Consider the following 115,343-nt stretch of genomic DNA (forward strand, 5'->3'; position numbering starts at 1 on the left):
CTATCAACTCATTATAAATTTTCTTTAGAAGTACCGTTTAAAGATTTACCAGAAAATATTAGAAAAACTATATTATTTGGATCAGATGAAGAAGAAATAGAATTTACTTATTATGATGGTAATCGTAAGCAAGTTACGAAAAAACCATTTGAAGGAGTTATTCCATATTTAGATAAAAGATATAAAGATGCAGATATGGCATGGCTTAAAGATGAATTAGCTAAATATCAATCTGATAGACCATGTAATACATGTAGTGGTTATAGATTAAAACCTGAAAGTTTATGTATAAAAGTAGGTGACTTAAACATTGGGCAAGTTTCTCAAAAAACTATTTCAGATTTAGTGGTGTGGTTTGAACATCTTCCTGAAAAATTAAATGATACTCAGAAAAAAATCAGTGAAAGAGTAATCAAAGAAATTAGGGAAAGATTATTTTTCTTAAAAAACGTTGGATTAGATTATTTAACATTAACACGTGAATCCGGAACTTTATCAGGAGGAGAAAGTCAGCGTATTAGGCTTGCTTCACAAATTGGTTCTGGGCTTACTGGCGTATTATACGTGTTAGATGAACCTTCAATTGGCCTCCATCAATCAGATAACCATAGACTTATCAAAACGTTGAAGAACTTACGTGATTTAAAGAATACTGTAATTGTTGTTGAACATGATGAAGAAACAATGCACGAAGCAGATTATGTTATTGATATAGGACCAGGCGCTGGTGTTTATGGCGGTAAAGTAATTGCTGAAGGAACTCCAGAAGAAATTAAACATAATCCAAACAGTATTACAGGCCAATATTTAAGTGGTGTAAAAAAGATTGAAATACCAGCAGAAAGAAGAAAAGGCCACGTTGGTAAATTCCTCTTGTTAGAAGGGGCAACTGCTAACAATTTACAAAATTGTAATTTAAAAATTCCTTTAGGAACTTTTTGTGCGATTACAGGTGTTTCTGGTGGTGGAAAATCAAGTCTTATTATTCATACGCTTTATAAAGCAGCCATAAAGCAATTAGAAGGTACTAAAGTTACCCCAGGAGCATATGAGAGATTAACTGGTTTAGAACACATTGATAAAATTATTGAAATCGACCAATCACCAATTGGCCGTACTCCACGTTCAAATCCTGCAACTTATACCGGTGCCTTTACTCCAATTAGAGATTGGTACGTAGCTTTACCAGATTCTAAAGCAAGAGGATATAAAGCAGGGCGTTTCTCATTTAACGTTAAAGGTGGACGTTGTGAAGTTTGCCAAGGTGACGGTGAATTAAAAATAGAAATGCATTTCTTGCCAGACGTTTATGTAAAATGTGATGCCTGCCAGGGAGCAAGATATAATCGTGAAACTTTAGAAATTAAATATAAAGATAAATCTATTGCAGATGTATTAAATATGACTGTAGATGAAGCTTTAGAATTTTTTGAAAAAGTGCCAGTGATCAGAGAAAAAATGTTTGCTTTAAGAGAGGTTGGTTTAGGTTATATTAAAATAGGTCAATCTGCTACTACGCTTTCTGGTGGTGAAGCTCAAAGAGTTAAACTTGCAAAAGAACTCTCACGTAGGTCAACTGGTAAAACTCTATATATTTTAGATGAACCAACTACAGGTCTACACAGTGATGACATTAATAAGCTTTTAAAGGTATTACATCGTTTAGTTGAAATGGGAAATACAGTAATTGTTATTGAACATAATCTTGATGTAGTTAAAACAGCTGATTATGTTGTTGATGTGGGCCCTGGCGGTGGCGATAAAGGTGGAAGAATTGTTGCAAGTTGTACACCGGAAGAATTAGTTAAAATTGAAGAAAGTATTACAGGACAATGTTTAAAGCCTTACATACCTTCTAATGTTGAAGAAGCGGTGTAAACCATTAGTGTTTTTTTAGTGTAGATAAGAAAGAAAATACGATTTCTTTCTTATCTATTCTTTAGTAAGTAATATTCTTTTCTGAATTTAAAAATAATTTTTTAAATACTTTATCTATATTACTATTTAATCCGCGGATAAGTTTTCTTACAGCATTGTCTGGTAATTTTTCTTGATTATAAAAAGGGCTGTTAGTTCTGAAAGTTGCATAGCCTAATGATATATTGGCATCAAAAACAAGAGGGTTTTCTAATTTAAATGAATTAGTCTGTTTAATTATATCGGTAAGTACGTGACTTGCTTTTAATTCTGGTTTTTTACTACAAATTTCTATAATGCAATTAGCTACATCTATTTTATAATTATTTTCTAAACCTATTAAGTGATTTTGAGTGCTTAGATTTTTCTTATATTTTTCAATTAGCTCAGGTAAGTTTTCTTTAACTTTAAAATTAGATTCAAAATTTGAAGGAATTAATTCTTTATGCAGCAATTGTTTAGTTAGATCATTATATATTTTTTGTTTTATAGAATCGACAAGAACTCGAAATTCGGGATAACGTTCATCTTCCATATATTTTTCAATAGATTTTCTAATAATATCAATAATATCACCTAATATTTGAAATTCTATTTCATGATTAAATAGGGTTAATTTGTTGCTACTAAATTTAATAGCAATTATACCTAAATATGCATTAATATTTTGAATATCAACAATTCTAGACAAAAAATATTTTAGTTGGTCAAATTGTTTGTTATTTAACATGCTTATTATTTCATTCATGTGTGCATATAAGAAGTTTTTAGCAGTTTGGTCGCTAAAAATTTCAATAAGTAATTTGAATTTTTCTTCTGACTTCATGGAGCCTCCATTTATTTTCAAAAATTGTTATAATTATAAAAATTAGGCAAGCTTTTAGGTATGTAGGGAATTTAGATATAAATATTTTATAAGTATATTTTAACAGTACCTGGCTTAGCAAGTACTGAAATTTTTATACTCTATTTTTTCATAATAATAATTAGGAATTACTTAAAATAGATAATCATCTACTTGAGTGTCAATATATTCACTCGCAATTATTTCTTTATCACCGTTTATATTTTCATGAATAGAATAACCCATGTATTCTTTAAATTTAGGTCCAGTGTCTTCAACTTCTGTTAAATAATCGGCAACATTTATTTTAGAAGCTAATTTCATAGAAATAATTTTATCAGGGTTACCATACCCAGCTGGTACTTTCCCGCTTGGTGTCCCCCCGTTATTTATTTTATAAACATGCTCCATACCACTCATGACTCTTCCGATTATGGTATGTTTATCATCAAGCCATAAGGCATTAGTAAGGGTAATAAAAATTTGGCTATCTTCAGTGTTAGGGCCTTTATTTGCCATTGATACCATACCTTTTACATGATGAGCTCCTGAAATTTCATCCTTAATAATATATCCTGATCCTCCAGAACCTGTTCCTGTAGGGTCGCCAGTTTGCACTACAAAGTCTTTTACAACACGGTGAAAGGTCAGACCATCATAGAATTTTTTATGAATAAGGTTTTTTATTCTTTTCACATGCTTAGGAGCAAGCTCAGGTAATAATTCAATGACTACAATTCCATCTTTTAAATTCATAAAGACAATGTTTTCATTGTCAGTTTCCAAATTAACTTTATTCATAAAACTAACCATTATACCAAATATTTATTAAAATTTTAATTATTTTCAGATGATTTTGTCAACATTAATTATGCGAATAAAATCATTAATTTACAGTTGGTTACATAACAAAGATCTAAATATGAATATTTGCTATACAACAATAAAGTATGAAGATATAACTATTATACAAATATTTTAAAATAGTTTTTAACTAAGCTCTTAATATCAATCTTTATCGGAAATTAGGGATGGCAAAAGAAATAATTTTATTATTTTTAAGTATATTTTTTTCGTTATCAGCGTTTGCAAGCAATATAAAAATGGAAGTATTTGTTGATGATAATAAAGAAAGCTTAATTAAGATAAAATTAGAAAAAGGTTGGAAGATTTATTATAAATATCCTGGGGAATTCGGAGAAGCTCCAAACTTTACAGTAAATAATAAAAAAATCAGTGTAAGATTTCCTGCGCCTCAAAGAATGAAAATTAGTGGAGCGGATAATTTTGTTTATGAAAATAAGATTAGCCTTAAAAGTAAGCAAATAAAAATTGATGATAAAGTTAATTTAGAATATTTTTTATGTAATAAAATTTGTATGGCAGGCGAAATAAGTAGCATTGCTAAAAGGTCAAATTTTCCTATAATTATTAATGACTTAATAGAAAAATTAGATCAACAAGTACAAGGATCTATTTATTTTCATAATGATAAACTTTATTTAACTTTTCCAAATCCTTTATCTAAAAACCTGGATGATATAATAATTCACAAAGACTATTTTGTTACTAAAAGAATTAAAGACAATAATGAAAAAATTATTGTTGAAGTGAAATACCCTAAGCTTAGAAGTAAAGAATGGGTAATAAATGATTTAATAACCTCACCAGTCACTCTTTTGCTAATATCTGACAAGGAAGGAACTGAAGTAGAAACTAACTTAAGTTTTAGTACAAAAGAAACTTATATTACGTTTGTTGTTGCTTTATTTATGGCTTTCTTAGGAGGGGTAATATTAAATTTAATGCCATGTGTATTACCTGTACTTGCTTTAAAAATTAATAGTGTAACTAAAAACCATGTCCTTAAAAGAATAGAAATCATTTTTACAATTTTAGGAATTTTTGCTTCATTTTTTGTTCTTTCAAATATTGCTATTTTTGCAAAGAGATTTGGCTTGATCTTCGGATGGGGTATTCATTTTCAAAACCCTTATTTTACATTTATTTTAACATTAATTATAACAATATTTGCATTAAGTTTATTTGGAATGATAAGGTTAAGAACACCTAATTTACTTAATTTAAAACCTACTGAATCTGTTTATGTAGATGGCTTTGCTAGTGGTTTATTAACTACTATTTTATCAACTCCGTGTACTGCTCCTTTTCTTGGTTCAGCGTTAGCTTTTACACTCACTGCAAGCAGTTACCAAATTATCTTAGTATTTATGTCAATTGCTTTAGGTTTATCCCTTCCATATGTAGTGCTCTTGATCTTTCCAAAATTACTTAAAGATTTGGGTAAATTAGCTAAATATTCTCGTATAATAAATATTTTTATGGCAATAAGCTTAACTCTTACGGCAATTTGGTTGAGTACTGTCTTTTTAGAGCAGGCAGGAATTACTAAATCTGCCATAAACAATGATTCAAAAGATTTAACTTGGGAAAAATTTGATGAATCTAAAATTGAAGCTTATTTAAAGCAGGATAAAAAAGTTTTTATCGATATTACAGCTAAATGGTGTTTAACATGTTATTTTAATAAAATTAATGTTCTTGAAAGTAAGGAAGTTAAAGAATTTTTTAAAATAAACAAAGTGGTTTTAATGCGTGCAGATATTACTAAAACTAATCCAATAATTACTACTTACCTTGTTAAACATAATCGAAGTGGTATTCCTTTTAATGCTGTTTATAGTAATTATTATAAACAAACACTAAATGGCCCTCATATTTTTTCAGAGATACTTAGTAAAAATGAGTTAATGAGTGGTATAAAATAAATGTTAATCTTTACTAAATATTAATTGCGACGTAAAATCACAAATGTCATAACTTTTTTAAGGGAACTATTATGAAAGAAGGGATTTTACTAATTGCCTTAATAAATACTGCTAACAGTGGCGATGTTGACCACACGCGCGGTGTAATGAATGTACTTTATGGAAGATTAGAACCAAATTATAACATCGAAAAAATTGAAATGGATGTTAAAGACAAAGAAGCTAAAAGTTTTAGTAACGAATTAGAAAGCAATGATTTCTTTATAAGTAAGTATAAAAACTTTAATAAGGTTGTTACTTACGCTGCTGGTGAAACTAGCCTAAATCATCTTATTGAATTTAAAGATAAATTTCCAAAAACTCATATTATTTTTGGTGCGCATCAATTTTTTAAAAGCTTAATCTCTAGCAATTTACCGAACATTGATATGTTGGTTATGCCTAAATATGCTATTAATTCAGAACAAGAATCAATTATAAAACAATATGGGGTCAAGCTTAGTGGTACTTTTGGCATTCCCCATTCTTCAACATTAAAGAAATTAAGAGAAAGTTTTGAGCAAAGGAAATCTACAATCCCGGAAAGTAAGAAATACTTACTTGTAGTTCTTGGTGGCGATGCTCCAACACCGGAAGGTATAATAAAATATTATACAAAAGACGAAGCTATTTATTTAGCGCAAATAGTGGCAAGTAAAGCTAAAGAAGGTTATTATGTACTTGTAACTAATAGCGGCAGAACGGGTTTGCATAATCCTTTTACTAAAGAAAAACTAGCAGTTCATGATGAAAGCGTTGTTAATGAATATAAGATAGACGAAATTACCACAGCCTTTTGTAAAAAGTTAGAACAAAATAAAGTTGAGTTTCGTTTATTTGATTTTAAAAAGCTAAAAACTGGTCAATATGATAGTTCCTTTGATGCTTTATTATATACAGTTAGTAATAATTCTGAATCAATAGCTATTCTTCCTGCAGAATCAAGTAGTATGATTACAAAAACTTCTGATTTTCTTAAAGCTGATAAATTAGTTGTTTATAATAATAATGCTGTAAATCAAGTCCATGAAGCGCAAGTTAGACTTTTAAATGATAGCAATCGTATAAACTATTATGAAGTGACTAAAAATGGTTTTGAAAAAATTAAACCTAGAAAAAATAATAACGATCAAAATATTGAAAATGAAATAATTAAATCGGATGCAGAAATAGTGGCTGAAAGTGTTATTAATCAATTTGTAAAAGAAAAGTCATATATAACTAAATAGTTTTTATATATTTTCTTGCGTATCGCTATCATTAATAAAGCCATTAATTTGTGAATTCCACAGTTTTGTATATAGGCTATTTTTATTGAGAAGATCATAGTGAGTGCCATCTTCGATTATTTTGCCTTTATCAAATACTAGTATCCTATCCATATTGAGTAAGGTTGATAACCTATGAGCTATTACAATAGTAGTACGGTTTTTCATGAGGTTTTCTAAACTATTTTGAATGTCTTTCTCGGTTATTGAATCAAGGCTACTTGTTGCTTCATCAAGAATAAGAATAGGGGCATTTTTTAAAATTGCTCTTGCTATTGCAATTCTTTGTCTTTGGCCGCCACTAAGTTTAACTCCGCGTTCACCAACAAGAGAATTAAAACCTTCTTCAGTTTTCATAATGAAGTCATAGGCGCTTGCAAGTTTTGCCGCTTCAATTACTTCTTCATCGCTTGTATTTATATTACCGTAACGAATGTTTTCCATAAGTGATCGGTGAAATAATATGGGGTCTTGAGGAATAAAAGCAATATTTTTTCGTAAGCTATCTTGGGTAACAAGGTTTACATCCTGGTTATCAATAGAAATTTTACCATTTTGTATATCAAATAGCCTTATAATTAGATTTACAAAAGTAGTTTTACCGCTTCCAGAATACCCAACAAGACCAACCTTTGTATTTCCTTCAATGGTTACTGATAAATTTTCAAATAATGGTTTGTCATGCAAATATTTAAAATGTACATTATTAAAACAAATATCGCCATTAAGTACTTTTAATTCAAATGCGTTAACCTTATCTTTTATTTCATGTTCCTTAGTGACTAAAGTAATACCTTGCTTTAATGTTCCTATTTCTTCAGTAAATTTATTTAAATCGTCCAGAAAGTTCCAAGTGAGTTGAATTATATTAATAGTAATACTAAATATTAGATAAAAGTCACCGTATGTAAGTTGTTTTTCAGCATATAATTTTATAGTAAAATAAACTATAAAACCTATCATTATATTGTTAATGAAGCCTTTAATATAATTACTTTTTATTATGTATAAACGAAACTTTTTGTCACTATCTGTAGTTTTTTGTAAATAACTACTTAGGTAATTTATCTCGTGTATTTTATTTGCAAAATAAATGACGTTATTAATGTTTCTAATAATATCAATAACTTTACCCCACATTGTTGATCTGTTTTTAGCTACAATTTGTGAGTAATTATCAATAGGTTTAAGAAAGTAAAAATTAGCTACTATAAAAACTATAAAGTAAATTAACATTACCATTCCAAGCTTCCCATTTACTGTAGCAAGAAATAATATTGAAAATATACCATGAGCGATTTTTTCAAGCGTTGCAGAAAAAGAACTAAATACACTCGGTACTGCTCTATATAAATCACTAATTTTATTAGAAATGCTCCCGGCAAAATTTTCTTGGAAATATTTATAAGAATGATTTGTTATATAATCTGTAAGTTTACGAATGATCTCCATTCGCATTTCAGGCACTGTATTTACCTGAATATATTCCCATGCACGGTAGAAAATATTATAACATTCTGAACGTATAATAAATGCTATACTACATATTATTAGTAACTTATTGTTTATACTGTTATTTGTTACAAAATCTATAAGATATTTAATAATGTAGCTATCTAAAGGTGGTATTAATGAAGAAATAATTGAGCAAAACAAATTTCCATAAAGATAAAGTTTATAATCTTTTAGAAAATACCAAATGAATTTAAAAGTAGTTGAAGGTAATCGATCCATACTGATTTATTTAATTTTGTTATAATTAATAATGATTTACTTTATGTATCCGAAGGCAAGAATATCAAGTAAAAATTCGAGTTTTATATTATCATACTATTGACATTAACCTAAATATCGTATAATTTCCATCCATAAATCGAAATAATAAGGTGTGTTATGAAAATTGCTAGTTCAATAAAATCAAAGAAAGACAGAGATAAAAATTGTAGGGTAATTCGTAGAAAAGGTCGTATCTACGTTATTAACAAGAAAAACCCAAGATATAAAGTTCGTCAAGGTTAATATTTAAATCTTTCTTTAAATATATTAAAGCCACCTTAAGGGTGGCTTTTTTCATTAATAAAGCTTTATTTATAATTACAGAATTGATATAATAATTAATCAATTAAAAATTATTATATTATGAAGAATTATTTGATCTCAGTTATTATAAGAACTGTTGGAAGAGAAAGCTTAGAACAAGCAATTAATTCGGTTATTACTCAAACTTATAAAAATATTGAAATAATAGTTGTTGAAGACAATGGCAAAAAATGTGAAGAAAGATGCCATGCTTTTAATGATGAAAGAATTAAATATTATAATACAGGCGCGAGTCTAGGTAGAGTTAAAGCTGGAAATTTAGCTTTAACTAAAGCAACAGGGGATTATTTAATTTTTTTAGATGATGATGATGAATTCTTACCAACTCATTTAGCCACTTTAATTGCAAAAGTAGATGGTGAAAATATTGTCTATAGTTTTGCTTATGAAGTTGGAATCAATAAAGAATTAAATTTAAAAACTAAACCTTATATTCTTCAAGAATATTACCCTCAGGAATATTTATACTTTTTTAATCTATTTCCTATTAATACCGTTCTTTTTCCTAAAAAAGCTTATGATGAATTAGGTGGATTTGAAGAAAATATTGAAATGCTTGAAGATTGGATTTTATGGGCAAAATATGGTTTTAAATATAAATTTATTTCATCAGATTATATAACGGCGATTTATACAGTACCATTCGGATTAAAATCTTATTTTAAAAGACATTTTATGATTAAAAAATATTTTAATCAAGCAAGTGATTTGATTAATAAGTTATCAAAAAATGCGCCTATAAGTATTCAAAAAATAGATTTTTTATCACGCATAAAAAGAAAATTTAAAGTTGTTTATATCTTATTTAAAGCTCGTCTTGACACATAACTTATTAATTAGTATCAACGATTTTAGTTAAACTTATTTTATTGGAAAATTATGATCAATATTACCTTAGCAGATGGGTCAATAAGGCAGTTTGATAAAGCCTCAATTAACGGCTTTGAAATTGCTGAAAATATTAGTAAAAGCCTTGCAAAGGCAGCGCTTGCTATAAAAGTTAATAATGAACTTAAAGATTTAAGTCATACAATAACCACTGATGCTAAGATTGAGATTGTAACACCTACAAGTAATGATGGATTAGAAGTAATTAGGCATGATGCCGCGCATATATTAGCTCAAGCTATAAAAGAGCTTTATCCAGATGCTCAAATTACAATTGGGCCTGTAATTGAAAATGGTTTTTACTATGACATTTCATATAAGCAAAGCTTAACACCAGATGATTTAGTAAAAATTGAAGCTAAAATGCAGGAAATTATAAAAGCTGATTATAAAATTGAACGTGAAGAATGGGATAGGGATGAAGCGGTAAAATTCTTTAAATCAATTGGTGAGCATTATAAAGCAGAAATTATTGCAAGTATTCCTAGTAATGAAAAAATTAGCCTCTACAGACAAGGTAATTTTATTGATCTTTGCCGTGGACCACATGCCCCAAGTACTGGCAGACTTAAAGCTTTTAAATTAATGAAGCTTGCCGGTGCTTACTGGCGTGGTGATAGTAATAACGAAATGCTTCAACGTATTTACGGTACTGCCTGGGCTGATCAAAGGCAACTTGATGATTACTTAAAAATGCTTGAAGAAGCTGAAAAAAGAGATCATCGTCGTTTAGGAAAAGAGCTTGGTTTGTTTCATATTCAAGAAGAAGCTCAAGGAATGATTTTCTGGCATGAAAAAGGCTGGACTTTATATCGTATAATAGAAAGTTACATTAGAGGGAAGTTAGAAAAGAATGGATATGTTGAGGTAAAAACTCCTATTATTTTAAATAAGAAATTTTGGGAGCAATCAGGTCATTGGGAAAAGTTTAGAGAAAATATGTTTGTCTCTGAACAAGAGGATGAAACTTTAGCTATTAAGCCAATGAGTTGTCCATGCCATATTCAAATATTTAATCAAGGAATTAAAAGTTACCGTGATTTGCCACTTCGTATGGCAGAATTTGGTAATTGCCATCGTAATGAACCTTCAGGCGGACTTCATGGTCTTATGCGCGTAAGAGGATTCACTCAAGATGATGCGCATATTTTCTGTGCGGAAGATCAAATTACTGACGAAACTATTAGATTCTGTAATTTATTAAAAGAAGTGTATAAAGACTTTGGATTTACAGAAATAGCAGTAAAATTCTCTGATAGACCTGAAAAAAGAGCGGGTAGTGATGAAACCTGGGATAAGGCAGAAGGAGCATTAAAACAAGCAGTAGAAGCTGCGGAACTAGAATATATTTTAAATCCAGGTGAAGGGGCGTTTTACGGTCCTAAGCTTGAATTTGTACTTCGCGATGCGATTGGCAGGGATTGGCAATGTGGAACCTTACAAGTAGATTTTGTTTTACCAGAAAGATTAGATGCAACTTATATAGGTGCTGACGGTAATAAACATCGTCCTGTAATGCTTCATAGAGCAATATTTGGTTCTTTCGAGAGATTTATAGGGATTCTAATTGAAAACTTTAGCGGAAAATTCCCGTTATGGCTTTCACCAATTCAAGTAATGGTAATGACAATTACTAATGATGCAGATGAATATGCCAAAAAGGTTTACGAAAAGTTAAATAATTCTGGCGTAAGAGTAAAATTAGATTTACTTAACGAAAAAATTAATTATAAAATAAGAAAGTATTCGCTTGAAAAGATTCCAGTAATGGTTATTGTGGGCAAAAATGAGATGAATGAAAATACTGTTTCAGTTAGAACATCAAGTGAAAGCCCACAAGAAGTTATGAAATTGGATGATTTTCTAACATACTTACAAAGTAATATTAAAATAAATGCATAATAAAAATTAAGGAGAAGGGCTATAAGTAACAGTAAAGGTAATCAATTCCCTAGAGCAAATAGAGAAATAACAACTAAACAAGTTAGGTTAATTGATTTTGATGGTACAATGCTTGGGGTAGTAACTACTCAAGAGGCATTAAAAATAGCAGCAGATCGTGGATTGGATTTAGTAGAAGTTTCACCTACGGCTGATCCCCCCGTATGTAAAGTCCTTGATTTTGGTAAATATAAATATGAAGCTCAGAAAAAAGCTCATGATGCGAAAAAGAAACAAAAAGTTATTGAAGTAAAAGAAATTAAATTAAGGCCTACTATTGCTGAAGGTGACTACGAAGTTAAACTAAGAAGTGTTAAAAAATTCATTACTGAAGGCGATAAAGTAAAAGTTTCAGTAAAATTCCGTGGTCGTGAAATTACTCATGACGAATTTGGAATGAATCTTCTTGTTAGGATGAAAACCGAACTTAGCGAAATTTGTAAGGTTGAACTTGAGCCTAAAATGGAAGGTAAGCAGTTAATAATGATACTAGCGCCACAAGCTAGTAAATAGATTTCAATTTTTATAGGAATCTAGTTTTTTTTCCTAGATTCCTATAAAAATTATTTTGTTACTTCGTTATTTTTATTAATTTCTTTTTGTTTTTCTTTGAATGCGAATGAATTTTTAACGTTATCAATTTCTTTATTGATCTTTGTTAAGTTTTCTTCTGAAGCCACAATGTTTAATTTAGGGTTAAGCGGTTTAAGTGTGGCAAAAGTTTGAATTGCTTTATCACTTAATTCAATATCAGATATATTAATATAATTTAATTTGGTTAAATTTAACAATTTTTCAAATTCTTGTTCAGGAATTTGCTTACAATTACTAAGATTAATGGCCTCAAGATCTTTTAAATTTGTTACGAAGTTTAATGAAGTAATATTAGAATTACCGATGTACAATTCTTTTAGAGTTTTAACTTCACCTAGCTTATTGATTTCAGTGTTATTTAAATTAGGGCAACGATTAAGAATTAGTGCTTTAAGATTAGGAAAAGTTTTGATAAAATCCAAATCAGTAATTGAAATCCCACCCAAGCTTAAATCTTCTAGTGTAGGATGATTTGCAAGTTTTTCAAATTCTTGAGAAGTTAAATTGTCGCAACTATTTAAATTCAATTTTTTTAATTTAGAAAGTTGGTCAATACCTTCCAGGCTATTTATCTTTGTAACAGATAAATCCAAAATTTCTAAAGTTTTAGTATTAAAAAATTGCTTAGAAAATCAATAAATTATAAATTGAAATAAAGCATTTAGAAGGTAAGTTAGTCCTTATAATAAAGAAAATGACCTAAAAAGGAATTAAAGTAAGTATAATTATCTAATATTAAATGCAAATTCAAATTGGCTAGCAATATCGATTTCAACGCTTGCAATACGTTCATAATCAAACCAAATACGCATAGGGTAATTAACGTTTAAAACCTGCTTAGGATTTATTTGTTCATTACTTGAATAAGGTAATACTTGTTTAACTAAAACTATATTATCCTTATCTTTTAATATAATTCTCATATAAATTGTAGGAATAATTTTGTCAGAGAAATTTACAATTTTTCCATTAATTAAAATGAAATTCCCTTGATTAGTTTTTGCAGGGTTGAAGCTTAAATCAGTAAATCTTAATCCTTTAGTGTCATAATATCCCATGTAGCTATAAAGTGGTTCAAGTATAGGAAGTTTTTTAACCATGATATCTTTAGCAAAAATACAAGCTATGAAGAATAAAAAAATGAAAGTTGTTAATGGGAAAAGATAAAACCATTTTGAAGTTTCTTCATATACTTTTTGATTTGCCTTACTTACTTTACTGTTTTCATTTATAATATGATCAATATTGATTTCTTCAGTAGTTTTTGTAGCTACCCATTCAATTTTACAATTTGAACACCTTACCTTTCTGCCAGCATCAGGTATGAGTTTATCATCTACTTTAAATTTAGTATTACAGCTAGGGCAAGAAATAATCATATTTTAATTTTATTTAATTATTAAATTAATGAGTAACATACTGCTTTGTTTTTTACAACAAAATTATCATATTATTTACAATATAAAAAGTTTTTTCGAGCAGGATGTTTAATGAAAAATTAAAAATTCTAAATTAATGTTCTAGTGCCATTAATTTAGAATTTTTAGAAATTATTTTTTTAAAGAAATTGATGAAATAGAACTTATTATTTGATTTAACTCGTTAGCATCAAATCGGTTAGTTATATTATATGAAATATCTAAAATTTGTTTAAATTTATCATATCCTGTTTTAAGGTCAGGTTGTTGAAGATCTTGTAAGATGCTTTCAAAATTATAAATTGGATTTTCCCCCTTTTGTATTTTATGCTCATTTACATTTAAATACATAGCTAATACTAGATTATGGACTGCAATAGAGTTTAATCCATTATTGAAATCATATAAAATTACTACAGGGTTATTAGACATAATATGATTGTCTTTAATAAAAGCAGAGAATTCACTTAACATTACTTGCGGAGGAATTGTTTTGGAGCATTCAAAAACAAATTTGTTTTCCCCTTGAACTTTAGCATAATTTTTATTAGTAGTTTTATCTCTAAAAGAAGTATTATTTTGACTGCGTAAATCAATAATTAATCCAGCTGCTTTCGCTTGATCGCTTGTAAATTTTGTAGAAGGAATTAAAACTAATTCTTTACTTGGGCTTAAATACACCCGGGTATTGTTAGCGAAATTTTTCTCAAGGAAAGATTCATTAAGTCCATGATCGGTTGGAATGATTGATGCCTCCAGTGAGTTAAATGATTCCAGACCATAAACAGAATTTTCCATATATGAATTGTCTAGTAATACAGATTTAGTCAAATCTTCCATGCCTGGCATTACGGATCTACCTAATTCTTCACCATCTTTATTAACGTAAAGGCCGCTAGAATTATATGATTCACCGTCATAAGTAGAATATTCAAGATTATCACTAGTTTGTTTATTTCTTTTAAGAATTAATTCTCCTACTGTAATATTATAAAGTAGGTTAGAAAAATTTTCATAATCTTGCTTTGATAATTTTTCTTTTATAATTTGTTGTAAATCAACACCAGGTATGAAATTCCCTTCTTTATCAAAAATTTTAAAATATTCTTCGGTAGATAAATTTTTATTAATTAAATTTTCAAAAATCATTTTCATGATTATTGAAGAATTTGATCCCATTCTTTTTTCAGTTGCAAGTAAAGTGTTGATTATACTAGGTGAGGTTATGTGTTGAAGATTTGTATTATTCTCTTTTATAAAATGATAAAAGACTTTAAATGCTTCATAAGCATCTTTGTTATTAGCAGAAAAAGTTTGAAATATTTCACTTTCAAAAGAGCTTAAATCAAATAGTTTAACATCATCAAAGTACCTTCTACTTAAAATAAATAAATTTTTTATTAAATATAGATTGGAGATAGCATCTTTTCCATATTTAGATAATTCCTCATTTGCATTATTAACTGCTACTTGTTGATAATTTTTCATTATAGCCCTTTAATTTAAATTAATTACATGTATATATATTAACAAAAAATTAACTAAAAGTAAAGTTATTTATTAAGAAATGCTAATACTTAATAAAGTAAGGCTGTTTGCTTATCAGGGCAAGCTAATGTCTCTATTTGAATAGTAGAATGAGTTAAATCAAATTTTTTATATAAAATTTCTCTTATATCTTCTTGTAACTTATCATAATTTATAGAGTTATCATTTATCATAACGTGTAGTGTGGTAAGCTTATGATTTGGCGTTAAAGACCAAATGTGAATATCGTGTACATCCGTGACTACCGATAAATTATCTATTATTTCTTTTATAATTTCGTCAGGATTTATTGAGCTTGGAGATCCTTCCATTAAAATGTAACTGGATTGTTTTATTAAACGCCAACTAGCTTTTAAAAAAAGTACAGATATCAATAATGAAAGTATAGCATCAACTTCTGCCCAACCAGTTAACATAATTATAAATCCTGCAATAATTGCAGCAATTGAGCCTAACATATCACTTAAAACATGAAGAAGAGCGCTTTTAATATTAATATCATCACTTGCTCCGTTTCTAATCATTAGAAAGGAAAGGAAGTTAACCAGAAGGCCAATTAATCCTACATAAAAAATTGCCTCACCGCCTATTTCCACAGGGTTAAAAAATCTAAAAAATGATTCAAAGGCCAAATAAATTGATAAAACAAGTAAGCTTATAGCATTAACAAATGTCGCAATTACTTGTAAGCGATGATAACCATAAGTAAATTTATTATTTTTAGGACGATTTGATATGAATAGCGCAAACCATGAAAGAAATAATGCTATACTATCAATTAACATATGTCCGCTATCAGCAAGTAAGGTAAGAGAACCAGTATAAATTGCAGCTATTGCCTCAATAATCATAAAGCTTGAGGTAAGGATCAAAGCCCTTAATAATATACGGCCTTGTGTCTTATTGTGGTTACAATGGTCATGATAATGCAATGACATAAAAAATCTTCTTAAATGAGTTAGAATTTGATTGTGACTTAAATAAAAATAATTTCAATTATAAGATAGAAATTATTAGAATAATTATTTATTTTTATCAATTTTAGTTAAAAATTTTTCAAAATCTTTTGCCTCGCTAAATTCTTTATAAACCGAGGCAAAACGAACATACGCAACTTGATCAACTTCAGCAAGTGTAGACATAATAATTTCACCAATAGTTTTAGAATGTACTTCGTTATTACCTAACGATTCTACCTTCGCAGTAACCTGATTTACTAAAGATTCAATTTGGTCACTAGATAATTGCCTTTTTCTAAATGCAATGCTAATTGACCTAGATATTTTTTCTCTATCAAATGGTCGCTTTTCTCCATTCTTTTTAATAACCGAAATTTCTCTAAACTGGATTTTCTCTATAGTTGTAAAGCGGTTATTACATTTAAGACATTGACGCCTTCTTTTAATAATATGACCATCATCACTTGCCCGGGAGTCTTTAACTTGGGTATCTTCAAAAGCACAAAAAGGACATTTCATAAATATTAACTTTTATTAATAAATCAATTCTTATCCCTTTAAAATATAGAATTATATTCATAGTTACAAGAAAAGAAGCAATTAAAATCAATAGGTTGCAAATTAGTTAAAATATTAATATATTAAAAATTGACAGGAAAGTTAATATATTAAATAATTATATATTGTATATTATTTATTATAGGCCGTATTATGCTGTGGGATCTAGGAAAAAAACTAAAAAATTGGTTTAAAGATCATCAAGAAAAAAAGCTAAACAAAAAAATTGGCGATATTGATAACACAATAAAATATATTAATAGCAAAATTAACGAAGCTAATAATAAAAAAGAACTTTCTGATGAAGATAGTAAAGAGTTAGCAAAGTTAGAAAAAGACAAAGAAACCTTAGAAAAAGCTAAGAAAAATATTAATAAAAATGCAAGAGCAGGGTCTGGTTTAAGTATGACAGGCGGTATAATGTTTCTTGCAAGCTTTATAATTCCAATTCCAGGTGCCCAATTACTTGGTGGAGCTATGTTAATAGGTGGCTTAATTCTAGGTTTATCCACACCAAAACCTGCAAAAAAAATACTTGAAGAATATAAAAATAAAGTCGCTGATTATACTTCTAATAAAACTCCTGAGAATGAAGGGCATTCAAATATTCAGGTATTGGAAGAGGAAGTAGAAAGGAGTGGAAGTAAAACTCAAGGAAAAGAAGTTAATAAGGTTGAAAATAAAGAAGAGAGAAAACCTTTAACTCCTGAAGAAAGAAAACAAAAATATATAGAACAGGCGGATAGAAATAAGCAAGCTGCAATAGATAATATGGAAAAGGCTAATGCTGAATTTAAGGCAAAATCGGCTTCAGGTTCTCTTAAAATGAGAACCGGTGGAGCTAGTGTGTCTAGTCCTGCTCCTATGGATCCTTCCAAGCAAGCTACTAAAAAAAGCCCTGAAATAAAATAATTTAAATGGTTGTATAAACCCATGTCTCAAAATGATTTTGATGATATTGAAAAATTAACTGCTCGTGAAAAGGTTAATGGAAAAGATTTGCCTATAAGCCAGGAAATAGATCAAAGTGAAGATAATGTTGAAAAGGAATTCAAGGTTAATAGTAAAAGGAAGTTAGGAGATAAATTATCATTCTTAATTAAGCTATTACTTAAATTTTTTAAAATGCGACTTTTGATTTTTTTAGGGTTCAGAAAACTAGCTAACGCTTTAAGTACAAAAAATAATATTGGTGGAAATAATTCACAGAATAATTATGAACAATCTCGAGAATTAGGGCAAGAGCAAGAATCATATTTACAACAAGCGAGCAAACTTGGAATCGATTTAGCTCAAATTTCAAAAGCTCCTGAAGAAATAAAAATAGAAAAAATTGAAATTAAGTTAGTCGAAACAGAAGTTCTAAAAGAAAAAAATATAATTCAAGAAGCAAAAGAAGTTAGTAAAAATTATGAAAGAAATCATCAAGGGATAGAGACTTCAAGAGCTAATGTAATATTACATCAAACTCATAAAGAAGTTACTGCTCACATTCATGAAACTAAAGCGTTAGAAGAAATGGGTGAAAAATCTAACAACAGAGACAGTATAAGTATAGCGCGCGGAAATGCTATAGCATTAGCAGAAAATTTAGCACAAAATGCTTGTATGGATAATTTTAGAGATAACCTAGATAATGAACAAACGTTATTAAATGTTTTAAAAGAAAGCCAACAAAATAATTTAAGTAATGCTTTAAAACAATTACAGGATCATAAAAATAATACTCTAGACGACTCATCACCTGCTAATCACGATTCCAGGCACACCCATGAAAGACATCAAAAAACTGATCATGAAAGTAATGGGCATGGACATAACGGCCATTAATTAATTTAATAATTTTATCCTCCAACCCTAGATTTTTTATAATCAATATTTATATAAGATATAGAAAATCCCAAATTATGGAGGGGAAATTATGAATTTAGAAAAATTTACGAGTAAAGCACAAAATATTATTCAGGGTGCATATAATGCAGCCCTTGCTAATTCGCATCAATATTTAATGGCAGCACATTTGTTAAATGAAATGCTTAACGATAATGAAGGCTTTATCGAAAATATAATTATTTCTAGTAAAGGTAATTATGCTCAAATTAAAGCTGAATGTGATAAAGAAATCCAATCTTTACCAAAAGTTACAGGAGGTGGAGTTGGACACGTTCTTACTTCACAGGAATTTGCTAAGCTAATTTTAGAATCAGAAAGTTTAGCTAAAAAGAAAGGTGATAGTTTTGTTACCGTTGAACGTATGTTTCAAGCCTTACTTAATGTAGAATCTAAAGCTAACGATATATTAAAAAAAGCAGGTTTAACACTAGCAAAATTAGATGCTGTTATTGATGAAATTAGGGGTGGTAGAAAAGCTGAAAGTCAGCATAGTGAAGAAAGTTATCAATCCCTTAAAAAATATGCTACTGATCTTACTGAAAAAGCCAGACAAAATAAGCTTGACCCGGTTATTGGTCGTGATGAAGAAATAAGGCGTGCTATTCAAGTTCTTGCAAGAAGAACTAAAAATAACCCAGTGCTTATTGGTGAACCAGGTGTTGGTAAAACCGCGATTGTGGAAGGTCTTGCTCAACGAATAATAAATGACGATGTACCAGAAAGCCTTAAAAATAGACGATTACTTTCTTTAGATTTAGGAGCGATGATTGCAGGTGCTAAATTTAGAGGAGAATTTGAAGAAAGGCTTAAATCAGTTTTAAATGAAATAGCAAGTAGTGAAGGGGATGTAATTTTATTTATTGATGAATTGCATACTCTTGTAGGAGCAGGAGCTTCAGAAGGAGCGATGGATGCTTCTAATCTTTTAAAACCTGCTTTATCACGTGGAGAATTGCATTGTATAGGAGCAACTACCCTTGATGAATATCGTAAGCATATTGAGAAAGACGCGGCTCTTGCTCGTAGATTTCAAACTGTGTATGTTTCAGAACCTACAGTAATTGACAGTATTTCAATACTTAGAGGCCTTAAAGAAAAATATGAGCTTCATCATGGTGTAAGAATAACTGATAATGCTCTAGTTTCTGCTGCAACACTTTCAGACAGATATATTTCTGATAGATTTTTACCTGATAAAGCAATTGATTTAGTAGATGAGGCGGCAAGTAGGCTTAGAATGGAAATTGATAGTAAGCCAGAAAAGCTTGATGAGCTTGATCGCAAAATTATTCAAATGAAAATCGAAATGGAGGCATTAAAAAAAGAAAATGATAAAGCCTCTAAAGATAGATTAGAAGATTTAACCAATGAGATAAAAGATTTTGAAAGCGAGGCAACTGAGTTAAATGCTAAATGGAAAGCTGAAAAATCGAAATTAACAGATCTACAAAAATTAAAAGAGAATTTAGAGAATGCAAAATTAGAATTAGAAGCTGCTCAAAGGAAAGGTGATTTAGCAAAAGCTGGCGAATTAATGTATGGTATTATTCCCGATTTAACCAAGAAAATAAATGATCAGGAAGAAAAAGCAAAATCTACTGGCTTACTTAAAGAAGCAGTTACAGACCAAGATATTGCATTAGTAGTTTCAAGATGGACTGGAGTGCCTGTTGATAAATTAATGACGGGTGAACGTGAAAAACTACTTACTATGGAAGAACATTTAGGTAAATCGGTTATTGGTCAAAAAGATGCGATAATTGCTGTAAGTAATGCAGTTAGAAGAGCTCGCGCTGGTGTTAGTGACAAAAACCGACCACTAGGAACTTTCATGTTTTTAGGCCCTACTGGAGTGGGAAAAACTGAATTAACTAAATCTCTAGCAGAATTTTTATTTGATGATTCGCACGCATTACTTAGAGTAGATATGTCAGAATATATGGAGAAACATTCTGTAGCGCGTTTAATTGGGGCTCCTCCAGGGTATGTTGGATATGAGCAAGGTGGATATTTAACCGAAGCCGTAAGAAGAAGGCCATATCAAGTTATATTATTTGATGAGATAGAAAAGGCTCATCCGGATGTATTTAATTTATTTTTACAAATTTTAGATGAAGGAAGATTAACCGATAGCCATGGAAGAGTGGTTAATTTCTGTAATACTATAATTGTAATGACTTCAAATATCGGTTCAGATTTATTAGTAGAACTTAAAGAAAATGAACCTGCAGAAAAAGTGCGTGACAAAATTATGGAAAGAGTAAGTCAATCATTTAGACCAGAATTCATTAATCGTATAGATGAGATTATCTTATTCCACAGATTGTCACGTAGAGATATGAATGATATTGTTAAAGTGTATCTTGAAAAAATAAAAACTCATTTAAGCGAGCAAGATATCTTTATTGAACTCACTGATAAGTCTATTAATTTACTTGCAGATGCAGGATATGATCCGCTTTATGGAGCCAGACCTTTAAAAAGAGTAGTGCAAAAGCTTTTACAGGATAAGCTTGCCTATAAAATTTTAGCTGGTGAAATACAGCCTGGAAGTAAAGTGGTTATAGACGCTAATGATAAAGAATTAATTATAAAGTAGATATTTAGTGCCAGGGATGAAATAAACTTGGCATTTATTTTATATTATTTTTTTTAATAGATAAATTGAAGGACTTAAAAGTAAAATTTAATAGGAAAGTTATTAAAATTAAAGCCTACTTTTTACAGTAGGCTTTAAAGGTTTTATTCGATATCGAAATCGAAATATGTATCTGGATACATTTCGTTTTCTAATAAGAAATGCCACCATTCTCTTTCATCAGGTTTAAAACCTACTGTTGTCATAACTTCTCTTAAATATGCACGTTTACTTCTATTTTTGTCTAAAACAAGTTTAGAACCAGGAGCAGAAGCTTCATCCATTAAATCAAATGAAGTACCCATATCAACAGTGCCATCATCTAAAAATGTCATTGAAACATTATTAGTAAGTTTACGATGGGTTTTAATGATTGGTCCTGGTGTTTTATTTAAAGAAATTATAGTAACGTCAACAGCGCTTCCTCTAGAATGAGGAGATTTTAAAGCAAAATAACCAAAATTAGTTATTCTTGATTTATCAGTTCTTGGATAATAATCTTCTTTATATTTTTGATCTTTAAAGTTATTACTCCATTTAATGATTGCATCTACCGCTTTTTGTGGGCGATATGCATCATAAACTACGAGTGAATAACCATCTTTTAAAAGAATATCTTGAGCTCTTTTAAGGGCTAAAGCTGTAGGTCTTGTTAAAATTACACGGTTAGCTTTATAACCATCAAGTCTTTTACCAATAAAATTTTCTTTTGAATAATAACGAAGATTTTGAATGATTGTCGGGTCTACTTCTTCAAGATAAACAAAGCCTTCTGGAAAGTTTGCTGTAGCTTGGGCAGCATTTAAACATAAAACATAGGTAAAAATTACCATTAGAAATCTCAACATACCCTATCTCCTTTTTAAGGTTAGTAATTAGTTTAGAATCGAAACGGCCGTTAACAATTTTATTATAAGTGTGTAACATTTTATGTCAAACATAAATAAAGTATTTAAAGATGTTTTATTATTAATTTTAATTGCGAAAAATTAGAAATAAGTTTTTAAAATGGAAAATTATTCGTAGCAACGTAAAAATAATTCTATTTTTTCTATTATGAAATCATCAGCGATTATATTTGAATTATTATCTAAAACCCCTAAGGTCGCTTTTAAATGTAAGTGCCCAATGAGAGTAGTCAAAAAAAATTCAGCAGCTTTATTATAGTCAGATATATTTAAAACTTTTCCTTTTTCCATTAAGAAATTAGCTATGACTTCTGTACCTTTCATGACGCCATTATTAAAAAAAGCCTGACTTAATTCTGGAAAATGTTTTGATTCTGACACAATAATTCTAAAGAGATTTATGGAATCTTTATCTAGTATTTTATTAAGAAAACTTTTACCTATAAAAATTAGATTTTCCTTAAGGCTTCGGTCTTCTTTAAGATTTTCTGATAACAATGATGCAAAGGTTTCGCATCTATTTTTAATTACATGAGCAAATAACATTTCCTTGCTATCAAAATAATTATATAAAGTTGCTTTTGAAACTTTTGCCTCGTGCGATATAATTTCCATGCTTGTTGTAGAAAACCCATTATTTAAAAATAAATGCTCTGCAGCTTTAATAATTTGGTCTCTCTTGTTACACGGAAACTCAATTAATGTTTTTTTATTTTTCATAATAACAAATTAATTTAAATGGCTTGAAAATTAAAGATATATTATAGTATATTAAACTAAACAGTTTAGTTCAAGTTAAGTGATTAATTATATGCAAAAAAATTCATTAGATAATATTAAAACTCTTATTAAAGAAAATAAAAATGCCTACCTAAAAAAGTTAGGTTTTGTAATGGGTTGTTTAATAATAGCCTTCATTTTATATTATATTTTTTATTTAAAAAATATAATTTCTACAGACAACGCGTATGTAAAAGGTGATGTCACTCCTATAATGAGTAAAGTTAATGGTTACGTTAAAGAAGTGCGCCTTGATGATGGGGCAAATGTTAAAGCTGGAGATATTTTAGCGAAAATTGAAGATGAAGATTATATTGCGAAGTTTAATAAAGGAAAAGCTGATATAGCAGAGATAGAGTTTACAATAAAAAACCTCGAACAAAAAATATTAGTTCAAGATATTGAACTAGAGCAAAGTAAAGCCAAATTAGATGCTTCTCAAGCGGATTTTGACAAAAATTTTAAAGATTATGAAAGAGCAATAAAGCTCAATAAAACTGACGTTATTTCTACGGGAAATTTTGATAGTATTAAAGCTAGATATTTAAAAGCAAAAGCTGATTTAGAGACTACTCAATTAGGAATCCAAGTTTCAGAAAAAAATATATTAATGGATAAAAACGAATTAGAAAAAGCTAAAGTTATGTTGCAATCAAGAAATGAAAGTTTAAAGCTTTTACAAATCGATTTAGACGCAACTAGTATTAAATCCCCGATTGATGGGGTTATAGGTAATAGAGGTGTAAAAAAAGGTCAATTCGTTCGTCAAGGTAGCGTTCTTATGCATGTAGTACCTTTAAATAATTTATGGGTAATTGCTAATTTTAAAGAAAGCCAAATACAAAATGTTAAACCGAATAATAAAGTAAAAATAAATGTTGATGCTTTTCCAGGGGAAACTTTTTATGGTAAAGTTGAAGCGATATACCCTGCTTCAGGTTCAGAATTTAGTTTATTACCAGCAGAAAATGCCACAGGAAACTTTACAAAAATTGTTCAAAGAGTGCCTGTAAAAATTTCTATTAAACATAATAAAGGGTTTAGAATTGTTCCTGGAATGTCAAGTGTTGTTAAAATTAACACGGCAAGTGGTCAAAAATCTAAATAGTTGAATGCATATGAGCGAAATATCAAGCGCTGAAAATAGAAAAGGCTATTTTATAATGATAATAGGCCTTTTTATGGCTATTTTAGATATACAAATTGTAGCAAGTTCTTTAGGAGAAATTCAAGCTAGTCTATCTGCGTCATTAGATGAAATTAGTTGGGTTCAAACTGCTTTTCTAATAGCTGAAGTTATAGTTATTCCGATAACTGGTTGGTTATCTAGAGTATTATCGACTCGTGTTTTATTTACCTATGCTTGTCTTTTATTTACAATTTCAAGCGCTGCCTGTGCTTTTAGTTGGAATTTAGAATCAATGATTTTCTTTAGAGTGCTACAAGGACTGTTTGGTGGTGTAATGATACCCACAGTATTTTCTGCAATTTTTCTAATATTTCCTAAAAGTGAACAGCCGAAAGCTACAATTATTGCAGGACTTGTAGCTACAGTCGCACCAACCCTAGGCCCAACTCTAGGAGGATGGATTACATCTAATTGGTCATGGCACTGGCTTTTTTTAATTAATATAATTCCGGGTATATTTGTTTCATATGGGGTTAATAAGCATATTAATATAGATAAACCAAATTATGAATTAGTAAAAAAGTTTGATTTTCTAGGCTTGTTTTTAGTTATAGTTTCCTTAAGTTCATTAGAATTATTTTTAAAGAAAGGACCAAATAATGATTGGTTTGATTATTGGCTAGTTAAAACTTTATTTTGTACACTTATTATTTCTTCTATATGGTTAATATGGCATGAATTAAAATGTGATTCTCCAGTTATTGATATACGAGCATTTAAAGATAGTAACTTCGCTGTAGGGTGCGCTTTAAGTTTTGGAATAGGGGTGGGTCTATATGGATCTGTCTATTTAATGCCTCTGTTACTTACAACAGTTAAAGGGTATAGTAGCTTACAAATAGGAATGATTATGTGGGTAACGGGGTTATTTCAATTTGCATCTGGTCCAATTGCAGGAATTTTAGAAAAAAAATTAGATTTAAGAATTTTATTAATGTTAGGACTCTTTATTTATGCTATAGGAATGGTTGCGAATGGTTTCATGAATTTAGAAGTAAGTTTTCATGAATTGTTCTGGCCGCAAGCAATAAGAGGGATTTCAATTATGCTATGTTTCTTACCTATGACAACTGTGGCAATGGGTAAATTACAACCGCATGAAGTACAAAACGCTAGTGGATTATATAATCTTATGCGTAATTTAGGTGGGGCAATAGGTATTGCAATTATTGATTACTATTTAAAAATGCGTTTAAAAGTGCATCAAGTTAGTATAGGAGAAACTTTAAATTATGCTAAATTATCGCAATTAGGTACAGAAGGTGTAACTTCAGAAACTATTGAAAATACTGTAACTGACCCTAGTTATATTGATTTAATTAATTTAAAGCTTCTATCTGGAGCGGTATATAAACAGGCCTTAATCAAGGCTTTTAACGATACATTTATTGCTATAGGTCTTTACTTATTTGCTTGCATTTTTCTAATGTTATTTGTGAAAAAAGTGGAAAAATCTGATGAAATGAGTGGCGCTCACTAGAAAATTTTTATTACTTTGCAAGTAATTGAATTTTATAGAATAAATTTTAAGAAAAACATTAATAAATTTAAAACATTTTATTGCTTATCGTGCTTAATGTGGTATAGTTTGTGAGTCAAAAATTTACTTTATATTAGTTCATAAGAGAAAAGATATATGCTTGAAAGTCAAGATTTAGTTCCAATTGCAATTGAAGACGAAATGAAACGCTCATATTTAGATTATGCTATGAGTGTGATTGTTAGCCGTGCCTTACCTGATGTTCGTGATGGTTTAAAACCAGTGCATCGTCGAATACTTTACGCAATGATGGAATCTGGATGTGACTATAATAAGCCATATCGTAAATCTGCGAGAATCGTGGGTGAAGTAATGGGTAAATACCATCCACATGGTGACGCTGCTATTTATGATTCTTTAGTACGTATGGCGCAAGATTTCTCTTTACGATTACCTTTAATTGATGGCCAAGGTAACTTTGGTTCTATGGACGGTGATGCTCCAGCGGCAATGCGTTATACTGAATCTCGCTTAGCAAAAGTTGCGCATTCTTTACTTGAAAATATTAATGAAAATACAGTTGATTTCAGACCAAACTATGATGGATCAGAAGAAGAGCCTGTTGTTATCCCAGCGCAATTTCCAAACCTATTAGTTAATGGAGCTGGTGGTATTGCTGTAGGTATGGCAACAAATATCCCACCTCATAATTTAGGTGAAGTTATCGATGCTTGCTGTGCATATATTGATAATACAGATATTACATTTGAAGAAATTGGTGAAATAATTAAAGGCCCAGATTTTCCAACAGGTGGTACAATTCTAGGTGTTTCAGGTATTAAATCAGCTATTGCCACAGGTCGTGGTTCAATAATTATGCGTGGAAAAACGCATTTTGAGCAAACTAAAGAGGGCAAACAAGCGGTTATCATTACTGAAGTCCCTTATCAAGTAAATAAGGCAAAATTAGTTGAACGTATTGCGGAACTTGTACGTGAAAAGAAAATTGAAGGAATTACTGATCTTAGAGATGAATCTGATAAAAGTGGCGTAAGGGTTGTTATAGAAGTTAGAAGAGATGCTTTCCCTGAAGTTATTTTAAATCAATTATATAGCTATACACCATTACAAACATCTTTTGGTGTAAACTTACTGGCGCTAGATAATGGTCGTCCGGTTCAAATGAATATTAAGGAAGTAATTGCAGCTTTTATTGAATTCAGAGAAATTGTAATTACAAGAAGAACTAAATTCCGTTTAAACAAAGTTAGAGATAGAGCTCATATTTTAATTGGTCTTGCAACAGCGGTTTCTAATATTGATGAAGTAATTGCTTTAATTAAAGCTGCTCCAGACCCACATGCTGCTAAAGAACAATTAATGAATAAAAATTGGAGTGCTGAAAATATTATTTCAATGATAAATATTGTTGAAAGAGCAGATAATTTAGTAACTGTAGGGGAGACTATTAAATTAACTGAAGAACAAGCTAAAGCTATTCTTGAAATGAGACTTCAACGTTTAACAGGTCTTGAGCATAAAAGAATACATGATGAATTAGAAGAAATTGCAGCTCACATTAAAGATTATATGGATATTCTTTCTTCAAGAGAAAGACTAATGAGCGAATTAAAACAAGAATTAATTAAAGTTAAAGAAGAATTCGCAACTCCTCGTAGAACTGAAATTGAATTTAGTGAATTTGAACACGATATAGAAGATCTTATCCCACGTGAAGATATGGTAGTAATTGTAACTGCTGGCGGCTATATTAAACGTGTACCGCTTTCAACTTACCGTGCTCAAAAAAGAGGTGGTAAAGGTAAGTCAACAATGACCATGCATGAAGAAGATATGACTACAGATATTTTTGTAGCAAGTACTCATGCACCAGTATTATTCTTTTCAAGTACTGGAAGAGTTTATAGGCTTAAAGTTTACAAATTACCAATAGGTTCTGCGCAAGCTAAAGGTAGAGCTCTTGTAAATATCTTCCCACTTAGTGAAGGTGAAAAAATTACAAACGTAATGGTGCTACCTGAAGATCAAGAGGATTGGAAAGATAAGCATATAGTATTCGTAACATCATTCGGTAATGTAAGACGTAATGATATTTGTGATTTTGAAAATATTCCTTCTAATGGTAAAATTGCTATGAAGTTAGAAGAGGGTGATCAGTTAATTGGTGTTGCACTTTGTAACGATGATAATCATATTTTACTTTGCACATATCTAGGTAAGGCTGTGCGCTTCCCAGTTGAAAAAGTAAGGGTATTTAAAGGTCGTACATCTGTGGGTGTAAGAGGTATTAGACTTGCTGAACATGATTCAGTTATTTCTATGTCTGTACTTGTTGGAGCTGAAGCAGATATGGAAGAGAGAAGCTTGTTTACTTCAATAACTTTAGATTTAAGAAAACAAATTGCAAAAAGCCCTACTGACGAAGAATTATTAACTCAAGTTGATAAAGAAATTTTCAATAGCCTTGGTGTTGATAAAATTACAAAATTTGCTGAACAAGAGCAATTTTTACTCACAGTAACTGAAAATGGTTTTGGTAAGCGTACCTCAGCTTATGAATATAGGGTAACCAATAGAGGTGGCCAAGGTATTACCAATATCGTAACTTCAGAAAGAAATGGTAATGTTATAGCAAGCTTACCAGTGGAAGATGGTGACCAAATTATGTTACTCACAAATAAAGGTAAAGTAATTAGATGTCCTGTGCATGATATTCGTGTATCCGGACGTAATACTCAGGGTGTGAAATTATTTACAACTAATAATAAAGAAGTTGTTGTTTCTGCAATAAGAATTATTGATGGAGCTTCAGAAGAAGGTGAAGAAAATAATGAAGAAGGTATTATTGATAATCCAATATTAGATAACCCAACATCATATAATTCTACCTCTGGAGAAGAATAGTTTATGCAGCGAATAGGTATATATGCAGGTACTTTTGATCCAATGACAATTGGGCATGCTAATATTTTAAAGCGTGCTTTGAATGTTGTTGATGAATTAGTTATAGCAGTTGCCGTAGAAAATTATAAAGATACCCTTTTTACTGCTGAAGAAAGGGTGGATATGGTAGAACATTATATAAAAGAAATTGTTCCAAATGAATTACACCGCATTAAAGTAAGTTCATTTAAAGGGTTATTAGTTCATTTTGCAAAGGATTTAGGGGCAAGTTTGCTTGTCAGAGGCATTAGAGCTGTCCCTGATTTTGAATATGAATTTCAATTAGCATGTGTAAATTCAAGGCTTATGCCAAGTATTGAAACCATATTTATACCAGCCTCAGAAAATAATCAGTACGTATCTTCTCGCTTTGTGAAGGAAGTAGCTCGTCTTGGTGGTGATGCATCAAGTTTTTCATGTAATTATATTGTCAAAAAGTTGAATAATTATTATGCTAAACTAAAGGAACCTCCAGTACAGCAATTAAATGATTGAGAAAACTGAAAAGCTTAATAAATCTTATTTTAATTCTAAAAAAGTAGAAAGTGAAATAAATGAAGATAAGGTTTCAGGTAATTATAAGTTAAGTAAAAACGATAAATCTTCTGCTATTAGTTCTTCACAAAATAAAGTTTATAATAATGGTTTCAGGCAGGTAACTAATTTGCTTGAGAAAATTATAAATCCAGTTTTAAATGATCAAAATAAATATTTAAGAAGAATAATTTTTGATTGGCATCGTGTGGTTGGTAACGATCTTTCCACTAAATGTGGGCCTGTAAATATTATAAGCTATAGAGAAAACAAACAGCAAAAGAATAAGTTGAAAATTGAAGCATATTCGGGCGGAATTGCGTTAGAAATAACTTATAAAAAAGAAACCGTAATAGAAGCAATTGCAATATTATTAGGTTTTAGACTTATACACGAATTAGAAATTACACAAGTATATAAAAATTCTTCTGAATTATTAAATTTGGAATATTACAAAAAAGCTCCGGAACATCCTTTAGTTACTCAAATTACTGAAAGTTTTGAGGATGAAGAACTTAAAGAAGCTTTAAGTAATTTAGGTAATAGGGTATTTAATAATAAATAAATACTATTAATTACATACTAGTTTTTTATATTCAACAATTCATCAAGCTCTTTTAGTAATAAATCTATATCCTGAGTGCGAGAAAGACGGTGATCTCCATCTTTAATAAGCGATAATTTAATTCTTTTAGATAGAAGTTTTTTAGCAAGAGTAATTGAAGTGTCAAAAGGTACATCAGTATCATTCATACCATGTAATAATCTAATTGGGTAATCAATATTAATAGAAGGTTTATGTAATAATAAATGTTGTTTTGCATCTTCAATCAATTCTTTCGTAACTAAATATTCACTTGTACACCAATCAGCTTTTAATTTTAAAGAACCTTGTTCTAATAATTGTGTTTGTTCGCTAGTTGATAATTTATCCCACATAAGATCTTTAGTAAAATCTGGAGCGGAAGCAAGGCCAAGTAAACCATGAATTTTTTCAGGGTTTTTAAGAGCTGCAAGTAAAATTAGCCACCCACCCATGCTTGAACCGATTAAAATTTGTTTCTGGTCTTTTAAAGTTAAATTGGTTATTACCGAATTAAGGTCTTCAAGCCATGTAGAAATACTACCTTCATTTTTATCACCAGAAGATTCACCATGATTCCTACAATCAAATTTTATAAAGCTTAAATCATGCTTTTTAGCGTAGGATTCAACGGCTATTACTTTGTCACCATTCATGTCTGATCTAAAGCCATGTACAAAAATAATTCCAGGTAAATTACGTTTTAGCTTGCTAAATTCACTTTTATAGGCAATAAAATTATTAGGAGAATAAAAAAATCTTTGGATTTTAGTCATACAAAACCTATGAAGTATTTTTTATGAAAGGCAGGATACAACATAAACCAACTATTTTACAAGTAGTTCCTTCACTAAATTCTGGTGGAGTTGAAAGAGGCACAGTAGAAATTTCTGAAGCAATTGTAAAAGCTGGTATGAAATCAATAGTAATTTCTAATGGCGGAACACTAGCGTCAAGAATAATGGATCAAGGTGGTAAGCACATATTACTGGATGTTTCTACAAAAAACCCAATAAAAATATATCGTAATATTAAAAAGATAAAACAAGTTATTATTGAAAATGAAGTTGATCTTGTTCATGCAAGGTCACGTGCGCCAGCATGGAGTTGTTTTAAAGCTTGTAGCGAACTTAATATACCTTTCATAACTACTTTCCATGGTAGCTATAGCCAGAATTTTTTTAAGAAGCATTATAATAAGGTTATGACTCTAGGAAAAGTTGTAATAGCAGTTTCAGATTATATTTCTGAATATATAAATAAACATTTTCCTAAAGCTAAAGATAAAATAATAATAATCCATCGCGGAGTTGATACTGAGCATTTTAATGCTACAAAAATTCCACCTCAGCGTTTAGAAAATGCTATCATTAATTTAAATATTAAGAATATACAAGACCCAAAACATAGAAATAAACCTATTATTGTGTTACCAGCTAGAATTACACGATGGAAAGGACAAAATCTATTTATAGAAGCATTAGCAAAACTTGAAAATAAAGAATTTCATGCAGTTATTTTAGGTGATACTAAACATCATGAAAGATATTATAAAGAACTGAATGAACTTGTAATTAAGAATGATTTAAGTAAGCAAGTTAACTTTGCCTCGCATTTGCATGATATGCCAGCGGTATATGCTGTGAGCGATATAATTATAGTTCCTTCATTACGTCCAGAGGCATTTGGAAGAGTAGTGATCGAGGCCCAGAGTATGGAAAAAATTGTTATTGCAAGTAATATTGGCGGAGCAAGAGAAACTATAATTGATAAAGAAACTGGTTTTTTATTTGAACCTGGAAGTGTTGAAAGTTTAGCTAAAACCCTAGAAGAGGTTTTGCATATGTCAAAAGATGAAAAAGATAGAATTAGAAAAAATGCTCGAGAGCATGTCATTGAAAATTTCTCATTAGAAAAAATGAGATTTATGACCATTCAAGTTTATAGGCAAATTTTGAATGTCTAGGCTACCAATTTCGGTATTTATTATTGCTAAAAATGAAGAAGAAAGAATCGGCAAAGTTATTAATAGTGTAATTGATTTCGTTGACGAAGTAATTGTTATTGATAGCGGTAGTGTTGATAATACAGTTAAATTATCTGAAAGTTTAGGTGCTAAAGTTATTTTTAATGAATGGCAAGGTTACGAAAAACAAAAAATATTTGGTGAAGAATTATGTAAAAATAATTGGATATTAAATATTGATGCTGACGAAGAAGTAAGTTCTAAATTAAAATTAGAAATAATAAATCTTTTTGAAAAAAGTGAACCTTTAATTAAAGCTTACCGAATTCCCATTACTATCGTTCATAGATTTGATAAAGAGCCAAGATTATTTGCTCCAACTAATTCCCCAATACGTTTTTATCATAAAGCTTTTGCAAGCTTTTCCTTTAAACAATTTGTTGGTGAGAGTCATGATTCGGTTATAATTGATCCAACGAAAGTTAAAACAATAGGTAAATTTAAGAATAAAATTTATCATAGATCTCTTCTTTCAATTAAACATGCTGTAGAAAAAGCTAATTTTGTTAGTGAAGCACAAGCAAGAGATCTAATGGCAAAAGGTCGTTGTCCTTCATCTATTCGGATTATTCTTGAAATTTTTACCACATTTTTTAAAGCGTATATATTTCGTAGATATTTTGTTTTTGGAATTAATGGGTTTATAGATTCATTAATTTTTGCTTTTGCAAGATTTTTAAGGGTTTCTAAAGCAAGAGAAATGTGGATAGAGAAAAAGAATAATAAATAATAGTATTATTGTTTTGGAGGTAGATTTTCTTCTATTTTCTTTATTATTTCATGAGAACCGACACGAGCTGTATCATTAAAGCTTGCTATTATTTCACCAAATGGTGAAATAAGGTATTTATTAGCGTTATTATCATCTGGTGTTTCTGTTTTAGCCCATTTAAAAAATGGATGATCTTCCAGATGCTTACCTTTATGTAAAGCTATCGATTTTGTAATAAAATAATTAACAGTGCTACTATCTACGCACATATTAGTGGTAAAATTATGCGATTGTTTTTCTACGGGAATAGCTATAATTACTAAACCTCTATTCTGATAATCTTGAGCTATTTGATCAAGTTGTAAAAAATCTCTATTAAAACCACAAAGAGAAGGGGTGTTAATTACTAAGATTAATTTTCCTTTATAATCTGCTAAATTAATAGTTTTTCCGTTATCTGCTTCAAAATTAAAGTCAAAAGCATTGTTGTTAGCATTAGCATTATTAAAAGTTAATATAAAAGATAATAATATTTTAATTAAAAATTTTTGCATTAAGAGTACTTCTTTACTTGATTTATTTATTAGAGATATTAAACATAACAGGTAATAGTTAATTATTTATTAGCAGGGTAGAGAAAATGTCAAAATTTAACGTAGCAGTGATTGGAGCAACCGGAGTTGTCGGTGGCGAAGTATTAAATATTCTTGCAGATAGAAACTTCCCTGTTGATAATATATATGCGGTTGCTTCTAGAGACTCAGTAGGAAAAGAAGTGAGTTTCGGAGATGAAAAAATATTAAAAATTAAACCTTTAGATGATTTTGATTTCAGCAAAGTTGAAATAGCGTTTTTTGCAGCAGGTGGTGAAAGATCTAAACATTATGCGCCTATTGCTACTAAGGCTAAAGCAGTGGTAATTGATAAAAGTTCTTATTTTAGACTAGATAAAGATGTCCCTTTAATCATTCCAGAAGTAAATTTAGAAAAATTAGAGGATTTTGAAAAAACAAGAATTATCGCAAACCCAAATTGCGTAGTAATTCCCATGGCAGTAGCATTAAAGCCACTTCATGAAAAGGCTAAGATTAAAAGGATAGTAGTTTCAACCTATCAATCTGTGTCTGGAGCAGGTAGGGAAGCTATGAATGAATTATTTAATCAAACACGTGCAAAATTAATGTATCAAGAAAATCAAAGAAAAGTTTTACCAAGAGAAATAGCATTCAATTTATTTCCTCATGTAGGTAAATTTGTTGATTCAGGTGATACTGATGAGGAAGTGAAAATTATTAAAGAGATAAACAAAGTTTTAGGTGAAGATATTAAAGTAGCAGTGACTTGTGTACGTGTTCCTGTATTTGTCGGTCATAGCGTTGCTATAAATGTTGAATTTGAAGAGAAAATTACTGCAAGTGAAGCTAAAAAGATTTTTGCAAATGCAAATGGTGTTACTCTTATGGATGATTTTACTATTTCAAGATATGCAACTCCACTTGATGCTGTAAATGATGATAACATATTAGTTTCACGTATTCGTGAAGATAAGAGTGTTAAAAATGGTCTTAATTTATGGGTAGTTGGCGATAATTTAAGAAAAGGCGCTGCTTTAAATGCAGTGCAGATCGCTGAAGAATTAATTAAGGAATATATTTAATTTATTGGGAAGGAAATTGGTGGCTGAGGAGGGATTTGAACCCCCGACCAAGAGATTATGATTCTCCTGCTCTACCACTGAGCTACTCAGCCAATTTGTAAGTTATAAGGTTGTTTTATGGTAGATTTTAGAAAATTTGTCAATATATCTTTACTGATATTATCGATTTTTTTGAACATATGTTTAAAAGATGCTGTTGCTTTAAGTAGTAAAAAGATCACACAAGAATTGGGTTTTCATGATGAAAAGGGTGAATTATTAACGTTAGAAAATTATGAGGATAATGTTGTAATACTGCATTTCTGGGCTACTTGGTGTCAACATTGCATCGGAGAAATGCAAATTATTGATAAGTTACAGAAAGAATATCGTAAAAAACCATTAAAAGTTTTAGCGATTTCAGAAGATTATAAGGGTATATCTATCGTTCAAGATTTTTTTAAAGCACATAAAATTACTCATTTAATACCTTTAATTGATAATAAAAACTTATTTATGAAAGAGTTAAACGTAAGCTCAATTCCAACTAGCATAATTGTAAGTAAAGAAGGTAGAGAAATTGAACGCTTTGCTGGAGAAGTCGATTGGGAAAATGAAGAAGTTAGGAAAATTATAGATTACGAACTTGCTAAATAGTTTTTAAAACCTATCAATTGACTATCATAGAAGATAGTGTAATATGTTAATAAATTAACTTAATTATTAATTTAAATGTATAAGCAATTATTAAAATATCTGCCAAAATCTTTTCCTAGCATGTTCTTAATAAATAAAATTAATCATGATAAAATCGCAGTATATCTAGATCTTATCCGATTTAATAAACCTGCCGGCTATATGTTGCTTTTATGGCCATGCCTTTTTGGCTTGGAGCTTGCTTCTCCTAAATTAGATTTAGTTAGAATAATATTATTTACTCTATGTGCTATTTTGATGCGTGGGGTAGGGTGTATTGTAAATGACATTATTGATAAAGATATTGATAAAAAAGTTGAACGAACAAAAAACCGCCCTTTGGCTTCCGGTAAGGTTAGTGTAAAAGAAGCATTAACGCTTGCAATACTTATTTCGTTTTTTAGTTTGCTTCTTGCCTTAATTTTCTTACCAATTAAATCAATTCTTATAGCTATACTATCCCTAATATTAGTAGTTACTTACCCTTTAATGAAAAGATATATTAATATTCCTCAAATATATTTAGGTTTTACTTTCAATATAGGAGTATTAGTAGGTTATGCAGTTCATCGTAATATAGATACAACTTCCATACTTTTATATATAGCCTGTATATTTTGGACTTTAGGTTATGATACAATTTACGCTTTAAGTGATATTAAAGATGATAAAAAAATAGGGATTAAATCCTCAGCAATATATTTTGGTGTTAATGTTAAAGAATATATATTAGGTTTCTATACAGTAATGACCTTAATATTATTAATTATTGCATTAATTGAATCGGTAAATTCCTTATATTACTTAGGTATTATGGTTTCATATGCACATTTCTTGTGGCAATTCAAACAAATAAAACAAGAAAAAGTTGATTTTCAGTTAATTTTTAAGTCTAATGTAATAGTTGGTTTAATTTTATTTTTATCAATTGTACTAGGACAAATTTAATTAATGACAAAAATTCTGCTTATTATATCAGGTTCTATTGCTGCGTATAAAGCAATTGATCTTGCAAGAAATATTGAAGATAACGGTTACAATTTAGATGTAATAATTACTACTGGTGCCTTAGATTTCATCACGCCATTAAGTATAAAAAGCTTAATTAAGGGTAATGTTTACACTAATCAGAAGCTAGATCAGAATAATGAAATATTACATACTAAACTTGGTAAATATGATTTAGTAGTGGTCGCACCTGCAACTCAGGATTTTATTGCGAAAATAGCATCAGGTTTTGCAAATGAATTGGCTCTTGAAGCGATTGCGGCGTGTTCTTCTAAGGTAATAATAGTACCTGCAATGAATGTTTACATGTATCAAAATAAAATCACCCAGATGAATATTAATAAATTAAAAGAAAATGGGTTTGGATTTATAGAGCCAATTTCCGGTAAACTTGCTTGTGGTGATGTAGGTTTCGGTAAATATGCGGGAAATGATGAGGTTATTGTTCATATTAATAATCATTTTAAACAATCTACTGAATTAAAAGGTAAAAAGATTGTTATAACACTTGGAAGTACTCGTGAATATATTGATCCCGTAAGATACATTAGTAATGAATCAAGTGGGGAGCAAGGTGTAGTAATAGCAAACGAGTTTTTAAAACAAGGGGCTGAAGTAACGATTATTGCTGGATATATTAAGGAAAGTGTGTTTTTACCTAGTGAGGCCACGATAATAAGAGCATACAACGCTAGTGAATTTTTAAAGAAATCTAAAGAAGTTCTACCTGTGGATGTTTATATTTCTACAGCTGCTATAGCAGATTTTAAGCCTAAAAACCCTTCAAATGTTAAACTCAAAAAATCCAATTTTAATAATATTATTGAGTTTGAACAAAATAGTGATGTGGTTAAAGAAATCGCAAATGGAACCACTAGACCAGCTTATGTAATTGGTTTTGCATTAGAAACTGACAATTTATTAGAAAATGCAAAACAAAAATTTAATTCAAAAAACCTTGATTTTATAATAGGTAATTCTACGCAAGATTTTAGTAATTATTCATATATAACTTGGGATGGAATTAGTAACAAAGATTTGGGAAAGGTTTCTAAAAAGCATATAGCTGAGGAAATAGTTAATTATTGTTTACAAAAGTTTAAAAAATAATATACTCATTGTTTTTAATAAGAACACTTAAGGTGTAATTTGTTAATGCAAGAAACTATAAAATACGATTCAACTATATTATCTGACCATGAACCACAATTTTTTACAACTCAAAAGTTTGGTACAATTTTAACATGGAATATACTTTACAAATGTGACCTTATAGTTAGAGAAAACCATAGATATTACAATAATGGTTTTGCATATATTGAAGGGGAAGAAGAGTATATTGCAAGACTAGAACGAATAACTCAAAAGATTTATGATTTTATTACTGAAAAACACGATTTAAGTATTTTAGCGTTACAGGAATTACCTCTTAATTTAAATCATATGGTGTTTTTTAATGAAACGCTAAATAATTATATGCATAAAATTGAAGCTAAAGTATTCAATGCCTGCTTAAATTATTTTGATGTTGTAAGTGACAACATGATTATATGTGATGCAAATAGATTATACGTTGAAAGTAATGCTACATTAAAAAAAAGTTTTCAAAACATTGTGAAAAATCAAGCTAGTAGAGGGCAATTTTATACTTTTACAAATTCACATAATGAGAAGCTTGATTTTATTAATATACATCTAAAATGGTATGAACCTTATTCATATAATTATGATGAAAATATAAAAAATTTATTATCCTTTATAGATAATTATAAGCAAAATAACGTCGAGGGAAGAGATTTAATTATTACAGGTGATTTTAATTTTGATCTAAATGCCCTTGAATATCCAGATATAGAAATACATGCTGCAATAAATACTACTGTAGTGTATGTAAATGATCAGGGAACACAAGAATTGCAAACTAATGATGGGTTTATTTACTTAAATAATCCAGGCAAAATTATAAAATAAGAAAAATTTTACATTAAATTTAAAATTCTTTTATTTGTTTTTACCCCTCCAATAGCTGATTAATGCATTTTTTAAGTTTCTTATAATTATTTTTAATAATCAATTAATAAAAACTTGTGTGAAAGATAAAAATTTGTTAGTATTTCCACGCATTTAATCTTGCCATAAAACATTAGTTTTCGTAAACTTAAAAAAGTTTACAAAGTTTTATTATTAACCATATAAGGAAGAAGACATAAATATGACTCAACAACATCACCATTTTTCTAAATGGCGTGCATTTTTTTGGCCAATTCATAATTATGAAATGAAAAAATTTATGCCGCTTGCATTCATAATGTTCTGTCTATTATTCAACTATACAATGTTGCGTGATATTAAAGATACATTAGTAGTAAACTCAGCAGGCGCAAGTATGATTCCATTCTTGAAATTATATTGTGTGACACCTGCAGCAGTACTTTTTGTAGTATTATACATAAAACTAAGTAACGCATTTGATCGTGAAAATTTATTTTATGTAATTGTAACCCCATTCCTCATATTCTTCGGATTGTTCGGTTTTTTAATATATCCAAATGTAGAGATGTTCCATCCTGCAGTTGAACATGTAGCAGAATTACATAAACAATATCCAAATTTTAGTGGATTTATTGATATATATGGTTACTGGACATATTCATTATTCTATGTAATGGCTGAAATTTGGGGAAGTGCGATGGTATCACTTCTTTTCTGGCAATTTGCTAACCAAGTTACCCGTATGACTGAAGCTAAACGCTTTTATGGTTTATTCGCGGTTATCGGAAATATTGGTTTAATTTTCTCAGGTCAAGCAGAGCATTACTTTAATGATGTAAGAAATTTTGCAAGTCCAGATGTTGCAGATCCATACTTAATTTCTTTAAAATATTTAATGACAACCGTTGTTCTTATGGGCGTTGGTTCAATGCTTACATACAGATGGATGCATAAAGTTGTGTTAACAAACCCTGTATATTATGATGAATCAGAAATGTCAGGTAATAAAAGCAGTGGTAAAAAGAAAAAGAAACCTGGGCTTATGGAAAGCGCTAAAATTATTTTCACTTCGCCAGAACTTGGCTTAATTGCAATTCTTATCATTGCATATGGTGTTTCAATTAACCTTGCTGAATTACAATGGAAGCATCAGTTAAAATTATTCTATGCAGGTGATAAAAATGGTTACAACTCATTTATGGGTAACTATTCAACTTTCGTAGGTATTTTTACTATCCTTTTCATTCTTGGAATTGGTAATAATGTTCTCCGTGCTCTCTCATGGTTTGGTGCAGCTGTTATTACTCCACTTATGACCCTTTTAGGTGGTAGTGTTTTCTTCATGTTCATTTTAGGTAGAGATGGAATGATGGAAATGATTTCTTCAATGAAATTCACTCCAATTGCTGCTGCGGCATTCTTAGGAGCTGCAATTATTATGCTTTCTAAAGCGATTAAATATTCATTATTTGATCCAACTAAGGAAATGGCTTACATTCCCTTAGATGAAGAATTAAAAAGTAAAGGTAAAGCTGCGGTTGACGTATTAGGTGGTCGTATAGGTAAGGCTGGTGGCGCTTTCGTTCAACAAGCTATGTTTATTGCACTAGCTACTAAAGATGTAATTGCTATTGCGCCTTATACTTTTGGTATCTTTGCAATTGTATGCGTAATGTGGTTAGTAGCTGTTAAAGCTTTAAGTAAGCGTGTAAACCTTGCTATGAAGAAAAAGAATGATGAGCTAAAAGCTGCGCAAGCATAAATAGCTTTTCGATTTTCGATAAAACAATTAAAGGGACGTATATTATACGTCCCTTTTTTTTATGCTTATTTAATGCTTTTGCAATCAGTTTATAAGCCTAAGTTTGATAAAACATTGTTTTAAATATCTTTTTATTTCTGTAAGATTTCGTAACTGGCTCCTAGGCTTAATTAGAGTGTAAAATAATATTTATACCCTATTTATATAAATGATTTTCAAAACTAATTATGAAGTTTAGGTTTAAGTTTTTATTTTTTATTATTGTAGCTTTTATAGCTTCGGCTTGTATTAACCCGAGGCATATTTTCTTTCATAATTATAAGTATGTTGAGCAAAATAGGAAAATAGAAAATATAAGAGTAGCCTTAGTTTTAGGTGCTGGAGGTACTCGCGGTATAGCTCATGTAGGGGTCCTTGAAGTTCTAGAAAAACACAATATACCTGTAGATTTAATAGTGGGAACAAGTGCAGGGAGCATCATAGGGGCTTTATATGCTGATTCTTTATCGGCAAGAGATGTTAAAAAGAAAGTTATAAAACTAAAAAAATGGGACCTTTTAGACCCTTCTGTTAGAAATGCTTTAAGCCTTGCCTCTACAACGTCAGGCCTTGTTGAAGGCAAAAGAATGCAAACCTTCCTAAGTAAGAATCTATCTATTAAAAATTTTGAACAAGCAAAAATACCTACAGTAATTGTTGCGACAGATATAGTTAAGCAAGAAGCTTTTATATTTAATAAGGGGCCAATTATTCCTGCTATTATGGCATCTTCTGCAATCCCCCCTGTTATTCCGCCAGTTGAAATTTATAATAGGGCGCTAGTTGATGGTGGGGTAATTGAACCTGTGCCTGTAAGAACAGCTAAAAAATATAAGCCTAAAGTTATTATTGCGGTAGATATAAGTGAACCTCCTTCAAGAAATTTACCAAGTAATACAATTTGGTTAACCTATTGGGCTTTATGGACTTCTTATAATGAGCTTGCAAGTTACCAAGGTAAAATGGCTGATGTATTAATTAAACCAAAACTTGAGGGTTTTGGTATGTTTAATGATAATGAAATCGAGAAATTGTATCTTTTAGGTAAAGAGGCTGCAGAAAAACAAGTAGCTGCGATTAAAGTTCATTTGAAAGCTCACGGTATTGAATAAGTATTTTTATAAGCTTGAGTATAACTTAAGTTTATGCTATAAAATTATCCTGGTAGGTTAAGGCAATATGTCGGAAAATCTGGTCAGGTCCGAAAGGAAGCAGCCACATTCGGCCTCTATTGGGTTTAGCCTACCTTATCTCTTTAATTTTATTTCCCTAAATTTATGTCATATAAACACTTAAAGCATCTCGTAAGTGATATTGAAAGCCTTAAAATTAAGGTTAAATCTTTAGAAAAACTTACCCTTAAAGAAAGATTAAAAGAAGCTCGAACTGTTGCAGCTTCAATTTTGGCTAGTTTTGAAAATACAAAAAATATAGATATTAACAAAGCTGATGAGTTTTTTAATTTAATTAATTTAACAATTCCATTTGTTGCATCATCACATGATGCCATGAAATCTTTAGGAAAAATGTATGCTTCAATTTATAAAATAAAAGGAATTGAAATAAATACTATAAATAAAATTTCTGGAAAATTAGATATTGAAACAGGATTATGCTTAATTAAAGATGCTAATTTAAAATATAATGAAAAAGAATCTTCTATTGAAAATGAAATAGAAAATTTAAATTGTGTAGCAGTTGGTCTTAATGGGGATGGAGCATTTAAATTTGAAGTTAGATTGATTGAAGGTGATTATCCATATTTAGAAGAGAAATTAGTTAGAAAATTAGTAAGTATGACTATTGAAGATTATTATATAAATATTCCGAACGGAATTTTAACTGTTAGCGATTGTTTAGAATTCACTGGTAAAAAAATGGAAATACCTTCAGGATTATATAAGGTTAAATGTTATATAGTTAAAAAAGGAGAATGGGATTTTAATATAATCTTCGTTCTATGCGAATCTAAAGATTATAAATCATTAGATCAATATAAGAATCCAAAAAATATCCCCTCACTTTTGTAAAGTGATTAGAAAAATAAAAAACTTTAGTATATGAAGTTATATAAATTATAATTTTGATATAATCTTTTGTATCCTATCAAAATTATTTGATACAAAATCTGCTTTTGATTGTATGGCTAGAATATCATCGTTTGTAAATAAGATTTTAGTCCCTACATTTGCTTTGGTTGCGGCTTCAATATCGGTTTCTTTATCGCCGATAAAAATAGATTTTGTTGGGTCAATATCAAATTCTTTACAAGCTTCAATTATCATTCCAGGTTCAGGTTTACGACAATCACATTTAATTTTATATTTATTAAGTACCGCATCAACATGGTGTGGACAATAGTAAACTTTTTCTATTTTAATGTTATTATCATTAAATTTTTGCACTAACCAAGAGGTAAGATTATTAAATTCTTCTTCTGTATAATAATTTCGACCAATACCGGATTGATTTGTAATAATGAATATTTTGTAATTTAATTCTTGTGCAATTTTACAAAGGTCAAAAATTCCGTCTACAAAGGTAAAATTTTGTATTTGGTAAACATATCCATAATCTACATTAATTACCCCGTCACGATCTAAAAAAAGCGCTTTTTGAGAGTTTTTTAAATCATTGTTAGGTAAATTCATAAAAGCTAACTTGCATATAAAGGAATTTCGATTAGAGCTTTTTCATAATCTTCTGGCACACCAAAATCAATAAAAAAGCCATCATTCTTAAATATACCAACGTTTAGATCATTTGTATATTTCATTAAAAAATCATTTTCAAAGGAGAACTTTTTTTCAAAATTTAAACTATCAAAAACCTTTTTATTTATTGCGTATACACCAGAATTGATATAACCGCTAACATTACTTTGTTTTTCTTTAAAGCCAGTAATTTTATTATTTTCAAAAATTAAATTGCCGTATCTTGATGTGTCTTCTTTGAAATTAGAAAGAATGGTAATATCAAAATTATTTTCTTTATGGAATTCATAGAATTTTTTTACATCGAAAACATTAAGGCTATCACCATTTAAAGCTAAAATATCACCTTTAATATTAAATTTATTTATAGTATCAACTATAGCTCCACCAGTTCCTAACAATTCTTCTTCTATATTAAAATAAATTTGATCTTTGAATTTATAATTAGAAAAGTGTTCTGTTATTACTTCATGTAAAAAACCAATTGAAAGATAAATGTTCTCATTTTTTTGTGATATAAGAGAGTTGCAAAGGATTTCTAAAAAAGGTATGCCATCAAACTTAATCATTGGTTTAGGAATAATATTTCCTGTAACTTGAGAAATTCTGGTTCCTCTGCCACCAGCAAGTATAATTACATTTTTGAACATATAGTTTAATATTATAATAATAAAATTTTGATTATATACGGTTAATAAATAAAGTCTTTAAGTTGAAAATTCAAGTATAAAAGTTACCATAATTTTATTTATTCAAAATAGCTTGGGCATTCAGGGTTTTTATAATCATAGAAGCATCTTTGAATTTCACTTGTGGTAATTCTTTCAGGAGAAAGAGGAGGAAGATTATTTTCATCAAAGAAAGCTGCATTTACTGTTTCAACACCATTTTTAGGAATACCTTCTAAAAATTTACATCTAAAAATCATTTTATAAACATGTGGCCATTTAAAGTTTTGATTTAGTTTATTATTATCATATACTCCTACTAATTTTATGGCTTTACATATAATTCCGCTTTCTTCTAACGCTTCTTTTTCTGCATTTTCAGCCATTGAAAGATTAATATCTGCCCAACCTCCAGGTAAAGACCATAAAAGGTCATCTTCTTCTTGAACTAATAAAATTTTATTACTCTCAAAAATGGCGGCTCTGACATCAACTTTTGGTGTTCTATAACCTATATCTGCTGAAAAAATATTAAAAATTTCTGTTAATTCATTACCAGAAACTATGCTGGCAAGGTTAGAAGTAATTTCCATTAAACGATTATATCTTTCTAAATCATACTTATCTTTGCCATAGGTAAGCCCATTTTGAGCAATGGCTTGCATTTCGCTAATAATTGAAAAAATTTTATTATGCATTAATTTTGATTAAGCGATAATTAACTTAAATTTAATATTTAGTTTCTATAAATACTATATAGGCAAATTATAAATTCGCAATATTCGCTGTTTGGAATTGAATATTATATTCTTTACCATGTATTGCATCTTCAATTAACCCACATATTATGTGACCTAACATAATATGGCATTCTTGTACTTTAGCAGTTTCTTTACCAGGAATTTTTAAAAGATAATCGCATAAATCATTCATTAAACCCCCACTCATACCTGTAAAACCTATAGAGGTAATGTTTCTTTGCTTAGAAAGTTTTAGAGCTTCAATAATATTCTTTGAATTACCAGAAGTGGAAATGCCAAAAAATATATCACCAGGTCTTGCTATTGCATCTAATTGACGTGAAAAAACATATTCATAGCCATAATCATTACCAATAGCAGTAAGTGCAGAAGTGTCAGTAGTGATTGCAATAGCGGGCATAGCAGGTCTATCATAACATAGCTTACTTACAAATTCAGCAGCAAGGTGCTGTGAATCTGCAGCGCTTCCACCATTACCTGCAAATATAATTTTATTACCTTTACTAATTGCATCTATACAAACTAATGAGATTTGTTCGACAGTATTAATTACATTATTATCATTCATTACTTGAAAGATTAAAGATTGAGTTTTAAAAATTTCATTCTTTATTATTTCTTTGAAGTTAAAATCCATAAACTTACCCTGCGTTAACTATCAATTCGTTTATAGCGTTATTTTGTTGAAATTCTTTTAAATGAATATAATTTCTTTTAGTGAGCGAAGTTCTTGTATACATATTATTATATTCAAAAATAATTGAAGCACCTGTATCTTCAAAATTAAATGGAATATATAACAAATCTTTTAAAGCATCAAGAATTCTTTGATGATTTTCCGGAGGGACAAAAAATAAAATAAAACCACCGCCACCGGCGCCTAAAACTTTTCCACCAATAGCGCCGTTTTCTATTGCCTTTTCATAAATGCTGTCAATAAAATCTGTAGATACTTTATTTGATAATTTCTTTTTCATTAACCAACTTTCATGAAGTAATTTTCCGAAATCTTTTAAATCACTTGATGAGTTTAGTATGTTAACTGCTTCATCAACCATTTCTGACATTGCAGTAAGTTCATGATATTTGTCTTTTACACTTGCACTTTTTTCTTTAGCGATTTCAAAAGAATTACGTACAAGTCCAGTAAAAAATAACATTAAATGACTTTGTAAGTCTGCAAAACGCTTTTCCGATGCTGCAACTGGAATAACTTCAAAATCACCTTTTGTATCAATTTTAATATGATTAAATCCGCCATAAGCAGCTGCTATTTGATCTTGAATTCCACCATCTTCTTTTAAAAAATTTCTTTCAACATATATTGCTTCTTTAGCAAGTTGTTTTTTACTAGGTGTATGATCTGATAAATTATATGCAGCATTTAACATTCCTACAGTAAATGTTGAACTGGTTCCTAAACCTGATCTTCCAGGTAAATCACCTTGGTGATGAACTTCAACGCCAGTTTCAATATTTAATAATTTTAATACTGCATTTACAACAGGATGTATTATTTCATTGTTGTGTTGTACTTCCTCAATTTTTGACCATAACACACGTGAGTGATAATCAAAAAAAGGTGGAAGTAATCTATATGTTAAATAACAATAATGATTAATTGTAGTAGAGAGAACTTGGCCACCATTATCTTTAAACCACCCTTCGTAATCTGTACCGCCGCCAAAAAAAGATATCCTATAAGGTGTCCTACTAATAATCATATGATGTTAAAATATTTTTGTTGAAAAGAATAATAAAGCAAAAAAAAACTTCCAAGTAAATAATAATTTGTATAAAAATAAATAAAATTTCAATTTATGGTTTTAAAAAAATGATAACTTACTCAGAATTTCAAAAAATAATTAAGTTCGAGCAAATAGTAAATGATCTTAGATCAGGTATTCCAATTTTACTTACGCATAATAAAAATTTTTATACTGCAATTGCACTAGAATCTATTACTAAAGTTGAATTTGAAATTCTTGCTCATTTGTTTAAACCAAAATTTTTAGTCATTTCAAAAGAAAGAGCAAATTATCTTGATAATAAATATAGTAAAGAACAAATAATTTCAATTGAAAAAATAAGTTTTGAAGAGATAGTAGATATTAGTGGTTTATCATTAGAAAAAGTTTCTTTAGAAAAATATAATTTAAATGAATTAAATATTTCGATGGTAAAAGAAGTGCTGAAGACTTGCATTTTCAGCGAATTGCATCCTTCAATATTATTGTTTGAAAGTTTAATTACATCTGATTTAAATTCTGCAAATGATTTAAATTTTATTCACAATCAAGAACAATTAAAAAATTATTATCGTGAAGTATCAAGAGCTAAACTTAAACTTAAGTTTACAGATATGCCAATTGAGTTAGTTGCTTTTAGAAGTAGTTTTAATAATAAAGAACATTATGCTCTATTAATTGGAGATCCTAAAGCAACAAATACTCCACTAGTTAGGTTGCATTCTTCTTGCTACACTGGTGATTTACTTAGTTCAATTACATGTGATTGTAATGACCAATTTCACAGTGCAATCAAAAAAATGGTTGATGAAGGTGGTGGTATAATTATGTATTTAAATCAAGAAGGAAGAGGAATAGGTCTTGTGAATAAATTACGCACTTATAATTTACAAGAACAAGGGTATGATATCGTTGATGCAAATATTATATTAGGTTTTCCTGATGATGCACGTATACTTTGGCCTGCTGCAAATATGTTAAAGCTTCTTGGCATCGATAATGTACGCTTACTTACTAATAATCCTAAAAAAGCAAATGCACTTACTGATTTCGGGATAAAAGTATCAGAAACTGTATCACATGTTGCAGAAGATTTTAATAAGAATAGTGAATATTTTAAAGTAAAATCTGATAAATTAGGTCATAAATTTAATTAGGGAAATTTAAAATGAAAGCAGCTGCTAAATTTTTTTTTAAAGCTAATATAATTTTCGGTGGATCTTTTGCTATTACACAAGGAATAGGTTTTGGAGCAATATATGCGTTAGATACTGCTCTTGCAGAAAAAGATAACAAAAGCAATTCATTTGCTAAAAAAGTTTCTAATGTAATTGCTAAAACTTCTATTTATTCTTCAGCTGCATTTCTTGATGGTTTTACCTCTGGAACTTTAGCAATAACTTTACCCATATCTTATTTTGCCAATAAAGCTTTTGAAACTAATATACAAAAATTTTCTTGCTTAGAATATTTAGATAAAAAGGAATATGAGAAAAAAAGCGAGGAATATAATAGAATATGGCGTAACTATAAACAACAAAAAGAAAGTAAAAATAAAGCAGTATAGAATTATTTAGTGAGTTAGTTTAGTAAATTACTAACTCACTAAATAATTCTATACTGATCTCATCAGTATAATATAAAAACATCTATTAATAAATAGTACAAATATAATTATAAATATAAAATTATCATTTAGCTCTTAAAAAAGTAAAACAGTATAATAATACTTACAAATAACTTTTTTATGAGTTTTTAAAATCCTAGTATTCTTTTTGTAATTATACATATGGGGAGAATTATGAAAACCAGATTACTATTTTCAAAAAATTTATTTAAATTTTGTATGGCAGTAAATGTTGGCATAGGAACTGTATTGGGAACAGGTCATGCAGCATTAGCTGGTATACTTTCGCTAGCAACGCCAGAAACTGCAGTTCAAATGAAGGAAAGTAAAATTACAGGTGGAAGGTTTAAATACTTGTCAAAAAGCGTAAGTAATTTTGCAGTAGCAGGTTTTATTGATGGCTTCAAGATGGGAGCATTTTGTTTAGTCTATCCCTTATCAAAAATTTTAGAGCGTAAGGGAGTTAGAATTTATGAAGAATATTTTATTGATAAAGTTATAAAAGAACAGGAGCAGATAACACAGGAAATATTAAATAAAAGAAATTGGCGTGTAAGAAAAGGGCATAATGAATTTATATTTTATATAGAAGAAAAGCGCGATCTAAAAGTAATGAATAAAAGTGAAGAGAGAGCTAGAGAGAGCTAGAGAGATATGAAAGAGGATAGTGATTTAACTACCCTCTTTATATCTTTATTTTCCAAATAAATTCATTACTTCAAATGTTATTACTAAAATACCAAATACAATAGAAAGTTCTTTTGCTTTTTTATTTTTAACTAAAGGATAAAAAGTTTTAACATTTCCTTGTGCATTTGATTTTTTAAGTAAATAAATAGGTAAAAGAATGGCAATAATAGCAAGAATCATTCCTGCAAATGCTAAAGCATTTATAAATGCTTTAGGGATAATTGCGGCAATAATAAACGGTGGAATTATTGTTAGCATAAGAGATAATAAATGAATTTTAAAATCACTCTTAATATTTAATTTTAGCTGATTTTTCCATTTGTCTATTAAACCTAATCCCACTCCAAAAATTGAAGTTATAATTGCAAGTATTGAAATTATCCAACATACTATTTTTAATTGTTTCCAATGGGTAATATTACTCATAACTTTTATTAATTGCCCAACTTCAACGTTACCCTTTTTTATTTGAGTGTAAAATTCTGGGGCCGAGTTATATATTGCACTCATTATGGTAACGCTCCACAATATATATACAATTAATGTAAGTAAACTACCGTAAAAGAAGACCTTTTTAAGTACTGTATGATCTTTATTACAGTAATTAGTAAGAGTATGGAATATTACCTGGAAACCAAAAGAAGTAAATACTACAGGAATGCAAAGGCTCCATGAATTTAATTCGATAGCTTCGCTTTCAAATAAAGGCAGTGTTGAAATATTTGTATTAAGTAGCATGTTAATTATTATTATAATAAATAATGTAATAAGGCTTATAAATAAAATACGGTTTATTCTTTCTACCCATTTTGTGTAAAGCGCAAGAGTGAAACTAACAAATGAAGTTAATATAATTAATACATTGATGAAATTAGTTTTAATATTGAAGAAATGTTGGATTAGATCCTTAGTTATTGAGGTGCCGCCATATAAATAAGCTGACATTAAAGAATAAGTTAATAATAAGAGTGTGGTCGATCCTATAACTTCGCCACCTCTACCACTAAAATGTTTGCCCAATGCTCCCAAGGGTAAACCTTTTCCTGCTCTTAAGTTAAGCTCAAGGTTTACAAGAGATGAATAATGCATAATTAGCCAAATTATTACCATTAAAACTATTGAAGGTAATAATCCGAGTTTTGCTAAAGTCATTGGTAAGGCTAGTACACCTGCGCCTATAGCTGTACCTGCAACTAAGAAAGATGGGCCTAAAATTTTTGTCATTGTTTTTCCTTAACTAATAATTTGATAAGTAGAATAATGCCCTAGAGTTCTCAAAGCAAGTTTTTAACTCTGTAACTTAAAGGCAATATTAAATTGTAAAAAGGGAAAGATTTATTGTTGTGCACCTGTAGAGGGCACAAAATTAAAGAAAAATGAAAAAAATTGTAATGTAATACTATTCATGTCGTTTACATTAACAAATATTAATTAAATTGTCAAATTCAATTTTAAAAATTAATTGACTTTAACGATTATTTAAATAAAATTCCTGCATAAAATAAATGCCAAATATTATGTTTAGAAATTCAAAATTAACCTTTTTACACCATTTTTATTATTATGCGCATAATTGCGCATAAATCCGTTGTCTATACCTTTCTCATAATATATTTATAACGTTAATAATAATTTTAAGGAGACTTAAATGAAAAGAACCATAGGTCCTGCATTTTTAGTTGCAGGTACAGCTATAGGCGCAGGTGTTCTAGCTTTACCTTTAACCCTATCAAAATTAGGGGTTTTACCATTAATTATACTTGCAATAACCATTTGGCTTACTATGCATTATTGCTCACTAATATACCTTGAGCTTAACTTAAGAGCAGGAAAAGGTTTACCCTTGGGAGCATTAGGTAAAGAATTTGGCAGTCAAAGCAGCTATGTTGTGGGAACAATATGCACTATGTTACTTACATATTCTTTATTGTCTGCTTATTTATATGGTGGTACCTCAATAATTAAAATATTTTGTGAAGCGATTTTAGGGAATGAAATAAATTCTATAAATATTCTTAACGTATTTGGAGTTATAATATTTTCTATAATGTTATTTTATACAAAGTTTGTAGAATTAACTAACAGGTTTTTATTTGTAAGCCTTATGGTTGCTTTTATTACTTTAATAGTAGGCCTTGTTTTAAGGGTTGATATAAGTAATGTACCTTTGATCGAAGCACAAGTGAATGATGTCAGTTCATGGACAATCGCAATTCCGGTTATGTTTACCTCTTTTGCATTTCACGTTATATGTCATACTCTTACTGATTATTGCGATAAAAACCCTAAAATACTAAAAAATGCTTGTTTTTATGGAAGTTTAATTGCGTTAATTGTTTATATTATATGGACACTTAGCGTAATAATTACAATTCATAATACTTCACCTGAAGCTTATAATGAAGTTGTGAATGGGCAAGTTGAGGTAGGACGATTAATTCAAATTCTTACTCAAAGTACAGGTTTTAATTATGTAAGAAATTTTTGCTGGCTAATATCAATTCTAGCAATTGTAACTTCAATTTTTGGAGTTGGATTAGGTTTGATTGATCTGATAAAGGATCTTTTAAAAGATAAATTTAAAGAAGCTCCGCTAAAAAAACATATATTTTCTGTAATTACAGCTTTTGCGCCTCCTTTTTTCGTCGCGGCTGTAATCCCAAAAGCTTTTATAAATATATTAGCTTTTGCAGGAATGGTAGTAGTTATATTGAAAATAATTTTGCCACTTTGGGTATTAAGAAAATCTAATGAAAGGAATAATGGTAAAGTATTTTTTCCTATTGTTAATAATTCTTTTTTAAAAACATTATTTTTCCTTATAGGAATATTAATTATAGGATGTGAAATTTATAATTTTGCTTAAAAGTTATAAAGGAGTAATTAAGTAATTACTCCTTTTCCCTATTTATTGAAGGATTTATCTCTTCAATTTTTTTTCTAAAAGATTCTTTATTCTCTTTTAATATTCTATCGGCAGTTTCATAATTAATATTGCCAAGTTTTGAAGCTATCAAAGAAACTATTTCAGGAGGTAAAGAAATATTTTTTTCTTCTATATAACTAACTAAATTTGGATTTCTGCAGATAGCATTAATTACCATTAAAGAATTGGTAATTTTATTAACAGCGTATTCGGCAGCATTAGCATTTCCGTTTTCAATTTCTTTTTTCATTAGATTTAATATTTTTAAAATATTATTTTTCGCTAATTCTTTTAATTGAATGTTCTCTAAATTATCAACCGCTCGCCAAATATTTTTAAGATCTAATGAAAAAATATCTTTATATTTTTCTTCAAATTGAAATCTCTGAAGAGTTTCATATAAATCTTTTACACTTTTTCCATTAAGCAAAAAATTATTTAATTCTATGCTAAATTTTATATTATTATGTTTGTTTAATTCCGCAGTAAATTCTTCCAACGTGAAATCATATATATAAATTTTATAAGCTAAAAATAAGTAATATATTTCTCTGTTTTTAAAAGGTACTAATGTATACCATCTAAAACTTAATTCTCCTAACATATCTTTTTGTGGAAAAGCACCATTGCTAATTAAGAGTTTTAAAGCTTCAAGGTTGTTTTTTTGAATAGCTAAAGCTAATACATTTGGTCCTTTAGGTACATTCGGATTAGCCCCTTTTGAAAGTAACAATTTTAAAGCTTTAGAGCCATATTCTATTGCGCCATGAATAGGGGTTAAGTTACTACTATTAGCAATATTCGGATTAGCGTTAAAACTAAGTAAGTTTTCTATTTTTTTTATTTTATTTGCCCATACAGCAAAATGTAACGCAGTTGATCCTTTTTTATCAGAAATATCAGGATCTGCACCGCTTTCTAATAACTTTGTTACAATATTTAGAGTATTACTTTCATCGATTGCGAGTAGTAAGGGGGTGTATCCATGGCTATTTTTAGCATTAATATTAGGCATGAGTTTAATTATTCTCTCTGCTTCCTCATATTTATGTTTTGTAATAGCTTGAAAAAATTTAATAAGAATTGCTTCATGTTCATTATTAAAATTACTATCTTTATTTTGATTAGTAGTATTCAATTTTCTAGAAGGTATATTATTGGTAAAACCATTATTATTAGCTTTGGCCATTATATCACCCTATTTAATTAATTTTATATAGCAAATTAAATACTAACATAATTTTAACTAATTATCAAAAAAATTAATAAATTAACCTTTGTAAAAATCTTTTTTTCTTAATAAACAGTAAATTAAAATTATGGGGTTTTATTATGTTTAAATTAACCGTTGATTTTAAATTTAAAGCCTATAGAATGATCCCCAATTCCAGATAGTCGGATCATTGCCGGTATAAGTTATATTATACGGGAGGAAAGTCCGGGCTCCTAGAAAGCACAGTGCCGGGTAACGCCCGGCGAGGGTAACCTCAGGGAAAGTGCCACAGAGAATATACCGCCTGCGTATTACAAATACGTCGGTAAGGGTGAAAAGGTGCGGTAAGAGCGCACCGCTATTATGGTAACATGATAGGCAGGGTAAACCCCACTGGGAGCAAGACCAAATAGGAATAGCGAGTTTTATATTAACTTATAAAACTAAGAGTTGCTTTCTCTTTTTATGCTATTCGGGTAGGTCGCTTGAGGTGATAGGTAACTATCATCCTAGATAAATAGTGATCATTAGCGCTTGCGCTAAGACAGAACCCGGCTTATAGACTATCTGGATTCCTTTATTTATATAGAAAACAATTACTTAAGTTGAAAGTTTTTCGTTCCAACTTAAGTAAATAATTTTTAAATAAACTAATGTTTATATTTGTAACTGACGTAATTTTTCTTCTGTAGCTTCAAACTTCTTTCTCCAATCACCTTGTCGATTATCTGCTTCATTAATATTCATAGGTAAATCTACCGAAGTTTCTTCTTTTTGTTCGTCTTGTTCATTTTTTAAAGCGCTTTCCATACTTTCCATATATTCTTTAAAAAGCTCCATAGTAGACTTTTGAGATATATTTTCTTTTGGTTTTTCAACCCGCACAATAGGGTTCTCCAAGCCTAAAAGATCACTATCAAAATTAACAGATTGCATGAAAGCTTGTAATTCCTTGTTTTGTTCAAAGGCTCTATAAAATGAGATTTCTAAAATCTTCATTGCTAAAGTTATTTTATTATTTTTAATTAAAGTTGTTATGAAAGAATTTAAAGTATTATAACTTATATTTTCTTCTAAACTTAAACTTACATATGTAACTTTAATTGGACGAGGTAACAAGATTTCAGCTGTTACAAAACCTTTATGCTTGTATAAATTATGTGCTAAAGGTTTGCTTCCGAAAACTTCCATAGTTTTTTCATTTTTAATATCTTCAAATAAAATATTGAAATGTGAAATATTTAATTCTTCAAGTTCTTCAGAAAGTGAAGCTAGATGTCCTGTACCTAAACCAAAAAATAATATATTACGTTTTTCATTTTGTAGCTTTTGAAGATTTTCTGCCATTTTTCTTTCACGCTCTTTATTTACTAAATGACTAACTGCCATTAAATGGCCGTTTGGATCATATAAGCTTTTTCTTAAGTCATCAGTTTCATGAAATAATTTATATTCAAATTGAAAATTGCGTGTAAGTTGTTTAGTGTCTCCTGTATCCCAAACTGCAGTATCAATAAATTCTATTTTAAAACTTAAATCTTTAGCTTTAGTTATTAAAATGTATTTCAACAAATGAGATTGTGTTTCATATTGTTTTCTAAGTTTTTTTAAATCTTCAGGGTTATTAATGTCGAAATTTGGTAAATTAGCTAATTTGGAAGGAGGGGTGTTTTTTAATAAATTAAATGTATCATCAATATTTAAATTAATGTTTTTAGGTGCTTCTTCAAATTCAAAGCAGATAGTATCATATCCCAAATCTTTAAAATGCTTTAAGTTTTCAATTTGGTAAATAGCTAAATTTAAATAATTGTGGTTTTCAGGAAAAATTAGTAATGGCAATTGTTCTTTCTTTGGTTGATTTTCTGTTTTTAGCATAATTTTACCTAAGTTTCATTTTTTAAAATGGCTAATTTACTAGGTATTATAAAAATACCTAGTAAATTAGAAGTGGTATTAAATATACAGGTTTATATTCTTTTTCTTAGGTTCATTTTTTTCAGCGCATTCTTCAATTCTTGAAAGAATAGATTGAAGAGAAGGGGCTGCCTTTAAAGAAAAACCTTCTGGTTTAGCTGCATTAGGAATATTTTCAAGCCCAAATAATGGTTTTGTAGGATCAAGTGGTTCAACGCTAACTGAATGCTCTTTGTTACCTTTAGAAGCAATATAAAAAGAGTATTTTTGGCTTTCTGATTTATTTTTATATATACAATAATCTCTAACAAGCTTAAGTATTAAATGGTTTATGTTTATTTTATCTTCAAGAGATAATGAAACAAATGATAAATTTTGATTTGATATTGGGTCTTTAGTTATAACAAATCCTTTGTTTTCATAATGTTTGTCAGTCGATGGTATATAGTTGTTAGAAGCGAATCTATATAATTTTTTATCACTTTCACTATGAATTAATATATTTAAATGCGGAACGTTAGCAGATGATAAATTTGCCGATATCATTCCCATATGTCCTATTCCTAAACCCATAAATACTATGTTATTATTTTCACCATAAAGCTTACAAATTTCTGAACTCATCTGTGCTTCACGCTCATAACTAAGACGTGCTGAAAATAGATAACGAATTACATTCTCTTTTTTAATTTCTTTTTCATCAAATGCTTCATAAAGCTCTTTTTCTATCTGGTAATTTTTAGTCAAAGCATGATCAATAGTTTTAATTTCAAATCCTAGCTCTTTAGCTCTTCTAACTATTGCTAATTTTAATAAATTTTTTTTAAATGTTAAAAACTGTTCTATTAAATTTCTAGTATCGAAATTATTAGGAAATGTGTTAACAATTTCTAATAAATTTTCTGTACCTAAAATTTTTTGAATATTAGATTTCCATTGTGGATTTGATATCATTGGATTATCATTTATAATATCCTCTAATTCCTTTTGTGTATATTCAAGGCAAAGAACGTTATAACCTGAGTCTTTAAGTTCACTTAATCTATTTAAATTGCCTTCTAATAGTTCACAGTGAAAATGATTTTCAGGGAAAATCAATACAGGTAATGGTTCTTTTTGTGGTTGATTTTCTGTTTTAAGCATGATTTTTACCTAATATAAAGTTAATTATAAGAGATAAATTAACTATTAATTTAATTTTGTAAAGAGAAAATAATAAAGCCCCGCTACTTGCAGGGCTTTATTATTATGGAGAATCAAAGTATAAGTAAAACTTATTTACCCATACCGCTAGCTTTGTTCATACCACCGAATAAGCTGCTTGAACCGCTATTCATTGATGAACCGAAAGATCCACCTAATGAGCTACCACCTGTAGAAGTAGTTTTGTTAGCAGATTTTTTCATACCGGTTTTTTTAGCTTTTTTAGCTTTAGATTTTTTAGCTACTTTTTTAGCTTTCTTAACACCAGTAACTTTTTTAGCAGCTGCTTTTTTAACACCAACTTTTTTAGTTGCTTTTTTAACACCAGTAGATTTTTTACCAGTTGTTTTTTTAGCTACTTTTTTAGTTGTTGTTTTTTTAGCAGTAGATTTTTTAGCAACAGTTTTTTTAGCTGTTGATTTTTTAGCAGAAGCTTTTTTAACGCCAGCTTTTTTAGCTACTTTTTTAGAAGCTTTTTTAACTGTTGTTTTTTTAGAAGCTTTTTTAGCAGTAGATTTTTTACCAGCTTTTTTAGCTTTTGATTTTTTTGTAGATTTTTTACCAGCTTTTTTCATAGCTTTTTTAGCAGCTTTTTTAGCTGTTTGTTCAATCCATTTTAAAATATCAAAAACCGCTCTATCGGTATTGTTGTTAGCAACATTTAATTTCTCAACAGTTTTATATTTACCTAAGAGAGCAACTAAAGTTTTAACACCTTTATTAGTGATTTTGTTATTACGTAAATCAAGATTTTTAACTTTCTCATGATTTTTATGTAATGCTTCACCTAATACTTTTGCAGTTTTGTCATCAATCCCACAATTAATTAAGCTGATTTTTTCCATATGCTTACCTTTGCACATACTAATAATTTTATTAATATGATCAGCAGTAAGTGTAACGTTCATGAAAACTAATTCTTTATCTTTTGGAGAGAAAGACTTCGCTTTCTTAGTAGTTTTTTTAGCAGTTGAAGTAGCCGTAACCATAACAAGCCTCTTTTTAGAATTAATAAAAATTAATAAAAGCTACAATATTAACTTTGTAACAAGAACGTTAATATGTCAACCTTTTAAAATTAAAACTTTACTAAAATATTTACCTTTTAACGTTTTTGTATGGTATCGTGATAAAATTGTCACACATTAGTATTTGCTATATTTTGTAAGGAGAGGTATAATTTGGAAATAAAAAATTTAATAATGGAATGTAATGAAAACCTACATATTTACTAATGTTTTTCTACTTATGTTAACCTCAAATGTATTAGCTTATAATCAAAAAAGTTTAGATAAAATTGATGCTTTAACTAAAAAAAGCAAAGTTGAAGAAGAGGTGCTAGATTTAAAACAAGCTGATTTAAGTCGAAGAGATCTTACTAAAATAAAATTTAAAAAAGCAATTTTAGAAGGTGCAAACTTGAGTAATGCTAATCTTACAGCTACAAATTTTACAAATGCTAATTTAAAAAACGCTAATTTAGAAGGCTCAAACTTGGAAAGAGCTAATTTTACAGGAGCAGATTTAAAATGTGCTAATCTAAAAAATACTAAAGCTGAAGCTGCAAATTTTAGTGATGCTGATTTAAGAGGCGCAAAATTAAATAATATGTATAAGAAAAAAACTAATTTTGAAGGTGCTAAATTTAGAGGTTTTGTAGACTGCAATAAATAAAACTACTTATTATAATATATATAAATAAAAAATTATTTTTGGTTTTCTCTAATTTCTTTATTTATTTGATTATCACGATTTCTTCTATGACTTTCTGAAGTCTTTGGTTCAACTGAATTAGATGATGGTTGTTTAAGCATATCAGTTAAACTTTTTGTAGGTTTTTTAAAAAAACTTGCTCTAATGCTATTTGTATTATTAGTACTTGTTTCAGTTAATGAGTTACTTCTTTCTCTTGAAACACTATCATTGTTATCTTTTAATGTGGCGTTAGTAGGACTAGCTAAAGTGCTTGTTGGGGTACTTACATTGGTATTACTACTTCTAGGACTATTTTTTTTCTTTGGTAATTGAATTGCAATTAATCTGGGGCTTTTAGGGCTATCAAATCGTGAGCTTTCAATTTTAGGGCTTTTTTTATATTCATTTTCAGATGTAATATTATTTAAATTTAATATCGGCATGCTCTTTGCATTAATAATTTTATCATCTGAATTGGAGAATTTTTTATTATAAGACTTTTTTTGTCTAGGGCTACTTGGTGTTGAGGAAGATATAGGCCTTTCTCTTAAAGGACTGGGCGAGCGACTTGAATCATAATCTTTATCATTATTAAATAAACTAGCCTCCGATCCTACGGTGTGGCTTCTTTGACGCCCAGGTTCTACATTTTCCCTTCTTGGACTATTACTAGAGTTTTCTTTATTATTTTTCATGTCTTTACTCGAAATAGAAAGCTTTTTTTGGCTTTTAGCAATTATATGTATATAATAATCTTTATGCTGATATTCATTAGCAAAAGTTTGTAAAAATTTATTAAGCGTAGTTAATTCTTCTTCTGTTGAATAAAAAGTATTAAATAATTGAACTAAGCTTTCATACTCAGGTAGTGCTTCAAATCTCAAATAACTCAATTTTTGTAGATAATCTTCTAATTCATTAAAAATACTATTATCAATATATTCCCAAATTTTTTCAGATTCATAGTAATTTAATGTTATTTTATCTAAATTTTTAGAAGGAGCATTAAACAATTTTCCTTCTACATCCTTTGTAAATGAAAAGTTTATTGTTCCTATAGAAATAAAAGTGTGAGGAATAACATCAGTTTTACTTAAACCGAATTTTTGTATTAAATGTGAAATAATAAGAGGATCAAGCTTACCGGAAGAAATTTGAAACTTTCCAAGTGGTGTATAAAAAAAATTAATTTCGTTACTATAATAGTTTAGTAGTAATGAATTATCACTAGGAATTAATGAATGAAATATGTTAGGGCCTTTTTCTAAAGATCTCTGTATTGAGCTATTTAAATTACAGTACTCAGTATCAAAATAAAAGTTAGCATTCCCAGAATTAGAATATTCGATTCGTATAGTTGAAATATAATAGGCAATTTTAACTACCCTTTTAAAATATTTTACCATGTCAAAGTTAGGAAATTTGCCTTGTTGTTCCTGATTAATCATTTTAAATATAAATGAAAAGTTTAATATTTTAATATAACTGACATCTTTATATATAGCAAGTAAATAGTAATGATGTTATTAATGATATTTACTTAAATAATTTTGAGTAAACAAGGTTTATTGTTTACTCAAAAAATAAAATTAAATAGCGGGTAAATTGAGATAATCTGCCTTAATTGTAAAAAAAATAAAGCAGATTATAAAAATGGCTAATGTCCACAGTGGTTTAAAAAAATATTTATAGCTTCTCTATCTTTCGATTTAAATTCTCTAGATTGCAAACCTTCATTAGTATTTATAGTCAAAATAGCCTTTTTAGATTCAATAATTTCTTTTAAAGTTTGCTTATTGATTACTAAATCTACAGCATGTTGGTAAACGATTGAATCTTGGAATTGTTTAATTTGTTCATTGTTTAATTTAATATCTTTAAACCCTTTAAGAAATTCTAGTGCATTCATTTGATAAGTTCCTTCAGTAACGATTTGCTTAATATGAGTGTATTCAGCCGATTGTGTATTATTTTTATATATGGAAATTTCTGCACCAACATTTTTATCAATTAAAGTTGGTTTATCTAAATTGTTAGTATTAACCAAAATATAGTATACGTTCTCTGTAATAGGAGATTTTGTATAAACAACATTAATAGCAGGAAGTGAATGGTGATGCATATAGTTTGACTTTACAATACACCATTTACCGTATTTATCATTTATTTCTTCAACTAAATATCCTGGATGTTTCAATATAACTTTTTTATTACTTCCTTCACTTTGGAGAGCTAGAACACAGTATAAGAGCAATCGAAAAAAGAAATGCCGTTGAAATTTTTACTATAAAATTCATATAATTAACCATATACAAAATTAAATTTCGGTTAATTATATATTAACAACTAAAAGTTATCAAGGTAAATATTAATAAATTAATATTATGTTAATATTATTTATAATATTCAAGAAGATATAAGAAAAATGAAAAGGGTTCTTAAGAGAAAACCTTAAAAACCCTTACATAATTAGCTCTCTTTATAAGCTTTTTTACGTGCGCTCATAATGATTTCATCAATTTGCTCATCGCTTAAAGCAGCGTCTGGGCTGTATTCAAGGAATTCATCACGAGATAAATCTGCTAAATCTTTCATAGTTTTAATATCATTTTTACCAAGATCTATGAGGATTTTATTATTAAATCCTGCGATTTTTGCAAGTTCAGCTGCAACGCCAAGTTTACGCCATTCTTTAGCTTCATTAAGTTTTTCTTGATCGAGATATTGTTTAGCACGATTAATAAGTTCTTCTGCAATGCCTTCATCAAATCCTTGAATTGATGTTAAATCTTCAATTTCAACTTCTGCAATTTCTTGGATATTAGTAAATCCTTCAGTAGCAAGTAATTGAGCAATCATTTCATCAACATCAAGCGCTTCTATAATGAGTTTTGTAGTAGAATTAAACTCTTCCTGTCTACGTTTAGACTCTTGTTCATCTGTAAGAACTTCAATATTCCAACCTGTTAAGTGAGAAGCAAGTCTAACATTTTGGCCTTTTCTACCAATTGCTAAGCTTAATTGTTCATTTGGAACAACAACATCAATACGATGTTTATTTTCATCAATTACTACTTTTAATACTTCAGCCGGTGCAAGAGCATTAATAAGGAATGTTGCAGGTTCGCTTGACCACTCAATAATATCAATCTTTTCACCATTTAATTCGTTAATAACTGCCTGTACTCTTGAGCCTCTGATACCAACGCATGAACCTACTGGATCAATTGAATCATCAGAAGTATAAACAGCAATTTTTGATCTTGAGCCAGGTTCACGAGCAACTGCTTTAATTTCAATAGTTCTACTGTAAATTTCAGGTACTTCTTGCTCAAAAAGTTTAACAAGGAATTGGTTATGTGTTCTAGAAAGGAAAATTTGCGGGCCTTTATTTTCTCTTCTAACATCAACAACATATGCTCTAATACGATCATTTTGTCTAAATAATTCGTTTTTAATAAGCTCAGAAGATGTAAGTAAAGCTTCTGCACGTCCACCTAAATCAACAATAATATTTTTATAATCGATTCTTTTAACAACGCCGTGAACAATCTCACCAACTTTACCTTTAAAGTCAAGGAACTGACGCTCACGCTCAGCATCACGTACTTTATTAATAATGACTTGTTTAGCTGATTGAGCTGCAACTCTTCCTAAATCAATAGGAGGGAGGGGATCATAAATAAATTCACCTAATTTTGCTTCCGGGTTTTTATATAAAGCATCTTTTAGGCTAATTTCTTTAGCAGGATCAGTAACTTCTTCTACAACTTCTTGAAGTTTATAAATTTTTATTTCGCCACTTCTGCGGTCAATTTCAGCCTTAATGTTATGTTCAGCGCCATATTTTCTTCTACCAGCTACTTGAATAGCATTTTCTAAAGCTTCAATTACTAAATCTTTGGGGATGGCTTTATCCCTTGCAACAGATTCGGCTATTTGAAGAATTTCACTATTTGATGACATAAAGCTACTCCGTTTTAAGCGTTTTCATAAGTTTTTTTATAATGGTCAATAAGTCTGTCAGTTAAAATTAATTTAGCTGAATGAATATTATCAAAATCGATTTCAGATTCAATATTTTGTCCGTCAGCTGATTTTATAATAACGTTATTATCTTGAACGTTAGCTATAATACCAGAAAAGTTTTTTCTATCTTCTATTGGTAATTTTAAGCTTATTTTTGCATCAAACCCAATATAATTTTGAAAATCTTTAAGTCTTGTTAAAGGTCTATCAATTCCAGGGGAGCTCATTTCTAAATTATATTCACCACTTATTGGGTCATTGGCATCCAAAAGGAGGGAAGCTGCTTTACTTGCTTTTTCGCAATCATCGATTGTAATTGCTTTGCCATCGATTCTTTCAATAAAAATTTGTAAAGTACTTCTCTTTGGGCCTTTTTTATAATTAATTTTAATTATCTCATAACCTCTAAACTTTAAAGGCTCATCTAAGATACTGAAAATCTTTTCATTTATCATATGTTTATTCCTTACGTTTAGGCAAAATAAAAGGCGGGCAAAAGCCCACCTTTTATAAGGTATTTTAAATTGTTAGTATCTTTATATCAGGTTTTATAAAAATATCAAATCTTATTTTTTATAAAGGTAGCAGATTGTTCAGTGCTTTTGCCTAAACCCCTGAAAATTTTAAGAGGGTTCCAGCTTGAATCGTTTATATTTCCTGTAGAAATTTTAATATCTGAACCTTTGAAATTTCTTAAAAGCTTAGCTCCAGTATAAATTGCAAGTAGAGTAATTGCGCTTATTATAAGACCACGGATAATATTTTTAATTAATTCATTCTTCGGTGGTTCATTAGAGGTATTATCAGTATTAATAGGTGGTTCAGAAGATATTGGTTTTAAAGTATTATCTTCTACTGATCCATGAGTTTTCTTAGCCCCACCATTGTTAAAATGAGTCATTATACCAGAATCAGGCTTTTCTAAGTCTTCAACTTCTGGTGAGTCAGGTTTTTTCAAAGTATCATTTTCTTCTACATATGTATCAGTCCTAGAATCATAATATGTTTTTTTATTACCTAATGGCCTTTCTTCTATTTCTGACGTGTCATTTTCTTGAGAAGAAGGAGTTGGGGTAGTAGCATCAATTGATGACGCTTTATTTTCAGAAGGTGTTTTTATTTCAGGAGGGAGTTCTGATTTTCCTAAATTAACAAACGACTCAACTCTTTCATTAAAGAAATCTTGTAATTTTTCATACATATCAATTTCTTTAAGTTCTTGTTCTAAAGGTTCTTTAAGCTTATTAAATTTTTTATCTTTATGAATCTCATTTAATTGTAAAACAAAAAAGGCCTTTTGATTAAGTATTTCACTTACATGACTGTTAAACCTACCTTTAATCACAATATTTTCAATATTCGGAACTTTAAGCTCTAAAATTTCCAATAATTCTAAATAACCTGGTGTTTCAATTGTAAAATGTACACTAAGTCCTCTTACTGCAGCTTTTAACTGAACTGTACTGGATTTACCATTAAGATTGTAATTATATGTAAGTAAATATGTATTATGATCACCAATATCTTTTCTTATGCCTTTAAATTGTAATCTACTTATATTATTCTCATCGTTAGTTTGAGTTTCAGTAATGTTTTTTTTCTTTATTTTTTCTCTATGCTTTTCAAGTTTTTTATCAAGTTTTTCAAATAAATTATTTAATTGTGTTTCAATTAGAGGATAAATGTCTTTTCCAATAAGCTCATTTTGTAAATCAGAGTTTAAATTTTGCATTTCAATATCTACACTAAGTAACTTAGTTAAGGAGATATTCATTTTAGATGCTTCTTCCTGGCTTATATTATTTTTAGAGTTTTGTAAATATAGGTGCTTAAGGGATTCGGGGGTAAAGTAAACTGTAAACGATCCTTCTGAAATTGTTTTATCATCTTTTGTTTTAGTTTTAGTACTTTTTAATAAAATATTACCTATAATAGGGTGTCCAGTTTCAGTTTGGAGAGTAATTTGATGGGTGAAATTTTCTTTTTTAATTGTTTCATTATGTTCTTTAATTTCTGTAATTATAAGTTTTGACATAAAGCATCCATGTGTTTTTAATTTATGATATATTATATAATTAATCATTAAAAAATCAATAAAAGATAATCTTAAGTTAACTTTCTTTTCAATTATTTGACATTTAGTATAAATTTAGTTCAAATTACATATATAAAGTTTTGCAGTTTTAAAGTTTTATAATATATTTGGCTCCGATGTCAAAATTTAGGAGGATAGGATGAATGAAATAATAGATGTGTTTGCTAGAGAAATTCTTGATAGTCGTGGTAATCCGACAGTTGAAGTAGATGTAACACTTGCAGACGGTTCATTAGGAAGAGCAGCAGTACCATCTGGTGCTTCAGTTGGAACGTTTGAAGCTCTTGAACTTAGAGATGAAGATAAAAAACGCTTTGGTGGTAAAGGTGTATTAAAAGCAATTCATGCAGTTAATGACCAAATTGGTGAAGCTATTTTAGGGGTAGAGGCAACCGAACAATTTGCCATTGACCAAATTATGCTAGAACTTGATGGCACAGAGCATAAAACAAGGCTTGGCGCTAATGCAATTTTAGGTGTATCGCTTGCAGTTGCAAAAGCCGCTTCTGAAAGTTTAGGTTTAGCATTATACGAATATATTGGTGGTAAGATGACAAGAACTATGCCAATGCCAATGATGAATATATTAAATGGTGGTGTTCATGCCGATAACGACCTTAGTATTCAAGAATTCATGATTATGCCAATTGGTGCGCCAAGCTATAGAGAAGCTTTAAGAATGGGTGCAGAAGTTAGTATGGCATTAAAATCGCTCTTAAAACAAAGTGGTTATAATACAAACGTAGGCGATGAGGGAGGTTTTGCTCCTAATTTAGAACATACTGAGCAAGCTCTTGATTTCATAATGAAAGCGATTCAAGAAGCTGGATATACTACTGGTAAGGATGTAGCTTTAGCCCTTGATTCAGCTGCAACTGAATTTTTTAACGAGGGACAGTATAAACTTGGCAAAAGCGTATTAAATGCTGATGATTTAGTAAAATATTATGAGAATTTAATTAATAATTACCCAATAGTTTCGATTGAAGATGCTATGGCAGAGCATGATAAACATGGATGGCGTAGTTTAACTTTGGCCCTCGGTACCAGAGTTCAATTAGTTGGAGATGATTTATTCGTTACAAATAGTAAAATTCTGCAAGATGGAATTAATACAAACCTCGCTAATGCAATTTTAATTAAACCAAATCAAATTGGAACTTTAACTGAAACTCTAGAAACTGTGCATTTAGCTCATAAAAATGGTTATAATGCTATTCTTTCACACCGTTCAGGTGAAACTGAAGATGTATGCATAGCACATCTTGCGGTCGCAACAAATTGTGGCCAAATTAAAACAGGAGCATTATGTAGAAGTGATAGACTCGCTAAATATAATGAATTACTAAGAATTGAAGAAGATTTAGGTACTTCAGCAAGGCTTGATTTATCATTTGTAAAAAATAAAGAATTATTACCTATAAAAGCTTAAACTTTTATTTAACCGCTATTCTAAATTAAAGAATAGCGGTTATTTTTTTATAAAAAGTTACTTGCGACTTTTCATAAAATTATATAAATACATACATAAAAATATTAATTCTTTTAAATTAATCTAATGGCACTTAATACTTTGAGAAAAGTAACCTCATTTAGTAGAAGAATGGGCAAGGGATTTAATAACCCTGCAAAAAGCTTTTACGCTGAATATATTGAAAAATACAAAATTTCAGCAAATGAACTTAAAAATTATAATAATTTAATTCTTGAAATAGGTTTTGGGGCCGGTGAACACTTACTTGGTCTTTCAAATAAATACAATGATCATATGGTTATTGGTGCTGAACCATACCTTGATGGGGTAGTAAAGGTTTTAAAAACTATTACCAAATATAATATCTCAAATCTTAAGCTTTTTCCGGATGATGTAAACCTTTTACTAACAGAAGAAGCGAAGGAAAAATTTAATTTGATCTATATTCTTTTTCCTGACCCTTGGCCAAAAACTAGGCATCATAAAAGAAGAATCATTAATCAAAACATTTTAACTAAAGTATTTAATTCATTAAAAGATAGTGGGAAGCTGGTTATTGCTACTGATCACTTAGAATATGCTGAGTGGATTCATAATGAATTAGAAATTTTTGGGAAATTTAAAGTTGCACGTTCTCATGTCCTTCCTCATAATTATACTCCTACCAAATATCATACGAAGGCATTAAAAGTTGGTAGTGAAGTGAATTTTTTTAACTGTATAAAATAAATAAAAGCCTTACCTATTGATATTTAAACCTTTTCCAAGTTTGATAAACTTATCAATTAAGATTATAATTATTAATATATTAATAATATCGTAAGGTAGTCTTATGTTTAAAAAATCTAAGAGCAAAAAAGGAGAAGTAAATACTTTAGAAAATGAGAATGTTTATTTGTTATCGACAGAGAATACAAAACAAAATCTTGCAAAATCCTTTAATGATTTATCAAAATCTATTACAAACATAAGTACTCAATTAATTAAAATAAGCAAAATAAAGTTGAGAAAAAATTTAAAATCTTTGACTAATATACCTGAAAACTTTAAAGAATTTTTGAGTGGATTTTCTATATTAAGTAAAAGCAGATTTAAAAAAAATAACTCTAAAACTAGAATTACTTCCAAAGAAACAGAAAATAAAGCTAATGAATCCGTAGCCATTATTAAGCAACCTCAATTTAGAAAGGTTAAAAAGGATTTTTCTCATTTAAAATCTATAGTTAAAAGATCAAGTAATCAGAAATTTAGGGGATGATCTCTATTTTTAATAGACGTCAAATCACATTTTACGGCTAAGTTTTTCCAGTTAATAGCAGAAGGGTCTATTATTTGTCTAAAATGAGGATAAGGGTTTTCATTAATGAAATTTGAAACATGATGGGAAATTCCTGTATTCTTTACCTCATTACTTACATCACCAATAATATAATTTTGTATAGTTTCGATTTTATCGCTAACTTCAAAAGATTTTTCAGTCTTAATTCTCAAAATTCCACCCAATAAGTAAGAGCCAGCATAAAATATAGTTCTAGGTAAATTTGAAGTGATAAAGTTAGGAAATAGGTATGAGGTAAGTTTTGCAAGTCCAATAGGTGCAATTTGCTTAACTAAGCGCGAAAGAATAAGAGGATATTGTTCTTTGATTTCACCTTGTTTAGGAACTATAGAAAATTGACATTTATAATGATCATCAAATTCTTTTAAGCGTGAATAATATTTTTTAACTTCATTTTCTAAATTATCATATATTTTATTTGGAATAAGAACATTATAAATATCGACTATATCCTCCATTCCAACATTATTTATATTAATTGTAGCGACAATAACTGCATTTTGAAAGCGAGGGCTATTCAATTGTTTTATATATCTTAAATCAATTGGTAACTCTTCCGAATCCATAATTTTATCAATTAGATTTTCAAAATATAATGGTATTTTGATGTTATAGGGCAAATTTGAATTAGTAGTTTTATTTATAAAATCTATAACAAGGTTTTTCAACGTAGCTTTTATATTTTTAGAAATAAAATAAGGAGTAAGTATGTGATAAGGAAGTTCTTTTTCTGTTACATCAATTAATGATCTAGATTTTAAAACTACTTTATGCTCTACACCAATTATTTTAATAAACTTTTTTCCTTCTCGTGGGGTTTTTATTGGAAAATCAAAAGAATACTTACTAACCTCATAATGTTTTTTCATAAGAGCTCGTTAAATAAATTGTACTGGGATTTATAATCGTAACAAAAAATAAACTTTTAGTAAACTTTTAATACTTGTTTTTGACCTTATATATTTCCATTTAAAATATTAATTTGTAAAGCAAATCCAATAATTAGCTCTTGCAATTTCAGTTGATAATGATTATCATTTGAAATAAGAGGTAAAAATATGGTTAAAAATTTTTTCGTAATTTCATTAATTTTATTAATTGATGTTATAGCGTGCAATGCTAAAACACCTATTGAAGCAGAAATAAGAATTAAAGAGCATAAATTTGTTCCTGAAATACTTGAACTACCTGCAGGTGAAAGAATAAAGCTAAAAGTTATCAACGAAGATGATACAGCAGAAGAATTTGAAAGTCATGATCTTAAAAGAGAGAAAATTGTATCTGCAAATAGCAGTACAATTGTGGCGTTTGGCCCACTAGAGCCAGGTGAATATAAATTTTTTGGTGAATTTCATGAAGAAACTGCTCAAGGAATAATTAAAATTAAATAGAGGATAATATTATGATTTCAATTGGCCTTATAATCTTTAGAGAAATGTTAGAAATAGTTTTAATGCTTTGTGTAGTTTTAAGTGCCACAAAAAGCTTACCTAATAGAAATCAATACCTAGCTGCAGGCGCGGGAGCCGGAGTTTTATTATCTATTTTATTAACCTATATGGATGAGTTTTTTAATAACAGTTTTGGCGGTATGGGACAAGAATTAATTAATGGTATAGCTCTTATAACTACTTCGGTTATGATGGGTGCGACTGTTATTTGGATGTCAAAAAATGCTGTAAAAACTGGTGCGAATATTAAGCACGTCGCAAAAGCTGTTGAAACGGGACACAAAACACCTTGGTCATTATCCTATGTTGTAGCTATGATCATTTTTAGGGAAGGAGCTGAAATAGTTATCTATGTAACAAGCCTAATTAGTGCAACTAAAATTAATGGGATTCAAATAGCTTTGGCATCTATTGTGGCAACAGGTCTTGCAATTACCTGCGGGGTTTTATTCTATTATGGTACTAACACTGTGCTTAAAAAATATTTATTCCCAATTAGTAATTGGTTGATAATTATAATTGCTGCCGGCCTTTCTGCTCAAGCTGCAAGTTTCTTTATTGCTGCAGGTGTGTTACCTGAAATTGTCTCTACAGTCTGGGATATAGGCAGATATATTAAGTTTGATGATATTATAAGTAATACTTTTGGACTTTCTTCTTATATGGCCCGTCCTTCATTAACCGAATTAATGTTCTTTGTAGGTACATTAGGGGGCCTAAGTTATATGATTAAAAATCAAGCGCATAAAAAAGAAATAAAAGCTTAAGAGTGTTAATATTTATATATATTATTAAAAATATGTATACATTTCCATGTTATATAATTTAATATAATTAAGTGTGTTAAATTTGCGTATATCTTACATGATGTTTTTTAGATCTATAATTATTCTTTTACTTACTTTACACAATGCGTTTGCTATTAATATTATTCGTGATGCTGAAATAGAATCGGTAATTAATGAAATTGCGAATCCAATTATTAAAGCTACAAAGCTTACAAGCGATATAAAAATCTATATTGTAGATAATAAAGAAATAAATGCATATGCAACTAGTGGAAATTTAGTTTTTATTAATCATGGGCTTATATTAAAAAGCCAAACTCCAGAAATGGTAGCAGGGGTACTTGCACATGAATTTGGCCACATTAAAGCGGGACACGCTATTACACGTAAGAAAATATTTGCCGATGCATCTCTAATGCATGCAGCAGTTTTACTTATGACCATCGGATCATCGCTACTTGTTAATTCTCCGGAAGCAGTATGGGCATTAATGGTAAAGGGTGTAGATACTGTAGAAAAAATAAAATATAGATATACTCGAGATCAAGAACAAGCAGCAGACATGGCTGCAATTAATTTCCTACAATCGGCAGGTTATTCACCGCATGGCATTATTGATATGCTTAAATTAACAAGCAGATATGATAGAATTTATAGCGATCTTTATGCCAGAACACATCCTTTCTCTATGGATCGAATCAATATTATTAAGCCATATGTTGGGGCCTGGAAGACTCGTCAGATAATTGATCCTTTTAGATTTAATTTAGCAAAAGCAAAATTAGAAGCTTATTTGGCGGAAGACAAAGGAAGTAAGTTACTTGCAAAAATTGCTAGAAAAAATGATGACATTTCACATTATCAGAAAGCTATTATTTATTTAAAAAAATATAATCTTCTTAAAGCTGAAGAAGAAATGCAGAGCCTACTTATTAAGTATAATAATAATCCATATTTTAATGAGCTTTATGCACAAATTTTATTAGAAAAAAAAGAAGTAAGTAAAGCTCTTGAATATATGAAAAAGGCTTTAAATCATGATTCTAAAAGCCCACTTCTTTTGACGCAGCACGCCATTCTTCTTTTAGGTGCTTTTGATTTGACTAAGGAAAGTTATTATGCAAAAGAGGCAATTAAAGCACTCGAAAGAGCAAATACTTTAGAACGTGATTATATAAATTTTCAAATGCTTGCAAGAGCCTATGGATATGTTGATAATATAGCACTTGCAGAGTATAATTTAGCGGAAGCTAATTTTATTATTGGTGATTATAGAACGGCTCGTAAACATGCAAATAGGGCTATGAAATTTAAAAATCTAAATTCTAAAACAAAAACTCGTTTGGCTGATATTGTTAAGCTTGCTGAATAAATTAAAATTATAATTTACTTCATATGCTATTTTGTTATAAAAAAATCATTTAACTTCTTATTAACATTTTACTATGCAAACTCAAGAGTTAACTTTCAATAAGATTGAATATAAAACTTTACCTTTATATATCGCATACGGTCAGCTCATTGAAAATGACGAAGATATTATAAAAAAAACAGTAATTGCAGATATAAAATCTCTTTTTGACTTATATCCTAACTTAAAGCAAGCATATGGAAAATTTTTTGATAAATATGAAAGAGCTTTAACTATTGCGTTTAAGGGATATAATTTTGATGAATTATTTACTCTTGTAATCGATGAAAAATTTTTTCATGAAAATCCTTATTTAAGAGAAAAATATAGTAAAGAAGTAGCTCCATATGAACAAGAATTAGCAAAAGAAGCAAAAGGCTATAATTTTCATGAGATATTTACTCTCTTAAATGTTGAAAGTTTATTTAAAACTTCTGGAACTTTTTTGAAAAAATGGGGCCCAGTAGTAGAGAAATATAAAAATGCGCTAACATCTAGCTTACAGGAATATAGGTTTAAAGAACTATATGAATTGTTAGAAGATCCTGAGTTCATTAAAGCATTAAATGAATTTCCTCCATTTATACGTGGTATTGCATATGTTTTTATTCATCATTTCTGTAATCGAAGTTTTTTAAAAAATTCAGATCATGAAATTTCTGATGAAGAATATAGGAAAGGTTATAAAGATTATTTGGTAGAAGATTTATTATATAATTTAGTTAATAAAAATGGAACGGCAGCTCTTGCAATAATATGCAACTTTTTAAAACATAAAGATATTATTGACGATGAGGGTACTTTAAATGTTAATACTATACCGAGATATAGAACAGTTTTTCACTTCAGTTTATATATATGTGATCTTTTACAACACACAAAAGATTTCCTTTCTTATAACGAAATAAAAAAAGTTGTTAAACTTAATGACGAGCAAATTCTTTATTGTGTACGTGAGAAAATTCCAAAGTTAAATTATAATTTGTATCATTTTGCTACTTTATCAACATCTAAAATACATGCAAAGTTAAAGAATTGCACTGATGTTATTAATGATGAGGTTATAAATAACATCTTAAATATTACTACGAAAAATAATATTGAAATGCCTATTTCTCTTAATGAAATAAGAGAAAGGTTCAAAAATTGTGTAGGCAAAAATGGCTTATTTAATATGGAGTTATTTTATAAAAATGTACTTTTTGTGGCTTATAACGCTAATGATGAAAAAGGATTAAGTAATATAACTTTTTTAACTTTTGAAGATAAATTATTTGATTTTACATTTGTTTTACTTGCAATGTATGAACAAATTAGACCCGATCTTTATGCTTTTATTTATGCTAAATATAAAGCTCAGAATAAAGAAGACGCGCTTTTTTATAGCATTAATGATCCTGTATATTTTACTAGGATTAAAAATAATGTTTTAAATGTTATGCAAATAGCCTTGATATGCAATAATTATAAGTTATTCGTAGATTGCGCCTCTATGTATGCTTCAAATTTTAATGCTAGAATCGAAGGATATGATGATGGACTTTTACATTTAACATGTGCTTTAGAACACGCTAATGCATTAGTGTTAATGTTAAACTTTGGTATAAAAGAAGTTGCGAGCAAAATGGCAAGGGATTTATCTATAAAAACTCAAACGGTTATTCCACCTTTTAAAAAAGCTCTTAATATAAGAATGCTTAATAAGCAAGAAGCTGCGCCGTTGCATATTGCATGTTACACAGGAAATTTCGAGATTGTAGACTTACTATGCGATGCCCTTGATATTGAAGCAAACCGAAATAATAAATATGTATACTTATATTATACTGATGAAAATGGTTATGCACCAATTCATTATGCCATTGCTTGTAAAGACGAAGCTAAATCAATTCAAGTAGTAAAGTATTTGCTGGCAAAAGATAAATCTCAGATTTTTTTAACTACACTTAATGAAGATAGATTTACTCTGCTACATTTAGCATGTTACTTTGGAAAATCCAAGTTACTTAATTATTTACTAACTGAAAAAAAAGTTACGATACAAAAAAACGCAAAGGGATTATGGCCATGGGAAGTTATTAAAGATAAAAATGTTAAAGCCACTATATCTGAAGCCTTCGAGAAATCAAAAAAAGATAGCGAGGAAATAAAAGAGAATTCTCAATCGTTTCGTAAAGAAGAGGATATTAAAATTGAGATTAAACCGCCAATTTTCGATTTAATTAATAATGTAAAAAGTCAGTTAAAAATTTAAGCTTTATGATTTTGTTAATTTATGGTAATATAAATTAATTTAACTTAACTGATTATGTTTAATGTACGTATACGATTATGTAATTTATATAGGTAGATTTCAACCTTTTCATAAAGGACATTTTTATGTAGTTGAAAAGGCCTTAAAAAAAGCTCAAAAAATTCTTATAATTTGTGGCTCTGCTAATATTAATTTTACTACTAAAAATCCATTTACTTTTGAAGATAGAAAATTAATTATTGAAAAAAATCTTAAAGACAAATATCCACATAGATATACCGTTCTTCCTTTAATTGATACTCCAACCGACGAAGAATGGGAGCAAGAACTCTATAAAATTGTTGAAAACTACATTAAATCTGAAGCAATAAGTAATCCTAAACTAGCTTTAATAGGTCATAAAAAAGATGATTCCTGTTATTATTTAGACATGTTTAAAAATTGGGATTATATTGAAGTCCCCAATTATAAAGGGATTAATGCTACAGATATCAGAGAAAAGATCTCTTCTCATGATGATGAAGATCATGAATGGATGAATGATCTGACTGAAGAAACTCTAAAGGTTTTAGAAAAGCTAAAATCTCATAAAGAATATAATAAATTTATAAAATTTTAGACTAAAGTTCTCTTTCAAAAGAAATTATGCCTATTTTTATTCTGCTCACTGTTTAATCTTTTAACATATTCAATTGACTTGCGGTTAAAAGAAGTTGTAGTATGTAAATATACTTAAAATATTAACAGAGTTTAAGCATGACTATTTTACAAAAATTTCTAAGCGCAGGAATTTTAGCTTTCATTGTTATAGTAACAGGCAATCTTTACACTTATAATTTACAAACTAATATAGATTCTCATTCACGTGAACTTTTAACTCAATTTCTTAATAATAATATTCTTTCAGAGATCAAACATAATACTAATAATGTTTTGATACATACCAATCATATAGTGGAGGCTAATGGTAATAAGGTAGAGATAAAAAGATCATTTAATGAAATTGCTAAATTAATTATTGAAGTAAAGAATGGATTAAATTCTTTAAAAAACAGTTTAGAAAAACAAAACAATAAGAAAGTTTATAATGATTTTAAGGAGCTTAGTGAAGAGTATAAAGCTTACTATAAAATTATAGATGAAAATTTAAACAACGCTATAAAGAACAATCTAGGGCAAGAAGCTATAATTAAATCCTTCAATGAATTAAAAAATGTTAGAGATAGAATTAATAACAAAATTCAGATTTTAACTAATGATTTAGCTACGATTATAAATAATTCTTACTCTTCTCTTGATTATGAAGTAGATAAATCTAAAGAAAGCCAAATTATTATATTACTACTAACTGCTATTTTTATTATCCCAATATTTGGTTACTTATTTTATTATATAGTCACTTCTTTAAAATCCTCTACTTCTGACCTCACAACACTTGCTAATGACGATTTCAATATTAAAATCACAGGTTTAGATCGTAAAGATGAAATTGGTCAAATAGCATTAGCTTCGCAAAATATTAAGGAAAAACTTGTTCAAATAGTTAAATTAAAACATATGATTCAAGAAATGCCATTAGGTATTATTCAATCCAGCACTGATGATGATTTTGGAATAATCTATACAAATGATACCTTAAAAAAACTTTTAAAACCTGTGCAAGCTTTATTAAATATTCAAGTAGATAATATAATAAATTATAAACTACTTAATCTTTTTCCTCATTTAAGGGAACAATTTATTAGCGTTTCTACTGGTAAAATATTTAATTATAAAACTCAATTAAAAATAGGAAGAGAAGTTTTTGAAATAGAAATATTAAATGTGAAAGATAATAACGGGAAAATTACTAATTTAATGGTAACTTTAGCAGATATTAGTAAAATAAAGGAAATTGCGAATGTTTTTGAAAATAATTTTGGTAGTAGTATAAAGGACTTAGTAACTTCAATATTAAATATAAAAAATAACGCAAGTAAGCTTTCTACATTTATCCAACAAATTCAAAAGCAATCCATTACAGTAGCTAATTCTACTTCTGGAACAGGAGAAGATATTAATAATATAGCTTATGCAATAGAAGAACTTTCTTCTTCGATTAGTGAAATAAATGAAAAGCTTCAACAATTTTGCTTTATTTCAAATAGTGCATTAAAGGAAACAATTTCTTCTAATGAAGTTATTCGCGAACTTTTTACAAAAATAGAAAATATTGGAAAAATTAAAGATACGATAATGGCTATAGCCGAACAAATTAACTTACTATCTCTTAATGCAACAATTGAAGCTGCAAGAGCTGGGGAAGTAGGTAAAGGCTTTGCAGTTGTTGCAAGTGAAGTAAAGTCGCTTGCTCATCAAACTGCTAAAGCATCTGAAGAAATTGCAGTTCAAGTTCAAGATGTCCAAAATTCTACTTTAAAGGTAGTAACATCAATTGATTCACTTGAGGAAATAGTAAAAGAAATGCAATATCTTTCAACTTCTATTGCTTCTGTTATTGAAGAGCAATCCATGGAAATTAATGAAATCTCCCAGAATGCACAAAAAACTGCATTAAATACTAATGATATTTCTAAAAGCATTCAATTTATCAAAATGGATGGCGAGGTTATTAATAAATCTTCTGATGATTTTATTAATAACTCCAAAAATATGGCCGAAAAAATTGATGTTTTAAAAAGAAAAGCTGAAGAATTTTTAGAAATTGTCAGAAATTACTAAAGCTTATTCGATTGAAATATGTTTTTTATTGGTTTGATTATTAAGTATTGTGCCTAATTCTCTGGACACGACTGTTTTAAACATAGTTAAACGCTTATTTATAATTTTTTGAATTTTAAAATCAATATCGTCTCTATTTTCATATTTCTTTATCTTTTTATAAATAGTATTAGTTATAGTTTCATTTATAAAATCAAATTCAGCCTCTGAAACTCCTGATCTTTTATCTTTCCATTTTCTAACAGGAATTTGATGGCTTTTTATTTGATACTCTAGTCTTTCTTTTTCTTTTAATGTTTGAGAATCGGAAGTACTAGATCTAAAGGATGAATTAATGTTTGATTTAATTTCTTTAAAATTTGATATCTGTTGAGAAGAAGTAATAACTTCATTTTCTAAAAGCTTTTGATATAAATCTTTAATTTTTTCTAATTTTTGTTGAAGATAAATTCCTATTTCCTTTTCTACAAAACTATCTATCTTTTTACTAATAAGCTCTTGGGTGGTTTTTCTTATGTCTTTATTAAAATTATTTCCTGTTTGAGCTTGAACAGAAGCTTCTTCTATAATTTTCTCTATAAAAATTTTTGCTTCAAAAATTCCATTAGAAATAGATTTTTCAAAATTTATTTCTTTTATTTCAGCCATTATTTCAATAAAATTTGCTAAATTCTTTAAATAGGTTTGATTATTTTTTACTCTTTCTGCAAGTTCAATTGGCACAGCTTTATCATTAACTTTATTATTAATGCAATAAACCTTTTGAATCTCTTCTTCACTAAAAAAGTTTCGAGCAATTATATAACCAGCGGTGAGGGCATAAGATAATTGATTAATATCCTTATTAGCAACTAGCCTTAACTCTGCTGCGAATTCTTTTGAATAAACAGTTTTTTGAGGGATATTATGAGATACCATTGATAAATAATGTAAGGCTCTGCTTATAAATTGATTAGCATGTCTTATATTATATTTAAGACTTCTCCCTTCATCTAAACTTGCTGCACTTATAACCTTACCACTATCATCAACGATTACTCCGAAATTACTTTCATGAATATCTTCTTTTAAAAAAAGAATACTAGCTGAAAGATGAGTATAATAATCAGGAAGTTCTTGGTAAAATTCTTTGGTAGGTACTACTATTTTTCCTTCTGCTAAACCGGTTGTAAAACCATCATGGATTTGTTGATTGTTAACTGTCTTTACACGATATTTATAAGGTTTTTTTGTTTTAGCATATCTAGGTTCATTTTGATTAGAAATGTGAGAGACAATAGATTTAAATTGATCAAGATATGTTAAAGCAACATAAGGTTTATCGTTAAATAAAACCATTTTAGCTTTTGGAGTAGTGGTGTAATGTTGTGTATTTGATTTATTAATAATAGTTTCCTTTACAGGAGCAGTTATAACTTCTCTTATTGTTTCAGCATAAGAAGAATAAATATTTCTTTCTCCACTTCCACTTTTAAATACATATCTTTTTTTCTTGTCAGGTTTATTTTTAGTATGCAATGTACCTATAAATTTCCCTTCAATTGCACCATCTTCAATTTTATTTTCTACAGTTACAACTTTTTTTTCCATCTCTTCTTTGGAATAATTTTTAGGTAATGTCCAAGCAAGTAAAGCAGAATCAGGGTTAGTTGCAAATTCATAAAAAGCCATAAACTCTCTTCGGCTAATAAAGTCGTTTATTTTAATATTTGTATGTGAGTTATTATATTTAGCATAATTATTAAATTTAATACTACAATTTACCTCACTTGTCCTATCATAAATTGCTTTATAATCTGTTATTTGAAGTAAATTATTTGATAAATCGGTTTTTTGTGGGTAAGTATGATTAATGAGTGAAACGATACTTTCAATATATCTATCATCCATACGGTTATTAGAAATATTTAATAAATTTAACTTATTACGAGTTGTTGAATTTTGACTATTATAAGTATTTGATAAAGAATTTTGGGTTCGGAAAGATATACTCGTAGCAATTTTACCTAACGCTTCTTCTGTGATGTAACAACCTGTAATTTCTAATTCTTCTAATGTTTTTATTCGACCAAGAATTCGTACTACAATATCTAATGCTACTTTATCTTCAAAATAAACTTCCTGAATTCTAACTATTTTATTTTCACCTAAGTTAGGAAATTTTTCCTTAATTGCATTGTCAACTTTAAAGTAGTTGATGCCTGTAGCTGTTTGAAAATCCTCTAATTTAAAAGCTTCAAGATGATTATCAATATCTATTTCGAGAATATCCGATTTTATTTTAACAGCAATTATTGGCATTAGATTTTATTATATGTGTTAATATTATTATAATTTGGTAGTGTATATTAACAAATAATTAACAAAGCACAAGTAAAAAAAATACTTTTGATCATTACAGTTTCAAATATTATTGAATAACAATATATTAAAATTTCAACATTGTTAAAATTATTAAATTTTTATAAGTATAAATTTAGGAAATTGAGAAGCTAAGTAATTCCCTAAGCCTCTCAATCTAATATTAATCTTTATCAATGGCTTGCATTGCAGCAAAGGCAGCAAGATTAATAATATCAGACACTGTAGCACCCATTTGAATAATTTGAACAGGTTTTTCAAGCCCTATGATAATTGGCCCGATAATAGTTGCTGATCCTAATTCTTGTAACAATTTAGAAGAAATGTTAGCAGAATGTAAAGCTGGCATTATTAAAACATTTGCAGGTGATTTTAGTTTGCAGAATGGGTAAAGCTTAAGAAGCTCCGGATTTAAAGCAACATCAGGAGACATTTCACCATCAAATTCAAAATTTACATTTCTTTCTTCTAATATTCTTACAGTGGATCTAATTCGTTCAGCTTTTTCTGATACAAACGGGTTACCAAAATTTGAGAAAGAAAGAAGGGCAGCTCTTGGTTCATCACCAAATTTTTTAACAAATTCTGCAGTTTGTTCTGTAATATCAGCTAATTCTTCAGGTGTTGGCATTTGATGCACTGTTGTATCTGAAATAAACAATGATCTACCTTTTGTAATCACAATAGATACACCTGCTGTAAGGTTTTTAGCTTTATTTTTAATTACTTTAGAAATGTTATCTAAGGTTTGTGTGTACCCACGTGTAAATCCTGAAACAATGCCGTCTCCATCACCAAGGGCTAGCATACATGCAGAAAAAATATTACGATCATTCTTAACAAGTCTAATACAATCACGACGTAAATAACCTTTTCTTTGAAGTTTACCGTAAAGGAAATCAACATATTTATCTATATCGGCAGTATTTAGCTTAGCATTTCTAATTTCTAAACCTTCCATTTTCTCAACATTCATTTCTTTAAATTTATCGAGAATTTTCTTTTCACGTCCAACAAGAGTTGCGTATCCATAACCATTGCTAACCCAAGAAATAGCAGCTCTTATAATTTGCTCTTCTTCACCTTCAGCAAAAATAATACGTTTTTTATCATTAGTAATTTTCTTAAATATAAGATTCATACTGCTAGATGCTGGGTCTAAACGGCCAGTAAGTTCTATTTTGTAAGATTCCCAATCAGTAATAGGTTTTCTGGCAACTCCAGTTTCAATAGCAGCTTTCGCAACAGCCATAGGAACACGCGTAATAAGCCTTGGATCAAATGGCACTGGAATAATATATTCTGGACCATAGTGCATTTTTTTACCTGAGTAAGCTGTAGAAACTTCATCTGGCACTGGTTCACGAGTAAGTTCTGCAAGTGCTTTAGCAGCAGCAATTTTCATTTCCTCATTAATTGTAGTTGCTCTAACATCAAGTGCCCCACGGAAGATATATGGAAAGCCCATAACGTTATTAACCTGGTTATTGTAGTCTGAGCGACCTGTGGCAACTATTGCGTCATCACGAACTTGCTTAACTTCTTCCGGGGTAATTTCAGGGTCAGGATTTGCCATAGCAAAAATAATAGGTTTTTCTGCCATAGATTTAACCATTTCAGGAGTAACAGCGCCTTTAACAGAAAGACCAAGAAATACGTCAGCGCCCTTTAATGCATCGCTAAGTGAGCGAGCGGAAGTATCTACAGCATGCGCTGATTTCCACTGATTCATACCATCGGTACGACCTTTATAAATCACTCCTTTTGTATCGCATAAAATAACATTTTCATGTGGTACACCGACTGCTTTAACTAATTCAACGCAGGCAATACCAGCAGCACCAGCGCCATTAACAACAATTTTTAAATTTTTGAAACTCCGGCCAGTTAAATCAGCGGCATTCATAAGACCTGCAAGTGTAATAATGGCAGTGCCATGCTGATCATCATGGAATACTGGAATATTCATTAGTTCTTTTAGTCTATCTTCAATAATAAAACATTCTGGTGCTTTAATATCTTCTAAATTAATACCACCCCAACTTGGTGCTAAACACTTAATAGCATTAATAAATTCTTCTGGATCTTTTGTATCAACTTCAATATCAATTGAATCGATATCAGCAAATCTTTTAAATAAAACCGACTTACCTTCCATTACAGGTTTTGAGGCAAGTGCCCCTAAATCACCAAGTCCTAAGACTGCTGTACCATTTGAAATAACTGCTACAAAATTACCTTTAGAAGTATAGTCATAAGCCTTTTCAGGGTTGTTAGCAATTTCAATACAAGGAACAGCAACTCCCGGTGAATAAGCAAGAGATAAATCATTTTGTGTAGCAAGTGGTTTAGTAGGTAAAATAGATAACTTACCTGGTATACCATTTTTATGAAAATCTAAAGCTTCTTGGTCGGTAATTTTTTTATTTATTGTTTCAGTCATTTTTTTTCCTTTTATAATTTAGTCGATAAACGCATTATGTAAACTTTGAACAGCAAGTTCAGAATATTCTTTATTTATTAAAAAACTTATTTTAATCTCCGATGAAATTAGGGCGATTATTTCTATAGTTTTTTCTGACATAACTTCATATAGTTTTTGTAATACCATTAAATTACTTTTTATTCCAATTCCTACTAAAGAGATCTTGCTTATATTTTCATTAATATTAATATGATTTTCTATTAAAAAGCCAGTAGAAAGAAGAAGTTTTTTGGTAATATCTGCTTCTGTTTTAAGGACATTAAATTCAATGCTCTCATTGGTATTTATAATCATATCAATTCCAATTTGGCTTGAAGTAAGAGGGGCAATTATTTTTGCAAGTTCTTTAGTATCAAGTTTGGATTTTTTTATAATAAACCTTACTTCATTTTGGCTTAAAGCAATACCTGTTACATTATAATTTTCAATTAATTTTTCGCTGTTAAGTTCTTCGTGTAAAATTTTAGTTCCTTTCTTTTCTTCAAAACTTGAAACTATATTTAAATTTACGTCATGTCTTTTAGCAATAGCTGTTGATCTTGTGTGTAATACTTTTGCTCCAAGGGATGCAAGTTCAAGCATTTCATCATAATCAACATTTTCTAATTTTTTAGCTGATTTAACCATTCTTGGATCTGTGCTATATACTCCATCAACATCAGTATATATATCGCATCTTTGAGCTTTAAATGCAGATGCAATAGCTACTGCTGTTGTGTCAGAACCACCTCTGCCTAAAGTTGTAATTTTATTATCTTTAGTAATTCCTTGGAAACCTGTAACAACTGCTATTTCACCACGAGATAGAGAATCTAAAATATTTTTAGTAGCAATTTTTTCTATAAAAGCTTTGGAATGAACTTTGTTAGTGTAAATAGGAATTTGCCAACCTTGCCAAGACCTCGCACTTAATCCCATGCTTTGAAGTGCAAGTACAAATAAACCTGCTGAAACCTGTTCACCTGATGAAATTATAGAATCATATTCGGCAAGGCCTGATCCATATGGAGTTTTAGTAATTTCTTTAGTTAAATTAATTAAATGGTCTGTGGTTCCAGCCATTGCAGAGACTACAACAATTACAGAATTACCTTTTAAAATCTCTTTTTCAACAAGTTTGGCTGAGGCCTTTATTCTTTCAATACTGCCTACAGATGTGCCACCAAACTTCTGAACAATAAGTGCCATTTAATATCATTGTTTATATAAAAAATTGATTATTAATTTAGTAGTAAAAAGTATTTTTGTACAGGACTTTATCAATATTTTAATTCTATAAAAAACTTTTAAATCAAGAGTTTAAATTGTGAAATAAAATTCATTTTTCAAAGTCGGTTTGTAAATTATATTAATAATCAATAACTTAATTTGTTTTATTAATATTTAGTTAACAATAGTTGACAAATTAACCAAGCGGTTATATTATTTTGAGATATATATTTAGAGGGGATAATAATGTTTTATATTGCAGAAGTAGTGAGTTACCTTAAAGAAAAATTATTTACTACGCCTGAAATAAATCCAGTAATTTATGATAGTACTACTAAACTACACAATGAAGTAATACATCATAATTTTAAAGAGGTGCATTCTCTTCTTGAGAAAGGAGCAAATCCTAATGTTGCTGATAAAAGTGGTCTTACACCTTTACATCACGCAGTGTATAGTGGCCAAAGCCCTATGATTAAGTTATTAATTTTGTATGGTGCTGATGTTAATGCAAAGGATTGTTTAGGAATGACACCTTTACATATTGCCGCATCATTTAATGATACAGGCATGGTAGAATTACTTTTGGAAAAAGGGGCAGATCCTAATATTAAAACTACTGCTGGTGCTACACCTGCTGATTTAGTAAGAAATGATGAGGAATTTGTAAGAAAAGAAGAAATTAAAATGAAAATGAAAGAAGTTCTAAAAATTCTAGAGTCTAATAATAACAATTGTGATGTAGTAACTAATTATGAAACTACTCAATTAGAAGAAATAAAAGTATATGACGATGGTTTTAACTTAGCAGAAGCCATTTAAATAAAAAAAGGTTACTTTAAGGAAAGACTTAAAATAACCTTTTTTCCTCTTATAATATTAATTAATAAAATTTAACTATAAATAAGTAATAAAACCTAAAATATCTTAAATATTTACAAGCATTTTTCTTTTCTTAATATGAACCATTAAAGCGGTTAAGGCTGCAGGTGTAATTCCTGGAATTCTTCTAGCTAGACCAATGGTTAATGGTTTGTGAAAACTGAGTTTTTCAATAACTTCATTTGATAAAGCCTTAATTTCCCTATATTCAATATTTTTAGGAATTTCTAAATTCTCTTCTTGCATAAATAATTTAATATCAGCTTCTTGCCTTGCAAGATATGGCCTATACATAGCTTCAATCGCAACTTGTTTTGCAATATCATTTTCAATTTGGTTTATATCATTCCAAATAGTTTTTACTTTTTCAAGGTCAATATTTGGGTAACCTAAAAGATCATAAGCTGATTTTCTAACGCCGTCTTTATTTATATTAATCCCAAAATCAACTAACTTATTAGGGGTAATGGTAAGAGATTGTAATAGATTTATTGCATTTTCAATTTTTTGCATTTTTGCAGTAAATTTTTCTGTTCGCTCGCGACCAATACATCCAATAGCTAATCCTTTTGGAGTAAGTCTTTGGTCAGCATTATCAGCACGCATTGAAAGCCTATATTCTGAACGTGAAGTAAACATTCTATATGGTTCAGGCGCGCCATTTAGAATGAGATCATCTATCATAACTCCAATATAGCTTTCTGCACGAGTTAGTGTAAATTCTTTATTATTGAGTTTTAATGCGGCATTAATTCCTGCAATAATCCCTTGACCACCTGCCTCTTCATAACCAGTCGTTCCATTAATCTGACCTGCAAAAAAAAGATTTTTAACTTTTTTAGTTTCAAGTGTTGGATAAAGCTCTCTTGGATCTACATAATCATATTCAATTGCATATCCTGGTCTAATTACCGTTGCAGTTTCAAGTCCTGAAATTCTTTTTATGAATTCTAATTGCACTTCTTCAGGTAAAGATGTTGAAATACCATTCGGATAAATTACATAATCATCTAATCCTTCTGGCTCTAAAAAAACTTGATGGCGCTCTTTATCTCTAAAACGCATAATTTTGTCTTCGATCGATGGGCAGTAACGTGGACCCCGTGATTCAATTTGACCTGAATACATAGGAGAACGATGAACATTTTGACTAATAATCTCGTGAACGTCTGGTGAAGTATAAGTTATATAGCAGTCAATTTGCGGAACTGTAATTTTTTCTGTCAAATAAGAGAAGGGGACAGGTATATCATCACCGGGTTGTTTTTCTAAAACACTCCAATTAATAGTTCTACCATCAATTCTTGCTGGAGTTCCAGTTTTAAGTCTTCCAACCATAAAGTTAAGTCGTTTTAAAGTGTTAGAAAGACCAATAGATGGATTTTCACCCACTCTTCCTGCAGGAGTTTTCTTTTCCCCTATATGAATAAGCCCATTTAAAAATGTGCCTGTAGTTAATACAACGGAACCTGCATTAATTGTTCTACCATCATTTAGAATAACGCCTGTGACTCTGTCATTTTTAATTTCCAGGTCTTCAACAGAAGCATAAATAATTTCTAAATTTTCAGTATTAAATAAAATTTCCTGAATGGCTTGTTTATATAATTTTCTATCAGCTTGTGCTCTTGGCCCCATAACTGCAGGGCCTTTACTTTGATTAAGCATTTTATAGTGTATGCCTGCTTTATCAATTGCTCTTCCCATAACTCCGTCAAGAGCATCAATTTCTCTAACAATTGTACCCTTACCGATCCCACCAATAGCAGGATTGCAAGACATTTCACCTAAATTATCTTGTTTTAAGGTAATAAAAAGGGTTTTGGCTCCCATTCTGCTGGCACTAGATGCAGCTTCAACACCTGCGTGACCACCACCAATGACAATAACATCAAAGCTTGTATTCATTAAACTATTATAACCAACTGAAATTTTATGAAAAAATTAGAATAAATAAATTAATTATTATTGGGCGTGATTATAGCAAATTTAGGGAAAATAGCAATAAAAGAAAAGGGGAGGACTTTCTCCCCTTTTTTGAAATTTTATTAAGTGCGTGAAACTTTATTTGAATTGATACTAGGAGATTCGACTAAACACCTGAAAATATTTTTAAAAATTTCACTGGGTAACTCTCCATATTCAAATACAGGTTTACTTATTTCGTTACAATCCTGAACATTTGTACCTTTTAAAATAGGAGACAAAAGTAAAGTTTGATTTGGAGCGCATTTACTTAAACTTAAGCTGGTACGTAAATCCTTTACTAAATTTACTATATTACTATCAAAATTTTCAAAAAAAGCTACAAGATGTGAGTCCACTGAACCTTCTCCTGGATTCAATTGCGGAAATTTATTCTTAATATAAATAAGAGAATTACAAATAGAAATTAAATCACTATTTGACATGTTTGCATTTACATAACTTTGAAAAGAGGCATAAATAGCAGTTGAAAAGTCATAATTTTCATTTTTAAAATATATTAAATTAGTATTTTTAATAAAGTTTTTTAACAATATCCATTTTTTTGATTGATTAACACTAGCTAGGGCTTTTCTAAATTCAGATATTAAGGGATTTTTTAAACGATTTACTTCCATTGCTAATGAATACCATGCTTTAATATCTTCTACTTGTTGGGTTAGAATTTTATCTAATAAATTCAATTTGTTTTGATGTTCAATATCTATCTTTGAAGTGTTTTTTATTAATCTTTTATTAGTTATTGCTTTATCTTCTTTTTCTAAATTTGAAATTATGTAAAAATCCTCATATTCCTCAATAATTTTATTAACATTTTTTGAAATAATGGAATCACTAAAAAATTCTATCCAAGGAGTATGTTCAGAAGAAAGACCAATTTTTATATCATTTTCTTTAAATAAGCTTTTATTTTTTTTAACAATTTCTTTTAATGTTTCAAATTTATTTTCTTTTAAATCAGATAATTTTATTTTTAATATTCTGTTTTTTATAACTTCATTGTTATTTTTTATATTTTTAAAAAAAGTTTTTAAAGTCTGGGAATTTTGAAATGTTAAAGTTACTTCTTTTATTTTATTATTTAATGTTAGTAAGTTTAAAACATTTACTGCAGTTTTTTCATTAAATATATCAACTTTTATTTTTTCTAAATTTCTACAGTTTTTAAGGTATTGGAATAAAATAACTTCATTTTGTTCCGATAAACTTGAGCCATTAATTATAAGTGAAACGGCATTTTTTTCTATAGTTCTAGATGGAAGTATACGCAAACACCAATTCGGGATTGATACTTCTGATTCACTATTTTGTTTTTTAAAAGTAAACTTTAATGAATCCGCTTTATGGATATAATTTATAAATAAATTTATTAAGCTTAGAAGTTGAATATAACTTGCAATTATAAATTCAAAAAACTTTGATAACATTTTTTCTTGATTATTATTTAAATAACCATTAAAAGCTTTTCTATCGTTATTTAGCAAGGTAGGGTGTGTTTGTGTTTTCATTTGACGCCTCCATTGGAATGGTTTCATCTATATATAATTCTATAAGTTAATTTTTCTTAATTCAACCGACTTATTAGTTTTTTTAAGAAATTTTTACTAAAAATTGTTTATTTTTAATATTTAATTAAAATTTTAACGTTATAAATAATAGTTATAATAAAAAAAATATAATTTAAATACTAAATTCAAATACTGATAAAAACTTTAATTTTTTATCTACTTTTTTCCATTTTATCGAAAAAAAGTCTAGTTCCTTTATGAAGAGGCATACCGACATCTTCTGAAGGTAGAAAGTTATCTACTTCCAATTCATTTAAGGCTTCATGAGATTTACGTAGATACTTTAGATTATTAGCAACGTTTTTAACAAAATCGAAAACTTGTTTTTCATTGTTGTTGTCTAATCCTGCAATTACTGCATAAGTTGATAAACTAAAGACAGGCATAATAATACCTGGGTATAAATTATCCCTAATAACATCTTTATGATAAAATTTATATTTATCCATAATTCTGTTAGCTAAACTTTCCGATACAGGAATAAGTCTAACTTCACATTCTTTAGCGATTTCTTGAAGCATTGCATTAGGATGAGCAATCATGAAAGCTGCTGCATCAATTTTATCTTCACAAATTGCGTCTGGCATATTTGTTGATGTATAATTACTATCAAAGGTAATTTTGTTATAGTCTACTTCAACTTCTTCCATAAGTTTTGTTAATAAAGACTTAGCCCCACCACTTTGACCGATTCCAAGTTTTTTTATTTTTTGTAAATCTTTAATTGACCAAATGTCACTATTTTTTTTTACGATAAGAGTAAAAGTTTCAGGATACACACGAATAATGCTTCTAATTTTAGTATCCGGATTATTAAGATAATCATCATATAAATGATCCATTTGAATTATACCAAATTCAGCCTGCTTATTTTTAATTAAGTTTATATTGTCTCTACTTCCTTTAGACTCAATTGCATCACAAATATTTTTTTGATTAACATGATCTTGTATATAACAAAATAGATCTGCAATAGTATAGTAAAGACCTAATTTATCACCTGAAGCAAAACGATTTGGAACTTGACTTGCATTTGCTAAATTCAAAACAAGTAAATTGCTAAATGAAATAATTAAAAGAAAAGGATTCAATAGTTGAAGAAAACGTTTAATGAAATTTAGAGGTGTTAAAGTAAATTGTATAAACTTCTTCATAGATTTTTTTTCTAATTTTTAGAGTTATATACATCTACATTTAACATATTTTCAGATTTGTCAACTAATAATGTAATTGTAACATCGCCTGTGATATTAATAGTTGTTCTAAGCATATCTAATATACGGTCAATTCCTGCAATTAACGCAACACCTTCAATAGGCATTCCTATAGATGAAAGAATCATTGGTAACATAACCATTGAGCCGCCAGGTATGCCTGCAACTCCTATTGAACCTAATGTAGCGGTGACAACAACAATTAAATAGTCATATAATCTTAAATTAAAGCCAGTTGCTTGAGCAAAAAATACAGCGCACATTCCTAAATAAATTGCCATGCCGTCCATATTAATGGAAGCACCCAAAGGTAATACAAATGATGTGCTTGTTTTAGAAATTCCAAGTTTTTCACGACAGATTTTCATAGTAGTTGTAAGTGCAGCTTTGCTACTACTTGTTGAAAATGCTAAAGCTTGGTATTCAAAGCTTTTACGATAAAATGGTATAGGAGAAAGTCCGCCAAAGAAATATATTAACAAGCCAAAAATAGCATATTGAAGCCCCATAGCAAAAACTACAGCGAATACAAGTTTAATTAAGCTATGTAATACATCAATACCTTGAGTTCCAATAACCCATGAAGTTAAAGCAAAAGCACCATAAGGTGATATTTGCATAATAAGTTCAATCATTTTGAAAACTAATTGCGCCATTAATTGACAACCACTAATAATGCGGCGCCCATATTCACTATTCATTTTATTTAAGGTTATGCCAGTAAAAATGGCGAAGAAAACAATCTGTAAGGTGTCACCACTTGCTAAAGTTTCAAAAATGTTTGACGGAACGATATTGACTACCATTTTAATAAAGTCAAATTTCTTTGCGGGCTCAGCATCCAAGTTTTGTTCGAAGTTTAACGTTACTCCTTCACCGGGCTTTAAAATAAGACTTACTGCAAGGCCAATAATAATAGCGAAGGTTGTAGTTACCATAAAAGCAATAGTTGCCTTAAGGCCTACGCGACCAAGGGTACGAGAATCACTAATACTTGTTATACCTGAAACAATCGAGAAGAAGATAAGTGGCATTACAATCATTTTTATCATATTGATAAAAATATCGCCGATTGGTTTTACGTATTCAACATAATGAGAAATTTCTAGTTTTTTTACCGTTAACCCGAATATAACACCACTAACTAAACCAATCGTAACCTTTTGCCACAACTTCATTAAACAACCTCATTTCCTAGGTGATATTACTATCCTAAAAATAAAAATTTGATGATAGGATAGTACTATTTTAATATTTCAAAATTATTTTAATTACTGTCTCATTAAAAGGCAGTATTAATATTTATTTATAATTTACAATTTTTAATAAGCAAGTTTTATCTGTAAATTAACTGATTTTAGTTTTAAAAAATATTAAAATCTGTTAATAGATATTGTTATAAGTAATTGATTTAATTATATAATAGTTATGATTATAAATTTATTTTAAATCATAATTAAAAATTCTAAATTAGTAGCTAAAAGGTTAAAAATTTAACAACTTTAAGTTTTTGAACCCTTAATAGTTTGAATTTACGATTTAAGTTGAACTTTAAATAAATTTGAATTATTTAATGTTCAGGATAATTTATGGAGATATAAATGCTAAATTCGATTAAACGTGTTATTTACCCAATTCATCCGGAAGGATATCCTTTTGTAGTAATATTTGCAGTAGTCACAATAATATTGGCTATGGTTAATTCTGCTTTAGGAATGATCGGAACAGTTGCAACAGTATGGTGCACTTTTTTCTTCCGTGATCCAAGTAGAGTAGTACCTGTTGGTGAAGGTTTAATTGTAAGTCCAGCCGATGGTGTAGTTGACAAAATTACAATGGCAAAGCCACCTGTTGAGCTTGATATGGGCGATGAAGAAATGATGCGCATCAGTATTTTCTTAAATGTATTCGATGTGCATGTTAATCGTGTTCCTACTGAAGGTGTAATAACTGCTTTACATTATAGACCAGGTAAATTTATTAATGCCACTCTTGATAAAGCAAGTGAAGATAACGAACGTCAATCTGTAAGAATGAAAGCAAATTATAAAGATACTGAAATAGCTTTTGTTCAAATCGCAGGTTTAATTGCAAGAAGAATTGTATGTAACTTAACTAATAACCAGGAAGTTAAAGCTGGTGAGAAATTTGGTATTATCCGTTTCGGTAGCCGTATGGATGTTTATATGCCAAAGGATATTAAACCATTAGTAGTTGAAGGCCAAAAAGCTATAGGTGGGGAAACAATTTTAGCCGATTTAGCCAATAACAAAGAAGCTAGAAAAGGCGAAGTTAGATAATTTAAAAAAGGGGAGTTTTTACTCCCCTTTTATTTTTAATTTTTTTATTCTTTATAAGTAATCATCTGCTAAAATTACTAAATTCATAAAGCTAATTTTTGTTTATCCTTATCTCATAACCATTTACCTCATCTTAAAAATATCTATCTTACTTAAGTATTGAAATATTTATATGAATATGTAATATTAGTTAATATATAGTTAATATAAAATAAGCAATTAATAAATTTCAGGTATTTAAAATGAGTCTTAGTAAAAAGCTTCAGGAAGTATATCCTTTAAATGAATTTCAACAAGATTTAAAAGAATCTAAATCATGTACAGATTTAACCTCTACTCCTAAAGTAAAAAGAAAAAAGGCGGAAAATCATTCAGATTTAACCATAAAGCTAGAAAAAATTGAACAAAAAGCTCAGGAAGAAGAAAAAGCAATTTTACAAACTTATAAAGAAAATTCCAATGTAACTTTATTTAATTTAATAGCTAAAATCAAAAATCTAATTAAATTACTTCAACATAATAAAGAATTAGTTTCAAAATTAGGAAATAAAAGGCAAAGGATTTTAGATTTAGAGGAAGAAGTAGAAAATTTAAAATTAAAAATCCAAAGGCTTGAAAATTTTAATAGTGAAAACTTCATTCAAAGTGAAGAATATAAAAATTTGCTTAAGGTAGCTCAAGATGCAGATGATAGCCGCCTATTAAGTATAATAAAACAAACTGTAGATCTTCAATCAGATAATTACTGCCTTCGTGAAAAAGAAAAGAAATATACAGCGCTAAATAAACAATTACTTACAGATCAGGAAAAGATGCAAAATATATATAAAGCTGGTCATGAGGCGCTTCTTAAAGTTATTGAATATGAGAAGGAAATTAAAGATTTAAAAGAAGATGCAATTATATTGCAAGATGATCTGGATCACGTTTATTTACAAATTGGAAGCTATGACGAAAATATTAATAAACTTAAAGAAGAATTGAAATTTAAAGATTCTCAGATACAAAATTTTGCGGAGGATCAATATAATTTAATAAATGAAAATTATACTCTTAAGCAAAGGATTAAAGAATTAGAGGAGTCAAAAGAGGTGAAAGAGTCAAAAGCCCATGATGATGAAGTAAGTATCTCAAATCATCGTAAAATTGAAGATTCAAGATCTATTTCCGAAGAATGCAAATGTATAATTCTTTAGTATAAATGATATTGGGGAATAGTTAGTACTATACAAACCACTTTTCATTCACAAAGCAATGAAGGTTATTTAGCAAGGCTTCTATTTTTTTGAGGATTAGCACTACCTTTATAATTACTTTTTCTAACAAATATCATGAATTATATTGAAAAATCCTACGGTTTCTTTAAAGTAAGGATTATAAAAATATAAAAATAGGCATATAAATGACGACGCAAGAAGAAATTGATAATGAAAATGAAGAACTAGAACAGATTAAGAAAGGTAATCTACCTTTAAGTCGTTTAGCTCCAAACATTGTAACTTTACTCGCATTATGCTTCGGGTTAACCTCAATAAAAGTTGCTCTTGTAGGAAAATGGGAACTTGCTATTTCCTGCGTTATAATTTCATGCTTTTTAGATGGTATAGATGGCAGACTTGCAAGGTTTTTAGGTGCAACAAGCAAATTTGGTGCACAACTTGATTCATTATCTGATTTTGTGAATTTTGGTGTTTGTCCTGCATTAATAATGTTCTTATGGAGCCTTAAAGATATCCCAAATAAAGCAATAGGGTGGGGAGCAGTACTTTTTTATTCTATTTGTTGCGCAATAAGACTTGCTAGATTTAATGTTGATTTAGAAGAAGATGAAGATGAGGCTACTAAGAAAAAATATCAAATGTTCTTCGTAGGGTTACCTTCTCCGACAGCTGCTATAATAACACTTGTTCCAATTATGTTATATATTGAATATGAATATTTAACTAAACCTTTAGCAAATGTAGTGTTATTAATTATAGTAGGCTTTTTAATGTCTAGTAGAATACCAACATTTTCTGGGAAAAAAATTACAATTCACCGCAAAATTGCATCAATTGTAATGGTCCTCCTTGGATTTATTATTGGCATGATAATACTAGAACCATGGACAACCCTTCCACTTCTAGCACTAGCTTATTTAATTTCTATTCCTTTAAGCATATATGTTTACTATAAAATGCAACCAAAAAAAGAAGAAATTATTAGCGAGTAAATATAAATAATTATTAGTCTATTCTACCCTTACCGATATCAGCTTTATTATTTACATTTCTAGTAAATGTACCTAAAACTGGTTTTTTATCGGTAATATTAACTTTTATTTCTTTATAAAAATTTTGTTCTAAATTTTTTGAAGCCGACTTCATAAATTTTGTAAACATATCGTTACCAATCAATTTTTTAAAGAAATTGGCAATTTTACCTATAATGCTCATTTTTTTTACTTCTGTACGTGCTTCACTTAATTTTTTATGAGCTTCTTTTAAATAATCGCATAATTTTTCTTTATCTTGTTGACCCAGTTTTTTATTATCTTTTTCAAGAAACCCTTCTAATTTTCCAACTAATGATTCAGTAAATCTATTGGCATCTTCTTTATTGTTTTTAAATTCTTCTAGAAGAAATTTTCGTGAATTAGCAATAAATTTTTGATACTTAACAAATTCACCAACTAATTCTCCCTTTTGATTAACTGTAAGTCCACTTGGCGAAAATTTAATATCTGCTCCAAATTCAACTAAAGCTTTCCTAACTTCTTGATCGTTACATATTGAAAGAGGAGTTTTTTTATCAATATTATGTTGGTTAATATGATTTATATTATCATGTATAATGTCTATAAGTTCTCTATTTCCAAAGACTTCTTTAAATTTATCTTTTCCTTGATTTAGATAATGTATTGCTCTATGTAATTCAGTATTACCAAATTTATTTCCTTCGTGGAACATAATCTCTTCTAATTCTTTAACAGTTACCCCGGCTACCACTGGTAATTTATCATGAATTGGATGTAATACATTTTCTCTTACAAAAAGCTTTAACATATCTCCATATTCTTTAGGTTTACCCTCTAACATTTCATATGGGGTCTTGCCCTTATGAGCAATGTGTGCATTTGCTTCATATTTTAATAATAGCTCAGCTGCTTTTACATTATTTTTTTCCACAGCGAAATGTAAAGCTGTACCAAGTTTATTACTAAAATTAACATCGTATTCTTTTTTCTGAAGTAATACTTCAAGTACATCTAATTTATTATTTTCAATAGCGTATTGAACAGGGCTCACGTAAGTTTTTCCAGCAATATTTAATTCCTGATGACCTAATTTTGGAAAATTGTGGATTAAGCCTTTGACTTCACTTATATTTCCTTCTTTGATAGCATTTAAAAATGCTTCATGAATATGAGTAGAAGTATTGACAAAATTTTGTTTGAATAAATTGGCTTCAGTTTTTAATTCTTCTTTCTGCGTAGCAGTTAAAAGATCTTTATTTAAAACTTTATCAGTTAATTTTGCGCCATGGCTTACAAGCATTTTTATAGTTTTAAAATCTTTAGCATGGTCAATTATAGAAGAACCATCTGGTAATTTTAAATTAGGATTTGAACCATTAAAAATTAATTTCTTTATTGCTTCTTTATTTTGGTACCCTAACTCATCATTATAAGCCATATGAAAAAGCGAATTAAGGTGGTTCTGCTGAATTTCTGCTTCTAAACCAAAATTTATTACTTCAGGACTTACAAGTGATGCTCCAATATTTTTCATTAAATATTCAGCGTTTCCACCTTCCCATCTTAAAGCACCACTAAGTAAAGATTCATAAACTGCATCGTAATTATGATTTGGAAAAGTTTCAGGAATTTTAACTACTTCTTCTGAATGAACAAATACTTTTCGTTTACTATTTTTAGCTTGCGTGTATTCAGCTTCGATACTAGACATTCCGCCGGAACGTGTAATTAGCACATCGCTATTATGGTGTAGAGATGCCATATGCTTACCATCTTGGAAAGCTAGTGGAATGATTTTTACATTATCAGGTAATCTTTTACCTTGTTTTTCTAAATCTTCTAATCTTTGTTGTATATGGTTTCTAACCATTGCATATAATGAATTATTTCCTTCATTTTTACCGGCGGCAACGCATAGATAAACATTTCCATCTTGGTAATTTGCTTTTAAAGCTTGATCAATGAAACTATCAACATATTTTAAAATTGTAGAGCTACCTTGGCTGCCAAGAGTAATTGTAGTTAATCTATCTTTTTCACCTTTAGTTATGGTGAAATCATTACCTTCGTTTTTAGCTGAATTTCCTAGAATTTGTAAAATGTGTTCCTGTTCTTTTAATTCTTGCTTAGATGGATCTTTACCCTGATTACTTGCCTCTACTTGTGCATCGTTTTTGCCTTTAATTATAATTTGTTTACTTTGATTATAATTTTCTTCTTTAAATTCTTTTCTTATAGGAGGTTCAATACCTTGCTCAGATAAAAACTCAAATGTTATTCCTTCAACATAATGTCTTTTAGCAAAACTCTCCCAATTTTCACCTGGACCTAAAAGTGGAGGTTTTACAACTTGAACTTTTAAAACTTCTCTATGTTCACTTTTAACGCTGCTAAGGGGTACTAAAAAATGTGTAGCTCTATGCGTTAAAAATTCAGTAACTATTTTAGTCATTCCCAGCTTTTCTGCTTCTGGTCTTGTTTTATTATGTTCGGTAATAGCTTGGCATGTTGCAGAAGTTGATAAGGCCTGTGTATCAAAAATTTCTTGAACATTATTTTCTTCCAAATATTTTTTCATATTAGAATAAATAGAATTATATTGAATTCTTTCAGCTATCCATTGAAAATCTAATAAATGTTCTAATTCTCTAACGGCAGTCATTCCACCTTTTTTTTGTAATTCATCCCATTTTTTTATATTAGCTTCGCCAGAAAAAAGTTCTGTTCCTGAAAAAGGTCCTTTAATTACAGGAATCCATGAATGACCCTTGTTAGCAGCAATACTATCTATCCCTGTTATATCAATAACATCGATTTGATCTTCAGGAATACCTCTTTTCAATAATTCTTCTTTTTTTGCTTTAGCAGCAGCAACGTGTCCGCCACCACCTGATGAAGTTAAAATAAGATATTTCTTAGGCTTATTACTTTGTGCTTTAGTCATGATACAACCTTTAAGTATTAATAACTTAATATTAAATTAAAAATATTAATAATATATTAATATTTTTAATTTGTTTATTAAATAAATTTTTAAAGCGTTGATTTTTAAGGAAAATTTTTTAATAAACAAAGGTTACTTGATTTTATCTTTTGATTAATCTTATAGGATCTAAAACCTTTTTACCTTTACGAATTGAGAAATAAAGTTGAGGAAATGAAACAGTACCACTTGCTCCAACTTTTCCTATCACTTGCCCTTTACGAACCTCGTCACCTTTGTGAACCATAATTTTACTTTGATGAGCATATGTTGAGTACATGTTGTTAGAATGTTTAATAATAACCATATGGCCGAAATCTACTATGTCATCACCTGCATATACAACAAGACCATTATCAATAGCTTTAATAGCAGTACCATGAGGTGCTGCAACAATTACACCATCATTTTTAGTTCCATCTGGTTGATTGCCAAACCCATTTATCACTTTACCTTTTACTGGCCATACGAATTTTTCATTAGTTTTTTCTGCTCTAACAATTTTAGGAATGTTAACGTTTTTTCCTTCTTTTTTTATTTCTTTAAATTCAACTTGTACAGGTGGTGCTTCTCTATCTTCTTCTTTTGGTAAGTTATAAAGATTATGTTTTGGCTTTGAAGTAGGGTTAGTTTCAACTTGATATTGAGGTTCAAATGATAAATTTTTTGCGGTAGTAGTTTGATTTACTTCTTTATCTATACCAATTCTTTCAATATGAACTTTAACAACCTGATCAATAACTAACTGAAATGGCTCAGGAATATTGTTAGTTTCTATAATTGATTTAGGGTTAACTTTATATTTGCGAGCAAGCATATAAACGGTTTGACCATTTCTAACTCTATGTAAAACATAGTTTGGTAAAACAATACGTTTAGCGTCTTGAAATTCATAGGCTGCATCTGGAATTCTATTAATTGCCATAAGATCTAACACTTCAACTTCATTGTCTTCTGCAACTTGTTTTAATGTTTGACCAGGGTAAGCAATTACTGAGGCGGGGTAAAGTTGTTCTTCATTATATTTAATGCCATTATCGAAACCTTTACCATAAAATTTATCACCTTTAAAATCAACATCAGCATTTTCCTGTTCAAAATGCTCACAAGAGTTTAATATAAGTATTATAATAATATATAAGCAGGTTTGAGATAATAACCTTGGCATAATTTTACTGATTTTGAATACAACTTATAAAACTTACAAAATCTGTAATAAGCGGAGTGCAATTTTCAGTGACTCTAAGTGCCATGCCAGTTGTATTTCTAACTATTTGTTCAGCTTTATTAAGTACACCTTGTACAGTTGGGTGGCTAAAAAAATTATACGCAGCATATACACCTGGAACTGCGATAAGGAGGTACCATTTAGTGATTAACCCTCTTAAAAAGCTTGGTTCAGTTGCGCCACTCTTAAGCCATTTTGAGAAATCACGTAAGTTATTAAATTTATCCATTTAAACCTATAATTGTTAAGTTATTCACAATTTTATAACTTTTAGTATATATTAATGTATTGTCTTGTAAAATAAAAATTTATCAAACTTATATGCTATATGTTTTTTCTAAACAACTAAATTCTAAGGTTTTCGATGGAAAGTAATTAGTTTGATCAAAAGTTTAATTAAATTTTGTGAGGTAATTTTATGTCAATTCACAGAAGAGCTGCTGAAATCTTATATAGCTTTTATTTCAAAGAGAACAATAGCAATTATTATAAAATAATCGATAAACTTAATGAGTTTTTAAAAAAGCTTCCTCTCAAGCGTACAATTAATTACACCTTTAATTTTGCTTATCAATATTTAAGTGAAGCTCATAAAAATGATATTGAGTCAATTTTAAATACAAAAATATTAAACATTCTACCTGAAATGTGGATATTTAGAGACGGTGAAATACATTTTAATAATGTGGTTCATATATACGAAAAACCAATTTTTAAACAATTAACACTAAAAAAATTTGAAAAACTAAAATCTGAAAAAAATATAAGAATGTTTAAAGGGTTTAGCGTTCTTACTGTAGATAAATTAGTAGTAAGTGATAAACATTATTCTATTGGTTACGGTTCTAAAAAAATTCATATATTTCCAGGTAATTGGATTATGGTAATAAAAGATTATTATTACGTTTTAGATAGGCAAGTTGCACACAAAAAAGGAATATACGGAATTGTGGTTAATGAAAATAGTGAGCCTGTATCTAGCAAACCTTATTATCCTGGTGATATTTTACTAAAAGAAATAACAAAAAATCCAAGTTCCATTAGAGAAAAAATAGAAAAGAGTGAGTTTATATTATCTAAATAAAACCAATGTCAGATAATTATTCTTAATAATTTTAGATTGTTAACCTTATTAAATTTGTTATAAAACCTATTAATATTTATTAAATTTAAGGCTAAAGATAGTTATGAAAAAAAGAGTTCTACAAGTAGAAGGTACAAATGTTTTTGTTGAACTAACAAAGGAAAATATCACTAATGAAATAAACAAATTAAGTGATATAAATAATAAATTAAAAAAACTTCGTAAGATTTTAAGCCTTTGCGGTAATGAGAAAACATTAATTTTACACATATTTGAGCTTGCAAGTGAACACTCTATTTTTAGCTTAATTAAGGAAATATTAAATGATAAGAAAATTAACATTACTCTAAAACAGGAAGCTATAACTTTATTTTTCTCAAAAATTTACAAGGCGGTTCTTGAACAACCAGAGGGGAATATTGAAGTTTTAGATATTATATTAGAATTTTATAAAAATGAAAAACAACTTGACCTTAGTAAAGAACATAGCTCGCATTATTTTATTTCGCCTAAGCTTGTACCGTATTTATTAAAAGCCGCTATTCTACGCGGAAAATTTGAAAATTTCAGTTTTCTTACTAAAGCAGTACCGGGGGAAGAGATAATTAATATTGTATTTCTTAGCCTATCAAAGAAGTATTATTCAAGTGAGGAAGAAAAACCTCGAATTTTAGAAAAGCGTTTGAAGAGTTTTAAAAGTTTAATTAAATTAAATAAGACAAAATTATATTGTTTAGATTCTATTGTTAGAATAATTGGCAAAATTATTACTGAAACTCATGAGCTTGATTTAATTGTAAAACTTCATAATGAATTTAAGAATGATTTTCGTGTAGAAGAGAAATTTAAAAATAATTTTAGTTTAAGAACTTACCTTCCTGAATTGATTAAAACGAGTGTTATAACCTTAGACATAGTTTTAAGATTGAAAGAAACATTGTGGAATTATCCTAATTTACTTCAAGAAACCTTTCATTATGCTCTAGAGTTAGGAAAAGAAGGTGAGAAATTAGCAAATGAAATTTTGATTTATGCATATAAAAACAAATTATTATTTACTCAGAATAAAATATTTAAATGTGCTATTATGCTAAATAATCACGAAATTTTATCTGATTTACTGGATGATAAAAATCAGTCCTTGCATTTACTTGATAATTTATCGCTTGCTAAACTTCTAAATAATAAAAGCTATGAACCACATATTAAAAAAGCCATTTACGGTAAACATTTAGGTTCAGGGTTTTTAGGCTCAAATATAGATTTTTCTAGTTTTATATTTGATCTTTTTCATCTTTCCCTTATCCATAATCTTCCTAACTCCTATAAATTTTTAATCGAACATTACAGTTCTCATGTATTTGAAAAGCTTGCTACAAGTTATCAAGTAGAACTTAATACAATTTTAGAATGTTTATATAAAAACAATTCTTTTGATATATTAATGGAGGCAGCAGAAAAGGGATATTTCAATGAAAATAATTTATCTACTGTTAATTCCATTATATATTGTGCGATAAGAAAAAATATAAGCGCAGAATGGATTTTAGAATTTTTTAATACATCCAAAATAAACGAACTTAATTCAATAGTAGTAGATTATATAATAGGTTCAAAAACCCCAATTTATATATTAAGCGATTATATATTAAAAAAACAGGATGATTATAGTGTTATCGCAACCTTATTCGAATGTGCTTTAGAAAGTAAATCAAGTGAACTTATAAAATTAATAAGCACGACTTCAGTATATAACTCAATCGTTATTGAAAATGGTAAAGATTTATATGAGAAATATACTTATGGCTGTTATACTAAAATGTTTGAATATAATGAGATTATAGATAACATTTTAAATGTATATAACATAACTCAAAAGCCAGAATTAGATGAGGAAGAGGATTTAAAGAATTATCTTTATTTAATTCATTTATCACTTAACAAAAATATAAGTACTAAATTGCTTAATTGTCTTGAGTTTAATGTTTATGAGAAACTTTTAACGCTTTGTGAAAAAAGATATATCAATGATAAAGCTAATTTCTATTTATATAAATTTATTCTTACCCATGATCATTTCCAGAAAATAGATAATAAATCACAGTTTTATCTAACTCTTTTAAATAAGTATTTGAATTTTGATAAACTTAATGAAAATTCACTGAATATAAGAATCGAAGAAGTTCATAAGATTTTAAAAAAGCTTGATTTAGATGATTATAAAAACCTTATTATTGAATGCGGAAATAAATATATAGATAATCAAGAAGAATATTTAAATACTTATAAAGCACTTTTTACATATAATAAATTTAAGCAATTAGAAAAATCTACTGCTTTTATAATAATCAAAAATATTTGCTTGAACTCAAAGTATGAGTTATTTACTTCAAAATGGCACATACACTTTAATTTACTTTCATTTTCCCAATTATATTATCAAGTTCAGGGAAATCAAAAGACTGTTGATAGTAATAGAATTTTGCATGAAGTTTTTGAAGGTATACAAACTGAAAATTTTGAATTAAGCGAAAAAAACGTATATGTACAACTAGCCTTAGAGTTGGAACACACGCTTTATCTTGCTCCTGAAATAAAAAACAATATAAGTAAGTTTATATTAGAATTTAGCCCGGAAGCTTTAGCAGCTATAATAAAAATAGCTCATGATGACAGTGTTATAATACATCTTTTAGCTAAAAATAATTTATTTGAAAAGATTTCTAATATTTATCCCTCATTAGAAATTCGAGAAAAACTTTTATATATGGCCGATAATCTATCTGATAAGAAATTTACATTTTTTCTAAATGTATTTGGCAAAATTATTAATGATAAGCCTTTTTACTTAGAATTTATAAATTATAAATTATCTGCTGAAAAGCTCAACTTAAGCAAATTAATTAACTTAATAAGTTCTATTGAAAATTGGTCGTTTTATTCCGCTGAAGAGATTTGTAAATTTTTAAACTATAAAGAGACTTTAGAAAAAAATAATATCAAAATAAACGTTGAAAAGGTTTTAAAAAGCTTAAGTAATGAAGCTGCCTTAAAATTATATAATTATGCCTTATCTCAGCCGGTTAATCCAAATTTTATTATAATTTTAAAAGGAATAATTAAAATTAAATCTTTATCAAATAATGATAAGTTTAAGTTTTTTAATTATGTTCTTAAAAATGATCATAAGGAAGCTTTATGGGTTTTAAAAGAAATTGCACCGAACAATTTCATAAGTTTTTTTAAAAATGGTAATGCAATTATATTAAGTGATATAGAGAAACTGCTTAGAGAAGTTTATGAATATCTTAAACTAGATTGTGGCTTACCAGACATATCACATTCTAGGCTTAAATTAGAATATAAGCTTCTTGATGAATTTAAAGATAATGAAGACGTATTAAAGGATTGGTTTATTAATATTATAGAGGAAAAGAGTAATTCTTTATGTGAAAGTAATATGTTTTTATCGCCGTCGCTTTGGACTATATTTATTTTAAGTAAAACTACTCCAGAAGCATTAGATAATTTTGAGGCCTTAAAAGCGGTTTATTTTAATAAGTTAAATGAAAAGCTAGATATAATTAAAGAAAAACCTGCGAATTATTATAAAAAAGTTCTAAAAGCATTTTATATTGCTAAAAATATTTCTGTCATCAATGAAAGATATAAATGTGGTTATTATAAATCATTTTTATTACTTGAATGTGTAATGAGGTTAGGTAATTACACAATAACAGCCCCAATATTTAAAAAAGAAAAACAAGAGGAATTTAAAGGGAAAATTCAATATTCAAGAGATAAAATACAAAAAATAAAAATGTATCTTCCTTCTAATAACCTTTTAATTACATTATTAAAAGATCTGACTAAAGCCTTTAGTTCTTATAACATTCCTCAAGAAATTAGTTTTACTATATGGTCATATGCACTAAATACAAGCGATGAACTGCCATTACATGATATGAAAAAAGTCCTTGAAGTAAAACAATCGGATGTAAGCGCTGAGGTTATTAATACACTGGAAAGCTTTAGAGAAAAAATTGAAAATCGTAATTTTGTCATTACTAAGTAATTAATTAAAGTAGGCTCTAACTTTAACTAACTATTAACGAAATATTAGTATTAATAATTGTACTAACATTATATAAATATTCTTATTGATTTAAATTTTAAATGAGACTATGTATAAAAACACAACTTATAATTGATTACCTTGAGACCGAAAATGCAAATTAGCGAAGAATTGAAAAATGAATTTGAGAAAATTAGAGTGCCATCAAACAAAAAAAAATGGCAGTTAATTAAATACTGTAGTTCTGTTATTTTAGGAATTATAAGCACATTATTTCTTTTAAAACTAGATACTAAAAATATAGATCCTCTTCCAGCATATTATACTATTCTTTACATGATTTTATTAATTTATCCTGCAATTACTATTGAGATACTTAAAAAACAAGATTTTAACAATAAGAGATTAATTCTTAAAATTAGGTTCGCATTATATTTTGTTATGTTGATTATAGGCTTAATTGCATTTTATTATCTAATACAGTGGAATATATATGTGTTTAATGAAGGTAAGGCTACAGGTTATTATCCAAAAAAAATTGGTATTTTATTACTAATAATTCCTCTAATTATGTATGAATCTTTTAGATTCTTTAAAGAAGTAAAATTAACTTTTTCTATAATAAAAAATCATCAAATTACTGAAATGCATTTACTAAGCATTAATAAACCCTCAAAAGAGAAGTATGTCTACGTTTATAGAATTGGTTATGAATTTATGGTAGGTGAGAAAGTATATACCTCTCACTCTCTTTTACCGGCTAGGAAGCTAGAACAGCTTATATATAATAAGAGTGATATAAAAGTTTTCTATAATCCATCTAATCCAAATCTAAATATTTTATTATAAGGAATTTTTATGCAAAAAAATAATGAAGCGATTTTCATTTGTCCAGTTGGTGAGCATCTTACTAAGGAAGAATTAAAAGCACAAGCAAATACACAAGGAATCAGTTTTGATGTTGAAGCTGACACTGTTGTAACGACATTAATTGATGCTGTATATGATAGCCTTAGTCAAATTGCTAAATCCCAAGGTTTAGTAAAAACCAATTCTTGGGGAGTTGTTTCGGTTCCTGTTAATGGCGTTCTCTATTATCCTGAGGAAGCAGAAAGATATGGTAAAAATAATCCTGATAGTATAGGACATACATTATCAAAACTAACTTTTAATACAGGTATTGCCATTGTAGGTGGAGTTGTTGGGTCTTTCGTAGGCGTAGGTACAGGTATAGCCTTGGGAGCAGGAGCAGGACTTGCTGCCGATAGTTTTAAAATTACTAATGATAAAAAATTGTACGATATATTAATAAGGGATAAAATTGAAAAAGCAGGTGGATTTTCTAAATTTTTTGCTCCTAAAGAAACTAAAACTTTTTCATATGAAGAAGTTGTTAACTTAAAAGCTAAATATGTTCCTAACCCTGATCTGTTAACTGATAAAACTCAAATTCCAACTTCTTATTTGTCTAACGATAAAATCTCTATTGATAATGTATCAAATGTAGCTAAATCAACTACTATAATAGATCCTACGGTACATTTTCAACCTGACTATATTAAAGAGGCATTTAATAATTCTCATTATAATGTAAAAGAAAGTGTTATTCCGCAACCAGAGTCAGTTGTGGTTAAAAATGATGTTTGTAATGTCCAAAAAAATGTTGATATGACAGTAGCGACAGCCGTTCATGCAATAAGTATCCCAACTTTTCCTACGTCTTGTCATCCTTCACCGCTTATTCAATGCTCACCACACAGCTCTTCATATACAAGCATTGACTCACATGTAGGTGGGAAATGTTATGGTGATTTTAGTAATTTTAGCTGGCTTCATTAATTAGATATAAGTACAGGTAATAAATTGTTATTACCTATACTTATAATAGGCGTTAACTAACAGATAACGCAATTAAGGTTACTTGTTTTTTTAGTATGTTCAATTTTACTCGCTGCAATACTAGGTTCAATTTTAGCACGATGATTAATTACTAAAGTTGCAGTTACTGGCTTTACCATGTCATTAATATTCTTAGGTGTTATAATTACTGCATTATAAGCACTTTCAGCTGCATTACTTACTTTTTTATCATGCAATTCTTTTGCAAGTGATATAATTTGTTCGACTTTTTCAGAAGATTCAATAGCAAACATTTTGCTTAAATAAGGTACGAATTGCTCTTTTAACGATGGCTTTAATGTTCTAAAAATTTCATATTTAGTTTGAAGTTTTTTAAGTACATTAACATAAGCTTTAGGAACTCTAGGATTATAATTTCCTATTTCATTTTTTAAGGTTTTTTCATTAGTTACACCAATAATAAAACGAGCAATCATTAATAGTGGTTTGTAAGCGTTCATAACTTGTGCTGTTGATAATTCATAAAATATCTTTGAATCATCAATGAGTAAAGGATTAGCGCCATTATTTAAAAGACATGCAGCGGTTTCAAAGCGGTCTTTTCTGGAAGCTGCACACATTAAAGGAGTTTCACCTTAATTATTTCTAGCATTAATATCAATTCCTTTTTCAATTAATAAGTTAATTAACGAAATCGGTTCATTAACTTTTGTTTCAAAAAATTCAGTTTCACCTTTAAAACGTGCTTGGTATTTTCTATTATAAAGTGAATTACTTATTATAATATGATGAAGTAAGGTGTTTCCATTTTGGTCAACTATATTTACATCTTTGAGGCTTTCAATTAATTCTAAAAGATCAATAAAATTACTATTAACAAGTAATTTTTGAGCTAACTTAAAGGTTTCTTGTTGTTTACTCATAAATCTCCCTTTCATTAAAGTTAAATTACAGTTTAGCGGGAGATATATGTTAACGATTAATTAACTCCTATGCAACAATAAAACCTATATATTTTATAAAGTCGTTACAATTCAAGCACTTGTTAAATGTACGTAAGGTAAATATCTGCTTTTTATAATAGGATCACTATTCCCTAAAATTAATTGATTGAGTAGAAGTAGTATTATTTCTTACTTCCATAATTTGCTCACGATATGTATCAAAAATAATTTTACTTGTAAACTCTGGGTTAGAAAAATTATAACTCGAAATATGGGTTTGAAGTTCTAAAGGCAGGTCTTTAAAAAGATCTCTGAAAATTGAGTTTAGGTTTAATTTAGCCTGTTTATATGTTCCATTAACAACGTGATACGCAAGTTCAATTGCATTAAACTCACCAACATCATTAAGTTTTATAGCAATTTGACATAATAAATCAATTTTTCTATCATCGTTTAAGCTAATAATTTTGCTTAAGAGAGGAATAGCTTGTTCTTTTAAATTTCTTGGTAAATTTGAAAAATGAGTTTTCCAAAATGTATGTAAAGGTTTTAATCTTTCACGTTCAAAAAGATACACGTCGGCAGATGTATCATTATTAGTTGATTCACCTATTTCAAGGATTTTATAAGCAACGAAATATAAACATTTTAACAAATGAATATTAATATTTGATTCATCAATTCCTCTTATATCTGCTCCTTTATTTAAAAGGGTGATGGCCATTTCTTTAGGATATTCAGAAGATTCAAATAATAATTTTATAGGAGTTTTACTTAAATTATTCTTAGCATTAATTTCACTTCCTTTACTTATTAAAGCCTTTAATACTTCTAACGGTTCATAAGAGGTTAATATTGTTATTTGGCCCGAAAATGCACTGGAATCTATTCCTAAAAAATAATCTCTATAACTTCTTTTACGATAAGTTTGCGTATATTTTTTAAATTTGTTCTGGTTATAACTTTCTATAAGTAAGTGTAGGAAAGTATTACCCTTTTCATCTCTAAAATTATTTATATCTTCTATTTGGGCAATTAAATTAAGGCATTGTTCTTCATTTCCATTGTCAATTGCAGCTTTTAGCTCTAAATTTAAAGTTTCCTGGGTTTTCATGATTATTCCTTTGAGTGCCCATTTCCATTATTTTTCATTTCTTCCATAAGCATCTTCGCCCTTTCAATTGCATTTCTAAAACTGTCATTTAAAAAAGCTGAAGATATAATAGGGGATATATCTGAAAACTGACTAATAATTAAGCTTAATACCTCATTAGGTAATGTTAGAATAATATTACCATTATCATCATAAATATTCCATCCTAGTTCCTTGGTAATTTCCATACCATTTTTATTTACTCTTTCTTTTAATTTACTAATAGTCTTAAATTTATGTAAATTTTGATCACCGAGTTTACGATTGGCAAAACTAAAAGCTAATTGGGGAGCATTACGATACCAGGGGTGTTTTATATCTTTAGTTATTTCAAAATAAATTTCCCTGGTTAAAGCTAGAATGCATTTGGTTTTATGTAAACCATCAACATTAATAAATCTAGGTACATGGAGTAATAAAGATATTAAATTAAAATTAGGTAGAGGAATTTCATTTCCATTAGGGTCTAAATTTTTAAATTTTGGTGTAGTAATTGGTTTAATTGAAGCAAGTAATTTAATTTCATCCCAGAATAAAGTTACTCTTTTTAATTCTTTTTCAATAATATTTTGAATATTTAAAAGTATTTTTGTTAATTGTGCATTATTATTTTTAAACTCAGGAAAGTAAAACAATTTTAAATCTTCAACAGTCATTCGATTAGTTAAATAAGCTTCACAGCTAAGAATCATCCAATAAATATTTTTAGCAGCATTTGAATTAGGATTAGCGAAAACATTTTGTAAGGCATATTGCCTTAAAGAAATATTTTCAGGGCTTTTATAATAAAAAATATTAAAACCTTTATTAATAAATAACCGAACTGCATCTGAATAATTTTCATCGATTGCGTAATGAATTAGAAGTTTATTTTCTTTATATGGTATATAAAAAATATTAGTTCTTTTAGTTAACAATAAATTTAATAAATCATAATTTTTATCTTTAATCGCAATGGCGCAAAATTCAATAAATTGGTTATCGGATAATAAATTTACATTAAATTTATTTTCAAGCACTTTAATAACAAAAGAAAAAGGTTTTTTTGTGGCTAGTAAATAATCAATTACATTTTTACCTTTATTATCAACTACATTTACATTTGCCCTACTATTAATTAACAAATAAATCTGAGCCTTTAATTCTCCTGGTAATGAAGCAAATTCAAGAAGCAAAGTTTGACCATTTTCATTTTTTAAATCAAGTAAGCTACGGTTATTTTTAATTAAATTTTTAGCAAGTAAGGTATGTCCATTTATTAAAGCAAAATGTAAAATATTTTCGTCTTTTGTATTCGTAATATTATTATCATGACATTCATATCCTGAAACTTCTTCCATGAGATTAATAAATTTCTTATTAAAAGCATATTGAAGAGTAATTTTTGCTAAACCAGGCTCAATTTTAGAAAAAAATTTTATATTAGGCCAATGTAGTTTTTTGAAATAAAAATCATATAATTCATACAATATATTTTTAACTGTAGAATCTATTTTAGAAATGAATTTAATAATTTCCCAATCTTCTCTTTTTAATGCAAATTCGTATAATTTATATAATTCATCAGATTTAAAGTTGTTGTAGCCTGGATAGATTGTTTGTAAATTCCTAAAGAGGTAAATGGCAAGTTCAAAACAATTATTATTAATAGCAAATTTAATTATATAAGTTGACTCATTAACTTCCCTATTAGTAATAAATTTAATTTTACCTTTAAATATTTTATAAAGAATTTCAATGATTTCTTTACCATTATCAAGGTTTGAATTTTGTATTCTGCGGGCAAAATTTGTAATTTCTAAAGATACCTGATATGGAAGGGGCGATAAAGAAATTTCAAACATTTCATTCGGTGAGTCTAGGTTTTCACATATATTATCTGATTTTTTCATAAATTTTTATTATATGGTTATATTTGGGGGAATAGTATATTAACCAAAAATTAACTAATTTGCAAGAAATAATATAAAGAGTATAAATTAAAGATTTCTACCATATTATTATTTATGAAGAATAATATTTTTGACGGCAGTATCTCTTCTAAAATTTACTGTTTCTTGAACAGGCCCTTTATTTAAACAATAGGAAATAACTTTTTGACATGTCTCTTTAAATAAAGGGCGTTTGCATAAAGAAAATAAGCAATAAGAAACAGCGGCAACGCTAACAAATTTTAAGGCCTTTAAACAATAATGTTTTACTGAAACTTTCCATAAATAATCGCTTGGTTCCGAGCGACCATCTTTACATTTTCTAATATAAAACCATGGCGTCTGCCAGTTATTATTTCGGGCAACAGGGTTTGCCCCATGCTCTAGTAAAAGCTTTACTATATCTAAGCTATCAGCTGCATAGTGAAGAAGAGTATTACCATTTTTGTCAACGAAATTAACATCGGCTCCATGGTTCAATAATATTTCAACAACTTTTTCTTGGTTATTTTGAACAGCCCACCATAAGGGTTGTCCTTTTTTAATATCAGCACCATGTTCAAGTAAAAATTCAACTTTATCTAAATATCCATTTGTAGCGGCATATTCAAGAGGGGTATATCCCTGTTTACTAGGAGCATTAATATCAGCTCCTTTACTTTGTAAAAGTTTTACAAGGTTGGAATCTTTTTTCTTAATTGCAATATCGAGTGGGGTTTCACCTAAACTTTTTTTAGCATTTACTTCTGCGCCCCTCTCTATAAATAATTTGATTTTATCTATATCTTTTTCAATGGCGCAATGAAGAGGAGTGTTACCCTCATTATCACGTGCATTAATATCAACCCCATAATCTAACAGCATTTTGACCATGTCTTCTTTTCTTTCCTTAATAGCATAAAATAATGCTTTGCCTTTTTTAATATCAGCACCATGTTCAAGTAAAAATTTAACTGTTTCTTCCTCATCGCGGCTAGCGGCAAGCTCAAGAGGAGTATATTCGAAGTAACTTGGAGCGTTAATATCAGCTCCTTTGCTTTGTAAAAGTTTTACAGCAGTAGAATTTCTTTTATTAATTGCAAGACCAATAGGAGTATGACCAAATTGCGATTGTGCAGTTGCATCTGCGTCATTTTCTAATAAGAAATTGATGATATTTATATCTCCTGATGATATTGCTTTATGAAGCGAGCTAAATTCTTCATTATCTTTATAATTAACATTAGCTCCTTTACTAACTAAAAGCTTAACCATCTGCAGGTTTTTCGCACTAATTGCATAATAAAGGGGAGGTTTAAGATCTTTATCTGTAGCATTAACATCTGCGCCATTTGCGAGTAGAAATTCACTCATTTCTTTTTTATTATCAATAACGCTCAATTGAAGTGCAGTATAATCATATATTTGTAAATCATAAATATTAGGATTAACATCATATTTAAATAATAATTCAAAATATTTTTTAGCATTTTCAAAATGTACTACATTTTTACATAATGTTTTTAACGGTCGCTTAGCATGAAGGTCGCTACGACGATATATAAAAGCATTAGGGTCAGCACCATTTGCTAATAATTTTTTAAAAATTTCAAATTTGTTATCTATGTCATCAGGATTATTATAATCGATATGCGAAAGTAAAAAATCTAGGTCAATATATAAATTACGTAAAATATTATGAACTTTATCTTTTATTTCACCTTCAGGAAGGTAAGGTGAAATAAAATGTAAAATAAACATTTTAGTAGGTGAGGCTTCTATTATATTTTCTTCTAATTTTATTTCACCACTTTTAACCCACTCAATTAATTTATTTGCTGCATTTTTTTTGTTTTCATTTAGTTTTAGGTAACCACGCAAAATTGATTTTTCTTTTTTTGAGAGCTGTGGTTTCTTAAATAAATCCTCTATTTCTTTCTGATAGTTTTTATTCGTTATAATAAACCATTTATAATTCAGGGTATCTTTTTCGCTAGTGCTTAATAAATTTAAACCTGCGCTTAAAAAATTGAAGTTATTTAACAAGCCTTGGTTATTTATAATATAGCTTCTTTCAGCAAGCTGGATGCTATAAGTTTCTTCTTCTTTAATTCCTTCAATAATTGATGACAGATCATTATAATTATTCGTATCTTCTGGGAAAAAGGCATTAAATATATATTCACTTAATAAAGGGTTTGAACATATTGTAAGATCATTAGTTTTTTCTATTAATTTTTCAAATTCAGTAGAATTATAATTTTTTGATTTTGCAAATTCTAAAGGATTTAAACCATTAATATCGTATGACTCAAATAATTTCAAAAACTGTTCTCTACTTTCAGACGTATCTAATTTTTCATTTATGAAAGGTACTAAAACATCTAGAATTGTATTTGCAATTTCTTTATAAGGTGAAGTTTCTTGCTTAAATCCTTCCTTAGGTTTTTCTGAAGCTATATCAATTAAAGTATGGAATAAGGGTAGATTTTGCGAATATATAAGGCTTTCATGAGCTATTTTATGATATGCACCCTCTCTAAAAGCTTCAAGGGGTGAAACCATAAGTAATTCTGGTTCATTTTTTATTACTTCAATTATTTCTTTTATTTCTTCTTCCGAAAGAAGAGGCGCTTCTTCTTTTCTTAAAGCTAGTAACTTAAAAATAATTAGAGTTTTCATATGGTTATAACCAAGTAATATTTAAATTTTATTAATAATATGCTAATTGGTAATAATTGTCAAAGAACTAGTTAAGGATTTAATAGTTATAAAGTAATAATGCAATAAAAAGTAAAATATTGGTAAATAAACCTTTGAATGAAAGGATTTTTTTTATAAAATGAAATATGGGATTTAATGGTGTGCCCGACAGGATTCGAACCTGTGACCTACTGATTAAAAGTCAGTTGCTCTACCGACTGAGCTACGGGCACATAAAAAATTATCATGTGAGGAAACAAGATGTTGAAAATCAAGTTTTAACCGTCATGAGAATTCTATTTATCAGAAAAATTAGCTTCTTGTCAACATAGAATTTGCTAGTTTTGATAATTATTGATAAAGTTTAATAATTAAGCGGTTATAAATTAATTAATTTACGATTCGGTAAAATGACAGATTATAAAAAACAAATGTTAAATTGGTATAATGAAATAGGGGTCGGAGAAGTGATTAATGACGAACCAGTAAATACATTAGAAGCGCATGAAAGTACTATTTTAAGTGATGCGACGCATGATGGTGGAACTGACTTTGCATTATCTAATTTAGTAAATGACAGCGGGCTTTCAAGAAAACTTGCAACCTCCGCAAAAGATATTCATCAGCTTTTTGATATAATTCGTAATTTTAATGGTTGCAAACTCAAAGCAACAGCAACTAACACTGTATGTGGTGAAGGTGTGCTTGACGCTGAAGTAATGTTTATTGGTGAAGCTCCAGGTGCAACAGAAGATCAAGAAGGTCGCCCATTTTGTGGTGATAGCGGAAAATTACTTGATAATATGATTGCTTCAATTGGTCTTTCGCGTAAAACCAATATGTTTATTACAAATAATGTTTATTGGCGTCCACCAGCAAACCGTCCGCCAACAAAAGAAGAATTAAATATTTGCTTACCTTTCCTAGAAAAAATGATTGCACTAATAAACCCTAAACTAATCATATTAGTCGGGGGAGTGGCGGCTGCTAATATAACTGGTTTAAACTATTCAATGGCGAAATTTAGAACTTCACAAGTTGAATATATAAATCAATATTTAGAAAAGCCTATAAAAACCTTTACAATTTTTCATCCTGCATATTTACTTAGAAGTCCGTCTCAAAAGAAAAATGCATGGTTTGATTTAATTTCTATTGAAGAATTTATAAAAAACAACAATATAAGAATTTAAGGCACAAAAAATTTTAGCCACTAAAAGGAGAGCTATGTCTGAAAATGCAACTATAAATATCCCGGGTCACGAACCACTTCAACTCCCAATTCAAAACGGTACAGTAGGGCCAGCAGTTATAGACGTTCAAAAACTTTATAACCACGCCAATGTTTTTACCTATGACCCAGGATTCATGTCAACAGCGTCATGTCATTCTAAAATTACATATATTGATGGTGAAAGTGGCATTTTAAGACATCGCGGTTACCCAATTGAAGAACTTGCAGAAAAAAGCAGCTTTCTAGAAGTAGTTTATTTATTATTAAACGGTGAATTACCTAAGAAGAACGAACTTGAAAGCTTCGAGCATCACATTAAAAGGCACTCAATGGTACATGAACAAGTTCATTTCTTTTATCGCGGGTTTCCTCGTCGTTCACATCCTATGGCTTTAATGGTAGGTGCAGTTGGTGGTTTATCCGCTTTCTATCACGAAGATCTTGATATTCATGATCCGGTTCAAAGATGTGTAGCGTCATATAGACTTATTGCCAAAATGCCAACTTTAGCTGCAATGGCATATAAATATTCAATTGGTCAACCATTCGTTTACCCATTAAATGAACTTGATTACGCAGGTAATTTCTTAAATATGATGTTCTCCGTACCAAGTGAAAATTATAAAGTTAATCCAATTCTTTCAAAAGCTCTTGATAGAATTTTCATTTTACACGCTGACCATGAACAAAACGCTTCAACCTCAACCGTAAGGCTTGCAGGTTCATCAGGCGCTAATCCATTTGCGTGCATTGCGGCAGGTATTGCATCACTTTGGGGTCCTGCGCATGGTGGTGCGAATGAAGCAGTAATAAATATGCTTAATGAAATTAAATCAGTTGATCGTATTCCGATTTACATTAATAAGGCTAAAGATAAAAATGATCCGTTTAGATTAATGGGCTTTGGTCATAGAGTATATAAGAACTATGATCCAAGAGCTTCAGTATTACGTAAAACCTGTCATGAAGTACTTGGTGCATTAAACAGACAAAATGATGAAATGCTTCAAATTGCAATTGAATTAGAAAGAATTGCTTTAAGTGATCCATATTTCATTGAACGTAAACTTTACCCTAATGTTGATTTCTATTCAGGTATTATTTACCGCGCGATGCGCATTCCGCCACAAATGTTCACAGTGCTTTTTGCAATTGCAAGAACAGCAGGATGGGTTGCACAATGGAAAGAAATGATTGAAGATCCTGAGCAAAAAATTGGTCGCCCACGTCAGCTTTACACAGGCTATGACCAAAGACCATATGTTGATATCGATAAAAGATAATAAATCTTTTAAATAGGAAATGAGGCTAATACCTCATTTCCTACAAATTCTCTTTTAAGTATTTCCATAAATCAAAATGAAAACTGTTGAATTAACACATCCACTAAGTATGAAGATAAAAAATATTTATAGGATCTAGTTAAAGATTTAAAGCGTGTGTCTAATCAAATTGAGTTTGATAACACGGTTTCAGAAATAGAACGTTTAGTTGGAAAATATGGTAAACCTGCTTTAAATTCAGTTGAAACAACTATATACATTACTGGGCAAGTTGATGAAATCCCTAAAATTTTAGGTGTAAAAAAAGAAGTTGAACCTAAAAAACTCCTCGATATTCTTTTATGTAATGAAAATATAAAAAATCCTAAAACTATCATTTATTTATTAAAGAAAGAAGCAAACCCTAATATACAAAATGAAAAAGGTTATACAATTCTCCATCGTGCTGCAATGGAAGGAAATGAAGCGATTATTGATACTTTATTAAAAAATGGAGCTAATCTTAGCATTAAAGACAAAAGAGGTTTAACGCCTTTCTTTCATGCAATATCTAACGGACATTTAAAAGTAGGTGAGCTTCTTTTAGAAAATGGGGCTAACATTAATGATAAACAATATTGGTATGATGGAGGTAGAACCCTTTTGCATATGACTACTATTAATGATGATAATAGTAAAATCACTGAATTTTTATTAATCAACAACGCTTGCCCAAATGCTAAAAGCGTTAGAATGTTTGGAGCAGAAACGCCTTTACATGAAGCAGTGCATTTTGAGAATTTAAAGATAGCAAAGCTTTTATTACAATATGGTGCAGACCCTACAATTAAAAATTATAATGGTAATACACCGTTCGATTTAGCTAAAGATATAAAAATTAAGGCCATTTTATTTGAACCATTATTTGCTTCCACTCTTCCTTATAAATTACACAGGGTAAAATTTGATGAAAGCAAACAGAAACAGTTAGATTTAGTTAAGCAACTAATATCAAAACTATAAAATTTTATTATCAGTTGCTTAACTATACTTCACTTATATTGTCCTATTTTTTTCCTCTATATCCTTCTCACAATTTGCTCGTTTAGATGATTTATCATTATCATCTTCATCTTCATCTCTTTTTCTTTTGTTTGAAGTGTGTAAGGTTAGCTTATCAGTAGATTGAAAAGCTTCAATTTCAGCTTTAATCTTTAAAATTTCTTGTTGTAATTCATGAATTCTTTGTTTAGTTGCTTCTTCAAGTTCTAAAGCAAGATGGTAATAATCTTTAACATTAAATTTAAACTGACTACAACATTGTATAATATCAGATGTTTTATAATTTTCTAATAGTGCTATTATTAAATTAATATCTGGTCTTTTACATAAAAAATTATAATCTGAAGGTGGTTCTGCTCCTAAAGCGTAATCTAAAGCTGTTCTACCAAAATTATCTATAGCATAAATGTTTGCACCTTGCTTAATTAAGTCTTTAACTTGCTTATAACCATTTTCTTTAAAAACTATATGGTGAAGTGGTGTCATTCCAAAACAATCAATATCAAAGCTTGAATTATTTTTATTTAAATAATTTTCATCATTTGAAACTTCATTTTTTAAGGCTCTTAACGTTTTATAAATTTCTTCTAATTCTTCTAAATTAGTTATTAAGCTTGATTTAATATGATTTATAAACTCCCCAAGGTAGCACCAAGTTTTTTCTTGCATAATCTCAAGGGGTGTTTGAGGAGGGAGGAAGTTAATATGTGTCACCTTATTTATTCCAAACGAACTCTGCCAATATTCTTCAGAAGCAAATTCTTCAATATTATTTTTAATGTCTAGACGTGCTCCTAATTTTACTAATTTTATAATCAAATTAATATTCGGATAGTTTTCCCTTAATAAATACATATGTAAAGGAGTATTTCCTTTAAGGTCTTGAGCATTAATATCAAAACCAAGTTCTATAATTTCTAAAACTTTTTCTTCAGTTAATAAACTTGGGCATCTTTTTGCAATATCATGAACAGCACTTTTACCTAAAAGATCTGTAGAGTTAATATTTAAACCTTTATCTAAAGCTTTTTTGAGCATTTCTAAAAGATATGGACTATCATTACAAAAATAAGTTTCAAGTAGTGTAGATGCAATAGGGTAATTAAACTCACCGGTTACAAAATTAACATTTGCTCCCATTTCAATAAATTTAAGCGCCCAAGTATATTTCTCATTATGTAAAGTAGTACATAAAGGAGTTTGTAGATCAAGTTTGTATGTAATCCAATCGGCTGGATTACCCTCTAATTCTTCAGTACTTGCGCCATATTCAAATAACAATTTAATAATTTCATCAATATTTGGAGGATTTTCTAATTTTAATAAATAGTTAAGTGCTGTGTTTCTTTCTGGATCACTATCATTTATTGATGAACAACTTATCGATTTAATGTTTGCACCATTATCAAGTAAAAATTTAATACCCTCAATACTACAATTTTTTGATATCGCATAATTGAGTAAAAATAGAGGTAGAGAATCCTCATCTTCATCATATACAGGGGTAAAATAAAGTGGTTGATTTACATTTGCGCCTTGAGAAATAAGTTCTTTTAAAACATCAAAATTTATTGGTTTTTTATCAAATTCTTCAAAAAGCCTGTCATTCAATTTTTTGTAATGCTCAAGTACATTTTTAATTTTATTAGGAATAATAAATGTGCTTTCATCTATAAAAATTGTTTTTCTATCTCTAATTAAAACATGTAATTTTTGAATATGTTCTTCTGTTATTTGTGTATCATCAAGTGTTAAAATGTCACGAAGTTGAGTTAGATTTGCAATTGTGCTGAAAGGTGTTATTCCACTTAATCCTTCATAGCTTCGTAATATGCACAATTCTTCTTCTGTAAAACGAATAATATCTGAAATAATATTAGATATATTGCCTTCCATAAATGCTGTTATATAAAGTGAAGTAATATCATTTACAAAACTATGAATTATTATTTTAGTTAATTTAAGTTGATAAAATTTTTCATCTCTAGCGAGTGAATTAACCACCTTAGTATGCATGGGTAATTTTAAAAGAGTTTTAATATCTCTATTGCTTATTGCAGTTGTATATAATTTATAAAGAACAGCAATTTCAAGATCTGAGCCTTTAAATTTACCATTTTTAATATTCCTCTCTACCATTTCAATAAATTTTTGAAAAAGTTTTTGGTTATATTTTGAAGCTGATATAAAAGCTTTAAAATCTTTTAAAGATAAATCGCGTATTGTCTCCCAAACAATTTCGTGAGGGAGAATTTTAAATGTGTTATTTAAGGATTGTTCTTTACTCATTTTCTACTTTGTTGAAAACCATTATTAAGTGTTTGTTCAACTTTTATTCTTTTAAATGATCTATCATTATCATCTTCATCATCTTTTTTTCTTTTTGATTGTTCAAATGAGTGCGTATTTAAGCCGGAATAATATTGTGCCATGGCGTTTTTAAGGTCGTTCTCAAGTCTTTTAATTTCTTTTTCTTGCTTAATAATTATTTTAACTGCAAGTAAGAACTGAAGAATATTATAATTATGTACACCGTCAGCAAGTGTCCATGGTCTTATTTGAGCATTATTAGGCATAAAGTTAATAAGATCATCCACTGTTGTGCTTATAGCTTTAAAATCAAAAATATAATTGAATTTATGACTATATAACTCAACTAAAATTATAGGATTAGGTGCAGCAAATTTATACTCATAAGGTCCTTTAGCTCCAAATGCATAATGTAAAGGAGTATTGCCATAGCAATCTTTTATATCAACGGGTGCGCCTTCATTTAATAAACGACGCACTTCTTTTACATCACTATTTATTACAGCAATGTGAAGAGGAGTTTGTTGAAACTTATTAAACGGAGGTCTAATAATTGCTTTATTATTAAGTAAAATTTTTATAGTTTCCTTATTCATATGCTCAGGGTTAAGTGTAATATTTAAAGAAGGATTAGCAATTTTCTTACGAAGTAAATTTAATTTTATTAAATTTAATCCGGCAGTATAACATATCTCTAACATAGGTTTAAAACTTACAGGCCTCATTACTTTGGCCATTTCCTCAATTGTTTGTCCCATATAATTTTTAATCGAAAGATCCATATCTATATGTTTATATAAATCTACTAATATGTGAATATGTGCATAGCTTAAATCTTGAGTTGCATAATGTAGAATTGTATTTCCT

Annotated in this window: 95 protein-coding genes, 2 tRNA genes and 2 other RNA genes (2 of these 99 cut by a window edge); 52 read left to right on the forward strand and 47 right to left on the reverse strand. The window is 28.9% G+C overall.

The window, feature by feature from the left end:
• Window positions 1-1,878: the 3' portion of an excinuclease ABC subunit UvrA gene (uvrA, locus tag J0H68_00925; GenBank protein ID MBN8827253.1), read on the forward strand. It extends 1,002 nt beyond the left edge of the window; only the last 1,878 of its 2,880 coding nucleotides appear in the window; the start codon falls outside the window, past its left edge; the stop codon is at window positions 1,876-1,878.
• Window positions 1,879-1,939: 61 nt separating this feature from the next.
• Here uvrA and J0H68_00930 read toward each other — a convergent pair whose 3' ends face one another.
• Window positions 1,940-2,743 (reverse strand): hypothetical protein, encoded by an 804-nt coding sequence (locus tag J0H68_00930; GenBank protein ID MBN8827254.1) that lies wholly within the window; start codon window positions 2,741-2,743, stop codon window positions 1,940-1,942.
• Between the two features lie 171 nt (window positions 2,744-2,914).
• Window positions 2,915-3,562, reverse strand: a complete 648-nt coding sequence (locus tag J0H68_00935) for a peptidylprolyl isomerase (GenBank protein MBN8827255.1) — start codon at window positions 3,560-3,562, stop codon at window positions 2,915-2,917.
• Between the two features lie 230 nt (window positions 3,563-3,792).
• On the opposite strand from J0H68_00935, the gene J0H68_00940 reads away from it, so the two are divergent.
• Together J0H68_00940 and J0H68_00945 are read left to right on the forward strand one after the other, a co-directional pair.
• On the forward strand, window positions 3,793-5,550 hold the full coding sequence (locus J0H68_00940; GenBank protein ID MBN8827256.1) for a thioredoxin family protein: 1,758 nt from the start codon (window positions 3,793-3,795) through the stop codon (window positions 5,548-5,550).
• A 71-nt stretch (window positions 5,551-5,621) separates the two neighbouring features.
• Window positions 5,622-6,818, forward strand: coding sequence for a hypothetical protein (locus J0H68_00945; GenBank protein MBN8827257.1), 1,197 nt, complete (start codon window positions 5,622-5,624; stop codon window positions 6,816-6,818).
• A 3-nt stretch (window positions 6,819-6,821) separates the two neighbouring features.
• Here J0H68_00945 and J0H68_00950 read toward each other — a convergent pair whose 3' ends face one another.
• Window positions 6,822-8,591 (reverse strand): ABC transporter ATP-binding protein, encoded by a 1,770-nt coding sequence (locus tag J0H68_00950; GenBank protein ID MBN8827258.1) that lies wholly within the window; start codon window positions 8,589-8,591, stop codon window positions 6,822-6,824.
• Window positions 8,592-8,750: 159 nt separating this feature from the next.
• Between J0H68_00950 and ykgO the strand changes: the two genes are divergently transcribed.
• From ykgO to infC, 4 genes are all read left to right on the forward strand, one after another.
• Window positions 8,751-8,876, forward strand: a complete 126-nt coding sequence (gene ykgO, locus J0H68_00955; protein MBN8827259.1) for a type B 50S ribosomal protein L36 — start codon at window positions 8,751-8,753, stop codon at window positions 8,874-8,876.
• A gap of 120 nt (window positions 8,877-8,996) precedes the next feature.
• The gene (locus J0H68_00960) at window positions 8,997-9,785 is read left to right on the forward strand and encodes a glycosyltransferase (protein MBN8827260.1); all 789 of its coding nucleotides are present in this window, start codon (window positions 8,997-8,999) and stop codon (window positions 9,783-9,785) included.
• A 51-nt stretch (window positions 9,786-9,836) separates the two neighbouring features.
• Window positions 9,837-11,747 carry a threonine--tRNA ligase gene (gene thrS, locus J0H68_00965; GenBank protein ID MBN8827261.1) on the forward strand — a complete coding sequence of 637 codons (1,911 nt, stop codon included), beginning with the start codon at window positions 9,837-9,839 and terminating at the stop codon, window positions 11,745-11,747.
• Window positions 11,748-11,768: 21 nt separating this feature from the next.
• Window positions 11,769-12,299 carry a translation initiation factor IF-3 gene (gene infC / locus J0H68_00970; protein MBN8827262.1) on the forward strand — a complete coding sequence of 177 codons (531 nt, stop codon included), beginning with the start codon at window positions 11,769-11,771 and terminating at the stop codon, window positions 12,297-12,299.
• Between the two features lie 50 nt (window positions 12,300-12,349).
• Here the strand turns inward: infC and J0H68_00975 are convergent, their stop codons facing one another.
• From J0H68_00975 to nrdR, 5 genes are all read right to left on the reverse strand, one after another.
• Window positions 12,350-12,973, reverse strand: a complete 624-nt coding sequence (locus J0H68_00975) for a hypothetical protein (protein MBN8827263.1) — start codon at window positions 12,971-12,973, stop codon at window positions 12,350-12,352.
• A gap of 132 nt (window positions 12,974-13,105) precedes the next feature.
• Window positions 13,106-13,759 carry a zinc-ribbon domain-containing protein gene (locus J0H68_00980; protein ID MBN8827264.1) on the reverse strand — a complete coding sequence of 218 codons (654 nt, stop codon included), beginning with the start codon at window positions 13,757-13,759 and terminating at the stop codon, window positions 13,106-13,108.
• A gap of 171 nt (window positions 13,760-13,930) precedes the next feature.
• Window positions 13,931-15,286, reverse strand: a complete 1,356-nt coding sequence (locus tag J0H68_00985; protein MBN8827265.1) for a hypothetical protein — start codon at window positions 15,284-15,286, stop codon at window positions 13,931-13,933.
• A gap of 89 nt (window positions 15,287-15,375) precedes the next feature.
• Window positions 15,376-16,284: a cation transporter gene (locus tag J0H68_00990; GenBank protein ID MBN8827266.1), complete on the reverse strand. Its 909-nt coding sequence runs from the start codon at window positions 16,282-16,284 to the stop codon at window positions 15,376-15,378.
• A gap of 84 nt (window positions 16,285-16,368) precedes the next feature.
• The gene (gene nrdR / locus J0H68_00995) at window positions 16,369-16,824 is read right to left on the reverse strand and encodes a transcriptional repressor NrdR (protein MBN8827267.1); all 456 of its coding nucleotides are present in this window, start codon (window positions 16,822-16,824) and stop codon (window positions 16,369-16,371) included.
• Window positions 16,825-17,016: 192 nt separating this feature from the next.
• On the opposite strand from nrdR, the gene J0H68_01000 reads away from it, so the two are divergent.
• The 3 genes from J0H68_01000 to clpB all read left to right on the forward strand — a co-directional run bounded on the left by J0H68_01000 (window position 17,017) and on the right by clpB (window position 21,355).
• Window positions 17,017-17,775, forward strand: a complete 759-nt coding sequence (locus tag J0H68_01000) for a hypothetical protein (protein ID MBN8827268.1) — start codon at window positions 17,017-17,019, stop codon at window positions 17,773-17,775.
• Window positions 17,776-17,796: 21 nt separating this feature from the next.
• Window positions 17,797-18,693: a hypothetical protein gene (locus tag J0H68_01005; protein ID MBN8827269.1), complete on the forward strand. Its 897-nt coding sequence runs from the start codon at window positions 17,797-17,799 to the stop codon at window positions 18,691-18,693.
• A 91-nt stretch (window positions 18,694-18,784) separates the two neighbouring features.
• On the forward strand, window positions 18,785-21,355 hold the full coding sequence (gene clpB, locus J0H68_01010) for an ATP-dependent chaperone ClpB (protein MBN8827270.1): 2,571 nt from the start codon (window positions 18,785-18,787) through the stop codon (window positions 21,353-21,355).
• 143 nt (window positions 21,356-21,498) lie between these two features.
• Here clpB and J0H68_01015 read toward each other — a convergent pair whose 3' ends face one another.
• Together J0H68_01015 and J0H68_01020 are read right to left on the reverse strand one after the other, a co-directional pair.
• Complete coding sequence (locus tag J0H68_01015) at window positions 21,499-22,242, reverse strand: M15 family metallopeptidase (protein ID MBN8827271.1); 744 nt, start codon at window positions 22,240-22,242, stop codon at window positions 21,499-21,501.
• 168 nt (window positions 22,243-22,410) lie between these two features.
• Window positions 22,411-23,022: a TetR/AcrR family transcriptional regulator gene (locus tag J0H68_01020; GenBank protein ID MBN8827272.1), complete on the reverse strand. Its 612-nt coding sequence runs from the start codon at window positions 23,020-23,022 to the stop codon at window positions 22,411-22,413.
• 91 nt (window positions 23,023-23,113) lie between these two features.
• Here J0H68_01020 and J0H68_01025 point away from each other — a divergent pair, with 91 nt between their 5' ends.
• From J0H68_01025 to J0H68_01045, 5 genes are all read left to right on the forward strand, one after another.
• The gene (locus J0H68_01025; GenBank protein MBN8827273.1) at window positions 23,114-24,190 is read left to right on the forward strand and encodes an HlyD family secretion protein; all 1,077 of its coding nucleotides are present in this window, start codon (window positions 23,114-23,116) and stop codon (window positions 24,188-24,190) included.
• A 10-nt stretch (window positions 24,191-24,200) separates the two neighbouring features.
• The gene (locus J0H68_01030) at window positions 24,201-25,751 is read left to right on the forward strand and encodes a DHA2 family efflux MFS transporter permease subunit (GenBank protein ID MBN8827274.1); all 1,551 of its coding nucleotides are present in this window, start codon (window positions 24,201-24,203) and stop codon (window positions 25,749-25,751) included.
• Window positions 25,752-25,907: 156 nt separating this feature from the next.
• Window positions 25,908-28,676, forward strand: a complete 2,769-nt coding sequence (gyrA, locus tag J0H68_01035) for a DNA gyrase subunit A (GenBank protein ID MBN8827275.1) — start codon at window positions 25,908-25,910, stop codon at window positions 28,674-28,676.
• 3 nt (window positions 28,677-28,679) lie between these two features.
• Window positions 28,680-29,210, forward strand: a complete 531-nt coding sequence (coaD, locus tag J0H68_01040; protein MBN8827276.1) for a pantetheine-phosphate adenylyltransferase — start codon at window positions 28,680-28,682, stop codon at window positions 29,208-29,210.
• Window positions 29,203-29,814: a DUF721 domain-containing protein gene (locus tag J0H68_01045; GenBank protein MBN8827277.1), complete on the forward strand. Its 612-nt coding sequence runs from the start codon at window positions 29,203-29,205 to the stop codon at window positions 29,812-29,814. Before coaD ends, J0H68_01045 begins: the two co-directional genes overlap by 8 nt.
• A gap of 17 nt (window positions 29,815-29,831) precedes the next feature.
• Here the strand turns inward: J0H68_01045 and J0H68_01050 are convergent, their stop codons facing one another.
• Complete coding sequence (locus tag J0H68_01050; protein MBN8827278.1) at window positions 29,832-30,608, reverse strand: alpha/beta hydrolase; 777 nt, start codon at window positions 30,606-30,608, stop codon at window positions 29,832-29,834.
• Window positions 30,609-30,631: 23 nt separating this feature from the next.
• Between J0H68_01050 and J0H68_01055 the strand changes: the two genes are divergently transcribed.
• Window positions 30,632-31,798, forward strand: coding sequence for a glycosyltransferase family 4 protein (locus J0H68_01055; GenBank protein MBN8827279.1), 1,167 nt, complete (start codon window positions 30,632-30,634; stop codon window positions 31,796-31,798).
• The gene (locus J0H68_01060; GenBank protein MBN8827280.1) at window positions 31,791-32,588 is read left to right on the forward strand and encodes a glycosyltransferase family 2 protein; all 798 of its coding nucleotides are present in this window, start codon (window positions 31,791-31,793) and stop codon (window positions 32,586-32,588) included. Before J0H68_01055 ends, J0H68_01060 begins: the two co-directional genes overlap by 8 nt.
• Window positions 32,589-32,593: 5 nt before the next feature.
• Here J0H68_01060 and J0H68_01065 read toward each other — a convergent pair whose 3' ends face one another.
• Window positions 32,594-33,124 (reverse strand): redoxin domain-containing protein, encoded by a 531-nt coding sequence (locus J0H68_01065; protein MBN8827281.1) that lies wholly within the window; start codon window positions 33,122-33,124, stop codon window positions 32,594-32,596.
• Between the two features lie 86 nt (window positions 33,125-33,210).
• On the opposite strand from J0H68_01065, the gene J0H68_01070 reads away from it, so the two are divergent.
• Window positions 33,211-34,227, forward strand: coding sequence for an aspartate-semialdehyde dehydrogenase (locus J0H68_01070; GenBank protein ID MBN8827282.1), 1,017 nt, complete (start codon window positions 33,211-33,213; stop codon window positions 34,225-34,227).
• A 17-nt stretch (window positions 34,228-34,244) separates the two neighbouring features.
• Here J0H68_01070 and J0H68_01075 read toward each other — a convergent pair.
• Window positions 34,245-34,319 (reverse strand) — tRNA-Met (locus J0H68_01075).
• Window positions 34,320-34,344: 25 nt separating this feature from the next.
• On the opposite strand from J0H68_01075, the gene J0H68_01080 reads away from it, so the two are divergent.
• The 8 genes from J0H68_01080 to J0H68_01115 all read left to right on the forward strand — a co-directional run bounded on the left by J0H68_01080 (window position 34,345) and on the right by J0H68_01115 (window position 41,733).
• On the forward strand, window positions 34,345-34,863 hold the full coding sequence (locus J0H68_01080; GenBank protein ID MBN8827283.1) for a TlpA family protein disulfide reductase: 519 nt from the start codon (window positions 34,345-34,347) through the stop codon (window positions 34,861-34,863).
• A 75-nt stretch (window positions 34,864-34,938) separates the two neighbouring features.
• Window positions 34,939-35,850: a 4-hydroxybenzoate octaprenyltransferase gene (locus J0H68_01085; protein ID MBN8827284.1), complete on the forward strand. Its 912-nt coding sequence runs from the start codon at window positions 34,939-34,941 to the stop codon at window positions 35,848-35,850.
• Window positions 35,851-35,853: 3 nt separating this feature from the next.
• Window positions 35,854-37,020, forward strand: a complete 1,167-nt coding sequence (gene coaBC / locus J0H68_01090) for a bifunctional phosphopantothenoylcysteine decarboxylase/phosphopantothenate--cysteine ligase CoaBC (protein MBN8827285.1) — start codon at window positions 35,854-35,856, stop codon at window positions 37,018-37,020.
• A 45-nt stretch (window positions 37,021-37,065) separates the two neighbouring features.
• Window positions 37,066-37,881 carry an endonuclease/exonuclease/phosphatase family protein gene (locus J0H68_01095; GenBank protein ID MBN8827286.1) on the forward strand — a complete coding sequence of 272 codons (816 nt, stop codon included), beginning with the start codon at window positions 37,066-37,068 and terminating at the stop codon, window positions 37,879-37,881.
• 241 nt (window positions 37,882-38,122) lie between these two features.
• The gene (locus J0H68_01100; GenBank protein MBN8827287.1) at window positions 38,123-39,664 is read left to right on the forward strand and encodes an NTP/NDP exchange transporter; all 1,542 of its coding nucleotides are present in this window, start codon (window positions 38,123-38,125) and stop codon (window positions 39,662-39,664) included.
• A 227-nt stretch (window positions 39,665-39,891) separates the two neighbouring features.
• Window positions 39,892-40,815: a patatin-like phospholipase family protein gene (locus J0H68_01105; protein ID MBN8827288.1), complete on the forward strand. Its 924-nt coding sequence runs from the start codon at window positions 39,892-39,894 to the stop codon at window positions 40,813-40,815.
• A gap of 48 nt (window positions 40,816-40,863) precedes the next feature.
• An RNA gene (ffs, locus tag J0H68_01110) (signal recognition particle sRNA small type) lies at window positions 40,864-40,956 on the forward strand.
• A 24-nt stretch (window positions 40,957-40,980) separates the two neighbouring features.
• Window positions 40,981-41,733 (forward strand): hypothetical protein, encoded by a 753-nt coding sequence (locus J0H68_01115; GenBank protein ID MBN8827289.1) that lies wholly within the window; start codon window positions 40,981-40,983, stop codon window positions 41,731-41,733.
• Window positions 41,734-41,778: 45 nt separating this feature from the next.
• On the opposite strand, the gene gmhB is transcribed toward J0H68_01115, so the two are convergent.
• The 5 genes from gmhB to J0H68_01140 all read right to left on the reverse strand — a co-directional run bounded on the left by gmhB (window position 41,779) and on the right by J0H68_01140 (window position 45,570).
• Window positions 41,779-42,354: a D-glycero-beta-D-manno-heptose 1,7-bisphosphate 7-phosphatase gene (gmhB, locus tag J0H68_01120; protein ID MBN8827290.1), complete on the reverse strand. Its 576-nt coding sequence runs from the start codon at window positions 42,352-42,354 to the stop codon at window positions 41,779-41,781.
• 5 nt (window positions 42,355-42,359) lie between these two features.
• Window positions 42,360-43,067: an NTP transferase domain-containing protein gene (locus tag J0H68_01125; GenBank protein MBN8827291.1), complete on the reverse strand. Its 708-nt coding sequence runs from the start codon at window positions 43,065-43,067 to the stop codon at window positions 42,360-42,362.
• A gap of 98 nt (window positions 43,068-43,165) precedes the next feature.
• A complete protein-coding gene (locus J0H68_01130; protein MBN8827292.1) occupies window positions 43,166-43,783 on the reverse strand; it encodes an NUDIX hydrolase in 618 nt (205 codons plus the stop codon).
• 67 nt (window positions 43,784-43,850) lie between these two features.
• Entirely contained in the window at window positions 43,851-44,483 is a 633-nt protein-coding gene (locus J0H68_01135; GenBank protein ID MBN8827293.1) for a D-sedoheptulose 7-phosphate isomerase, read from the reverse strand.
• A 4-nt stretch (window positions 44,484-44,487) separates the two neighbouring features.
• Complete coding sequence (locus J0H68_01140) at window positions 44,488-45,570, reverse strand: kinase (GenBank protein MBN8827294.1); 1,083 nt, start codon at window positions 45,568-45,570, stop codon at window positions 44,488-44,490.
• A gap of 110 nt (window positions 45,571-45,680) precedes the next feature.
• Between J0H68_01140 and J0H68_01145 the strand changes: the two genes are divergently transcribed.
• The 3 genes from J0H68_01145 (at window position 45,681) to J0H68_01155 (ending at window position 47,869) form a co-directional block, all read left to right on the forward strand.
• Window positions 45,681-46,751: a GTP cyclohydrolase II gene (locus J0H68_01145; protein ID MBN8827295.1), complete on the forward strand. Its 1,071-nt coding sequence runs from the start codon at window positions 45,681-45,683 to the stop codon at window positions 46,749-46,751.
• Between the two features lie 11 nt (window positions 46,752-46,762).
• Window positions 46,763-47,161: a hypothetical protein gene (locus J0H68_01150; protein ID MBN8827296.1), complete on the forward strand. Its 399-nt coding sequence runs from the start codon at window positions 46,763-46,765 to the stop codon at window positions 47,159-47,161.
• Between the two features lie 234 nt (window positions 47,162-47,395).
• The gene (locus J0H68_01155) at window positions 47,396-47,869 is read left to right on the forward strand and encodes a hypothetical protein (GenBank protein MBN8827297.1); all 474 of its coding nucleotides are present in this window, start codon (window positions 47,396-47,398) and stop codon (window positions 47,867-47,869) included.
• Window positions 47,870-47,914: 45 nt separating this feature from the next.
• On the opposite strand, the gene J0H68_01160 is transcribed toward J0H68_01155, so the two are convergent.
• The gene (locus J0H68_01160; protein ID MBN8827298.1) at window positions 47,915-49,135 is read right to left on the reverse strand and encodes an amino acid permease; all 1,221 of its coding nucleotides are present in this window, start codon (window positions 49,133-49,135) and stop codon (window positions 47,915-47,917) included.
• A 424-nt stretch (window positions 49,136-49,559) separates the two neighbouring features.
• On the opposite strand from J0H68_01160, the gene J0H68_01165 reads away from it, so the two are divergent.
• Window positions 49,560-50,777 carry an amino acid permease gene (locus J0H68_01165; protein ID MBN8827299.1) on the forward strand — a complete coding sequence of 406 codons (1,218 nt, stop codon included), beginning with the start codon at window positions 49,560-49,562 and terminating at the stop codon, window positions 50,775-50,777.
• Between the two features lie 25 nt (window positions 50,778-50,802).
• Here J0H68_01165 and J0H68_01170 read toward each other — a convergent pair whose 3' ends face one another.
• Window positions 50,803-52,026: an ankyrin repeat domain-containing protein gene (locus tag J0H68_01170; protein ID MBN8827300.1), complete on the reverse strand. Its 1,224-nt coding sequence runs from the start codon at window positions 52,024-52,026 to the stop codon at window positions 50,803-50,805.
• Between the two features lie 198 nt (window positions 52,027-52,224).
• Here J0H68_01170 and rnpB point away from each other — a divergent pair.
• Window positions 52,225-52,625, forward strand: an RNA gene (gene rnpB / locus J0H68_01175) — RNase P RNA component class A.
• Window positions 52,626-52,707: 82 nt separating this feature from the next.
• Here the strand turns inward: rnpB and J0H68_01180 are convergent.
• The 3 genes from J0H68_01180 to J0H68_01190 all read right to left on the reverse strand — a co-directional run bounded on the left by J0H68_01180 (window position 52,708) and on the right by J0H68_01190 (window position 56,159).
• Window positions 52,708-53,928 carry a hypothetical protein gene (locus tag J0H68_01180; protein MBN8827301.1) on the reverse strand — a complete coding sequence of 407 codons (1,221 nt, stop codon included), beginning with the start codon at window positions 53,926-53,928 and terminating at the stop codon, window positions 52,708-52,710.
• Between the two features lie 78 nt (window positions 53,929-54,006).
• Entirely contained in the window at window positions 54,007-55,110 is a 1,104-nt protein-coding gene (locus J0H68_01185) for a hypothetical protein (protein MBN8827302.1), read from the reverse strand.
• A 131-nt stretch (window positions 55,111-55,241) separates the two neighbouring features.
• A complete protein-coding gene (locus J0H68_01190) occupies window positions 55,242-56,159 on the reverse strand; it encodes a hypothetical protein (GenBank protein MBN8827303.1) in 918 nt (305 codons plus the stop codon).
• A 223-nt stretch (window positions 56,160-56,382) separates the two neighbouring features.
• Here J0H68_01190 and J0H68_01195 point away from each other — a divergent pair, with 223 nt between their 5' ends.
• Window positions 56,383-56,844: a pentapeptide repeat-containing protein gene (locus J0H68_01195; GenBank protein MBN8827304.1), complete on the forward strand. Its 462-nt coding sequence runs from the start codon at window positions 56,383-56,385 to the stop codon at window positions 56,842-56,844.
• Between the two features lie 32 nt (window positions 56,845-56,876).
• Here J0H68_01195 and J0H68_01200 read toward each other — a convergent pair whose 3' ends face one another.
• From J0H68_01200 to J0H68_01220, 5 genes are all read right to left on the reverse strand, one after another.
• A complete protein-coding gene (locus J0H68_01200) occupies window positions 56,877-58,313 on the reverse strand; it encodes a hypothetical protein (GenBank protein MBN8827305.1) in 1,437 nt (478 codons plus the stop codon).
• Window positions 58,314-58,522: 209 nt separating this feature from the next.
• On the reverse strand, window positions 58,523-59,119 hold the full coding sequence (locus tag J0H68_01205) for a hypothetical protein (protein MBN8827306.1): 597 nt from the start codon (window positions 59,117-59,119) through the stop codon (window positions 58,523-58,525).
• A gap of 215 nt (window positions 59,120-59,334) precedes the next feature.
• On the reverse strand, window positions 59,335-60,831 hold the full coding sequence (gene nusA / locus J0H68_01210) for a transcription termination/antitermination protein NusA (protein ID MBN8827307.1): 1,497 nt from the start codon (window positions 60,829-60,831) through the stop codon (window positions 59,335-59,337).
• A gap of 14 nt (window positions 60,832-60,845) precedes the next feature.
• The gene (locus J0H68_01215; protein MBN8827308.1) at window positions 60,846-61,349 is read right to left on the reverse strand and encodes a ribosome maturation factor RimP; all 504 of its coding nucleotides are present in this window, start codon (window positions 61,347-61,349) and stop codon (window positions 60,846-60,848) included.
• Window positions 61,350-61,453: 104 nt separating this feature from the next.
• The gene (locus J0H68_01220) at window positions 61,454-62,929 is read right to left on the reverse strand and encodes a hypothetical protein (GenBank protein MBN8827309.1); all 1,476 of its coding nucleotides are present in this window, start codon (window positions 62,927-62,929) and stop codon (window positions 61,454-61,456) included.
• A gap of 199 nt (window positions 62,930-63,128) precedes the next feature.
• Here J0H68_01220 and eno point away from each other — a divergent pair, with 199 nt between their 5' ends.
• From eno to J0H68_01235, 3 genes are all read left to right on the forward strand, one after another.
• Complete coding sequence (gene eno / locus J0H68_01225; protein MBN8827310.1) at window positions 63,129-64,421, forward strand: phosphopyruvate hydratase; 1,293 nt, start codon at window positions 63,129-63,131, stop codon at window positions 64,419-64,421.
• Between the two features lie 126 nt (window positions 64,422-64,547).
• Window positions 64,548-65,192 (forward strand): tRNA (guanosine(46)-N7)-methyltransferase TrmB, encoded by a 645-nt coding sequence (gene trmB / locus J0H68_01230; protein ID MBN8827311.1) that lies wholly within the window; start codon window positions 64,548-64,550, stop codon window positions 65,190-65,192.
• Between the two features lie 103 nt (window positions 65,193-65,295).
• Window positions 65,296-65,721, forward strand: coding sequence for a hypothetical protein (locus tag J0H68_01235; GenBank protein ID MBN8827312.1), 426 nt, complete (start codon window positions 65,296-65,298; stop codon window positions 65,719-65,721).
• Here the strand turns inward: J0H68_01235 and J0H68_01240 are convergent.
• A complete protein-coding gene (locus J0H68_01240) occupies window positions 65,703-66,671 on the reverse strand; it encodes a hypothetical protein (GenBank protein ID MBN8827313.1) in 969 nt (322 codons plus the stop codon). The genes J0H68_01235 and J0H68_01240 overlap by 19 nt on opposite strands.
• Before the next feature lie 189 nt (window positions 66,672-66,860).
• Here J0H68_01240 and J0H68_01245 point away from each other — a divergent pair, with 189 nt between their 5' ends.
• The 6 genes from J0H68_01245 to J0H68_01270 all read left to right on the forward strand — a co-directional run bounded on the left by J0H68_01245 (window position 66,861) and on the right by J0H68_01270 (window position 74,427).
• Window positions 66,861-67,193: a cupredoxin domain-containing protein gene (locus J0H68_01245; GenBank protein MBN8827314.1), complete on the forward strand. Its 333-nt coding sequence runs from the start codon at window positions 66,861-66,863 to the stop codon at window positions 67,191-67,193.
• Window positions 67,194-67,204: 11 nt separating this feature from the next.
• Window positions 67,205-68,020, forward strand: a complete 816-nt coding sequence (locus tag J0H68_01250; protein ID MBN8827315.1) for an FTR1 family protein — start codon at window positions 67,205-67,207, stop codon at window positions 68,018-68,020.
• A gap of 97 nt (window positions 68,021-68,117) precedes the next feature.
• Window positions 68,118-69,413 (forward strand): M48 family metalloprotease, encoded by a 1,296-nt coding sequence (locus tag J0H68_01255; GenBank protein MBN8827316.1) that lies wholly within the window; start codon window positions 68,118-68,120, stop codon window positions 69,411-69,413.
• Window positions 69,414-69,486: 73 nt separating this feature from the next.
• Window positions 69,487-71,706 (forward strand): ankyrin repeat domain-containing protein, encoded by a 2,220-nt coding sequence (locus tag J0H68_01260; protein ID MBN8827317.1) that lies wholly within the window; start codon window positions 69,487-69,489, stop codon window positions 71,704-71,706.
• 61 nt (window positions 71,707-71,767) lie between these two features.
• The gene (locus J0H68_01265) at window positions 71,768-72,325 is read left to right on the forward strand and encodes an adenylyltransferase/cytidyltransferase family protein (GenBank protein MBN8827318.1); all 558 of its coding nucleotides are present in this window, start codon (window positions 71,768-71,770) and stop codon (window positions 72,323-72,325) included.
• A gap of 137 nt (window positions 72,326-72,462) precedes the next feature.
• On the forward strand, window positions 72,463-74,427 hold the full coding sequence (locus tag J0H68_01270; protein ID MBN8827319.1) for a hypothetical protein: 1,965 nt from the start codon (window positions 72,463-72,465) through the stop codon (window positions 74,425-74,427).
• Window positions 74,428-74,430: 3 nt separating this feature from the next.
• On the opposite strand, the gene J0H68_01275 is transcribed toward J0H68_01270, so the two are convergent.
• The 3 genes from J0H68_01275 to J0H68_01285 form a co-directional block, all read right to left on the reverse strand.
• Window positions 74,431-76,728, reverse strand: a complete 2,298-nt coding sequence (locus J0H68_01275; protein ID MBN8827320.1) for a hypothetical protein — start codon at window positions 76,726-76,728, stop codon at window positions 74,431-74,433.
• A gap of 223 nt (window positions 76,729-76,951) precedes the next feature.
• A complete protein-coding gene (locus tag J0H68_01280) occupies window positions 76,952-79,231 on the reverse strand; it encodes an NADP-dependent malic enzyme (protein MBN8827321.1) in 2,280 nt (759 codons plus the stop codon).
• A gap of 18 nt (window positions 79,232-79,249) precedes the next feature.
• Window positions 79,250-80,461, reverse strand: a complete 1,212-nt coding sequence (locus J0H68_01285) for an aspartate kinase (GenBank protein ID MBN8827322.1) — start codon at window positions 80,459-80,461, stop codon at window positions 79,250-79,252.
• Between the two features lie 267 nt (window positions 80,462-80,728).
• On the opposite strand from J0H68_01285, the gene J0H68_01290 reads away from it, so the two are divergent.
• Window positions 80,729-81,304 carry an ankyrin repeat domain-containing protein gene (locus J0H68_01290; GenBank protein MBN8827323.1) on the forward strand — a complete coding sequence of 192 codons (576 nt, stop codon included), beginning with the start codon at window positions 80,729-80,731 and terminating at the stop codon, window positions 81,302-81,304.
• Between the two features lie 105 nt (window positions 81,305-81,409).
• On the opposite strand, the gene mnmG is transcribed toward J0H68_01290, so the two are convergent.
• The 4 genes from mnmG to J0H68_01310 all read right to left on the reverse strand — a co-directional run bounded on the left by mnmG (window position 81,410) and on the right by J0H68_01310 (window position 87,310).
• Window positions 81,410-83,272 (reverse strand): tRNA uridine-5-carboxymethylaminomethyl(34) synthesis enzyme MnmG, encoded by a 1,863-nt coding sequence (gene mnmG, locus J0H68_01295; GenBank protein ID MBN8827324.1) that lies wholly within the window; start codon window positions 83,270-83,272, stop codon window positions 81,410-81,412.
• A gap of 140 nt (window positions 83,273-83,412) precedes the next feature.
• Window positions 83,413-84,858 carry a hypothetical protein gene (locus J0H68_01300; protein ID MBN8827325.1) on the reverse strand — a complete coding sequence of 482 codons (1,446 nt, stop codon included), beginning with the start codon at window positions 84,856-84,858 and terminating at the stop codon, window positions 83,413-83,415.
• A gap of 212 nt (window positions 84,859-85,070) precedes the next feature.
• Complete coding sequence (locus tag J0H68_01305; GenBank protein MBN8827326.1) at window positions 85,071-86,072, reverse strand: TAXI family TRAP transporter solute-binding subunit; 1,002 nt, start codon at window positions 86,070-86,072, stop codon at window positions 85,071-85,073.
• 11 nt (window positions 86,073-86,083) lie between these two features.
• Window positions 86,084-87,310 (reverse strand): dicarboxylate/amino acid:cation symporter, encoded by a 1,227-nt coding sequence (locus J0H68_01310; protein ID MBN8827327.1) that lies wholly within the window; start codon window positions 87,308-87,310, stop codon window positions 86,084-86,086.
• A 423-nt stretch (window positions 87,311-87,733) separates the two neighbouring features.
• Between J0H68_01310 and J0H68_01315 the strand changes: the two genes are divergently transcribed.
• From J0H68_01315 to J0H68_01325, 3 genes are all read left to right on the forward strand, one after another.
• Entirely contained in the window at window positions 87,734-88,432 is a 699-nt protein-coding gene (locus J0H68_01315) for a phosphatidylserine decarboxylase (GenBank protein ID MBN8827328.1), read from the forward strand.
• A gap of 242 nt (window positions 88,433-88,674) precedes the next feature.
• Window positions 88,675-89,628 carry a hypothetical protein gene (locus J0H68_01320; GenBank protein MBN8827329.1) on the forward strand — a complete coding sequence of 318 codons (954 nt, stop codon included), beginning with the start codon at window positions 88,675-88,677 and terminating at the stop codon, window positions 89,626-89,628.
• A 206-nt stretch (window positions 89,629-89,834) separates the two neighbouring features.
• A complete protein-coding gene (locus J0H68_01325) occupies window positions 89,835-90,644 on the forward strand; it encodes a phosphatidylcholine/phosphatidylserine synthase (GenBank protein ID MBN8827330.1) in 810 nt (269 codons plus the stop codon).
• A 13-nt stretch (window positions 90,645-90,657) separates the two neighbouring features.
• Here the strand turns inward: J0H68_01325 and J0H68_01330 are convergent, their stop codons facing one another.
• From J0H68_01330 to J0H68_01340, 3 genes are all read right to left on the reverse strand, one after another.
• The gene (locus J0H68_01330; protein MBN8827331.1) at window positions 90,658-93,612 is read right to left on the reverse strand and encodes an ankyrin repeat domain-containing protein; all 2,955 of its coding nucleotides are present in this window, start codon (window positions 93,610-93,612) and stop codon (window positions 90,658-90,660) included.
• 142 nt (window positions 93,613-93,754) lie between these two features.
• On the reverse strand, window positions 93,755-94,819 hold the full coding sequence (locus J0H68_01335; protein MBN8827332.1) for a M23 family metallopeptidase: 1,065 nt from the start codon (window positions 94,817-94,819) through the stop codon (window positions 93,755-93,757).
• A 4-nt stretch (window positions 94,820-94,823) separates the two neighbouring features.
• Window positions 94,824-95,108 carry a hypothetical protein gene (locus J0H68_01340; protein MBN8827333.1) on the reverse strand — a complete coding sequence of 95 codons (285 nt, stop codon included), beginning with the start codon at window positions 95,106-95,108 and terminating at the stop codon, window positions 94,824-94,826.
• Window positions 95,109-95,297: 189 nt separating this feature from the next.
• Between J0H68_01340 and J0H68_01345 the strand changes: the two genes are divergently transcribed.
• The 4 genes from J0H68_01345 (at window position 95,298) to J0H68_01360 (ending at window position 101,877) form a co-directional block, all read left to right on the forward strand.
• On the forward strand, window positions 95,298-95,963 hold the full coding sequence (locus J0H68_01345; protein MBN8827334.1) for a hypothetical protein: 666 nt from the start codon (window positions 95,298-95,300) through the stop codon (window positions 95,961-95,963).
• Window positions 95,964-96,066: 103 nt separating this feature from the next.
• Complete coding sequence (locus tag J0H68_01350; GenBank protein ID MBN8827335.1) at window positions 96,067-100,038, forward strand: hypothetical protein; 3,972 nt, start codon at window positions 96,067-96,069, stop codon at window positions 100,036-100,038.
• 153 nt (window positions 100,039-100,191) lie between these two features.
• On the forward strand, window positions 100,192-100,887 hold the full coding sequence (locus tag J0H68_01355; protein ID MBN8827336.1) for a hypothetical protein: 696 nt from the start codon (window positions 100,192-100,194) through the stop codon (window positions 100,885-100,887).
• Between the two features lie 9 nt (window positions 100,888-100,896).
• Window positions 100,897-101,877, forward strand: coding sequence for a hypothetical protein (locus tag J0H68_01360; protein ID MBN8827337.1), 981 nt, complete (start codon window positions 100,897-100,899; stop codon window positions 101,875-101,877).
• A gap of 56 nt (window positions 101,878-101,933) precedes the next feature.
• On the opposite strand, the gene J0H68_01365 is transcribed toward J0H68_01360, so the two are convergent.
• The 6 genes from J0H68_01365 to J0H68_01390 form a co-directional block, all read right to left on the reverse strand.
• Window positions 101,934-102,518, reverse strand: coding sequence for a hypothetical protein (locus J0H68_01365; GenBank protein ID MBN8827338.1), 585 nt, complete (start codon window positions 102,516-102,518; stop codon window positions 101,934-101,936).
• Window positions 102,519-102,533: 15 nt separating this feature from the next.
• Window positions 102,534-102,821, reverse strand: coding sequence for a hypothetical protein (locus tag J0H68_01370; GenBank protein MBN8827339.1), 288 nt, complete (start codon window positions 102,819-102,821; stop codon window positions 102,534-102,536).
• 166 nt (window positions 102,822-102,987) lie between these two features.
• Window positions 102,988-103,956, reverse strand: a complete 969-nt coding sequence (locus J0H68_01375; GenBank protein MBN8827340.1) for a hypothetical protein — start codon at window positions 103,954-103,956, stop codon at window positions 102,988-102,990.
• Window positions 103,957-103,958: 2 nt separating this feature from the next.
• Window positions 103,959-105,887, reverse strand: a complete 1,929-nt coding sequence (locus tag J0H68_01380; protein ID MBN8827341.1) for a hypothetical protein — start codon at window positions 105,885-105,887, stop codon at window positions 103,959-103,961.
• 108 nt (window positions 105,888-105,995) lie between these two features.
• Complete coding sequence (locus tag J0H68_01385; GenBank protein ID MBN8827342.1) at window positions 105,996-108,587, reverse strand: ankyrin repeat domain-containing protein; 2,592 nt, start codon at window positions 108,585-108,587, stop codon at window positions 105,996-105,998.
• A 178-nt stretch (window positions 108,588-108,765) separates the two neighbouring features.
• Window positions 108,766-108,841, reverse strand: a tRNA-Lys gene (locus J0H68_01390).
• A 198-nt stretch (window positions 108,842-109,039) separates the two neighbouring features.
• On the opposite strand from J0H68_01390, the gene J0H68_01395 reads away from it, so the two are divergent.
• From J0H68_01395 to J0H68_01405, 3 genes are all read left to right on the forward strand, one after another.
• Window positions 109,040-109,801, forward strand: a complete 762-nt coding sequence (locus J0H68_01395; GenBank protein ID MBN8827343.1) for a uracil-DNA glycosylase — start codon at window positions 109,040-109,042, stop codon at window positions 109,799-109,801.
• A 34-nt stretch (window positions 109,802-109,835) separates the two neighbouring features.
• A complete protein-coding gene (locus J0H68_01400) occupies window positions 109,836-111,125 on the forward strand; it encodes a citrate synthase (GenBank protein ID MBN8827344.1) in 1,290 nt (429 codons plus the stop codon).
• 156 nt (window positions 111,126-111,281) lie between these two features.
• Window positions 111,282-112,127 carry an ankyrin repeat domain-containing protein gene (locus tag J0H68_01405; protein MBN8827345.1) on the forward strand — a complete coding sequence of 282 codons (846 nt, stop codon included), beginning with the start codon at window positions 111,282-111,284 and terminating at the stop codon, window positions 112,125-112,127.
• 33 nt (window positions 112,128-112,160) lie between these two features.
• On the opposite strand, the gene J0H68_01410 is transcribed toward J0H68_01405, so the two are convergent.
• Both J0H68_01410 and J0H68_01415 read right to left on the reverse strand, forming a co-directional pair.
• Window positions 112,161-114,455, reverse strand: a complete 2,295-nt coding sequence (locus J0H68_01410) for a hypothetical protein (protein ID MBN8827346.1) — start codon at window positions 114,453-114,455, stop codon at window positions 112,161-112,163.
• Window positions 114,452-115,343 carry the final stretch of an ankyrin repeat domain-containing protein gene (locus J0H68_01415; protein ID MBN8827347.1) on the reverse strand. Its footprint extends 1,655 nt past the window's final position, so 892 of the gene's 2,547 nt are visible here — the last part of the coding sequence; its start codon lies off the right edge, out of view — the gene reads right to left on this strand; its stop codon occupies window positions 114,452-114,454. The genes J0H68_01410 and J0H68_01415 overlap by 4 nt, the downstream gene beginning before the upstream one ends.

The sequence above is a fragment of the Sphingobacteriia bacterium genome (assembly GCA_017304685.1).
GTDB lineage: Bacteria > Pseudomonadota > Alphaproteobacteria > Rickettsiales > 33-17 > JAFKLR01.

What these genes read in the sequence shown, in the direction of transcription:
- J0H68_01270 (MBN8827319.1), top strand. Translation starts at nt 72,463, where the DNA reads ATGACTATTTTACAAAAATTTCTAAGCGCAGGAATTTTAGCTTTCATT.
- J0H68_01180 (MBN8827301.1), bottom strand. Translation starts at nt 53,928, where the DNA reads ATGCTAAAAACAGAAAATCAACCAAAGAAAGAACAATTGCCATTACTA.
- J0H68_01365 (MBN8827338.1), bottom strand. Translation starts at nt 102,518, where the DNA reads ATGTGTGCAGCTTCCAGAAAAGACCGCTTTGAAACCGCTGCATGTCTT.
- J0H68_01190 (MBN8827303.1), bottom strand. Translation starts at nt 56,159, where the DNA reads ATGGTTACGGCTACTTCAACTGCTAAAAAAACTACTAAGAAAGCGAAG.
- J0H68_00940 (MBN8827256.1), top strand. Translation starts at nt 3,793, where the DNA reads ATGGCAAAAGAAATAATTTTATTATTTTTAAGTATATTTTTTTCGTTA.
- J0H68_00930 (MBN8827254.1), bottom strand. Translation starts at nt 2,743, where the DNA reads ATGAAGTCAGAAGAAAAATTCAAATTACTTATTGAAATTTTTAGCGAC.
- J0H68_01060 (MBN8827280.1), top strand. Translation starts at nt 31,791, where the DNA reads ATGTCTAGGCTACCAATTTCGGTATTTATTATTGCTAAAAATGAAGAA.
- J0H68_01320 (MBN8827329.1), top strand. Translation starts at nt 88,675, where the DNA reads ATGAGTCTTAGTAAAAAGCTTCAGGAAGTATATCCTTTAAATGAATTT.
- coaD (MBN8827276.1), top strand. Translation starts at nt 28,680, where the DNA reads ATGCAGCGAATAGGTATATATGCAGGTACTTTTGATCCAATGACAATT.
- J0H68_01125 (MBN8827291.1), bottom strand. Translation starts at nt 43,067, where the DNA reads ATGTTCAAAAATGTAATTATACTTGCTGGTGGCAGAGGAACCAGAATT.
- J0H68_01410 (MBN8827346.1), bottom strand. Translation starts at nt 114,455, where the DNA reads ATGAGTAAAGAACAATCCTTAAATAACACATTTAAAATTCTCCCTCAC.
- J0H68_01250 (MBN8827315.1), top strand. Translation starts at nt 67,205, where the DNA reads ATGATTTCAATTGGCCTTATAATCTTTAGAGAAATGTTAGAAATAGTT.
- J0H68_01080 (MBN8827283.1), top strand. Translation starts at nt 34,345, where the DNA reads ATGGTAGATTTTAGAAAATTTGTCAATATATCTTTACTGATATTATCG.
- J0H68_01130 (MBN8827292.1), bottom strand. Translation starts at nt 43,783, where the DNA reads ATGCATAATAAAATTTTTTCAATTATTAGCGAAATGCAAGCCATTGCT.
- J0H68_01285 (MBN8827322.1), bottom strand. Translation starts at nt 80,461, where the DNA reads ATGGCACTTATTGTTCAGAAGTTTGGTGGCACATCTGTAGGCAGTATT.
- J0H68_01020 (MBN8827272.1), bottom strand. Translation starts at nt 23,022, where the DNA reads ATGAAAAATAAAAAAACATTAATTGAGTTTCCGTGTAACAAGAGAGAC.
- J0H68_00960 (MBN8827260.1), top strand. Translation starts at nt 8,997, where the DNA reads ATGAAGAATTATTTGATCTCAGTTATTATAAGAACTGTTGGAAGAGAA.
- J0H68_01005 (MBN8827269.1), top strand. Translation starts at nt 17,797, where the DNA reads ATGTCTCAAAATGATTTTGATGATATTGAAAAATTAACTGCTCGTGAA.
- J0H68_01370 (MBN8827339.1), bottom strand. Translation starts at nt 102,821, where the DNA reads ATGAGTAAACAACAAGAAACCTTTAAGTTAGCTCAAAAATTACTTGTT.
- J0H68_01095 (MBN8827286.1), top strand. Translation starts at nt 37,066, where the DNA reads ATGCAAGAAACTATAAAATACGATTCAACTATATTATCTGACCATGAA.
- J0H68_01265 (MBN8827318.1), top strand. Translation starts at nt 71,768, where the DNA reads ATGTACGTATACGATTATGTAATTTATATAGGTAGATTTCAACCTTTT.
- J0H68_00935 (MBN8827255.1), bottom strand. Translation starts at nt 3,562, where the DNA reads ATGAATAAAGTTAATTTGGAAACTGACAATGAAAACATTGTCTTTATG.
- thrS (MBN8827261.1), top strand. Translation starts at nt 9,837, where the DNA reads ATGATCAATATTACCTTAGCAGATGGGTCAATAAGGCAGTTTGATAAA.
- J0H68_01275 (MBN8827320.1), bottom strand. Translation starts at nt 76,728, where the DNA reads ATGCCAATAATTGCTGTTAAAATAAAATCGGATATTCTCGAAATAGAT.
- J0H68_01335 (MBN8827332.1), bottom strand. Translation starts at nt 94,819, where the DNA reads ATGCCAAGGTTATTATCTCAAACCTGCTTATATATTATTATAATACTT.
- ykgO (MBN8827259.1), top strand. Translation starts at nt 8,751, where the DNA reads ATGAAAATTGCTAGTTCAATAAAATCAAAGAAAGACAGAGATAAAAAT.
- J0H68_01165 (MBN8827299.1), top strand. Translation starts at nt 49,560, where the DNA reads ATGAAAAGAACCATAGGTCCTGCATTTTTAGTTGCAGGTACAGCTATA.
- J0H68_01145 (MBN8827295.1), top strand. Translation starts at nt 45,681, where the DNA reads ATGATAACTTACTCAGAATTTCAAAAAATAATTAAGTTCGAGCAAATA.
- J0H68_01030 (MBN8827274.1), top strand. Translation starts at nt 24,201, where the DNA reads ATGAGCGAAATATCAAGCGCTGAAAATAGAAAAGGCTATTTTATAATG.
- J0H68_01315 (MBN8827328.1), top strand. Translation starts at nt 87,734, where the DNA reads ATGCTAAATTCGATTAAACGTGTTATTTACCCAATTCATCCGGAAGGA.
- J0H68_01085 (MBN8827284.1), top strand. Translation starts at nt 34,939, where the DNA reads ATGTATAAGCAATTATTAAAATATCTGCCAAAATCTTTTCCTAGCATG.
- J0H68_01155 (MBN8827297.1), top strand. Translation starts at nt 47,396, where the DNA reads ATGAAAACCAGATTACTATTTTCAAAAAATTTATTTAAATTTTGTATG.
- J0H68_01310 (MBN8827327.1), bottom strand. Translation starts at nt 87,310, where the DNA reads ATGAAGTTGTGGCAAAAGGTTACGATTGGTTTAGTTAGTGGTGTTATA.
- J0H68_00980 (MBN8827264.1), bottom strand. Translation starts at nt 13,759, where the DNA reads ATGATTATTTCTTGCCCTAGCTGTAATACTAAATTTAAAGTAGATGAT.
- J0H68_00950 (MBN8827258.1), bottom strand. Translation starts at nt 8,591, where the DNA reads ATGGATCGATTACCTTCAACTACTTTTAAATTCATTTGGTATTTTCTA.
- J0H68_01245 (MBN8827314.1), top strand. Translation starts at nt 66,861, where the DNA reads ATGGTTAAAAATTTTTTCGTAATTTCATTAATTTTATTAATTGATGTT.
- J0H68_01135 (MBN8827293.1), bottom strand. Translation starts at nt 44,483, where the DNA reads ATGGATTTTAACTTCAAAGAAATAATAAAGAATGAAATTTTTAAAACT.
- J0H68_01025 (MBN8827273.1), top strand. Translation starts at nt 23,114, where the DNA reads ATGCAAAAAAATTCATTAGATAATATTAAAACTCTTATTAAAGAAAAT.
- J0H68_01345 (MBN8827334.1), top strand. Translation starts at nt 95,298, where the DNA reads ATGTCAATTCACAGAAGAGCTGCTGAAATCTTATATAGCTTTTATTTC.
- J0H68_01065 (MBN8827281.1), bottom strand. Translation starts at nt 33,124, where the DNA reads ATGCAAAAATTTTTAATTAAAATATTATTATCTTTTATATTAACTTTT.
- J0H68_01380 (MBN8827341.1), bottom strand. Translation starts at nt 105,887, where the DNA reads ATGAAAAAATCAGATAATATATGTGAAAACCTAGACTCACCGAATGAA.
- gmhB (MBN8827290.1), bottom strand. Translation starts at nt 42,354, where the DNA reads ATGAATTTACCTAACAATGATTTAAAAAACTCTCAAAAAGCGCTTTTT.
- J0H68_01185 (MBN8827302.1), bottom strand. Translation starts at nt 55,110, where the DNA reads ATGCTTAAAACAGAAAATCAACCACAAAAAGAACCATTACCTGTATTG.
- J0H68_01100 (MBN8827287.1), top strand. Translation starts at nt 38,123, where the DNA reads ATGACTCAACAACATCACCATTTTTCTAAATGGCGTGCATTTTTTTGG.
- coaBC (MBN8827285.1), top strand. Translation starts at nt 35,854, where the DNA reads ATGACAAAAATTCTGCTTATTATATCAGGTTCTATTGCTGCGTATAAA.
- J0H68_00945 (MBN8827257.1), top strand. Translation starts at nt 5,622, where the DNA reads ATGAAAGAAGGGATTTTACTAATTGCCTTAATAAATACTGCTAACAGT.
- J0H68_01150 (MBN8827296.1), top strand. Translation starts at nt 46,763, where the DNA reads ATGAAAGCAGCTGCTAAATTTTTTTTTAAAGCTAATATAATTTTCGGT.
- gyrA (MBN8827275.1), top strand. Translation starts at nt 25,908, where the DNA reads ATGCTTGAAAGTCAAGATTTAGTTCCAATTGCAATTGAAGACGAAATG.
- J0H68_01260 (MBN8827317.1), top strand. Translation starts at nt 69,487, where the DNA reads ATGCAAACTCAAGAGTTAACTTTCAATAAGATTGAATATAAAACTTTA.
- J0H68_01215 (MBN8827308.1), bottom strand. Translation starts at nt 61,349, where the DNA reads ATGATAAATGAAAAGATTTTCAGTATCTTAGATGAGCCTTTAAAGTTT.
- J0H68_01055 (MBN8827279.1), top strand. Translation starts at nt 30,632, where the DNA reads ATGAAAGGCAGGATACAACATAAACCAACTATTTTACAAGTAGTTCCT.
- J0H68_00990 (MBN8827266.1), bottom strand. Translation starts at nt 16,284, where the DNA reads ATGTCATTGCATTATCATGACCATTGTAACCACAATAAGACACAAGGC.
- J0H68_01340 (MBN8827333.1), bottom strand. Translation starts at nt 95,108, where the DNA reads ATGGATAAATTTAATAACTTACGTGATTTCTCAAAATGGCTTAAGAGT.
- trmB (MBN8827311.1), top strand. Translation starts at nt 64,548, where the DNA reads ATGGCACTTAATACTTTGAGAAAAGTAACCTCATTTAGTAGAAGAATG.
- J0H68_01015 (MBN8827271.1), bottom strand. Translation starts at nt 22,242, where the DNA reads ATGTTGAGATTTCTAATGGTAATTTTTACCTATGTTTTATGTTTAAAT.
- J0H68_01400 (MBN8827344.1), top strand. Translation starts at nt 109,836, where the DNA reads ATGTCTGAAAATGCAACTATAAATATCCCGGGTCACGAACCACTTCAA.
- nrdR (MBN8827267.1), bottom strand. Translation starts at nt 16,824, where the DNA reads ATGAAATGTCCTTTTTGTGCTTTTGAAGATACCCAAGTTAAAGACTCC.
- J0H68_01300 (MBN8827325.1), bottom strand. Translation starts at nt 84,858, where the DNA reads ATGAAAACACAAACACACCCTACCTTGCTAAATAACGATAGAAAAGCT.
- J0H68_01195 (MBN8827304.1), top strand. Translation starts at nt 56,383, where the DNA reads ATGAAAACCTACATATTTACTAATGTTTTTCTACTTATGTTAACCTCA.
- J0H68_00985 (MBN8827265.1), bottom strand. Translation starts at nt 15,286, where the DNA reads ATGAAAAATTATCAACAAGTAGCAGTTAATAATGCAAATGAGGAATTA.
- J0H68_01330 (MBN8827331.1), bottom strand. Translation starts at nt 93,612, where the DNA reads ATGACTAAAGCACAAAGTAATAAGCCTAAGAAATATCTTATTTTAACT.
- J0H68_01235 (MBN8827312.1), top strand. Translation starts at nt 65,296, where the DNA reads ATGTTTAAAAAATCTAAGAGCAAAAAAGGAGAAGTAAATACTTTAGAA.
- J0H68_01240 (MBN8827313.1), bottom strand. Translation starts at nt 66,671, where the DNA reads ATGAAAAAACATTATGAGGTTAGTAAGTATTCTTTTGATTTTCCAATA.
- J0H68_01325 (MBN8827330.1), top strand. Translation starts at nt 89,835, where the DNA reads ATGACGACGCAAGAAGAAATTGATAATGAAAATGAAGAACTAGAACAG.
- J0H68_01350 (MBN8827335.1), top strand. Translation starts at nt 96,067, where the DNA reads ATGAAAAAAAGAGTTCTACAAGTAGAAGGTACAAATGTTTTTGTTGAA.
- J0H68_01375 (MBN8827340.1), bottom strand. Translation starts at nt 103,956, where the DNA reads ATGAAAACCCAGGAAACTTTAAATTTAGAGCTAAAAGCTGCAATTGAC.
- J0H68_01000 (MBN8827268.1), top strand. Translation starts at nt 17,017, where the DNA reads ATGCTGTGGGATCTAGGAAAAAAACTAAAAAATTGGTTTAAAGATCAT.
- J0H68_01140 (MBN8827294.1), bottom strand. Translation starts at nt 45,570, where the DNA reads ATGATTATTAGTAGGACACCTTATAGGATATCTTTTTTTGGCGGCGGT.
- J0H68_01395 (MBN8827343.1), top strand. Translation starts at nt 109,040, where the DNA reads ATGTTAAATTGGTATAATGAAATAGGGGTCGGAGAAGTGATTAATGAC.
- J0H68_01305 (MBN8827326.1), bottom strand. Translation starts at nt 86,072, where the DNA reads ATGAAGAAGTTTATACAATTTACTTTAACACCTCTAAATTTCATTAAA.
- J0H68_01170 (MBN8827300.1), bottom strand. Translation starts at nt 52,026, where the DNA reads ATGGCCAAAGCTAATAATAATGGTTTTACCAATAATATACCTTCTAGA.
- J0H68_01280 (MBN8827321.1), bottom strand. Translation starts at nt 79,231, where the DNA reads ATGACTGAAACAATAAATAAAAAAATTACCGACCAAGAAGCTTTAGAT.
- J0H68_01200 (MBN8827305.1), bottom strand. Translation starts at nt 58,313, where the DNA reads ATGATTAATCAGGAACAACAAGGCAAATTTCCTAACTTTGACATGGTA.
- J0H68_01070 (MBN8827282.1), top strand. Translation starts at nt 33,211, where the DNA reads ATGTCAAAATTTAACGTAGCAGTGATTGGAGCAACCGGAGTTGTCGGT.
- clpB (MBN8827270.1), top strand. Translation starts at nt 18,785, where the DNA reads ATGAATTTAGAAAAATTTACGAGTAAAGCACAAAATATTATTCAGGGT.
- J0H68_01255 (MBN8827316.1), top strand. Translation starts at nt 68,118, where the DNA reads ATGATGTTTTTTAGATCTATAATTATTCTTTTACTTACTTTACACAAT.
- J0H68_01290 (MBN8827323.1), top strand. Translation starts at nt 80,729, where the DNA reads ATGTTTTATATTGCAGAAGTAGTGAGTTACCTTAAAGAAAAATTATTT.
- J0H68_01355 (MBN8827336.1), top strand. Translation starts at nt 100,192, where the DNA reads ATGCAAATTAGCGAAGAATTGAAAAATGAATTTGAGAAAATTAGAGTG.
- J0H68_01220 (MBN8827309.1), bottom strand. Translation starts at nt 62,929, where the DNA reads ATGTCAAAACTTATAATTACAGAAATTAAAGAACATAATGAAACAATT.
- nusA (MBN8827307.1), bottom strand. Translation starts at nt 60,831, where the DNA reads ATGTCATCAAATAGTGAAATTCTTCAAATAGCCGAATCTGTTGCAAGG.
- mnmG (MBN8827324.1), bottom strand. Translation starts at nt 83,272, where the DNA reads ATGAATACAAGCTTTGATGTTATTGTCATTGGTGGTGGTCACGCAGGT.
- eno (MBN8827310.1), top strand. Translation starts at nt 63,129, where the DNA reads ATGAATGAAATAATAGATGTGTTTGCTAGAGAAATTCTTGATAGTCGT.
- J0H68_01045 (MBN8827277.1), top strand. Translation starts at nt 29,203, where the DNA reads ATGATTGAGAAAACTGAAAAGCTTAATAAATCTTATTTTAATTCTAAA.
- J0H68_01160 (MBN8827298.1), bottom strand. Translation starts at nt 49,135, where the DNA reads ATGACAAAAATTTTAGGCCCATCTTTCTTAGTTGCAGGTACAGCTATA.
- J0H68_01115 (MBN8827289.1), top strand. Translation starts at nt 40,981, where the DNA reads ATGTCATATAAACACTTAAAGCATCTCGTAAGTGATATTGAAAGCCTT.
- J0H68_01105 (MBN8827288.1), top strand. Translation starts at nt 39,892, where the DNA reads ATGAAGTTTAGGTTTAAGTTTTTATTTTTTATTATTGTAGCTTTTATA.
- J0H68_01385 (MBN8827342.1), bottom strand. Translation starts at nt 108,587, where the DNA reads ATGAAAACTCTAATTATTTTTAAGTTACTAGCTTTAAGAAAAGAAGAA.
- J0H68_01050 (MBN8827278.1), bottom strand. Translation starts at nt 30,608, where the DNA reads ATGACTAAAATCCAAAGATTTTTTTATTCTCCTAATAATTTTATTGCC.
- J0H68_01360 (MBN8827337.1), top strand. Translation starts at nt 100,897, where the DNA reads ATGCAAAAAAATAATGAAGCGATTTTCATTTGTCCAGTTGGTGAGCAT.